The 111,374-nt window shown below is 69.1% G+C and carries 84 protein-coding genes, 3 tRNA genes and 1 pseudogene; 29 read left to right on the top strand and 59 right to left on the bottom strand.

Annotated features, from left to right (window positions below):
* The 4 genes from ACIBF5_RS27545 to ACIBF5_RS27530 all read right to left on the bottom strand — a co-directional run.
* Nucleotides 1-9,725 (bottom strand): amino acid adenylation domain-containing protein (locus tag ACIBF5_RS27545; RefSeq protein ID WP_396815787.1); only part of this gene is annotated, 9,725 nt, incomplete at its 3' end.
* Between the two features lie 411 nt (nucleotides 9,726-10,136).
* A complete protein-coding gene (locus tag ACIBF5_RS27540; protein ID WP_396815786.1) occupies nucleotides 10,137-10,439 on the bottom strand; it encodes a sigma factor-like helix-turn-helix DNA-binding protein in 303 nt (100 codons plus the stop codon).
* Nucleotides 10,440-10,809: 370 nt separating this feature from the next.
* Nucleotides 10,810-11,769 carry an oxidoreductase gene (locus ACIBF5_RS27535; protein WP_396815785.1) on the bottom strand — a complete coding sequence of 320 codons (960 nt, stop codon included), beginning with the start codon at nucleotides 11,767-11,769 and terminating at the stop codon, nucleotides 10,810-10,812.
* A gap of 424 nt (nucleotides 11,770-12,193) precedes the next feature.
* The gene (locus ACIBF5_RS27530) at nucleotides 12,194-12,847 is read right to left on the bottom strand and encodes a DUF4241 domain-containing protein (RefSeq protein ID WP_396815784.1); all 654 of its coding nucleotides are present in this window, start codon (nucleotides 12,845-12,847) and stop codon (nucleotides 12,194-12,196) included.
* A gap of 620 nt (nucleotides 12,848-13,467) precedes the next feature.
* Here ACIBF5_RS27530 and ACIBF5_RS27525 point away from each other — a divergent pair.
* The 3 genes from ACIBF5_RS27525 to ACIBF5_RS27515 all read left to right on the top strand — a co-directional run bounded on the left by ACIBF5_RS27525 (nucleotide 13,468) and on the right by ACIBF5_RS27515 (nucleotide 17,479).
* On the top strand, nucleotides 13,468-13,686 hold the full coding sequence (locus ACIBF5_RS27525) for a hypothetical protein (RefSeq protein WP_396815783.1): 219 nt from the start codon (nucleotides 13,468-13,470) through the stop codon (nucleotides 13,684-13,686).
* A 19-nt stretch (nucleotides 13,687-13,705) separates the two neighbouring features.
* The gene (locus tag ACIBF5_RS27520; RefSeq protein WP_396815782.1) at nucleotides 13,706-14,401 is read left to right on the top strand and encodes an alpha/beta hydrolase; all 696 of its coding nucleotides are present in this window, start codon (nucleotides 13,706-13,708) and stop codon (nucleotides 14,399-14,401) included.
* A 318-nt stretch (nucleotides 14,402-14,719) separates the two neighbouring features.
* Nucleotides 14,720-17,479 carry an AAA family ATPase gene (locus ACIBF5_RS27515; RefSeq protein WP_396815781.1) on the top strand — a complete coding sequence of 920 codons (2,760 nt, stop codon included), beginning with the start codon at nucleotides 14,720-14,722 and terminating at the stop codon, nucleotides 17,477-17,479.
* 86 nt (nucleotides 17,480-17,565) lie between these two features.
* Here ACIBF5_RS27515 and ACIBF5_RS27510 read toward each other — a convergent pair whose 3' ends face one another.
* From ACIBF5_RS27510 to ACIBF5_RS27485, 6 genes are all read right to left on the bottom strand, one after another.
* Nucleotides 17,566-20,565: a family 16 glycoside hydrolase gene (locus tag ACIBF5_RS27510; protein ID WP_396815780.1), complete on the bottom strand. Its 3,000-nt coding sequence runs from the start codon at nucleotides 20,563-20,565 to the stop codon at nucleotides 17,566-17,568.
* Nucleotides 20,566-20,903: 338 nt separating this feature from the next.
* Nucleotides 20,904-21,905 carry a GDSL-type esterase/lipase family protein gene (locus tag ACIBF5_RS27505; RefSeq protein WP_396815779.1) on the bottom strand — a complete coding sequence of 334 codons (1,002 nt, stop codon included), beginning with the start codon at nucleotides 21,903-21,905 and terminating at the stop codon, nucleotides 20,904-20,906.
* Between the two features lie 179 nt (nucleotides 21,906-22,084).
* Nucleotides 22,085-22,294: a hypothetical protein gene (locus ACIBF5_RS27500; RefSeq protein ID WP_396815778.1), complete on the bottom strand. Its 210-nt coding sequence runs from the start codon at nucleotides 22,292-22,294 to the stop codon at nucleotides 22,085-22,087.
* A 103-nt stretch (nucleotides 22,295-22,397) separates the two neighbouring features.
* Nucleotides 22,398-22,697, bottom strand: a complete 300-nt coding sequence (locus tag ACIBF5_RS27495) for a hypothetical protein (RefSeq protein ID WP_396815777.1) — start codon at nucleotides 22,695-22,697, stop codon at nucleotides 22,398-22,400.
* Nucleotides 22,698-22,727: 30 nt separating this feature from the next.
* Nucleotides 22,728-23,288, bottom strand: a complete 561-nt coding sequence (locus ACIBF5_RS27490) for a TetR/AcrR family transcriptional regulator (RefSeq protein WP_396815776.1) — start codon at nucleotides 23,286-23,288, stop codon at nucleotides 22,728-22,730.
* 43 nt (nucleotides 23,289-23,331) lie between these two features.
* Entirely contained in the window at nucleotides 23,332-23,757 is a 426-nt protein-coding gene (locus ACIBF5_RS27485; RefSeq protein WP_396815775.1) for a BBE domain-containing protein, read from the bottom strand.
* 535 nt (nucleotides 23,758-24,292) lie between these two features.
* Between ACIBF5_RS27485 and ACIBF5_RS27480 the strand changes: the two genes are divergently transcribed.
* Together ACIBF5_RS27480 and ACIBF5_RS27475 are read left to right on the top strand one after the other, a co-directional pair.
* On the top strand, nucleotides 24,293-25,012 hold the full coding sequence (locus ACIBF5_RS27480; RefSeq protein ID WP_396815774.1) for a VOC family protein: 720 nt from the start codon (nucleotides 24,293-24,295) through the stop codon (nucleotides 25,010-25,012).
* Between the two features lie 305 nt (nucleotides 25,013-25,317).
* A complete protein-coding gene (locus ACIBF5_RS27475; protein WP_396815773.1) occupies nucleotides 25,318-25,944 on the top strand; it encodes a hypothetical protein in 627 nt (208 codons plus the stop codon).
* 113 nt (nucleotides 25,945-26,057) lie between these two features.
* Here ACIBF5_RS27475 and ACIBF5_RS27470 read toward each other — a convergent pair whose 3' ends face one another.
* Complete coding sequence (locus ACIBF5_RS27470; protein ID WP_396815772.1) at nucleotides 26,058-26,525, bottom strand: winged helix-turn-helix transcriptional regulator; 468 nt, start codon at nucleotides 26,523-26,525, stop codon at nucleotides 26,058-26,060.
* Between the two features lie 81 nt (nucleotides 26,526-26,606).
* Here ACIBF5_RS27470 and ACIBF5_RS27465 point away from each other — a divergent pair, with 81 nt between their 5' ends.
* Together ACIBF5_RS27465 and ACIBF5_RS27460 are read left to right on the top strand one after the other, a co-directional pair.
* Nucleotides 26,607-27,281, top strand: coding sequence for a DUF899 domain-containing protein (locus tag ACIBF5_RS27465; protein ID WP_396815771.1), 675 nt, complete (start codon nucleotides 26,607-26,609; stop codon nucleotides 27,279-27,281).
* A complete protein-coding gene (locus ACIBF5_RS27460; protein WP_396815770.1) occupies nucleotides 27,278-27,796 on the top strand; it encodes a pyridoxamine 5'-phosphate oxidase family protein in 519 nt (172 codons plus the stop codon). The genes ACIBF5_RS27465 and ACIBF5_RS27460 overlap by 4 nt, the downstream gene beginning before the upstream one ends.
* Nucleotides 27,797-27,938: 142 nt before the next feature.
* On the opposite strand, the gene ACIBF5_RS27455 is transcribed toward ACIBF5_RS27460, so the two are convergent.
* The 12 genes from ACIBF5_RS27455 to ACIBF5_RS27400 form a co-directional block, all read right to left on the bottom strand.
* Nucleotides 27,939-28,316, bottom strand: a complete 378-nt coding sequence (locus tag ACIBF5_RS27455) for an ArsR/SmtB family transcription factor (RefSeq protein ID WP_396815769.1) — start codon at nucleotides 28,314-28,316, stop codon at nucleotides 27,939-27,941.
* A 164-nt stretch (nucleotides 28,317-28,480) separates the two neighbouring features.
* A complete protein-coding gene (locus ACIBF5_RS27450) occupies nucleotides 28,481-28,657 on the bottom strand; it encodes a hypothetical protein (protein ID WP_396815768.1) in 177 nt (58 codons plus the stop codon).
* A gap of 178 nt (nucleotides 28,658-28,835) precedes the next feature.
* Nucleotides 28,836-31,301: an MMPL family transporter gene (locus ACIBF5_RS27445; protein WP_396815767.1), complete on the bottom strand. Its 2,466-nt coding sequence runs from the start codon at nucleotides 31,299-31,301 to the stop codon at nucleotides 28,836-28,838.
* Nucleotides 31,229-32,467 carry a nitric oxide synthase oxygenase gene (locus ACIBF5_RS27440; RefSeq protein WP_396815766.1) on the bottom strand — a complete coding sequence of 413 codons (1,239 nt, stop codon included), beginning with the start codon at nucleotides 32,465-32,467 and terminating at the stop codon, nucleotides 31,229-31,231. The genes ACIBF5_RS27445 and ACIBF5_RS27440 overlap by 73 nt, the downstream gene beginning before the upstream one ends.
* Before the next feature lie 80 nt (nucleotides 32,468-32,547).
* Nucleotides 32,548-33,171, bottom strand: coding sequence for a sterol desaturase family protein (locus tag ACIBF5_RS27435; protein ID WP_396815765.1), 624 nt, complete (start codon nucleotides 33,169-33,171; stop codon nucleotides 32,548-32,550).
* A 4-nt stretch (nucleotides 33,172-33,175) separates the two neighbouring features.
* A complete protein-coding gene (locus ACIBF5_RS27430; RefSeq protein ID WP_396815764.1) occupies nucleotides 33,176-34,018 on the bottom strand; it encodes an SDR family oxidoreductase in 843 nt (280 codons plus the stop codon).
* 2 nt (nucleotides 34,019-34,020) lie between these two features.
* Nucleotides 34,021-34,596: a flavin reductase family protein gene (locus ACIBF5_RS27425; RefSeq protein ID WP_396815763.1), complete on the bottom strand. Its 576-nt coding sequence runs from the start codon at nucleotides 34,594-34,596 to the stop codon at nucleotides 34,021-34,023.
* Nucleotide 34,597: 1 nt separating this feature from the next.
* Nucleotides 34,598-35,080 carry a type II toxin-antitoxin system RatA family toxin gene (locus ACIBF5_RS27420; RefSeq protein WP_396815762.1) on the bottom strand — a complete coding sequence of 161 codons (483 nt, stop codon included), beginning with the start codon at nucleotides 35,078-35,080 and terminating at the stop codon, nucleotides 34,598-34,600.
* Nucleotides 35,073-36,371: an aspartate aminotransferase family protein gene (locus ACIBF5_RS27415; RefSeq protein WP_396815761.1), complete on the bottom strand. Its 1,299-nt coding sequence runs from the start codon at nucleotides 36,369-36,371 to the stop codon at nucleotides 35,073-35,075. The genes ACIBF5_RS27420 and ACIBF5_RS27415 overlap by 8 nt, the downstream gene beginning before the upstream one ends.
* Nucleotides 36,368-37,432 (bottom strand): SDR family oxidoreductase, encoded by a 1,065-nt coding sequence (locus tag ACIBF5_RS27410; RefSeq protein ID WP_396815760.1) that lies wholly within the window; start codon nucleotides 37,430-37,432, stop codon nucleotides 36,368-36,370. The genes ACIBF5_RS27415 and ACIBF5_RS27410 overlap by 4 nt, the downstream gene beginning before the upstream one ends.
* Before the next feature lie 113 nt (nucleotides 37,433-37,545).
* Nucleotides 37,546-38,673: an acyl-CoA dehydrogenase family protein gene (locus ACIBF5_RS27405; protein WP_396815759.1), complete on the bottom strand. Its 1,128-nt coding sequence runs from the start codon at nucleotides 38,671-38,673 to the stop codon at nucleotides 37,546-37,548.
* A 590-nt stretch (nucleotides 38,674-39,263) separates the two neighbouring features.
* The gene (locus ACIBF5_RS27400; protein ID WP_396815758.1) at nucleotides 39,264-40,004 is read right to left on the bottom strand and encodes a response regulator transcription factor; all 741 of its coding nucleotides are present in this window, start codon (nucleotides 40,002-40,004) and stop codon (nucleotides 39,264-39,266) included.
* A gap of 505 nt (nucleotides 40,005-40,509) precedes the next feature.
* Between ACIBF5_RS27400 and ACIBF5_RS27395 the strand changes: the two genes are divergently transcribed.
* From ACIBF5_RS27395 to ACIBF5_RS27380, 4 genes are all read left to right on the top strand, one after another.
* Nucleotides 40,510-40,767: a hypothetical protein gene (locus tag ACIBF5_RS27395; RefSeq protein WP_396815757.1), complete on the top strand. Its 258-nt coding sequence runs from the start codon at nucleotides 40,510-40,512 to the stop codon at nucleotides 40,765-40,767.
* Between the two features lie 475 nt (nucleotides 40,768-41,242).
* Nucleotides 41,243-41,824 carry a hypothetical protein gene (locus ACIBF5_RS27390; RefSeq protein WP_396815756.1) on the top strand — a complete coding sequence of 194 codons (582 nt, stop codon included), beginning with the start codon at nucleotides 41,243-41,245 and terminating at the stop codon, nucleotides 41,822-41,824.
* Between the two features lie 383 nt (nucleotides 41,825-42,207).
* Nucleotides 42,208-42,801, top strand: coding sequence for a lytic polysaccharide monooxygenase (locus tag ACIBF5_RS27385; RefSeq protein WP_396815790.1), 594 nt, complete (start codon nucleotides 42,208-42,210; stop codon nucleotides 42,799-42,801).
* A 41-nt stretch (nucleotides 42,802-42,842) separates the two neighbouring features.
* Complete coding sequence (locus ACIBF5_RS27380; protein ID WP_396815755.1) at nucleotides 42,843-42,968, top strand: hypothetical protein; 126 nt, start codon at nucleotides 42,843-42,845, stop codon at nucleotides 42,966-42,968.
* Nucleotides 42,969-43,363: 395 nt separating this feature from the next.
* On the opposite strand, the gene ACIBF5_RS27375 is transcribed toward ACIBF5_RS27380, so the two are convergent.
* Both ACIBF5_RS27375 and ACIBF5_RS27370 read right to left on the bottom strand, forming a co-directional pair.
* Nucleotides 43,364-45,373 (bottom strand): hypothetical protein, encoded by a 2,010-nt coding sequence (locus ACIBF5_RS27375; RefSeq protein ID WP_396815754.1) that lies wholly within the window; start codon nucleotides 45,371-45,373, stop codon nucleotides 43,364-43,366.
* A 351-nt stretch (nucleotides 45,374-45,724) separates the two neighbouring features.
* Nucleotides 45,725-48,094, bottom strand: coding sequence for a polysaccharide lyase family protein (locus ACIBF5_RS27370; RefSeq protein ID WP_396815753.1), 2,370 nt, complete (start codon nucleotides 48,092-48,094; stop codon nucleotides 45,725-45,727).
* Between the two features lie 29 nt (nucleotides 48,095-48,123).
* Here ACIBF5_RS27370 and ACIBF5_RS27365 point away from each other — a divergent pair, with 29 nt between their 5' ends.
* Nucleotides 48,124-48,495, top strand: a complete 372-nt coding sequence (locus tag ACIBF5_RS27365; protein WP_396815752.1) for a hypothetical protein — start codon at nucleotides 48,124-48,126, stop codon at nucleotides 48,493-48,495.
* Nucleotides 48,496-49,299: 804 nt separating this feature from the next.
* Here the strand turns inward: ACIBF5_RS27365 and ACIBF5_RS27360 are convergent.
* The 16 genes from ACIBF5_RS27360 to ACIBF5_RS27285 form a co-directional block, all read right to left on the bottom strand.
* On the bottom strand, nucleotides 49,300-50,331 hold the full coding sequence (locus tag ACIBF5_RS27360) for a DUF808 domain-containing protein (RefSeq protein ID WP_396815751.1): 1,032 nt from the start codon (nucleotides 50,329-50,331) through the stop codon (nucleotides 49,300-49,302).
* A 368-nt stretch (nucleotides 50,332-50,699) separates the two neighbouring features.
* Nucleotides 50,700-51,686, bottom strand: a complete 987-nt coding sequence (locus ACIBF5_RS27355) for a hypothetical protein (RefSeq protein ID WP_396815750.1) — start codon at nucleotides 51,684-51,686, stop codon at nucleotides 50,700-50,702.
* Nucleotides 51,687-51,997: 311 nt separating this feature from the next.
* Nucleotides 51,998-53,281 (bottom strand): glycosyltransferase, encoded by a 1,284-nt coding sequence (locus ACIBF5_RS27350; protein WP_396815749.1) that lies wholly within the window; start codon nucleotides 53,279-53,281, stop codon nucleotides 51,998-52,000.
* A 73-nt stretch (nucleotides 53,282-53,354) separates the two neighbouring features.
* Nucleotides 53,355-54,821 carry a GMC family oxidoreductase gene (locus ACIBF5_RS27345; protein WP_396815748.1) on the bottom strand — a complete coding sequence of 489 codons (1,467 nt, stop codon included), beginning with the start codon at nucleotides 54,819-54,821 and terminating at the stop codon, nucleotides 53,355-53,357.
* 41 nt (nucleotides 54,822-54,862) lie between these two features.
* The gene (locus tag ACIBF5_RS27340) at nucleotides 54,863-56,095 is read right to left on the bottom strand and encodes a sedoheptulose 7-phosphate cyclase (RefSeq protein ID WP_396815747.1); all 1,233 of its coding nucleotides are present in this window, start codon (nucleotides 56,093-56,095) and stop codon (nucleotides 54,863-54,865) included.
* Between the two features lie 71 nt (nucleotides 56,096-56,166).
* A complete protein-coding gene (locus ACIBF5_RS27335) occupies nucleotides 56,167-56,853 on the bottom strand; it encodes an HAD-IA family hydrolase (RefSeq protein WP_396815746.1) in 687 nt (228 codons plus the stop codon).
* A complete protein-coding gene (locus tag ACIBF5_RS27330; protein ID WP_396815745.1) occupies nucleotides 56,850-57,656 on the bottom strand; it encodes a sugar phosphate isomerase/epimerase family protein in 807 nt (268 codons plus the stop codon). Before ACIBF5_RS27330 ends, ACIBF5_RS27335 begins: the two co-directional genes overlap by 4 nt.
* The gene (locus ACIBF5_RS27325) at nucleotides 57,653-58,393 is read right to left on the bottom strand and encodes an SDR family NAD(P)-dependent oxidoreductase (protein WP_396815744.1); all 741 of its coding nucleotides are present in this window, start codon (nucleotides 58,391-58,393) and stop codon (nucleotides 57,653-57,655) included. Before ACIBF5_RS27325 ends, ACIBF5_RS27330 begins: the two co-directional genes overlap by 4 nt.
* Entirely contained in the window at nucleotides 58,393-59,472 is a 1,080-nt protein-coding gene (locus tag ACIBF5_RS27320; RefSeq protein ID WP_396815743.1) for an alcohol dehydrogenase catalytic domain-containing protein, read from the bottom strand. The genes ACIBF5_RS27325 and ACIBF5_RS27320 overlap by 1 nt, the downstream gene beginning before the upstream one ends.
* Nucleotides 59,469-60,515, bottom strand: coding sequence for an ROK family protein (locus ACIBF5_RS27315; RefSeq protein WP_396815742.1), 1,047 nt, complete (start codon nucleotides 60,513-60,515; stop codon nucleotides 59,469-59,471). Before ACIBF5_RS27315 ends, ACIBF5_RS27320 begins: the two co-directional genes overlap by 4 nt.
* 116 nt (nucleotides 60,516-60,631) lie before the next feature.
* A complete protein-coding gene (locus ACIBF5_RS27310; protein ID WP_396815741.1) occupies nucleotides 60,632-61,915 on the bottom strand; it encodes an MFS transporter in 1,284 nt (427 codons plus the stop codon).
* A 399-nt stretch (nucleotides 61,916-62,314) separates the two neighbouring features.
* A complete protein-coding gene (locus tag ACIBF5_RS27305; RefSeq protein ID WP_396815740.1) occupies nucleotides 62,315-63,205 on the bottom strand; it encodes an alpha/beta hydrolase fold domain-containing protein in 891 nt (296 codons plus the stop codon).
* 31 nt (nucleotides 63,206-63,236) lie between these two features.
* Nucleotides 63,237-64,406, bottom strand: a complete 1,170-nt coding sequence (locus ACIBF5_RS27300) for a 4-hydroxybenzoate 3-monooxygenase (protein ID WP_396815739.1) — start codon at nucleotides 64,404-64,406, stop codon at nucleotides 63,237-63,239.
* A gap of 9 nt (nucleotides 64,407-64,415) precedes the next feature.
* Entirely contained in the window at nucleotides 64,416-64,907 is a 492-nt protein-coding gene (locus ACIBF5_RS27295; RefSeq protein WP_396815738.1) for a chorismate--pyruvate lyase family protein, read from the bottom strand.
* A complete protein-coding gene (locus tag ACIBF5_RS27290; RefSeq protein WP_396815737.1) occupies nucleotides 64,904-66,286 on the bottom strand; it encodes a class I adenylate-forming enzyme family protein in 1,383 nt (460 codons plus the stop codon). Before ACIBF5_RS27290 ends, ACIBF5_RS27295 begins: the two co-directional genes overlap by 4 nt.
* Nucleotides 66,287-66,309: 23 nt before the next feature.
* Complete coding sequence (locus ACIBF5_RS27285; protein ID WP_396815736.1) at nucleotides 66,310-66,588, bottom strand: phosphopantetheine-binding protein; 279 nt, start codon at nucleotides 66,586-66,588, stop codon at nucleotides 66,310-66,312.
* 493 nt (nucleotides 66,589-67,081) lie between these two features.
* On the opposite strand from ACIBF5_RS27285, the gene ACIBF5_RS27280 reads away from it, so the two are divergent.
* The 8 genes from ACIBF5_RS27280 (at nucleotide 67,082) to ACIBF5_RS27245 (ending at nucleotide 76,224) form a co-directional block, all read left to right on the top strand.
* The gene (locus ACIBF5_RS27280) at nucleotides 67,082-68,416 is read left to right on the top strand and encodes a condensation domain-containing protein (protein ID WP_396815735.1); all 1,335 of its coding nucleotides are present in this window, start codon (nucleotides 67,082-67,084) and stop codon (nucleotides 68,414-68,416) included.
* Nucleotides 68,413-69,375, top strand: a complete 963-nt coding sequence (locus ACIBF5_RS27275) for an ABC transporter ATP-binding protein (protein ID WP_396815734.1) — start codon at nucleotides 68,413-68,415, stop codon at nucleotides 69,373-69,375. Before ACIBF5_RS27280 ends, ACIBF5_RS27275 begins: the two co-directional genes overlap by 4 nt.
* A gap of 27 nt (nucleotides 69,376-69,402) precedes the next feature.
* A complete protein-coding gene (locus ACIBF5_RS27270; protein ID WP_396815733.1) occupies nucleotides 69,403-70,185 on the top strand; it encodes an ABC transporter permease in 783 nt (260 codons plus the stop codon).
* 15 nt (nucleotides 70,186-70,200) lie between these two features.
* Nucleotides 70,201-71,004: an ABC transporter permease gene (locus ACIBF5_RS27265; protein ID WP_396815732.1), complete on the top strand. Its 804-nt coding sequence runs from the start codon at nucleotides 70,201-70,203 to the stop codon at nucleotides 71,002-71,004.
* 8 nt (nucleotides 71,005-71,012) lie between these two features.
* Entirely contained in the window at nucleotides 71,013-71,843 is an 831-nt protein-coding gene (locus tag ACIBF5_RS27260) for a siderophore-interacting protein (protein WP_396815731.1), read from the top strand.
* Nucleotides 71,844-72,143: 300 nt separating this feature from the next.
* On the top strand, nucleotides 72,144-73,349 hold the full coding sequence (locus ACIBF5_RS27255) for a 3-deoxy-7-phosphoheptulonate synthase (RefSeq protein WP_396815730.1): 1,206 nt from the start codon (nucleotides 72,144-72,146) through the stop codon (nucleotides 73,347-73,349).
* A 556-nt stretch (nucleotides 73,350-73,905) separates the two neighbouring features.
* Nucleotides 73,906-75,351 (top strand): MFS transporter, encoded by a 1,446-nt coding sequence (locus tag ACIBF5_RS27250; RefSeq protein ID WP_396815729.1) that lies wholly within the window; start codon nucleotides 73,906-73,908, stop codon nucleotides 75,349-75,351.
* A gap of 435 nt (nucleotides 75,352-75,786) precedes the next feature.
* Nucleotides 75,787-76,224: a DUF2690 domain-containing protein gene (locus ACIBF5_RS27245; RefSeq protein ID WP_396815728.1), complete on the top strand. Its 438-nt coding sequence runs from the start codon at nucleotides 75,787-75,789 to the stop codon at nucleotides 76,222-76,224.
* A gap of 159 nt (nucleotides 76,225-76,383) precedes the next feature.
* On the opposite strand, the gene ACIBF5_RS27240 is transcribed toward ACIBF5_RS27245, so the two are convergent.
* Nucleotides 76,384-78,048, bottom strand: coding sequence for a hypothetical protein (locus ACIBF5_RS27240; RefSeq protein WP_396815727.1), 1,665 nt, complete (start codon nucleotides 78,046-78,048; stop codon nucleotides 76,384-76,386).
* 139 nt (nucleotides 78,049-78,187) lie between these two features.
* On the opposite strand from ACIBF5_RS27240, the gene ACIBF5_RS27235 reads away from it, so the two are divergent.
* From ACIBF5_RS27235 to ACIBF5_RS27225, 3 genes are all read left to right on the top strand, one after another.
* Nucleotides 78,188-80,365: a glycoside hydrolase domain-containing protein gene (locus ACIBF5_RS27235; RefSeq protein WP_396815726.1), complete on the top strand. Its 2,178-nt coding sequence runs from the start codon at nucleotides 78,188-78,190 to the stop codon at nucleotides 80,363-80,365.
* A 6-nt stretch (nucleotides 80,366-80,371) separates the two neighbouring features.
* Nucleotides 80,372-81,037, top strand: a complete 666-nt coding sequence (locus tag ACIBF5_RS27230; protein ID WP_396815725.1) for a hypothetical protein — start codon at nucleotides 80,372-80,374, stop codon at nucleotides 81,035-81,037.
* Between the two features lie 1,189 nt (nucleotides 81,038-82,226).
* Nucleotides 82,227-82,481, top strand: coding sequence for a hypothetical protein (locus ACIBF5_RS27225; protein WP_396815724.1), 255 nt, complete (start codon nucleotides 82,227-82,229; stop codon nucleotides 82,479-82,481).
* 109 nt (nucleotides 82,482-82,590) lie between these two features.
* Here the strand turns inward: ACIBF5_RS27225 and ACIBF5_RS27220 are convergent, their stop codons facing one another.
* Both ACIBF5_RS27220 and ACIBF5_RS27215 read right to left on the bottom strand, forming a co-directional pair.
* Entirely contained in the window at nucleotides 82,591-83,925 is a 1,335-nt protein-coding gene (locus tag ACIBF5_RS27220; RefSeq protein WP_396815723.1) for a GNAT family N-acetyltransferase, read from the bottom strand.
* Between the two features lie 80 nt (nucleotides 83,926-84,005).
* Complete coding sequence (locus ACIBF5_RS27215) at nucleotides 84,006-85,382, bottom strand: MFS transporter (protein ID WP_396815722.1); 1,377 nt, start codon at nucleotides 85,380-85,382, stop codon at nucleotides 84,006-84,008.
* A 105-nt stretch (nucleotides 85,383-85,487) separates the two neighbouring features.
* On the opposite strand from ACIBF5_RS27215, the gene ACIBF5_RS27210 reads away from it, so the two are divergent.
* Nucleotides 85,488-86,087: a TetR/AcrR family transcriptional regulator gene (locus ACIBF5_RS27210; RefSeq protein WP_396815721.1), complete on the top strand. Its 600-nt coding sequence runs from the start codon at nucleotides 85,488-85,490 to the stop codon at nucleotides 86,085-86,087.
* Between the two features lie 255 nt (nucleotides 86,088-86,342).
* Here the strand turns inward: ACIBF5_RS27210 and ACIBF5_RS27205 are convergent, their stop codons facing one another.
* Nucleotides 86,343-88,943 carry a carboxypeptidase regulatory-like domain-containing protein gene (locus ACIBF5_RS27205; RefSeq protein ID WP_396815720.1) on the bottom strand — a complete coding sequence of 867 codons (2,601 nt, stop codon included), beginning with the start codon at nucleotides 88,941-88,943 and terminating at the stop codon, nucleotides 86,343-86,345.
* Between the two features lie 712 nt (nucleotides 88,944-89,655).
* On the opposite strand from ACIBF5_RS27205, the gene ACIBF5_RS27200 reads away from it, so the two are divergent.
* The 4 genes from ACIBF5_RS27200 (at nucleotide 89,656) to ACIBF5_RS27185 (ending at nucleotide 94,202) form a co-directional block, all read left to right on the top strand.
* Entirely contained in the window at nucleotides 89,656-90,012 is a 357-nt protein-coding gene (locus ACIBF5_RS27200) for a PadR family transcriptional regulator (RefSeq protein WP_396815719.1), read from the top strand.
* Nucleotides 90,013-90,014: 2 nt separating this feature from the next.
* The gene (locus tag ACIBF5_RS27195) at nucleotides 90,015-90,491 is read left to right on the top strand and encodes a hypothetical protein (protein WP_396815718.1); all 477 of its coding nucleotides are present in this window, start codon (nucleotides 90,015-90,017) and stop codon (nucleotides 90,489-90,491) included.
* Nucleotides 90,492-91,170: 679 nt separating this feature from the next.
* Nucleotides 91,171-92,151, top strand: coding sequence for a monodechloroaminopyrrolnitrin synthase PrnB family protein (locus ACIBF5_RS27190; protein WP_396815717.1), 981 nt, complete (start codon nucleotides 91,171-91,173; stop codon nucleotides 92,149-92,151).
* Nucleotides 92,148-94,202 carry an SAM-dependent methyltransferase gene (locus ACIBF5_RS27185; RefSeq protein ID WP_396815716.1) on the top strand — a complete coding sequence of 685 codons (2,055 nt, stop codon included), beginning with the start codon at nucleotides 92,148-92,150 and terminating at the stop codon, nucleotides 94,200-94,202. Before ACIBF5_RS27190 ends, ACIBF5_RS27185 begins: the two co-directional genes overlap by 4 nt.
* A 185-nt stretch (nucleotides 94,203-94,387) precedes the next feature.
* Here the strand turns inward: ACIBF5_RS27185 and ACIBF5_RS27180 are convergent, their stop codons facing one another.
* Nucleotides 94,388-94,666: a hypothetical protein gene (locus ACIBF5_RS27180; RefSeq protein WP_396815715.1), complete on the bottom strand. Its 279-nt coding sequence runs from the start codon at nucleotides 94,664-94,666 to the stop codon at nucleotides 94,388-94,390.
* Nucleotides 94,667-95,273: 607 nt separating this feature from the next.
* On the opposite strand from ACIBF5_RS27180, the gene ACIBF5_RS27175 reads away from it, so the two are divergent.
* Complete coding sequence (locus ACIBF5_RS27175; protein ID WP_396815714.1) at nucleotides 95,274-95,453, top strand: hypothetical protein; 180 nt, start codon at nucleotides 95,274-95,276, stop codon at nucleotides 95,451-95,453.
* Nucleotides 95,454-95,455: 2 nt separating this feature from the next.
* Here the strand turns inward: ACIBF5_RS27175 and ACIBF5_RS27170 are convergent, their stop codons facing one another.
* The 13 genes and pseudogenes from ACIBF5_RS27170 to ACIBF5_RS27110 all read right to left on the bottom strand — a co-directional run bounded on the left by ACIBF5_RS27170 (nucleotide 95,456) and on the right by ACIBF5_RS27110 (nucleotide 111,218).
* Nucleotides 95,456-96,646, bottom strand: a complete 1,191-nt coding sequence (locus ACIBF5_RS27170; protein WP_396815713.1) for a VWA-like domain-containing protein — start codon at nucleotides 96,644-96,646, stop codon at nucleotides 95,456-95,458.
* Between the two features lie 46 nt (nucleotides 96,647-96,692).
* On the bottom strand, nucleotides 96,693-97,886 hold the full coding sequence (locus ACIBF5_RS27165; protein ID WP_396815712.1) for an AAA family ATPase: 1,194 nt from the start codon (nucleotides 97,884-97,886) through the stop codon (nucleotides 96,693-96,695).
* Complete coding sequence (locus tag ACIBF5_RS27160) at nucleotides 97,871-99,577, bottom strand: ankyrin repeat domain-containing protein (RefSeq protein ID WP_396815711.1); 1,707 nt, start codon at nucleotides 99,575-99,577, stop codon at nucleotides 97,871-97,873. The genes ACIBF5_RS27165 and ACIBF5_RS27160 overlap by 16 nt, the downstream gene beginning before the upstream one ends.
* Nucleotides 99,574-100,710, bottom strand: coding sequence for a gala protein (locus tag ACIBF5_RS27155; protein ID WP_396815710.1), 1,137 nt, complete (start codon nucleotides 100,708-100,710; stop codon nucleotides 99,574-99,576). The genes ACIBF5_RS27160 and ACIBF5_RS27155 overlap by 4 nt, the downstream gene beginning before the upstream one ends.
* A complete protein-coding gene (locus ACIBF5_RS27150) occupies nucleotides 100,707-102,068 on the bottom strand; it encodes an SDR family NAD(P)-dependent oxidoreductase (RefSeq protein WP_396815709.1) in 1,362 nt (453 codons plus the stop codon). The genes ACIBF5_RS27155 and ACIBF5_RS27150 overlap by 4 nt, the downstream gene beginning before the upstream one ends.
* Before the next feature lie 23 nt (nucleotides 102,069-102,091).
* Nucleotides 102,092-102,167, bottom strand: a tRNA-OTHER gene (locus ACIBF5_RS27145).
* Nucleotides 102,168-102,224: 57 nt separating this feature from the next.
* Nucleotides 102,225-103,865 (bottom strand): ankyrin repeat domain-containing protein, encoded by a 1,641-nt coding sequence (locus ACIBF5_RS27140; RefSeq protein WP_396815708.1) that lies wholly within the window; start codon nucleotides 103,863-103,865, stop codon nucleotides 102,225-102,227.
* Between the two features lie 26 nt (nucleotides 103,866-103,891).
* A tRNA-Gly gene (locus tag ACIBF5_RS27135) sits at nucleotides 103,892-103,964 on the bottom strand.
* A 103-nt stretch (nucleotides 103,965-104,067) separates the two neighbouring features.
* Nucleotides 104,068-108,480: a S8 family serine peptidase gene (locus ACIBF5_RS27130; RefSeq protein ID WP_396815707.1), complete on the bottom strand. Its 4,413-nt coding sequence runs from the start codon at nucleotides 108,478-108,480 to the stop codon at nucleotides 104,068-104,070.
* Between the two features lie 257 nt (nucleotides 108,481-108,737).
* Nucleotides 108,738-108,811 (bottom strand) — tRNA-OTHER (locus tag ACIBF5_RS27125).
* 23 nt (nucleotides 108,812-108,834) lie between these two features.
* The gene (locus tag ACIBF5_RS27120; protein WP_396815789.1) at nucleotides 108,835-109,041 is read right to left on the bottom strand and encodes a sulfotransferase; all 207 of its coding nucleotides are present in this window, start codon (nucleotides 109,039-109,041) and stop codon (nucleotides 108,835-108,837) included.
* A 101-nt stretch (nucleotides 109,042-109,142) separates the two neighbouring features.
* Nucleotides 109,143-110,213: pseudogene (locus ACIBF5_RS27115) on the bottom strand (IS630 family transposase); the annotation flags it as partial.
* A 182-nt stretch (nucleotides 110,214-110,395) separates the two neighbouring features.
* A protein-coding gene (locus tag ACIBF5_RS27110; RefSeq protein WP_396815788.1) for an IS5 family transposase occupies nucleotides 110,396-111,218 on the bottom strand; the annotation gives its coding sequence in 2 pieces (ribosomal slippage) (nucleotides 110,396-110,885 and nucleotides 110,884-111,218; 825 coding nt in all).
* Between the last annotated feature and the right edge of the window lie 156 nt (nucleotides 111,219-111,374).

The raw sequence follows: 111,374 nt of genomic DNA, 5'->3' as shown, positions 1-111,374 counted from the left end.
AGTTCACGCTGCCAGAGCGCGTAGTCCGCATACTGCACCGGCAACGGCTCCCAACCAGGGGAAACCCCCTCCAACCGAGCCCGGTACGCGATCGACATGTCACGCGCCAGCGGCGCCCACGACCAGCCGTCACCGGCGATGTGGTGCAGAACGAGGACCAGCAGGTCGTCGAAGATCCAGGCACGCAAAGGCACCTCACGCGCCAGGTCGAAGGTGTATCCGACTGCGGAGCGCGGGTCCCCCTCGCTCGACAGGCGCACCAGGCCCGGATCCGGTGGGAGGATCACCTGGTGCGGCTCTTTACCCGTGGCGGCGAAGACCGTACGGAGCACCTCGTGCCGGGCCATCACGTCGGCCAGTGCCGAGGCGAGCACAGCCCGGTCGACGGTGCCGGTGAGGCGCAACACGACCGGGATGTTGTACGTGGCGCCGGGTCCCTCCAGTTGGTTCAGGAACCAGAGGCGTCGCTGGGCGTACGAGAGGGGCAGCACCTCGGGGCGGGTCCGTGCGGTGAGGGCGGCACGAGAGGGTGCCGCCCCGGTCAGCCGAGCGGCGAGCGCTGCCACGGTCGGCGCGTCGAAGACAGCGCGTACGGTCAGTTCGACGTTCATGGTGGCGCGCACGCGGCTGACCAGCCGGGTGGCGAGCAGTGAATGCCCACCCAGGTCAAAGAAGTTGTCGTCGACACCGACCTCGTCGACGCCGAGCACCACGGCGAACGCCTGGCACAGCAACTCTTCGTCGGCCGTGAGCGGCCCACGACGCGCCACGACCGTCACGTAGTCCGGCGCCGGCAACGCCTTGCGGTCGAGCTTGCCGTTGACGGTCGTCGGCAAGGCGTCCAGCGGCACGAACGCCGACGGCACCATGTACGCGGGCAGGGCCTGGCCGAGCGTGCTCCGCAGCGTGAGGGTGTCCATCGCGCCCTCGGGCACCAGGTAGGCGACGATTCGCTGGTCGCCCGGAACGTCCTCGCGGACGACGACGGCCGCCTGGCGTACACCCGGCGCCGCCCTCAGGGCGGCCTCGATCTCGCCCGGCTCGATGCGGAACCCACGCACCTTCACCTGGTCGTCGGCGCGGCCCTGGTAGATCAGGTCACCCTGCGGCGACCAGCGGACGACGTCGCCCGTTCGGTACATCCGCTCACCGGCCGGGCCGAACGGGTCCGCGACGAACCGTTGCGCTGTCAGGCCGGCGCGGTCCAGGTAGCCCCGGGCCAGTTGCACGCCGGCCAGGTACAGCTCCCCGGCGACGCCGGAAGGAACCGGGCGCAGCCGGGAGTCCAGGACGTACGCGCGGGTGTTCCACACCGGGCGGCCGATCGGCACCTCCGCCGGCTCGGCGCCCGGGTCGGCGGTCCACGCCGTGACGTCGATCGACGCCTCGGTCGGCCCGTACAGGTTGTGCAACATCGCGGGCAGCAGCTTGCGGAAGCGTGCGTGCAGGTCAGCCGGCAGGGCCTCGCCGCTACAGATGACCGCCCGGAGACCGTCGCACCCGGCGGCGGCCGGTTCCTCAAGGAAGGTTCGCAGCATCGACGGCACGAAGTGCGTGATGGTCACGCCTTCCCGCCGGATCAGATCGGCCAGGTACGCGGGGTCCTGATGACCCCCGGGCCGGGCCACGACCAGGGTGGCGCCGTGCAGTAGCGGCCAGAAGAACTCCCAGACGGAGACGTCGAACCCGAACGGGGTCTTCTGCAGCACCCGGTCGGCGGGGGTCAGCCGGTACGCGTGCTGCATCCAGGCCAGCCGGTTGACCAGGCCACGGTGGTCCACGAGGACGCCCTTGGGGTGGCCGGTGGATCCGGAGGTGTAGATCGCGTACGCCGGGTGTCGCGGGTGCAACGGCTTCCGACGGTCGGCATCGGTGAGGTCGGCCGTGGGCGCGGACATTTCGGCGCCGACCATGTCGGCGGTGACCACGAAGACCGGGCGGGCGTCCGCGACGAGGTAACTGACGCGCGCGGCGGGCAGGGACGGGTCGATCGGCAGGTAGGCGGCGCCCGTCTTGATCACTGCCAGCAGGGCGACGACCAGGTCCACGGAGCGCTCCAGCAACACACCGACAAGCTTTTCCGGGCCGGCGCCCTGCGCGATCAGGTGCCGGGCGAGCTGGTTCGCGCGGGCGTTCAGTTCCGCGTACGTGAGATCGACGCCCTCGTCACGCACCGCGATCGCATCCGGGGTGGCCGCCACCTGGGCCTCGACGAGATCGGGCAGGACGGCCGGCGGCACCTCGGCGGCGGTCTCGTTCCACTCCGCCAACACCCTGCGCCGCTCGTCCGCGCCGAGCACGTCCACGTCGCCGAGGTCGCCGGCCTCCGCCTCCAGAGCGGTGACGATCTCGCCCATGGTGGCGTCCACCATCGCGCAGACCGCGCTCGGGTCGATGGAGGCGGCGGTCTGGGCGCTCAGCACGAAGTCGGTGCCGGTGTCGTCAACCGACAGGGTCAGCGGATAGTTGGTCGCACCGCCGTGGTGCAGGATCTCGACGCCGTCGAGCAGGATGTCTCCGGTCCGCCCGGGATCAGGGCTGTGCCGGTAGTTCAGGATCGTGCTGAACAGCGGGTTCTGCGGCGGGAGCCCGCTCGCCTGCTGCGCCACGGACAACGGTGCGTGCTCGTGCCGAAGGAGGTCGGCGAGCTGGTCGCGCATCGCGGTCACCGCCTGCGCCACGGTGACCACACGGATCCGCGCGCGTACGGGAAGGGTGTTGATGAAGAGCCCGGGGATGCGGTCGGCACCCGCGCCGGCCAGCATCCGACCGAACAGCACCGTCCCGAACACCACGTCGTCACGGCCGGCGAGGACGGCGACCACCCGTGCCCAGACCACGTGGAAGACGGTCGCGGGGCTGACCCCACGGGCGCGTGCCTGGTCGCGCAGCCGCTCGGCGAGCCGCCCGTCCAGCCGGTGGGACGCCTGCCGGACGTCGCTGCCGTCGCCCCGGGCTTCCAGGAGACCGTACGGGGCGGTCGGCTCGGTCACGTCGGCGAGCAGCGCGGCGAAGTGCCGATGGTGCTCCTCCCGCGACATCCGCAGGCGGGCCTGGGCGACAAATCCGCGGAAAGGCAGCGGCGGGGGCAGGCGGTCGGCACTGCCGTCCAGGACAGCGCGCACCTCTCCCAGCACCACGTCCAGGCCCGTCCGGTCCTGGACCAGGTGGTGGATCCGGAGCAGCGCGAGGAGCCGTCCCGAAGCGGGATCGGCGGCCACGGTGACGCGGAACAGCGGCGCGACGCCGAGGTCCATGGTCGTGCCGGCCGACGACGGCAGCCGGTCCACCTCCTCCACCGGGATCCGCGCTTCGCGGAGTACCACCTGGACGGGCTCGCGCAGCCCCTCCCAGACGATCGCCGTCCGGAAGATGTCGTGCCGGTCGACGACCTTCTGAAGGGCGGACAGGAACCCGTCGAGGCGCCCACGGGTGTCGAAGGAGAGGACGACCGGCATCACGTACGCGTCCGGGCCGCCGGCACTCATCAGGTGGTGGAAGAAGATGCCTTCCTGTAGCGGGGCCAGCGGATAGACGTCGGCGACGTTCGCCGCCCCGCCCGGCACCCGTGCCACGATCAGGGCGATCTCGTCCTCGCCGAGGTCCACCAGCGGCAGCATGTCCGGGGTGATCCGCTGCGCACCGGCCGGAATCAGGTTGGGCGGTACGTCCACCTCGTCGTGAGCCACCACGGCGGCAAGCCCCGCCACGGTCGGCGTGGCGAACAGCGCTCGTACGTCGACCGGCAGCCCGCGCACCCGGAGCCGTTCGATGAGCCGGACCGCCAACAGCGAGTGCCCGCCGAGTTCGAAGAAATTGTCGTCGACACCGACCCGGTCAAGGCCGAGAACGTCGGCGAACGCCTGGCAGAGCACCTCCTCGCGCGCGGTGGTCGGCGGGCGGTGGGCGGCTGCTGCCGTGTACCCGGGCGTGGGCAGGGCGGCGCGGTCGAGTTTGCCGTTCACCGTCAGCGGCAGTTCGTCGAGCACCACGACGGCGGCCGGCACCATGTAGTCCGGCAGTCCCAGCGCGGCCTGTGCCCGTACGGAGGCACCGTCCACGACCGCCCCGGAGGCCGGCACCACGTAGGCGACCAGCCGCCTGTCGCCGGGGAGATCCTCACGGACCACGACCGCCACCCGACCGACCGACGGATGTGCCGCGATCGTGGCCTCGACTTCGCCCGGCTCGATCCGGTAGCCCCGGATCTTCACCTGGTCGTCCGTACGTCCCAGGAACTCGATGCGGCCCTCGGCGTCCCACCGGGCGAGATCGCCGGTGCGGTACATCCGTTCGCCGGGCGCGCCGAACGGGCAGGCCACGAACCGTTGCGCGGTCAGGGCGGGCCGTCCCAGGTAGCCGCGGGCCAGCCCGGCGCCGGCCACGTAGAGCTCGCCGGGGACATGCGGCGGCACCGGCCGCAGCGACGCGTCGAGCAGATAGACCCGACTGCCGGAGATCGGGCCACCGATCGACGTCAGGCTCTCCGCCCGTACGGTGTGCGCCGTCGAGATCACCGTGTTCTCGGTCGGCCCGTACGCGTTGACCAGGCGCACTCCGGGCACCTCGTCGAGTACGCGTCGGCAGTGTTCGGCCGAGAGCGCGTCCCCGCCCGCGAGCAGCGTGCGCACACCGCGCAGCGCGGTGATGTCGGTGTCCACGACCTCATGGAACAGCCCGGCGATCAGCAGCAGGGTCGTCACGTCGTACGCGGCGACGAGGTCGCGCAGCGCGGCACCGGAGAGCACCCGCTGCGGGGGGACGGCGAGCGCGGCTCCGTTGAGCAGTGCCGCCCAGACCTCGAACGCGGCGGCGTCGAACGAGGTCGAGGAGAGCTGGCCGATCACGTCGTCTGGGCCGACGTCGAGATAGTTGGTGTCGCGGACCAGCCGGCCGATCGCCCGCTGCGGTACGAGCACTCCCTTGGGTCGCCCGGTGGAGCCCGACGTGTAGATGACGTACGCGGGATGGTCGGGCAGCAGTGGACGGGTCCGGTCGACGCTGGTCAGGTTGGTCGGGGCGAGGGCCCCGCAGGCCGCGGCCGTCGCCGGATCGTCGACGATGACGACGTGCGCCACGGCCGGTGCGCCGATCACCTCGGCCAGCGATCGGGAGGTCAGGAGCACGGTGGGCCGGGCGTCGCCGAGCATGTAGGCGATGCGGTCCGCCGGGTAGTCGGGGTCGATCGGCAGGTAGGCGCCGCCGGCCTTGAGCACCGCGAGCAACGCGACGATCTGCTCGGGTGACCGGGGCAGCGCGATCGCCACCAGTGACTCCGGGCCGACCCCGAGCGGGACCAGCAGCCGGGCCAGCCGGTTCGCCTGCGCGTTCAGGTCGGCGTAGGAGAGCCGGCCTCCAGGGAACAGGACCGCCGCCGCGTCCGGGGCGGTCGCCGCCAGGGCCTCGAACCGCTCGGGAACGGTCGTCTCCGGCAGGGTCTGTGTGGTGTCGTTCCACCGGTGGAGGATGTGGTCGAGATCGGCGGCGGTGAGGGTGTCGACGTGCGCGAACGGCCGATCTGCGGCGTCCGCGTCGAGCACGGCGACCAGGCTTTCCGTGGCGATGCCGAGCATGGCACCGAGTGCTTCCGGGGATGCCGGGGCGGTGGCCTGGACGGTGATCGAGAAGTCCGCGCCCAGGTCGTCGACGGTTACCGTGATCGGGTAGTTGCTGCGCTCGCGGACGTACAGCAGGGTGACGCCGTCGAGATTGGCCGCCGCGGTGCCGGGAACGCTGTGCCGGTAGTTGAGCAGGGTGGTGAAGAGCGGGGTCCCGGCGGGGACGCCGCTGGCGCGTTGGGCGACCGCGAGCGGGGCATGTTCATGGGCCTGCAGATCAGCCAACCGCCCCTGTACGCCCGAGAGCACCTGCGCGACCGAGGCGGCGTGGGTGTCGACCCGCAGCGGCAATGTGTTGATGAACAGTCCGGGGACGTCCCCGCCGCCGCTCATGCGGCCGAACAGGACCGTGCCGAACACCACGTCGGCACGACCGGAGATCGCCGACAGGACTCGCGCCCACACGACGTGGAACAACGTGGCCGGGCTGATGCGCTGCCGGCGGGCGACCTTCCGCAGCCGGGCCGCCAGTGCTGGCGACAGCGGGACCGTTGCCTCGGTGACGCCGCTGCCGTCGCCCTGGATGTCCGTCAGGCCGTACGGTGCGGTCGGCTCCGCCACGTCGCCGAGAAGCGTGGTGAAGTACGCCTCGTGCTCCGCACGGGAGACGTTGAGCAGTGCCCGGCCGACGAAATCGCGGAACGGCACCGGCACCGGCAGTTCGCCGCCGCGCCCGGCGACGATGGCGCGGACCTCGTTCAGGAGTACGTCGAGGGCCGTGTGGTCCTGGACGATGTGGTGGATCCGGATCAGGGCCCGGTTGTCGGCGACGCGTACCCGGATCAGCGGGGCCTCGCTGATGTCGATGTCGACGTCGCGGTCGGACACCTCGATCCGCGCGGTGCGCTGGACCACCTGGACCGGCCCGCGCAGGCCCTCCCAGACGACCGACGTACGCAGGATCTCGTGCCGGTCCACCACCTTCTGCAAGGCGCCGAGAAAGTCGACGAGCCTGTCCTGCGAGTCGAAACCCAGCTCCACCGGCAGCACGTAGACGTCGTCCGAGCCGTTCCTACGGCTCATGAGGTGGTGGAAGAAGATCCCCTCCTGCAACGGTGCCAGCGGATAGATGTCGACGATGTTCGCGGCCCCGCCCGCGACCCGGGAGGCGATCCGGTCGATCTCCTCCTGGGTCAACTCGGCCAGCGGGAACGCGTCGGGGGTCGGCGCCGTGAACTCCCGTCGGGGCGGCACCACGATCTCCGCCCGGACCGGGCCGACCGCCAGCCCGGACGGGGTCGGCGTACGGAAGATCTCGCGGACGTCGACCGAAAGACCCTGCTCGTGCAGGCGTTGGACCAGCGCCACCGCCAGCAGGGAATGCCCGCCCAGCGCGAAGAAGTCGTCATCCACGCCGACCCGCGCAACGCCGAGCACGTCAGCGAACGCCCGGCAGACCAGAGCCTCCCTCGCCGTGACGGGGGCCCGGTAGACATCACCCGACACGAACTCGGGCGCGGGCAATGCCTTCCGGTCCACCTTGCCGTTGACGGTGAGCGGCAACGCGTCGAGGACGACGACCGCCGCCGGGATCATGAACTCCGGCAGTCGCGCCCGCAACGCCTCGACATCCGCGGAACCGACCACGTAGGCGACGATCCGCCCGTCGCGCGCCACCACCGTCGCCTGCGCCACTTCGGGAAGCGCCAACAGGGCCGATTCGATCTCGCCCGGCTCGACCCGGTAACCGCGCACCTTCACCTGGTCATCGGTACGGCCGACGAACTCCAGATTTCCGTCGCCACGCCATTTCACCAGGTCGCCGGTGCGATACAGCCGCTCCCCCGGTCCGCCGAAGGGGTCGGCCACGAAGCGTTCGGCCGTGAGCGCGGGCCGGTTCAGGTAGCCGCGAGCGAGCTGCGCGCCGGCGACGTACAGCTCGCCGGCAATCCCCGCCGGGACCGGCCGCAGTCCCGCATCCAGGACGTAGAGGCGGGTGTTCCACACCGGCCGGCCGATCGGAACCGGGCCCTCGTCGTCGGCGAGCGGGTAGTCGGCGCACGCGACGGTCGTCTCGGTCGGGCCGTAACTGTTGATCACGTCGACCTTGTGCCGCCACCCACCCAGTTGCTCGGTGTGGAGGGCCTCACCCCCGACCATCAGCAGCTCGGACGGGCGGTCGGTCAGCATCGGCAGGTGCCCCGGCGTGACCTTCACGAACGACAGGTCGCCGGCCGATTCCACGTCACCGACGATGACGTGGCCACCGGATACCAACGCGCCGAAGACGGTGGTCACGCTCGTGTCGAACGCGGCCGACGCATGGAACAGAACACGCCCGGTGAGGCCCGGATAGACCTCTTTCGAACGCGCCACGTAATTGGCCATTCCCCGGTGTGTGACGACCACGCCCTTGGGTCGGCCGGTCGAGCCCGAGGTGTATATGACGTACGCCGGATGATCCGGTGACACTGTTCTTCCGAAATTGGATTCCGACCCTTTCGCCTCGGCGAGGATCTCGGCCGTGAGCACCACGGACACAGCGGCGTCCGCCACCATGAATTCGATTCGGTCAGCGGGGTTGCCGAGGTCGAGTGGCAGGTAGGCGCCACCGGCCTTCAGCACCGCGAGAAACGCGACGATCAGGTCTGCGGAGCGTGGCAGTGCGACCGCCACCAGTGATTCCGGGCCGACACCGCGATCGACGAGCAGTCGCGCGAGCTGATTCGCCTTGGCGTTCACCTCCCGATAGGAGAGCGCGTCGACGGCCGGCGCGTCCGGGGTGGCTGCCACCTGGGCCTCGAACAGGTCCACCACGGTCGCGGCGGGGAGGTCGTGAGCGGTGTCGTTCCAGGTGTGCAGGATCAGCGCGCGCTCCGCGTCGTCGAGCAACTCGAAGTGCTCGATGCGGTCCCCGGACGCGGCGTGACCGAGCCAGTCCAACGCGGCCAGGAAGTTCGCGGCCTGGCGGCCGATCGCGTCCTCGTCGTACAGGTCGGGATTCGCGTCGGCGACGACGCTCATCCCGCCGGAGGTCGACCGGTCGTAGACGGAGACCGAGAAGTCGTTGAAGTGCAGTCCGGCAATGTTGTACGCGGTGCTGCCGGCGCCGCCGAAGGTCAGGTCGTAGTCGAACGACATGACGTTGACCAGCAGCGAGTAGAGGTTGCCCCGACCGATCAGCCGCAGGTCGCGCAGCATGTCCTCGGTCCGGTAACGCTGGTGCCGCAACGCGCCCCGCATCGCCTGCGAGGTCTGTTTCACCAGCTCAGCAGCGGTGGTACCGGGGCGTACGGTCAAGCGGATGGGCAGCACGTTGGCGGTCATGCCGGGAACGGCCCGGAGCAGGCTGCCGACGCGGCCGATGACCGGCAGGCCGATGACGACGTCCCTCGTGCCCGTCACGCGCTGTAGGCAGAGCGCCCCGGCCGCCACGGCCAGGACGGTGACGCTGGTGCCGTACCGCCGGGCCGAGGACCGGCGCAGCCGCGCGGCGTCCGGCGCCAGGTCCCGCGTACGGCGGATGAGCTGGTAGGGCGTCGCGCCGGGTCGCCGGCCGCTGAGGCTCACCGGCGCGGGGAGGTCGGCGAGCACCTCGGCCCAGTACGCACGGTCAGTCTCGAAGTCCACCGAGGCGCGGTACGCGGCGTCGGCGTCCATCAGGACGGTCACCGACTGCGGCGCCGGTGTCGCCCGTTCCTCGCCAGTGGCCAGCGCGGTGTAGGTCTCGGCGACGCGAGCGGCCAGCAGAGAGCCACCGAAGCCGTCGCCGATGATGTGGTGGGTGCGCTGGTACCAGAAGTGACGACCGTCAGCGACCTTGAGCAACGCGAACGTGAACAGCTCGCCGCCGTGCGGTGGAACCGGTCGGGCCGCGTCTGCCCGCATCCACGCGATCGCGGCCTCGCCCGCGTCGTCGGCGCCACTCATATCGATGACACAGAATTCCCAGTCGTCCGAATCATCGAAGCGGACAACTGGGAGTCCGGTGGCGTCCTCGTCGAAGCGCAGGTGGAGCGCGTCGAACTCGGAAACAACCTTCCGAACAGCCGTTTCGAACAGCGCGGCGTCGATGACACCACGAATGTCGACGTACTCGGCGATGTTGAAGACCGGGTTGTCCGGCTGGAGCCGCTGAGCGTGCCAAATGCCAAGCTGACCCGCCATGGGCTGCCTGTAGTTGTCGCCTAACCCGGGCATTCGTGCGTCCCCTGAATCGTCGATGTACGCGAAGCGCGCCGGGGATCCTCCCATCGCGGGGGCCTGCCATCGAGGACGGCAGGTGAAGAAACCATAAGGAATCAGCAAACACCCGGAAGGTTCATCGAGGGCGACGCGTTCCGGTTCGCCCAGGTCCAAGGTGGACAATGTGGGCGCTGCCCCGACCTCCGGACCGTGTTGATCACTTTGGTGGCGCGGTACGACACCTCCCTTGAACTGGGAGTACCCCCTGATCCAGGCCCATGGCGCGAACCGCATCCCACGGTCGAGGAGGCGTTCGCAGAGCGCGAGGCGTCGCGACCCACCCGCTGACATCGGCGGAACGCCGGGGCGACGTCCTCGGCCACGGCGGCGACGTCAGATCCGTACGAAATCCTCGCCCAACAACGCCCGCAGCCTATTCAGCGCACGGGCGTTCTGTGTCTTGACCACCGACACGGACACGTTGAGGGTGCTGGCCACGGCTTCGACGCTCTGATCCTCCCGATGGCGGAGCACCACGATGGCCTGGTCGCGGATGGGCAGGGTGGCCAGGGCCCGCAGCAGGGCAACGTGCAGTTCCACGGTGTCGTCGGGCCGACGGTTCGGCGCCTCGGGTAGCTCGGCGAGCACAAGCTTGGAGTCGCTACGCCGGCTTTTCTGATCGAAGACGGCGTTCATCAAGACGCGACGGCTGTACGCCTCAGTCCGCACCCGTCGCCGTTCGACTCCGCGTCCGACAGCCCGGACGACTCCCCCCGCCCGGTTCGCGAGCGCGGAGGTGCCGACGGTGGCGACTCGGGTGACCCGGGTGACCCGGCCGACTGACCCGCGAAGTCCTACTCCACCCCAGGGCCCGCGGCCCGACCAGCCTGGTCGGGCCGCGGTGCCGTTCGCCGCCGGTGGTGGCGTGGAAGACGGCGAAGATCCGCGCTCACATCCGTACGCGAACCAAACCCACGACGAGCGGGATCGATGTCATGACTGCTCGCGCAGTTGGCCAGGTCAGCCCGTGGGGCGCGCGGCCCAGGCATCCGCGCTGTCGTCCGACTCACGCCGTGCGGGGCCGTTGGGTGGGGGTGCCGGACCATCGGACGCCGGTGATTTCCTCCGAGCGCTCCCAGAGCCGGCGTCCGAGGACCCGGTCCTGTGAGCCGGACGACAGCGTCGCGAGGTGCGGATACCCTGACCGCCCGCCCTTGCCGTCCGGGCCGATGTAGGCCCCGGCCGCCAGCTCGGCTTCGGTGGCCGCGAAGAGCTGGGGAAGCGCACCCATCTCTATACCTTGCGCGAAGAGGCGGCCGGAGACGCGCATGGCGACGCCCATCAATCCGGTTCCCTTCTGCTGCATGGGGGTGTTGCTGTAGCCGGGGTGGGCAAGGATGCTCTTGATCGGCCTCGGCGCCGTCTGCTCGCGGCGGGCGAGTTCCACTCCGAAGACGGCGTTCGCGAGCTTCGAGGCCGAGTAGGCGGCGAGCGGTGTGTATTTCCGCCGTCGCCACGCAAGGTCGTCCAGATCGAGTTCGCCCTTCTCGTGCATGAACGACGTGACGGTGACGACCCTCGGCGCGGGCGACCGACGCAACGCCGGCTCCAGCAACGCCGTCAGCGCGAAGTGGCCGAGATGGTTGGCCATCAGGTGGAGTTCCGCGCCTTGCGGCGTGACGGAGTGCGCCGCGGCCGATATTCCCGCGTTGTTGATCAGAACGTCGACGGCTGCCTCCTGCCCGATCTGCTCAGCGGCCCGACGGACCGAGTCCAGGTTCAGGAGGTCCACCTGGCGTACCTCGACCTGCGCGCCGGGATACGTCTGGCGCAGCGACGACGCGATCGTCTCGCCCCGGGCAACGTCGCGCACTGCGAGCAGCACCCGCCCGCCGTGCGCGACCAACTCTCGTGCGGTGACCAGACCGAGGCCGCTGGTCGCCCCGGTGACCACGAAGGTGCGCCCCTGCTGGCTGGTCATCCTGTCGGCGGTCCATCCGGGCGCGGCAGACGTACTGCGGTTCATCTGGGACCTCTCATGGAAAATCGTCACCCTCGTCCTCTTCGTGACATCGACCGGCGTGAGCCAGCCGGCCACGAACTGGCAAAACCGTAAACCTTGCCATTAATGTCAAGGTCAAGCAGAGACGGCCCGTCGTCCCGGATCGCGACCGGACAGGGCAGGTCGGGGCGTCAGTGAAGATCGGAGACTTGGCGGCGAGGACGGGAGTTGCACCCGCGCCTGGGAGGAGGCCGGGGTCACGACGTGACAGCCCCGGACCGAACGCGGCCCAGAGCCGACCGCAGGACACCGAGTCCTGAACACCGACGAACGCGGCCGGGCCGCAGTGTGGCAAATCCGTGATGGATCCGTAGACGAACGGCCGGCGACGTCCCTGGCGTGGCTCGGTGAGTAGCCACCACCGACAAGACCGTCGGCAGACGCGGCTTCATCCGACCGCTGACGCCTCGGCTGGGATGACCAGGAAGTCAGTGACGTAGCTGGTCAACTGCCCGTCGGCGGCATAACCAATGAAGGTTGGATAGATGCCGTCACCCCAGCCGGAGCTGACGGTGATCACGTTCGCTCCGGTGATCTCGTCCGTAACGGCATCGGCGGCGGCGGGAGCGGGAGACACCTGTGCCGGGATGAAGACCTCGTCCAATTGGTCGAACTCCCAACGGGCCAGCGCACGCACAGCCGCCAGGTCTGCCAGCGTGCCAACGCCCGCATCAACGGGATAGCCGAGGAAGCCCTCCGCCCCCAGCCCGGCGGGCTCCTGTCCGTCGGTCAACGCCAACTCCCAGTGCACCGTCGGCTTATCGGCGACAACGAGCTGGAGAGCAGTGGTGCGATGCTGCCGTTCGCTGTTGCCCCGGTGGACTCCGGCCACCCATGCGCGCAAGCCATACCTGCCCGGCGCAACGGTGACTGTGAACGGCGCTGCTGCGTCCGCGCCGGCCAACGGATCACATCCGACAACCTGTCCGGTCGGCAATGTCACCACGCCAATCGGATGAGCTTCGACGATGTACTCGACTTTGTCTCGGACAATCCGAGCACCGTCGACCAACACCGCTGTGAGATCAGGGAAATACGGCATGAAATCCTCCGACGACTGTGCGAACCCACCGGCGCTTATCGGGCCATCCCATCCACGACTCTCGCTGGACGACACCCATCTGAGACGCACTGGTTTCGACAAGACACCCGTCAGGAGAAACGCGCGGGCGCTAGGGTAACCCGGGAGCACGGCGCACTGTTGAACACGATGCGCGATCTCGCCGAGCGGCACCGCGACGACAACGTACGCCTGATTGTCTGGTTCGACAGTCAGGGGGCTGGCGGCCATGCCCCCACCCGTCACCTCGACCAAACCGGGTCAGGAGCCTCCCGGCCCGCGTCCTGGCTGACAAGGTGTACACGTCCCGAGTCAACCGGCGCTGTTCGAGCGACGGGTCGGGCCCCACGACGAGTTCGTCGGACACGGCCGGGAACTCGTCAGCGGTCGGAGCGCGGCGCACCTGGTCGGCGCCGTTGACGTCCCCGGGTACGCCGGCGACAGGGCATTGACGTAGAGCCTGGGCTGCGCTCGCGGCGCGGATCAGGAACCACGGCAAGTCGTAGGTGATGCAGTCACATGACTGACGCGGCAGGGGGCTGCGGCGCGTCAGACTCGGTGTGACGAGTGAACGCGTCGTCCATCACCGAGAAGGCGTCTCGGTGACGCCCACTGTGCGGGCGATCAACGACAAGGCTAATCCGCAGTACCTGTTTGACATCGAACCGGTGGACAGCCGCAGGACCAAGACCGAGGTGCGGTCGGATGAGATCGCCAACTCCGCACCCGGCATTGCGGCACAACTCAGCCGATCGGTCCACACCAATTCGATCGCCTGGATCCCGTGGACGCGGTTCACGAGTCAACCGACCGTCACGTGATGCACATCTGGAGGATTCGTTGTCCCTACCGTCACTCGTCCTCGTCCCGGGTGCCTGGCACAAGCCCGAGCACCTGGCACTTCTGACCGACGAACTGCGGGATGTCGACGTTCACACCGTCGCCCTGGCCAGCAGCGGAAATGACCCGGCGAAACTGGGTGACATGCACCAGGATGCGTCGCTCATCCGGAACGCTGTCGCCGCAATCGACGGCCCTGTCGTCGTCGTGGCCCACTCGTACGGTGGCATCCCCACGAGCCAGGGCCTCGCGGGCGTCGACAACGTACAGCGGGTCGTCTATCTCGCCGCATTCCAGATCGAGGTCGGCGAATCACTGCTGTCCAGTGCGGGCGGGTCGCCGGCGCCGTGGTGGAAGATCCACCACGACACCGGTATCGGCGAGTATGTCGAGGCGATGAACCCAGTGGACGTGTTCTACGGTGACGTCGACACCGACATCGCACGGCAGGCCGTGGCGCAACTGGGCTACCAGTCCTACAGCTCGAAGACCCAGGAACAGACCCAGGCCGCGTGGCTCACCATCCCCAGCACGTACGTCATCTGCGAGGCCGACAACGCCCTTCCGCCCTTCGCGCAGGAGCATTTCGCCGACCGGGCCGGCCGGGTCACGCGGATGGCGACGTCTCATTCCCCGTTCCTGTCCCAGCCGACGGCGCTCGCCCGGCTCATCAGGGACGAACTCGCCTCCGCGTAGGCGCGCCTCGTGTGGGGCGTGTGCCAAGTGGCCACGCCCCACAGGGCAACCGAGCGGCGACATTGCCAGCCGACCGCCCAGCGACGCCGACCGGCTCAGCGCGCTCCTCACACCTTCGTACGTCGCCTTATGTGCAGAAAGTCTGATTCCTGCCGTTCAGGTGCCTTGTGTTGGACCCGTAGCGGCGGTGCGGGGACTAAGGTGTGGACCGGAGGGAGCATCTCCTGGACGAGGTTCGCCAAATCCCGGAGCTAGACCCTGCCGTGACCGAGATGCCACCGACATGGCCGCGGATGACGAAACAAAGCATGACGGGAAATGACGCCAGACATCGTCGGCAGAAATGACGCCCTCGAAATAATCGAAGGATTCTGCGAGCACTCACGCGAATCTGGGCATTCGCTGGTCATTGTCGGCGAACCCGGTCTCGGGAAGACCACTCTCCTCCAACACGCAGCCCAGCTCTGGACGGAAGAGGGCGGCCAAGTCCTGACAGCGACCGCAGTCGAGTTCGAAGCGGACATCAGTTTCGCCGGCCTACAACAGATTCTGAGTCCGCTCGTCGACTCGATCCCCACCCTCGCGGGCGCGCACGCCTCCATCCTGGAAGCCCTGCTCGATCCGAACACATCGGTGACACTGGATCGGTTGGCCGTCACCGAAGCGCTGCGGAACCTGCTTCGTGCCGCAGCTCGCGGATCGCCGGTTCTCGTTCTTGTCGATGACCTCCAGTGGTTGGACCGGTCGAGCGCCGCAGTGCTCACGCTCCTGGCCCGGCGCCTCACCGGAACGCGCGTCGGCTTTCTGGGGTCGATGCGCCCGGCTGCCGAAGGCTTCTTTGAGCGAGCACGGCTGGACGAATACGTGCTCTCCCCTGTTACCGAGCAGGCGGCGACAGAAATACTGACAGCTCGCTATCCCGACCTGACACCGGCGATCCGACGAAGGGTGTTGGCTACGGCGGCCGGAAACCCGCTGGCCCTCGTCGAACTACCGTCGATTCTCGCTGACTCTGGCCACGACAGTCAGGCAGTCGACCTGACCGTCGTCCCACTGAACCGGCGACTCCAGGCGGCGTTCTCATCCCGGATCGACAACCTGCCAGATGCCACGCGACAGTCGCTGCTGTTCGCCGCTCTTGAGGCAACCGGGAGCCTTCGTGTCCTTGAGGTCGGATCGGGCGAGCGGGTGCTGGAGACACTCGAACCCGCGGAACGCGCTCGACTCATCCACATCGCGGACCGTGGCACGCGAGTGGTGTTCGCACATCCACTGACGCGATCGGCCGTTGTCAACGCCTCCACCGCGGCGGAGCGACGCTTTGTCCACGGCCGGCTGGCCGAGGCCGTACCTGACGACCCGGACCGACGGGCCTGGCATCTCGCGCAGAGCAGTGGCGGACCGGACGAACGAGCAGCGTCCTCGCTGGAAGAGGCGGGCTATCGGCTGGTCAGTCGGGGCGACACGGTCGGTGCGGTCGTCGCGCTCACGAACGCCTCGATGCTCAGCCCCGCCACACCGGACCGCGCCCGGCGCTTGGCTGCCGCCGCATACGTGGGTGCTCACCTGGGAGGCGGCATTGCGCTCGCCGGCGACACTCTGCGTGAGGTCCGCCAACTCGATTCCGCGCACGCGGGCTCGCTGGACACGGCGGTTGCCACGTCATTTGTCATTCTCAACGCGGACGGTGACGTCGACACCGCCCACCGCATCCTCGCAGGCGCGCTGGACGCGGTGAGCGAGGAGTCGCATCCCATCTTCCAGATCAGGGCAGCCCTGCTCACCCTGCTGTACGTCTGCTTCTTCGGTGGGCGAAGCCAGCTCTGGCCGGTCTTCGACGCCCTCGTATCGCGCTTGAACAACCCGGCAATCGACGTTGTCGTCCTGATGCGGCACACCCACTCAGATCCGGCGAACACCGGCGACGCCGCGTACCGACAACTCGACCGGCTCGTCGAGAATCTGGATCGGGTCGACGACCCCGGCGAGATCGTCTTGGTCGGGCTCGCCAGCTCCTGGGTGGATCGGCTCCCTGGCTGTCGCGCCGCCCTGCACCGTGCGCTGGAGCTGGGACGCGCTGCGGACGACACGAACGTCATGACGCAGACGTTGGCACTGCTGGCGCTCGACTCGTACTTCATGGGGCAGTGGCAGGACAGCGAGCGGTATCTGGTCGAGTCGCTCTCCTTGACCAACCAGAACGGGCTCCGGCTGTTCCGCTGGGCCACCGAACACTGGATCGCCACACTCGCTGCCGTACGCGGCGATGACGAGACGGCGCGACGAATCACCGACGAGCTGATCTACTGGGCTGTCCCCAGAGGTGTGGTCGTGGTGAGCCATCTCTGCCACTACACCCGTACCCTGGTCGCACTCGGCCGCCAGGACTACGAGGAGGCATATCGGGAGGCAACCTCGATCGGCCCCGCCGGCACCATCCCGCCCTTCCGTCCGGTGGCGATCTGGACTGTGCTCGACATCGTCGAGGCCGCGGTCCGGACCAATCGCCACGCGGAGGCCCGGGCCCATGTCGCGGCGGCTCGTGCCGGGCGGGTGGAGACGATCTCCGGCAGGCTCAACATGCTGGTGACGGCCGCCGAAGCCCTCGTCTCTGCCGAGGAGGACGCGTCGAGTCTGTTCGAGCGGGCTCTCGCGACGCCGGAGGCCGACCGGTGGCCGTTCGACCGAGCCCGCATTGAACTCCTGTACGGCCAACACCTGCGGAGGGGCCGGTCGCGGCGCGTCGCTCGGGAACACCTCGGTCGGGCCCGCGCGGCGTTCGAACGCCTCGGTGCGACAAAATGGACGGAGAGAGCGCACCAGGAACTCAGGGCAGCCGGCCAGCGGACAGCCCCGCAGTCAGGCAACAAGGTCCTGACCGGCCGCGAGTCTCTCATTGCGCAGATGGCCGCGACCGGCATGACCAACAAGGAAATCGGCGAGGAGCTTTTCCTCTCGGCGCGGACCGTCGGAGCGCACCTCTACCGCATTTTTCCCAAACTCGGTATCACCTCGCGGGCTGGCCTGAGAGATGCCCTCACGCTCATGGACAAGGACCGCGCACCGGACGGCCCTTAGCCCCACGGTGAATTCGTCGGGGTCGGGGGTAAGGAAGGGCCCCTTCTTATCGTTTTCTGTTGTAGAAGGGGCCCTTCCTTACACCTTCAGTTCAGCGGTTCGATCCAGATGTTGCGGTAGCGCACCTTGTCGCCGTGGTCCTGCAACCGGATCGCGCCGAACGACGGGCCCTCCGGCCGCCCGGAGCCGGTCGGCCCGTTGACGGCCACGTCGTCGTGCACCACGGTGCCGTTCCACACCACGGTCACCCGGGCGTCCTCGGTCTTGGACCCGTTGGCGGCGAAGCGGGCGGCGCGGAACGTGATGTCGTACGTCTGCCAGGTCTCGGGCGGCAGGGCGGCGTTGCTCCCCGCTGCCTTCTTCTGGTAGATCGCCGCCGCGTCGTCCCAGGCCAGCGGGTTCTTGCCGTACGAGTCCAACACCTGGATCTCGTACCGGTCCTGGAGGAAGACGCCGCTGTTGGCACGGGCCTGCCCGGTCACCTCCGGCGGCATCTTCGGCAGCCAGAACTCCAGGTGCAGCTTGAAGTCCCCGTAGGCGTCCTTGGTCCGCAGGTCGCCGCAGCAGACCTCCATCGCGCCGTCGGCTACCGGCCACTGCGCCGCGCGCCCGTCGGTGTGCCGCCAGTTCGAGGTGTCCGTGCCGTCGAAGAGCACGACCCGGTTGTCGCCCCCGGGTTCGTCAATGGTGATGCGGTCGAGGTTCACGTGACCAGTGTCGCCGGTCTCGTACCGATACGTAATGGTGTTGGTCCCGCTGTGCAGTCGCAGCGCCTCGGTCTGGGTCGACCAGCTCTTCCAGTCGTCGGTGGCGGGCAGGGTGGTCTGTTTGATCTTCTGACCGTTGACCGACACGCTGATCGTCTTCGGTCCGACGAACGGGTTCGGCCCGTTGGAGTAGCGGAGGCCGACGTCGTACCGGCCGCTCTGCTTCACGTCGACGGTGAAGGTGGTGGTGGCGCCGACGGTGCCGTACCCGTCGACGAAACCGAAGCCGGAGTATCCGGCGTGTTCGACGGTCACCCCCGCACCGCCGCTGATCTTCGCCTGCTCCGCCTCGTAGACGTTGGTCGGCCCGGCCGGCGGTTGCTTGCCGGGCAGGGCGTTGAGCGTGTACCACGCCTCGGTGCTCCACAGCGACTCACCGCTGGCCGAGCTGAACGGGCGGGGCGACCGGACGTGCACCACCCGGTCGGGCTTCAGTCCGTCGATCTGGAGGGTCACCCGCCTGCCGTCGTGGGACAGCCTGGCCGACCGTACGGTGAGCGTCTCCTCGGCGAACTTGGGGCCGCCGTAGCGGTCGGTCGGGGCGTACCGCCACTGCTCGACCTGGTAGCGGCTGGCCAACTCGCTCGCTGTCTGGGCCGAGAGGGGTTGGGTGTACTCGAACTCGAACCCGTTGGGCTTGGCCCGCATCGCCAGGATGTCGAAGGCGTCGTTGCCGTTCGGGGTGAGCTTCTGCAGACCGTACGTCAGCTTTCCCGTCTGCCCCCAGTTGCCGCCGGCGCCGAGACCACCGGCGTAGATCGCGCCGTCCGGCCCGAGGCTGATCCGGTTGACGCCGGCCTCCAGTCCCTGGGTGAGGCGGAACACCGCACCCTGGTACTCGCCCTGCACCTGTTCCAGGTACGCCCGCTGGATTCCGCCGTACGTCACGTCACCGAAGAGCATCTGCCCCGCGAACCGCCCCTCGGTGAGGTAGAGCGGCGTACTCGGCGAGTTAGAGATCTCGTTGTGCGGCAACCACAGCACCGGCGCGGTGACCGGTTTGGTGTCGAACCGGCCCTCCGGATTGGTGTAGTGGTTGAAGAAGCGTCCCTGCTTGATCTGCACGAGCTTCGAGGTGGGCAGCCAACCGCCCTGGTTGTCGAGGACGAACATGTCGCCGCCGGGCCCCCAGCCGATGCCGTTGGGGGTACGCAGGCCGCCGGCGATGTACGTGACCTTGCCCGACTTCTTGTGCACCTTGATCGTGCTGCCCCGGTTCGGTGCGGGCTGCGGGTTGGTCGTCGCGCCACCGTAGTCGATCGCGACCGAGAGGTTCAGGTAGAAGTACGGGTCGTCGTAGAGCAGACCGAAGGCGAACTCGTGGAAGTTGCCGCCGAACGGCCAGGTGGCGACGGTTCGGTACTGGTCGGTGACGCCGTCGCCGTCGTGGTCGTTGAGCTCGGTCAGTTCGCGCTTCTGGGAGACGTACAGCTTCCCGTCGACGTACGTGATGCCCATCGGCTCTTTGAGTCCGCTGGCCACCAGTTGGGTCGTCACCCGGCTCGGGTCGGTTGCCCCGGTGACATTGCCGAGCAGGTAGACCTCGCCGAGCGTGTTGTCGGTCCCGCCCCACGTGGTCACCGCCAGGCGCCCGTCCGGCAGCCAGTCCATCGCGGTGACCTGCGGCTCGAACCCTGCCGGCCGCAGGTTGGTCAGGGTGTAGTTCGGGTGAACCTCGGTCAGCGGCAGGCCGTCACCGGGGGTGTCGGCGATGCCCTCGCACTCCTTGCGTCCCGGCGCGGTCACCCTGACCACCCCGGCGTCGGTGCTCAGCACCGCGTTCGGGACGACCGCGAAACCGGTCGCGTCCGGTGGCTGCCAGGCCAGGGTGAGCTGCTCGCCGCCGGTGTTCTCGAAATAGTCGATGCGCAGCGAGTGGTACCCCTCGGTCAGGGTGACGCCGCCGTCCTTCGAGGTGGCGCCGTGCAGGCCGTCGTGGTCGATGACGAGTTGGTCGTCGATGAACAGCCGGGAGCCGTCGTCGCTGGTCAGCCGGAAGGTGTACGCCCCGTCCCGTGGGACGTCGATGTTGCCGATTACCTCGGCGACGAAGTAGTCGCCCAGGCCGAAACCGCCGGAGGAGAGGTCGACGGTGGACACCAGCTTGTCGACGTTCGGCGTCTGCCCGGGTTTCAGGGTGCAGATCTCGCTCGCCGGGGCCTGCACGTCGAAGACGCGCAGGGTCACGCCGGGCTCCTGGGGCGGTAGGTCCGCGCTGGCCCGGGCGGCGGTCGGTGACAAGAAACTGCTGGTGAGCACGGTGGCGACAAGAAGAGCGCCAAGCCTGCTACGACGCTGTCGATACAGCCGTGGATCCATTCGTCCTCCTGACGAGGCATCAGAAGACGGCGGTGGGCACCGAACCACCCCGTCGCGGTCGAGTGGTCGACCCGGATCCAGAGGTCGACCGCGCATTCACATGCATGAAACTTCGACGCGTCGTGACCGAAACACTAAGGACTTCTGCTCCCGCTGTCCATACATCCGCATGTATCAACAGAACTTTCGTCCGAGCCACGGAAAGTCTCGTACCGAGCAAACCCAACTTCCGGTACGGGCGACCAACAGAACTCGGTCATCAAAGGCAGAGCAGCCATTGGCTGCCCAACCATCCCGAACCACCAGATAGGGTCGGCTATAACGACGCTGCCGGTAGCTCAGGGCTCAAGGTCGCCTACGTTGACGGAGCCGGCCATGGCCTCGGCACCCTTGTCGTTCAGGTGCATGCCGTCGCCAGCGTCCAGCACGGGGTGGATGTAGTCGAGGGCATGAGGGTTCCCGACGCTTCGGGCCACATCAAAAACAGAGTCGAAGGCGTCGGTCGTACGGATCCAGTCGTTCACCTCGCGCCGGATGATAAGGCCCTCCGGTGTCCTGATTCCAGGACCGGCGCCCGCGAAGGGACCGATGGTGGCGGCGAGGATCTTCAGGCCGGCCCGGTGAGCGCGGTCAGCCAGAGCGGTGAAGCCTTCGACGAGGGCGTCGGCGGGCGCGGGAGGTTTGCCCAGCATCCCGGGAAGACCGAGGTCGTTGATGCCGAAATGCACCAGCACGTGGGTCAGGGCGGGTATCGAGAGAACATCGCGGTCGAAGCGCGCCAGCGCGTGTTCGCCGACCCCGTCGCGTAGGAGGCGGTTCCCGGCGATGCCTTGGTTGACGACCCATCCTCGCGTGAGGCGCCGGTTGAGGAAGTCGACAGAACGATGGTTCGCGCTGGTCGTGGTGCCGACTCCTTCGAACCAGGAATCACCGAAGGCCACGGCGATCGGGGTGTCTGCTGGGGCGAGCACGTCGACACCAGAGATGTAGAACCTGCCCTCCACCTGATCGGACCATGGGAATGCCGGAGACATGACGTGGTTCCCGTCAGCTATTCGAGCAACTTCCGCCGGCCTGTGGGAGTAGGTGGCCAGCCCGGTCTTCCTCGGGAGATAGAGGTCGACGACCAGGTCCGTACCGGCGGCAACGGGAAGATCGACCGGGTCGGCGACGACTTCTTCGCCTGCGGAGATGGTGCACTGCTCGGCGCCGTCGAAGGTGAGGGCAGCCCGCCGGTGACCGACGGCGACCCCCGCTGCGGCGATTGCCAACGACGTACGGCCGTAACGGTTCGTGAATCGCACCCGGAAAGCTTCTCCGCCGCCGGCCAGGTGCAGCACCTGACGTACGGTCTGGCCGGCGAATCCACGGGGTTCGCTGAGCTGGAGCTGCTCGTAGGGACTGATCACCGCGGTACGGAAACCGGCTGTCCAGATCATGGTTGTTCCCTTGGTCCATGCCGCTTCTGCGGCGGTACGTATCGGGCGTGGTGTCGAGCCGGCTCACCGCCTCTGACGTGCTAGGCGCTGCCGATGTCCAGGACGATCCGGCCCCCGCCCGAACTGCGCTCGGCCAGCTCGTGTGCCTGTGCGATCCGGGACGGACCGACGCCCGGTCCGACGTCGTCGATCATCCCGACGCCGTCACCGTGCGGGACGACCCGGGAGAATGACACGGCGGACCCCCACCAGCCCTGCCGCTTGCCCAGTCGCCGACGTGGATCCCGCAAACCGACACCCGGACCTCGCCCTCGCCCGGCGACGGATCCGGCAGGTCACCCACATGGAGCACCTCGCGCGCCGGGCCCTGCCGGTCGTACCACGCCGCACGCATCACGCACCCACCGGTTCGGTCGTGGTGCCCTCCTCGACGCTGACCACCTCGTCGATCAGCGAGAAGAACGCCTGGATGCCGGGCCGGTCGCCGCCCCGGCTCCGGGACGTGGCGAAGTCCTCGGGCGAGCGCCAATAGACGATGTCCAGCCATTCCCCGGCGGTCAACCGAATCAGTCGCGCGCCGAGGAAGCCGACGCGGTCGGTCTGGAAGTCATGCAGCATCGCCGGCCGCGCGGCCAGCAGAGCGCCGGCGCGTGCCGAGGAGACGCGGAAACGGGTGATCTCGACGGTGATCATCGGTTCTCGATCCGTTCGGGTAGTGGACATTCAGCCGTTGACGCCCAGCATCAGCCTGAGCTGGGTGAGCAGGACGTCGCGGAACTCCGTGGGCGACGGCGTGGGATGGTGCTGGACGCGAGAGATGATCAGCCCCGCCAGGGCCGAGAGCAGCAGATCCGTTACGTCCTCGGCGTCGTGGGTTAGCTTGAACTCGCCCCGCTCGGCGCCTTCCCGCACGGCGGCCACAAAAGGCGCCCGGTAGCGCGTCCGCACTTCCGCGCTGTACTCGCGGAGGTCGTCGTCCCGCATGGCGGACCGCCAGAATTCGACGAGGATCTGCCTGGTGCTCTCCGAGTTGTGCAGACTCCGGTCCACCAGCGCGACCAGCCGTCGCCACGGATCGACTTCGGCGGCAGCCGCCGCCTGGAGGGCATCCACCTCCCGGTCGGTGAAAACCTCCATGGCCTCGATGACCATGTCCGCACGCGAACCGAAGTAGGTCTGCAGGGTGCTGATCGCGACGCCACCGGCCGCCGACACGTCCGTGAACCGGGTGTTCTCGTATCCGCGAGCGGCGAGCACACCTGCCACGGCTTCGAGAACGACCATCCGCTTCGCCCCGCCCGCACGCCTCTTTCGAATCGGCACGGCGTTATGCCCGAGGTGGAATGTTGTAGTTCCAACGGAACATGTTTCGCGGGTCCCGCTCGGTCTTCGCCGTGCGAAGCCGTTCATAGGTCGCCTCGTCATACGCCAGCCGCACGCTCTCGACGGCGGCGTCTGCCGGTGACAGATAACCGGGGTGCTTCCGGCCGTCGAGCCGGGTGAGCCGGCTGGTCTGCCCCCAGGTGACGCCCGCTTCGCCCCGGGCGGTCTGCTCGCTGTCCATACCCTCTCGCGCGAAGCGAATGGCGAGTCGTACGTCCGCCACGTCGGTGCCCCCGACGATGACGTACGGGTTGTGGGCGACGGTGGTGTTGAACACTGCCGCCTCACCGGCGAAACCGTCGTCACCCGGGAAGAGGACGGGCCCTCGTACCGAGGCAAGCCTCGGTGGGATGCGTGCAGGGTGAGACATGTCAAGCCTTCCTTTGCCTCGTTACGGCGCTGGACGGGGCCCAGTTCCTCGTCAACCGCAGGTGGACGTCGCCACCGGACCTGTCGGCGCCACGGGTACGTGAACCGCGCGGGTTCGTCGTCGACCGCGCCAGCCTGCCCGAGTTCCACACCGGGCCGCCGGTACGGAAATACGGTATCGCCGTACCGGAAAAATTAGGTAGTCTCCGGCCTCGGTTGTGATGTGAAGCACCCCACTTTGCCCGGATTCGCCCAGCCGAACAAGAGAAACCATCGGTGTCGGCACCGGACTGTTCCTATCCCCGGCGATCCCCATCTGCCTGTCGCCGAAGAAAAAATCCGCCGGTTCCCTTCGCCCGCAGGTCTCCGGTCGCGCGTGCGTTGTCGACGGCGAATGAGGGTGACGCTGCGGAAGCCTGCGCGCCCCTGGCCGGGCTGCACGCCGACTGCGGTCGCATCGGCTGATCGGATGGGACCAGGCGATGATCGGCTATTTCCATGTGCGACGGACCACCCACTACGCCTAGGAAAGAGCCATGACCAACGAGGTGACCGTTCCCCTGCTGCCCTGCGCGTCGATTGACGACATCGAAACCTTCTACGGGGTTCTCGGCTTCAGCACCACGTACAAGCAGCGCAAACCCAACCCCAGCGTGGCACTGCAACGTGAAGACCTGCACCTGCACTTCTTCGAGATTGCCGGGTTCAACCCAGAGCAGTCGTACGGCTCCTGTCTCGTGCTCACCTCGGACATCGCGGAGCTGCACCGGGCTTTCGCCACCGGCATGCGGGCCGCATACGGCAAAGTCCTGGTGTCCGGAATGCCGCGGATGACCCGGCCCAGGGCTCGAAAGAACTCCGACGGGCTGGGCGGATTCAGCATCATCGACCCGGGCGGCAACTGGATCCGCGTCTTCCAGAACGCCGCCACGATGCCCACGCCAGCACCCGCACCCGCCGGACGACTCGCCAAAGTGCTGGCGAACGCCGTCGTGCTAGCCGACTCCAAGGGTGACGTCGGCCAGGCAGTTCGCATTCTCGACAGCGCGTTGGCTCGCCCACAGGCCGACGACGACCCCGTCACACACGTAGAGGTTCTGGTGTACCGCGCGGAACTGGCGTTGGCGCTCCATGACCGGGAAACCGCAACGGAGATGCTGGCCCGCGTCGAGCACATCGCGCTGAACGCGGACGAGACCGGAAGGGCGGCACCGACCTTCGAGATCGCTGCCGACCTCGCAGCGGCGCTGCGATGAGTTCGAGATGCAGTGGAGGTGTAGGCGACGCTTTCTCAGCGGCTAGAAGCGCGCGTCGACGTTCGGTCCAGCATTGCGATCGGCGTCTGCGCAGGGTGACGTAGCGGCCCTCGGTGTCAATCTGGCCGCTGACTCCCGATGGTCAACACGTGGCGCTCGTCCTGACGAACATCCGGGGGGACCGGGAGCGCGAGGTGGCGCCGAAGTGGCGAACGTCTGGCTCCGGTTCTCGCGGACAAAATCACGCTCCCCTCTTCCCCCGGTACGGTGCTGCCATGTCTCGATCAGTCGAAACTGGACCAGTCTTGTCTCCCGTCACCGCGGACGACGTCGACCTTGCCGTACGGCTCGCCGTGGGCATCCTTCGGGACGCGCCCCCGGAGGGGTGGGGCGGTAAGGCCGGTTCGCTGGAGTGGGACTGCTGGGAGACCGCCGAGCACCTCGCCAACGACCTGTTCTACTACGCCGTGCAGCTCGGGCCGCAGAGCCCGCCGCTGGACACCCATGTGCCCATCGCGTTGAACCAGAAGAGGCCGGCCGGCCCCACCGTCTTCCTCTACGCGGACCGTGACGCGGGTCCGGCCGGCCTGGTGCAGGTGCTGGAGGCGTGCGGCGCGCTGCTCGTCGCCATGGTGCGTACCACGCCGCCCCGGGTCCGCGCCCACCACGCCGCCGGGGTGTCGGACCCCGAAGGCTTCGCGGCGCTGGGGCTGCAAGAGACGCTGGTACACATGCACGATCTGGCGGAAGGCTTCGGGCTTGCCTGGACCCCGCCCTCCGCTCTCTGCTCGCGCGTGCTCGCCCGCCTGTTTCCAGAGGCTCCGGGCGGCGCGGATCCCTGGCTCACCCTGTTGTGGGCCACCGGCCGCGCCGAACTGCCGGGGCACCCTCGTCTCACCACATGGCGCTCGGACAGCACACCGCGGTCATAGGAGGAAATCGGCTTCAGCCGCGGCCAGGCCGATGATCGTGCCCTTACCGCACCGAGAGCGCACCGGGCCACCCGTCCCGACCGGCAACCCGGCGAACCTGAGCGGTCACGGGACTAGCGCGGGGTGGGTCCGGCCGCGCCTGGGCCGTCCTCGACGTCGACTTCGGCGGCACGCAGCGGCGCACCACAGTGGGAACAGCGCAGTTCGGCGTGGACGTGGTGGTTGCAGGTGTGGTGGCGGATCAGCACCGGCGGGCCGGCATCGCCGGCTGTCCAGCGGTCGCCCCAGGCGGTGACGGCGAGCAGGATGTCGCAGAGTTCGTAGCCCTTGTCGGTGAGCGTGTACTCGTGCCGCGGCGGGTGGTGGGCGTACTGGCGGCGTTCGAGCACGCCGTGGGTGACGAGCCAGCGCAGACGCTCGGCGAGTACCTTGCGCGAAATGCCGAGGTCGCGCTGGATGTCCGAGAACCGGGTGATGCCCACCCAGACGTCACGCAGGATCAGCGGCGACCACGGCTCGCCGACGATATCCAGGGTGCGGGCGATCGAGCAGGTCATGTCGGCGAACGAGGTTCTCTGCATGGTCACGGTCCTGTCGGTTGCTTCAGGGAACCAACCAACTGTATCGTCAGTCTTCTTAAGGAACCGACGAGAGGAATGGTCGTGACCCTTCCACCGATCGTGACCGCCGAAGAGTGGCAGGTGGCCCGGGACCGCCTCCTAGCCAAGGAGAAGGTCGCCACGCGAGCCCTGGACGCGCTGGCCGCCGAGCGTCGCCGGCTGCCGATGGTTCGTTTCCGCACCGATACCACGTTCACCGGGCCGGGCGGCTCGGTGCGGCTGCCCGACCTGTTCGAAGGGCAGCGCCAGCTCGTCGTCTACCAGATGATGGATCGAGGCCCGGACGAGTACTGCTCCGGCTGTGCCGCCGTCGTCGACAACGTCGGCCACCAGGCCCACCTGCGGGCCCGCGACACCACATTCGCCGTCGTCTCCGACATGCCGTACGCGCAGCTACAGCAGTACTGGCAGCGGATGGGCTGGACCGTGCCGGTGTACTCGTCCCGGGGCGGCGACTTCAGCCTGGAGTGCGGTGCCGGCAGTGGGTTCGGGCTCAGTGTCTTTCTCCGCGACGGCACCCAGGTCTATCGCACGTACTTCACTACCGCCCGCGGCGTCGACCGGCTCCGCCTGGACCTCAACCTGCTCGACCTCACGCCGTTCGGGCGCCAGGAGACCTGGGAGGACTCGCCGGAGGGCTGGCCACAGACCGAGCCCTACGCATGGTGGCGGTTGCACGACGAGTACGAGCGGCGACCTCGAAAGGGTCGGCCGTGACGGCCCGGATCGAGCCGGTCGCCGAGCTGCTGTTCGCCCCCGAAGACGCGGTACCGATGAGCACCGACTCCAGCACGATCGTGCCGTGGACCGAGGCGGTCGAGCGATTGGCCGCTGCCGGCAAGGTGTGGCTCGCGACCAGCCGGGCCAGCGGCCAACCACACGTCCAACCGGTGCTCGCGGTCTGGCTCGACGTGGCGTTGTACGTCAGCACCCGACCTGGCTCGGTCAAGGGGCGCAACCTGGCCCGGGACGGACGATGTGCCGTCACGGTGAGCACCGAGCAGCTCGACCTAGTCGTCGAGGGCGTCGCACGGCCCACCAGAGCCGACCGCATGCCCGCCGTCGTGGCTGCCTTCGAGGCCGCGTACCAGTGGCGCTTCACCCTGAGCGACGGCAAGGTGCTCGACAGCAGCCTGCCCGGCTCACCCGAGTACGTGTTCTACGAGATCAGCCCGACCACCGCGTTCGGATACGGTCTGGACGGCCTGACCGCGACACGCTGGCGATTCTGAGCGAACAACCCCGCTCTGCCACCGATCCGGACCGGCGACGGCGATGATGCCCTCGACAAGGTGGTAACCAAGGGTGAACCGAACGTAGCGCACGGCCCTCGGTCGGAGGGGCGAGTAACGTCGGGCGACACGGTGGCACCCGTCAGCAGTTCCCCCCGCAGCCGGTGCTCGACGCGCCGTAGGTCGGGCACAGCGCGACCTTGTGGCCCGTGGCGACAAGGAGTCCCTCGGCGGCGGTGAGAAGTGCGAGTAGTTCCGGGCGGGTCAGTGCGTAGAACATCTGCCGACCCTCCGGTCGGCCGACGATCAGGCCGCAGTCACGCAGACAAGCCAGATGCGCCGACACCGTGGACTGCGCCATCCCCAGTTCTCCGGTCAGGTCGACCACTCGGGCTTCGCCGCCGGTGAGCCGGCGCAGGATCGCCAGCCGAGTGGGGTCGGCCAGCCCACGAAACAGCGCCACCGCGGGAGTCAGGTCTTCGCCGGACAGGGCAGGCACCGGACCATCACTCATCGCCATGGGGCGATGATAGCGTCATGATTCAATCATCGCCAATCGCCGGCATTAGCGAGAACGGCCGCTGGGTTGGCGGAGGCAACGATCTTGTATTGACGGTCAGCCCGACACGTCACCCGTCGACGACGGGGCGGTCGAGGGCGCCAAGCCGCGGACGAGGTGAGCCATCATGTCCCACCTCGTCCGCGCTCAGGTTTCTGGTAGTGGTTGCCGTAGTTGGCGTACAGGTCCACGGCGAAGCCGGTGGTGACGAGCAGGTCGAGTTGTTCGGCGCCGGTCAGGCAGAAGGATGGGCAGCCAACGGGGCGGTAGCCGATGAGGCCACATTCGCGCAGGCAGGCCAACTGGCCGGAAAGGGTTGACTGGACGAGGGCGAGTGCGGTGCAGATGTCGAGGGCGCGGCCTGCCCCTGGGTCAGGTGCTGGACGATGGCGGGACGGGTGGGGTCGGGAAGGTCGCGGATCAGCACCACGGCGGGCCGTAGGGCGCTGGTGTCCCCTGCACCAGGCGCGACCCGAATCGTCATCGCTCGATGTTGGCGCGACGAGCCGTTGTGGACAGGTGCGATCCGGCCACCGCTCCTGCGAACATGGGCTCGGGACGGTCGCTGTGGTGGATACCAAGCGTGCGGTGCAGGGCGCGGATGGGACGAGGTGCCCACCAGTTGGCCCGGCCCGCGAGCCGCATGAACGCGGGGACGAGGGCGGCTCGGACGATGGTGGCGTCGACGACGATAGCGAGGGCGAGGCCGACGCCAAGGAGTTTGATGATGGAGATCTCGCCTGCGGCGAGGCCGACGAAGACAACGGCGATAAGCGCGGCAGCCGCGGTGATGATGGGGCCGGTGCGTTGCAGGCCGGTGGCGACGGCGTCGGCGTTGTCGTGGGAGGTGTCGTACTCCTCCTTGATGCGGGAGAGCATGAAGACCTGGTAGTCCATGGACAGTCCGAAAGCGAGGAAGAACAGCAGTACCGGGATGGAGATCTCGATGGTGCCGGTGCTGGTGAAATCGAGCAGATCGGCGAGGTGGCCGTCCTGGAAACCCCAGACCATCGCACCGAAGGCCGCGGTGAGGCTGAGGACGTTGAGCACCAGGCTGATCAACGGCAGGAGGAGGCTACCGAAGACGATCATCAGGACGAGGAAGCTGACCGCGGCGATGAGTCCGCCGGCGAGGGGCAACCGGTCGGCGATGAGTGCCTTCCCATCAACGAGTTCGACCGACGGGCCGGCGAGCTTGACGGGGAACGGGGCGGTGGTGTCGCGGACGCGCGTGACGACTGCTTCGCCTTCAGGTGAGACGGGTTCGACGTTGGGGACGATCTGCAGCCAGGTCGCGTTGCCGGTGGCGAACCGGGCCGAGGCGGCTCCGGGCGGGGCGACCTGCTGGCCCTGTGCGTAGCTCCCGGTGAGGGCATCGACGCGGGCGACGCCGTCGAGACGGGAAAGGGCGGTGGCGTAGTCGCCGATGGCGGCGGTCTGGGTGGCGGGGTCGGCAATGTTGGTGGCGACGGCGGCGACGGCCTCGGTGTCGCGGGTGTCGAAGTCGCTCCGGAGCTGGTCGGAGACCTGCCGTGCGGTGGAAGTAAGGGGTAGGGCGCGATCGTCGACATCGCCGAAGCGGATGTTGAGGAAGGGCGCGCCGAGGAGAAGCAGGATCGCCACCGCGGCGGCGGCCACGATCAGGGGACGACGCATGACGGCGTGGGCGATGCGGTGCCAGCCGGCTCCGCCACCGCGGTTGGTACGACGGCGCAGGGCGAGTGCGTTGACACGGTGGCCCAGGACGGCCAGCAGAGCGGGAAGGACGACGACAGCGGCGATGGTGGCGCAGGCGACGACGGCGATGCCGGAGTAGGCGATGGATCGCAGGAACATCTGTGGGAAGACCAGTAGCACCGCGAGGGAACCGGCGACAGCGAGCGCGCTGACGAGTACGGTCCGGCCGGCGGTGTTGACGGCGCGGCTGATGGCCTGAGGTGTATCGAGGCCGTTGGCGAGTTCTTCCCGATATCGGGAGACGATGAACAGGCTGTAGTCGATAGCGAGGCCGAGGCCGAGCGCCGTGGTGAGGTTGAGGGCGAACACGGACACGTCGGTGATGCCGGCGAGTCCGTAGAGGATGAGCAGGGCGCCGAGGACGGTGAATATCCCGACGGCGACGGGAAGCAGTCCGGCGATGAGCCCGCCGAAGACCACGATCAGCAGGATCAGGGTGACGGGTAGGGCGATGACCTCGGCACGGATGAGGTCTTCCTCGCTCTGTTCGCTGATCTGTCGGAACACCTCTGCGCTGCCGCCCACCGAGACGCGCAGTGCGCCGTCCGTCTCGGTGAAGGCGGCGGAGAGGTCGCCCGCGCGGGCCTCGACGGCCTTCTCGTCGCCGGTGATGCGGCCGACGACGATGGCCTTGGTCCCGTCCTTCGACTTGAGCGATGGCAAGCCGGTGGTCCAGTAGGAGGCCACCTCGACGACACCGGACTCGGTGGCCAGCCTGTCGGTCAGGACTTGGCCGGCCTGGGCGGCTGCCGGACTGTCCACGCCGGCCGTTCCAGCGTCGGCCAGGAGGATCAGGTTAGGCTCACCGGCCTTGAAATCGACCTCAAGGGTGTGTTCCGCGGCTGCGACCTCGTCACCGGCATCGCCGAATCCCCCACCAGCGAGCCGGTCGGTGACGCTTCCAGCGGTCAGACCGGCGGCGACGAGGACAGCGAGGGCCGCGACGAGCACGATCGCTCGGGCGCGCACGGTGATGTGGCCTAGCCAATTCAGCATGGGTCGTCCTTCTGCGCGGATATCCAGGGTGCGAGCGCCATCGATCATCGCACACAGCCGATGAAATCGGGTTGACCAGATGATTGATTTTGTGATCGTAGCAAAACTTTGCGTGACGGCGACGAGGGGTAGCGACAAGCTCAGGTTGCCGCGGCGACCTGAGCGTGATGGGGGGTTGTCCCGGGGATCCTGGTCGCTCCGGTGACGGGGCAAGTCTCGGCTGCCGCGGGTTCCGCAGCACCGCCGAGGGCGAGCGCGCGTGCCTCGGTGTCCAGATAGAAGTTGGGACGCAGGTCGGCTTCCTGGTAGTAGCGGTGGAAGACAGGGGTGGCGCTGCCTGACAGGGGTGGGACGATCCAGGTCCAGTCGGCGGGAACTGGACGACCAGCACGGGTTTCCCGCTCGACGTGCGTGCAGAAACGGTGGGCCTCGGTGTGGTGGTCGCTGACGCGCGCCCCGGCGGCGGCGAACGAGTGCAGCACGGCGATGTTGAGTTCGACGAGGGCCCGGTCGCGCCAGAGTGTGGCGTCGTTGCTGGTGTCGAGGCCAAGGTGCTCGGCGACGACGGGGAGCAGGTTGTAGCGGTCGGTGTCGGCGAGGTTGCGGGCGCCGATCTCAGCGCCCATGTACCAGCCGTTGAACGGGGCGCAGGGGTAGTGGACGCCGCCGATGGTCAGGCGCATGTTCGAGATGGCGGGCACGACGTGCCATCGCAGGTCGAGGTCGGCAAACCAGGGGTGTTCGGGATGAGCCAGGGGAACCTCGGTAACGGCGTCCTCGGGCAGGTCGAACAGGCGAGGGCCTTCGGTGGGGGTGTCGATGACCAGGGGAAGGATGTCGAAGGCCGTGCCCTTGCCGATCCAGCCCATGGCGCTGACGGAGGCGGTGAACTGGGTGTACCGGGGGTCGCCGACGATACTCCCGTCGGGACGGTGGTGCCCGGCGTAGCGGATCAGTTGCTCGTTCCAGACACGGGCGAACCGGTGTCCAGGCCGGGCGGGTGGGAAGATCGTGATGGTCGGGCGGACGTTGCCGTTGTTGGTGGCGGTACGCAGGTGCTCGACCAGGTGGGTGTAGATACCGTCGGCTTGGTCGACGTCGCGGCGGTCGACCACGCGCAGGCTGCGCCAGTAGAGCCGCCCGATGCAGCGGGACGAGTTACGCCACGCCACCCGGGCGCCGAAAGTCAGCTCGGCGGGTGTGTGGGTGTAGGTGCCGGTGGCGGCGATCTCGGCGCGGACCGCCGCCAGTCTCCTGTGCGGATCCCCGGTCTCGGGGTTCTCGTCGTGGAACAGCCGCAGGAACGCTTCGGCCTCGTCGGGGTCGGTCGGGGCGCTCGGGTCCCACCGGGGGGTGGGGATGTCCCGGTAACCGGGCACTCCCCCACCCCCCGACGCCGCGACCGGGGTGCCGTGGGGGCTGTGATGGCCGGCACCGTCGGCATGCGGATGGGTGAATGTCACTGGACCGCCCGCCGGGTACGGATGATGGACGTGCCGAACGCCTTGTCCCAGTACGGTGCGGAGACCCCGAAGCCGCGGCTGTCGTCACGGAAGTGGTGACGCATGTGCAACTCGTGCAGCCACTTCAAGGGACCGGCCTTGGGGTGGGAGTGGTGCAGGTAGAGGTGGATGAAGTCGTACACGAGGTACCCGAAGACGAACCCGGCCGCGTACATGCTCGGCAGGCGCAGGACCACCATCGACAGCAACAGCGCGGTGGCGACGATCGGGATGGACAGCAACGGACTCATGATCGACCGGCGGGGATCCTGCGGGTACTCGTGGTGCAGGCCGTGGACGATGTGGTGGAACCAGGCCCCCCAGCCCTCCTCCGGTTCGAAGTGCAGCACCAGGCGGTGGCCCCAGTACTCCACGAGGGTCCAGGTGAGATAGCCGCCAACGGCCCACGCCGTCAGAGCCAGCGGGCCGGCCTGGTCGAGGGACGCCACCGCGGTGATGACGATGACCGGTGTGTAGAGGGCCAGGGCAACGAGAGGGTGGACGTGGACGATGTGGTCGACGAGGGCGGACGGGAAGACGGCCGGGCCGCGGCCGCGCAGAATCGCTCCTCGGTTTGGCATGGGACTACACCTCCTGGGTGAGAGTCGTCGCCCGAGCCCGCTCCTCGTACCGGATCCGGGCAGCCGTGTCCGTGGTCTTGAGCAACTGGTCGGCCTTCAGCAGCCGGCCGGCACCGTCGCGCCAGCTCTGCGGCAGCAGGCCGAGGGCACGGGTGACCGGATTGGTCCAACCGGGCACGTACACGTGGTAGCGGGGGCGACGTGCGGTGCGTACGACAGCGTCGGCGATGTCGGTGGGCTTGAGGTAGGGCACGAAGCGTCCCTTGCCGACGCCGGAGGTCAGCTCGGTGCGGGCGGGGATGGGCAGGACGATGGACAGGTCGACCTTGGCTCCGCGTAGCTCCCCCCGGACAGCCTCGGAGAGGCCGACCACGCCGTGCTTCGCGGCGGAGTAGGTGGCGCAGCCGGGCAGGCCCACCACGCCGACGGCGGAGACCATGTTGATGATGTGGCCGCGCCCGCGGGCGCGCATGCGCGGCGCGACGACCTTCATGCCGTTGAGGGTTCCGAGCAGGTTGACGTTGAGCTGCTGCGCGCTGGCCTCGTCGCTCTCCTGCTCGAAACGTCCCACGAGCATGACGCCGGCATTGTTGACGAAGACGTCGATCGGGCCGAGGTCCTCCTCCACCTGACGGCAGAACTTCTCCACGCTGCCGGAATCGGTGACATCGAGGGGGAAGGCGAGCGCGCCGATCTCCCGGGCGGCGGTGGTGGCACGGTCGAGGTTGCGGGCGCCGATGGCGACCTGGGCACCGGCGGCGATGAACGCCTCGGCAGTTGCGCGGCCGATGCCGAGACTGCCGCCGGTGATCGCGACGACCTTGCCGGACAGTGTTCGTTTGGCCATGGTCAGGACCTCCTGGGTTGGGCGGGTAGAGGGTCGCTACCGGCCGGAGCCAGTCGCCGGTAGTCGCGGGCGTGCCACAGCAGCGGCTGCCCGACGTGATGGGAGACGGTCAGGATCCGACCGACGACGATGGTGTGGTCGCCACCGGGGTGGGTCTGCTCAACGCCGCAGGTGAACACGGTCAACGCGTCGGCGAGAATGGGCACCGCGTCGACAATGCGGTACGGGGCGAGCGTGAACCGGTACCCGGGTTGCGGTTCGGGGTTGGCGAACGCGTGCGCCAGCGTGGTGTGCCCGGCGGCGAGCGCGTTGACGGCGAAGCGACCGTGCTCGCGCAGCCGGGCGAGGGTACGGGCGCCGTTCGCGGCGCAGACCAGCAGCAGCGGCGGATCCAGTGACAGGGAGCAGACCGCGCTGGCCGTCATGCCGGCCGGCCCCGTCGGTGCGAGGGTGGTGACCACACTGACCGCGGCTGGCAGGTGTGCGAACGCCTCGCGCAGGGCCTGGGTGTCGACCGCCACGGCGGGTGGCGCCTGGTCGCATCCGGTGGTGGCGTCGCGGGTGGCCGCGGTCGACATGTCACCCCTCCAACGCAGCGGCGAGAACGGGTGCGTTGGCGTCGTGGAACGCGACGTCGTCACCGAGCAGGCCGTGCAGGATGAGCTGGATGTTCTCCACCAGCGCCTCACAGGCGATCGGATTGACGATCGCCGCGAGGCTGGGCATACCGAGGTCGAAGGTGCACGCGAACCGCACCCTGACGTCCGGGCCGTCCTGGCACACCGCCCAGGAGCCGTCGAAGAGGTGGAAGTCGCCGTCGATCTGGGTGAAGGCAATGGTACGGGCGGCGTCGTCGAAGGTGTCGCGTTCGGTCCAGCACAACACGCCGTTGCGGAAGTTGACCGACCAACGGGTCTCGACGCTGTGGTCGCCAAGGGTGACAACCTTGACCTCCCGCACGGCGTCGGTGTAGCGGGGGTAGGCGCCGAAGTCGCGCAGCTTGCGGTAGACGTCAGCAGCGAAGGTGGCTGGGACGAGGGCGTCGGTGGTGACATCAGGCACGGTCGGCGGCCTTTCCGTGAGCGGGGACGTGGCGGGTGAGCTGGCGGGCCGCGGCCGTCAGGGCGTGGTGCAGCTCGTCCAGGTCGCGGTCGGTCATGACGGCCGGTGGGGTCAGTCGGACGACCCGGTGGGCGTTGAGGGAGTGGTTGACCACGACGCCGGCCTCCAGCAGGTGCAGCATGAGCTGCCCGGCGAGGGCCTCGTTGGCCAGCTCGATGCCGAGCAGTAGGCCCCGGCCGCGGATGTCGGTGACGACCTCGCCACGGAGTTCGGCGAGCGTGTCGTCGAGCATGCCGCGGATGCGGGTGCCGAGTTCGGCGGCGCGAGCGACGAGCCCGTCGCGGGCGATGACCCGCACCGTGGCGGTCGCCGCCGCCATCGCCACCGGTGCGCCGGCAAAGGTGGAGGTGTGCAGAAACGGGTCGCTGTCGAACGGCGCGTATGCCTGGGCGGTGGCGACCGCCGCGGCCACGGGGATGACGCCCCCGGAGAGGTTCTTGCCCACGAGCAGCACGTCTGGCCGTAGCCGCTCGGCGTCGGCACCCCACCAGGAGCCAAGGCGCCCGAGACCGGTCTGGATCTCGTCAAGGACGAACATCGCCCCGTGGGCATGACAGAGCTGCTGCACCATCGGCAGGTAGCCGGCGGGGGGAACGATGACCCCGCCCTCGCCCTGGACAGGTTCGACCACGACACACGCCTGTCCGGGGTGGTCGGCCAGCACGGCGGCGAGGGCGTCCGCGTCACCGTACGGGACATGGATGCTCTCCAGCAGCGGCCGGAACGGGTCCTGGAAGACGGGTTTGGCGGTCAACGCGAGCGCCCCGGTGGTCTTGCCGTGATATCCGCCGGAGGCCGAGACGAGGACCCGCTTTCCGTGGGCACGGGCCAGCTTGATCGCGGTCTCGGTGGCCTCGGCGCCGGAGTTGACGAAGTGGACGTAGTCCAGGCCGTCCGGGGTCACCTCCGCCAGGGCCGCCGCCGCGGTGGCCATGGTCGGCTCCAGCAGCAGCCGGGTGGCCATGGGGTGTCGGCGGATCTGGTGGATCACCGCGTCTGTCACGTCGGGGTGGGCGTGCCCGAGCAGGAAAACCCCGTAGCCACCGCAGTCGAGATACTGGCGGCCGGTCGCGTCCCAGACGTGGGCGCCGAACGACGCCACCTCGACCACCGCACCGGTCATCGCGGCGAGCCGGGCACGCCCCCGGCCGACGTGCCGGCGGTAGGTGTTCAAGACCGCTGCCGTGTCGACTCCGGGTTCCTGCGCGAGCTGAGCCTCGGCGGTGGTCATGCCGATGCCTTGACCGGAACGGCCAGCGGCGACACGAGCTTCTTCGTCTGGGCCAGGTAGATCAGCGATGCCCGGTAGGCGTCGGCGATCTGCTCGGCGGTCAGCGCCGGGGTCTGCTGCGGCAGCCTGCCGAGTGTGCTGGGGAAGACCGGCGCGTTGACGAACAGCGCGGTCATCGCGAGGAGGTCGTCGAAACGCCGCCGCGCGGCCGACGGGAGCGGGTCGATGAACACCGGTCGGATGAGCCGGTCCACCATCTCCGGTTCCACCATCCGGGGACGGTTCACCGCGATACCCAGCTCGGCACCAACGGCGACGGCAATGTCGATCAAGGTGTCGATCGTCGGGGCGGCGTGGCCGGCGGTGATCCACGCCTCTCCCTCCTGCTGCCGGTCGGCCACGAGCGCGGCAGTCGCGCGGGCGACCACATCGCACGGGACGAAGTCCAGCCGCGACGTGGCAGGCATCGGCAACAGCGGCAGCACGTTGCGCAGCAGCACGGTGGAGATGTCATGCAGCCCTTGGAAACGACTGATCGCTCCCGTACGCGAGTCGCCGATCACCACCGACGGGCGAATGATCACCGACGGCACGCCACTGTCCCGTACGACCTGCTCGGCCGCGCGCTTGGAGTCCAGATAGTCCTCGGGACGGGCTGCGGCGTCCCCGCTGTCGTGACCCAGTGACTGACGGGTCAGCTCCGCACGGGCAACGAACGCCGTGGAGACGTAGTACAGGGGCGCGCCGGCGTCCTCGGCGAATGCCGTCACCTGCCGGGTGCCGGCGACGTTGACGTCCTGAGCCATCTGAGGCCCGCCGACGAAGCCCGTGTGCGCGGCGCAGTGGACCACCGCCTCGATCCGGGAGGCCAGCGACGCGTACGAGGCCGGGTCCAGACCAAGCCTCGGTGCGGTGATGTCACCGGCGACCGACTCGTTGGCACCGGGGCAGGCGGTGCGGTGGACCAGGGCCACCACGTGGGCGGGTGCCAGGTGCGGGATGAGGGCGGTGCCGATCACCCCGGACGCGCCGGTCAGCAGCACCGTTCGAACAGCCGTCATGATCACAACCTTGAGTAGACAGGGGTGAGGGCAGCACCAGCGCACGGCAGCGTCGGCGGGGCGTGGCACACAGATCACCGACCGGGCCAGCGGTAGGTCGGCGGGAAGGCGACCTAGGGGACGCGGAGGGGCCCGCCGGTGAAGTAGTCCCGCAGAGCCGGGGCCATCCGGTGGCGACCGGGCGGGTGGAAGGCCAGCGCCCGACAGGCACCCGCGAGGTAGGCGATGTCGCCCGAGGAGATGAACGACAAGCCGCCCAGGCCCTCGACAGCCAGGTCGAGAACGCGGGTAATGGCGTCCTGCACCGCGTAGCGGCACACCAGCGCGTCGGCCAGCCGCTCGTCATTGATCGGCCCCATGGCGGTGGCGGCAGTACCTTCCAGCAGCAGCGTCGCCGCCCGTACGGTACTGGCGACCTGCGCCTGCACACCGACGTCGGCGCGGGGAGCGGCAAGCAGGCGGTCGACCAGCGCGGTGGCGGCGCCGAGGTAGCTGGCGGACATCAGCAGCTCGAACCAGACGAACCCGACCGTCTGCAGGTGGTCCAGCCGGTCCCCGTCGACCAGCTCCGTCCGCACGACCAGGTCCTGGGGGACCTCCACGTCGGTGAAGACCACCTCGTCGCTCTCCGCGCCGGCCAACGCCGGGGTGTTCCAGAACGGCCGTACCGACACTCCCGGTGTCGTCGCGGGCACGACCGCGACAGCGAGTTGCGGACTGCCGTCAGTACCGGGCAGCGTCACCGAGGCCGTCATCAGGTCCATCGAGTGGGCCAGGCTGCACGGCTTCTTCGTGCCGTTGAGCACCACCACTCCGTCGCGTTCGGTGGCCGTCATCGTCGGGGTGAGAATCCCCTGACCGGCGCGGCCCTCGGCGAATCCGGAGGCGACCAGCAGATTGTCGCGGGCGATCGCGGACAGCAGCATCCACTCCATCCCGGTTGACCGGGCAACCACCTCGACCAGTGACGCCGCCGAGAAGTGGTGCATCGTCGTGGCCACCGCCAGCGACGGCGATCGGAAGCCGATCGCCCGCTGCACCCGGGTCGCGGTCAACAGATCCGTCCCGCGTCCACCATGGACCTCCGGGACGAGCAGCGCCGGCCCCCCAGCCTCCCTGAACACCGTCAACCCTGGACCACCGGGCTGCTCCCAGGACATCAACGGCGCCTCAGCCAGCCGCTTGTCCAATCCCGGAAGAACCTCGTCCAGTACCTCGCGTGCGTCATCGAGCAGCCGCATAATCGAGCCCCCACTCAACAAGCCTTCTGCATGGAAGACCGTGAAGCCGACGTCCCGTACGGGATGCCGCACTCCCTCCCCAGGTCCGGGAATCACGTTAGGAGGCAGGACTACAACCACCGTCACAGTCGGCGGCAGGGCTAAGAGAATTCTTACCCAGCAGGCGTGACGCAACCATAAACGTCGCTGCATCCGGCTTGCATCCCCGCTGACCACAAACCCGGCGGATCCGGGCCGGCTCCACAAGCCGGGCGTCCTATTTGATGGAGGAGGACCGATCGGCCTGCCATGGGGGTTAGGCGCTGCTGATCCTGGTAGATATCGACCTGTCGCGCGCTCCCGGCAGGAGTTCGACGAACACGTGCTGCCCGGCCGTCGCCACGAGCAGCGTGTCGCGGCCCGCAGGCTCACCGGCAGCGTACGTGAGCCAGCGCATACGTCAGCCGCGCCGGCGGCCGGTCCGCGCCAAGGGGCGACTCTCCCGGTACGGCAGCGGACACGACGGTAACCATGGCGGGACGGCTATGACAGCCGACTGCGACGTCACATCGTCACACCGCACCGAGGTCCTCGACGCGGCGGCACCGCTGTCAGTTGTCGTCAGGCGTACGGACCCGGAAACCGACGCCACGCACGGACTCGATCCAGCGTCGGTCGCCGAGCTTCGTCCGCAACGAGCCGACATGCACGTCCAGGGTCCGGGTGGACCCGTGCCAGTTCTCGTCCCACACCCGCTCGATCAGCTCCTGACGGCCGACCACAGCCCCCGGGTCGTCGAGCAGCGCCGCGAGCAGGTCGAACTCCCGCCGGGTCAGTGTCACCTCACGGTCGTGCAACGAGGCACGGCGTACCCGAAGATCTAGCCGCAGCGGTCCGTGACGCCGCTGCTCCTCCCCGCTCGCCCCACCGGTCGCCGCGAGCTGCACACGGCCCGTTTCACCGACCGTTCCCCGCCGCACCACGGCATCCATCCGGGCCAGCAACTCTCGCATGCTGTACGGCTTGACGACGTAATCGTCCGCGCCGGTCTGCAACAACAGAATTCGGTTCAATTCATCACCACGGCCGGTGACAACGATGATGGGAATCCACGAGTGTTGCCGGATGCGCCGGCACACCTCCTGGCCATCCAGATCCGGCAGCCCCAGATCCAGCAGGACGAACTCGACCTCCCCGAGCACCGCCAGCGCACCACCACCGGTCGTCACATGCTGCGCGTCGTGGCCAAAGCGCTGTAGCGCCTCGATCATCACGTCCGCAAGATGCTCGTCGTCCTCCACCACCAGCACCCGCACGGCCCCCGCCCCCAGTTGACCTCGAGTCCACCTCATCGACGAACACACATATCATCGGGGTCAGCCGATATCATAGGCGAGATCCTTTACTTGTCACGCGCTGAAACCTGTCAGTGACAGGGCGCACGGCGACGCTCGCGACCAACGCCCAAGGCGAGCAGACAGCCTCCCGATTCACAGGTGACCTGGCCCCGACCGTGGCACCACAGCAGGTGCGTGCCTGTTTCGCCCGGCCGCGGCGTTCACAAAGGAAACAACATGACGATGTGTTGGTACCCGATCGGGGGATCTGACTCGAAACCATCAGCGGACGAACATCCGCACGACGTCCCAGAGAAAGCCCCGAACGGTCATGTGTTGTCGACCGCGTGGCCCCTCCACGCCATGCCCCTGTCACTCGACCCCGTTCCCGGAACGATTTGGCAATCCGACCCGAACCAGGTCTTATCCTCGGCGGGATCGCATTCCATGCCTTGTTGCCCACCGGCTCGATGCCGTAGGCACCGCGACGCGGTTCGCCGGCGCCCCGGTGGTGAGATGCGTGAACCGCGCGCCGACGACAATCGCGCACGCACGCGCCACCCCTCCACTGTTTGGTGATGACGGCACAACAGATGCAGTGGTGGTCGACCACCAATGGTTTGTCATGGATGACGTGCCGGCAGACGACAGTGGGATCGGCCGCCTGGTCGCCCTCGCGTCCATCCAGGCCGAAGCCATCCTCGACCCACTTCGAGTCGACAGGACCGACACGCCGTCGCCCTCGCCATCGCCGCCCGCCGAGCCGGATCCCACCTGAGCCAGGTGCGCGTGCGCGTTCGGCCGGGCACATCGATCGGCACGCCCCCGTACGATGCCCGACTCAAGGTGCCAGGGTGCGGCGCACGATCAATCGGCACCGTGCGCAGTCCCGCTCGGCGGAGCACCCCCACCCGCGCGGCAGGTCGACCGGTCCGAATGAACACTGAGGTTCGTCGATGTTGCCGGGGCGCGTCCAAACATGTTGGAATGGCTCACATCGCCGCAGCACGGGGGCAACCGTGCTGAGAACGGCCAGCACGGGAGCATCGCAGTGCCGGCAGCGCGCCGCTTCCCCGGACGCTCGCGTGCCGCATCGCCGGGCCATCTCCACGACGACGGCAGGCGTCCTCGCCCGCCGTACGTATCCCCCGGCACGTGTCCCCGACGGCCGACGCGCTCGGCGCCCGACACGTCGGAGGCGTCCAATGCGGTCTGCCAGCGCACCAGAACCGGCGACGAGATGAGAAGCAATCATGATTTCCTGGGAGAGTTTCGCGGGTTGGTACCGAAACCGCCTGGTGTGGGTGGCGGTGATCCTGCTGGCGGTGTCGGCCGGCGCGGTCATGCTGGTCAACCGGGCTGCCCCGCAGACGGAGCCGGCGGATCTGCAGGGGCAGATCGTGGCACGGATGCGTACCACGCTCGAACAGGCGGATCCAGGGCAGCACCACCACGCCGGACACGGCGTCCAGCAGGTGGCCACGGAGGAGGAAAGACCGGCGGTGATCTGCGGGGTCCGCGTCTACGGCTATGAGCCGACCGAGGTCACCGCGCTCGCCGACGTGCGAACGGTCTACGGCTTCCACCTCTGCGGGGTCGCCGAGCAGAAGCGCCCCTGGGACGTGGCGGTCAAGCTTGCCGGCCCGGTGATCATGGATATGTCCACCGACCCTCCGGGCATCCAGGTGGTCGAGGCGACCGCCGACGTCATGTTCGTCGACCGGCTGCGGCAGATGTTCCCGGGCACGTACGCGGAGTTGGCACTCAGGGAGGCGCTGGCCGACTCGGAGATGGCCGAGTTGCGCCGCCGGTACGACGCCGCGGCCGGGGCTTGACCACGCCGGACGGTCGGGCAGGGCGGTCGTACCCGCACCCACCCGACCGCCCGACCGACCCCGCGAGCCCAGAGACCGAACATCTCCTTTGCCGCGCCCCCCGGAGCGCCGTCGAGCAGGCTGGCCCAACTGCCCGGCGTTGACAATCCGGGGAGCCGCATTCGACGGCGACTCCGGTCAGCTCGATCCATATCCACCCTAGATAGATCAGATTTGATATTTACGTTCATGGATGTAATAGTTGGTTGGGAGCGTTCCCATCCCGATCTCTAGTACCGAGGAACGGAGGATGAACAGTGCGTCCACACAAGTCCAACCAATCCGGCGGACGATCCCAGCCAGCCGTCCGTCAGTCCCTCCGAGGGCTCGTCCTGCTGTTCGCCATGGTGGTCGGCATGCTGCCCTGGGCCGGCGCAGCCCAGGCTCACGGCACCATCATCAACCCGGCAAGTCGCGCCTATCAGTGTTGGAAAACCTGGGGCAGCCAACACACGAATCCAGCCATGCAGCAACAAGACCCCATGTGCTGGCGGGCGTTCCAGGCCAACCCCGACACCATGTGGAACTGGATGAGCGCGCTGCGGGACGGACTCGCCGGCCAGTACCAAGCCCGTACCCCGGACGGGCAGCTCTGCAGCAACGCCCTTACCAGGAACGACAGCCTGAACCAGCTCGGAGCCTGGAAGACGACCACCGTCAGCCGCAACTTCACGGTTCAGATGTACGACCAGGCCAGCCACGGTGCTGACTACTTCCGGGTCTACGTCACCAAGCAGGGGTTCAACCCGACCACCCAGCGCCTCGGGTGGGGCAACCTCGACTTGATCACGACAACCGGGCGCTACGCGCCAGCGCAGAACATCTCGTTCAACGTCTCGGTCTCTGGACGCACCGGAAATCACGTCCTCTTCGTGATCTGGAAGGCGTCGCACATGGACCAGACCTACATGTGGTGCAGCGACATCAACATCGTCTGATCGGCAAGACTGACAGCGCGGCACAACTCCGGCCCAGGGCATTGACGTCCTGGGCCGGATCGTCGTTCCGGTGGCGCCGTACCGCTACCGCGTTGGTTCCCGCCGAACTGTACGACGTGGTCGTCGATGTCGTGGAGGAGCCCACGGTCGAGGACCTCGACATCTGAACAACCCGGTGCGGCACCGGGAAGGGGGCGAGGCGCGGATCCGGCCCCAACGGGTACCCCACGTCCACGGACGGACCGCCCTGCCCTTCCAGGCGTACGCGGGTAGCACTCAGATCGGCCCGACCGAGACGCGAACGGCCAACGACGAGTCGAGCCTCGGCTCGATCCGCCCATTCAATTTCGCTGTGGGTGACAGTGGCCCGGTCGGCACAGGAGCCACCCGCTCCTCCTCGCCGGCCCGCCCTGGATGCCTCCAGGGCGGGCCGCGATCTGCCTCCAGGTGATGAGGCCCGGCACAGCCGACCGCGCAGCGTCGAACCCGACCCGCGCCTTCCCGCCAGCCGGTCCGATGCCGCACGTCATGGAGGTGGCCTTCCGCGTTCAACTGCGGAGACTCACCACGTTCGAGGTGGGCGACCGCTGTCGGCAGCAGTGATGCTGGTGAAGGTATAAGTGTCGTCGCCGATCCTCAGGGTGGTAGCGACCGGCGCGTCGGCCAGACGGGAACTGGTGTGCCGTACCCGGATGTGGTCTCCGTTCCTGATCACACCCGGCTTACTGCTCCAGCCACCTCGCGTTTGGTACTCACCGTTGACGACACTGATGAGTGTCGGACCAGTCAGGCCCTCGACCTTCCACTTCCTACTGCTCACCTTCTTCCCGGCCTTGACGTCAGTCGCATCGGGGAACGGCGCGACATCAAAGACTTTCTTGCACATCTCGACGAACGCGGGCCACCCGGGGGAGTCAACATGGCCAGCGTTCTGCCGCCGGAAGCCGACGTACCCGTCAATGAACGCCTCGTCGAACGGCGGCGTCCCACCGATCGACTCGCCGGGGCCCGAGGTGAATTCCGTGCCCGGCGGCACGACCAGTCCATCGACGCCGACCAGGTTGTAGACCGCCGTGGCGTGGACGCCAGCCAGATACATGCCCCTCGGGTCAGCCCACGCGTCATTGGCGTTGCCACCCGTGATGTACACGACGCGCGGCGCGGCCAGTGCCACCATGGAATGGCCGTCAACGCTCATCAACTCCAGCTTGCGCGGCTTGTAGGTGCCGTTCCTCACCGAGCCGACGCCGGGGTTGTCCGGATCGTCAACCAGCGGGCCCATCCACTTGAAGTAGTTCCCCGCCATCCAGTGGTATTCCAGGCTCTCGCCGGCGTTGTTGGGATAGTCGCCCTCCACCTCAAGATCCTGTCCCCAATGGCGGCGGTTCATCCTCGCCCCGAGGGATCCGGACGAGCTCGCGTAAGCCGCCTTGATTCGGGGATCGTAGGCGGCGGCGACGGTCGTGGCCTTGCCGTACCGTGAGTGCCCCTGCACCCCGATCCGGTTGGCATCGGCACCGACGTACGTGGTCGACGCGCCGAAGAAATCGATCAGTCGGCTGATACCCCAACTCCAGGCGGCCAACGTGCCCCACTCGTCCGGCTTCCTCCACCTTCCCTTATTGATCAGGCCGATGATGTAGCTGGACATGTTGGCCCCGCCGCTGTCGGGCTGAAGCTGGGCGTTGGAGAACCCGAAGATTCCCCACCCCTCCGGTCCCAGGTTCGACCATCTTCCCGTTCCACCGAAAACGATCACGACTGGGACAGTGGTCCGAGCGTCGTACGCGTGCTGTGGAATCCGGAGTGTGCCGAAGATCCGTGGCACGTTCCGCACCTGCGGGTAACGGGACGTGTCGATGTTCCCGGTCACCGTCCGTTCGACGTACGCGACACCATCCGCCGTGCCGTACGAGACCTCCCCGAGCTCCCAGGTGATCTTCGGCCAGAGACGACGATCCGGAATCTTCCCGTACAACTCCTCCTGGACTGCGGTGAAGATCTCCGGGCGGCGCCTGTTCCACCAATCGTCGGGCGTCCTCACACGCGTCCGGTTCTTCATCACCAGCAGTTCGATCGGGGTGTAGCCCCAACCGTCAACCTCGGGATTGTCGCCGGTGCCGAGCCCGATCGCGCCGTCACCGGTCGCGTCGTCATAGCTCGTCCAAAGTCCACCCAGCGCTCCCCTCCTCATGGGGTGGCGAAGGGCATCAAACCAGAGCCGGGCCGCCGGGTCTCCTGTGACGTTCGGCGGACGGTTCGGGTCGTCAGACCACGAGCCCAGGGTCGGCAGCCTGATTCCAAGCTGGCAGAGCATCTGGTCACGATCCTGAACGGTGCTGATCGGCAGCGTCGGAAACGCTCCGAATTTCTCCACACACTTATTCGTCGCAACTTCGCTGTGCGCGGCGGGGAGGGTCGAACCGAGTGCCGAGCCAGGCGCTGCCGCGACCGCCAAGCCCAGGGGTGAGACACCGACGACACGAAGCAGAGTGCGCCTCGATGTGCCTCGCCCGCCACCGCCACCCGAATCAGGACCGCGACGCGGGCCTGGCATGTCCGGATTCTTCATTGGTTCTCTCCTGTCGGATCGGCGCTTGTGTCTCAAGCGACAGGGACACAATTGGTTGGCGACTCAGCGGCTCCTTACGGCCACGGCCGCAGCGATCGTTACCGGCGCGGGGATTCGGAGCCAAGCGACCACGCCAATTGTCATCAGTCGCCGAGACGCCCACGCATCAGAATTTCAGGAGTTAGGTCGGACAACGACCCTCGGCGAAGATGGCCGGATCCCGCCAGTCGCTCAGCAATGGAGCCGGGTTCCTACGCCAATCCACGTCGAGCCGACGTGCGGAGCGTGCCGACGGACTCGTACGGGAGGGGGGTTCGCCTCGTGCCCGCCGCGGCGGGCACGAGGCGGCCGTCAACGCCCGGTGAACGCGGCCTGGGCTCGCCCGCCGTTCGCGCTGACCCGGACCTCGAATGTGCTTCGGAACAGATTCGGAGCACCGCTGAAGTCCACCGCGACCTCGAACGTCGCCGTCCCGCCGGGCGGGATGCTGGCCGCGACGGGGACCGGGAACCGGCCCGGGTCCCGGCTCGTGATGGCATAGCCGGACTTGTCGGACTTGCCAGGTCCGGTCGGCGCGAAGCTGTCCAGCCGTACGTCGTTGGCGGCACCACGGCCGGTGTTGGTCACCTCGACCGTCCAGACCGTCGGGCCCGGGCGGCCGTGCCGGTTGCGGACGACACGGGTCACCCGGCCGGCCAGTTGCGCCCGGCGGACCGCCGGGTCCTCGTCCACCTCCAGCAGCAGGGTGTCCCATCCCAACCCGTCGCCAGCGGCGGTGCCCGCGCCGCGGGTGAACGTGATCGTGTTGGTCCCGACGGTCAGCATCGACGCCGGGAACGACAGCGTGGCGAGCCGGGGGAATCCGCTACGGTCGGCCTGGCGGGCGATCGTCGAGTCGTTGTTGTTCGGCAGCGAACCCGTGATACCTGTCGCGGAACCGTTGACGGCCACCGTAGGACGGCCACTGCGTTGCATGGAACTGGACACCGTGAGGTACGCGGTACCGGTGTACGAGCGGTCCAGTTCGAATGCGACCGTCCAGGTACCCGCGTTCGTCTGGGCGTAGTACCAGTCCTGTGGTTCCCAGCTCTCCCCGATCGTGAACGTCAAGGTCCCCGGTACCTGGGCCGGTTTCTCGAAGTTGCGGGGATTGGCAAACGTCTTCGGGTCGGTGGCGAGCGCGAACTCGCCGCCCATCCGGTCAGCGGAGCCGATCTGCCAGAGGAAGGTGGTGTGGTTGGTCGGCGCCCACTCGATCTTTCCGAGATCTTGGCGCGCACCGCCGACGGTGATTCCGGTCAGCTTGAGCTGATCGGTGACCGATCCGGTGGCGGCAAAAGCGTAGAGGTTGTACGTACCGGGGGTGCGGGTGCCGGGCTGCCAGGCCGGTGGGATCCCGGGCAGGCTGAAGGAACCGTCCTCGGCCGTCTTCACGAAATAGGTCGGCTCGTGAATGGTGTACACGTCAGTGACGTCCTGGGTGGACAGCAGGACCCAGTAGCCGCCAGCGGGCCGGCCGTCCGCGATGCGCAGCCGACCGGTGACCGTGGTGCGTTGGTGGGGCCGAGGGTAGAAGGGGTCCTTGATCCAGTCCGAGCCACCCCGGTTCTCCTCGATCTCCGCCTTGGCGATCTTGGCCGCCTTGGCGATCATCGCGTCCGGGTCGTCCGGGTCGCCGGTGTTGACGAAGGTGTACCACGGCCCGTAGAGCCGCTGGTAGCCGGCGAACAGCGGATACGCCGGCAGCCCGTAGTGGTTGGCGCCGAAGTAGTTCAGGATCAGCGCGTCCTGGTGGATGGCCAGGTCCTGGTGGTTGGGCCCGACGCCGTAGAACGCACACAGCGTCTGGTCGGTCACCCCGCCGAGCGGGGTGAACCAGGCTCCGAAGCCATGCCCATAGTGTCCGAACATGGGGTTTTCGTGGTGGTACAGGCTCCAGTCGTACTTCGAGTAGACGCTACCCGCTGGCAGATTGCCGGAGTTGCTCTCCGGCGACGGCAGGTCCGGGTTGTTGACGCCGTCGACTCGCCGCGCCTCGTCCTGGGTGGGTACCTGCGTTTCCAGGTAGGCGTACGTCGGCTGCTGGCCCTTGCCACGCTCCCAGTTGAACGCGTGGTCCAGGATGGACCGATCCCAACGCGCGTTCATCCGAACCTCGTTGATGGATTGCGCGACCACCGCGGTGAGGATGTCGTACCCGTACAGACCCCGCTTGCCGCGCCGCATGATCAGGTGGTGCTCGTGGCGCAGCCGAGGGCTGGTGTTGTCCACGAACGCCACCTCGACGAGATCTGCGCTGGCGCGCAGCACCCGCACCTCGGTGCAGACCAGCCGGCTGGTTCCACCACCCGCGTCGACGTAGAACGAGTGCTGGCGGTCAGGGTCGCGCGGCTCTGTGCCGTTGAGGTTGTGGGCCAGTTCCACCCCGTCTACGACGATGGAGGTCGCGGTAATGGAGACATCCGTCCAACCGGTGACGATGCCTCCGGCCGCGTCGTCACGGCCGAACGTGAACCGGATAAGTCCGTTGTCGAGCACGAGAGTGTCGATGTCACCCGGAAACGGGTAGTTGCCGGGAGCTGCCGGGACGCCGTTGATCAGGACCCGTACGTTCGTCGCCGTAGGCGCCGCCCAGGCGGCGTCTCGGCCCATCACCACAGGCGCCGCTGCGGCGGCGCCCATCAGTCCGAGGGCGGTTCGTCGGGACACTTCTGCGGCCATGTGACTGATCCTCCTGTCTCAAAAGCCCGATGACGGTGGTACGAGACCGGCCGCCGTGGGCGCTGAACGAGATCTCCCTGTCGGATGCGATGAAGTGCGGTGCGTCGGCAAGGTCGACGGTCGCCTGCGGGGTGGCCGTGACTCCGGGTGGAAGCCTCACCGCGTCCTACCCCGACCCGGTGCCGGCGGTGGTTTCCGTGCCGCGGGTGAACGCGATCGTGTTGGCCCCGGCGGCCACCATCGACGGCGGGAACGACAGCGTGGCGAGCCGGCGGAAACCGCTGCGGTCGGCCTGGCGGGCAATCCTCCGGTGGTTGTTGATCGGCAGCGAACCCTTGAGACCCGCCGCTGACCGCGACGCCGCGCTGGCGCCGTCGAGAAGCAACCGGCACGTGGTCTGATCCTGGTGGTTGTCCATGGGACCGCTCCCGTCTTACAAACGATTCAGCTACAGGCGCGCGGCAACCAATATTCGCGCCACGGGGTCGAACAGCCTTTAGAGCCCGGAAAACACAGCGGCAGGTGGACGCACCGGCGGTGGCGTATTCGCCGGCGGGAGAGCATTGGCTTGAATCGATTCAGGTTTCAAGAGTGTTGCGGGAGGAGGAGTATCTTGTCAAGAGGTGGGCGCAGAACGCGCACTCGCGCGCACCCGTGACGCGCCTCTATGAGCAGGACCCGCACCTGGCTCATGGAGCCGGCGGCTTCGGCCCACGGCTGGCCAGGCATGCCGAAACCGCCGCGCGCCGCTCGCGCTGACCTCGCCGGAGTTCGCCCGCGAAGGGCGGACAGGCCGCCGCACACCCGTCACCTACCGTAAGGCTCGGTCAACGGCAGATCACGGCTCGTCGTCATGAGTCGGGTCTGGTGGTGGCAAGCGACGCAGGTAGGTGGTCATCATCGCCGCGAAGGAAAACTGGAATGCGGCCGAGGCGAGACACGGCACGTAACAAGGTGTCGCGTACGACGAAGCGAAGGCCCTCGTGAATCTGCCGCCAGATCCGCTGGCGACCGCCCGGGTGCTGCGGGGTCGACTCACGGTGACGGATATGGGAGATGGCCCGGAACGACACCACGAGGAACAGTGCGCTGGGCGCGGCGGCACGCGAGCTTCCACTGCTCGTCCCCCGCCCTGGCGGGACCACCCCGCGCGCGGAGATGGTCCCTCGCCAGAGCGCGGGGGCGAGCAGCGGATGATCTTGTACTCAGGCGCGCGGTGCCCCGTCGGCAGAAGCATCGGGACGCCGAGCCGCACGGCGCGGCGTCGCGGGGATGATGCCGTCAGTGCCAGCCGTGTCCGCCGCAGCCACAGCCTTGGGCTTGCGACGGTGAAGCGTGAAAGTCAAGACCAGCACGACCAGAGCGCCGACGACCAGTCCGAGGATCGCGCTGGCCACCGTGTTGACAAGCCAGCCGACGAGCCCGCCGAAAACACCCGTGGCGTCGTGAGCGGCTTCCTCCACGTGGTGCACGACCTCGTACAGGAAGTGCAGGCCCAGCTCGTCCGTGCCTACCAGCAGGATGTGTCCGCCCACCCACAGCATCGCGGCGGTGCCGACCACCGTCAGCACGGTGAGCACCACCGGCATCGCCCGCACCAGACCGCGGCCGAACCTGGCGGTGGCACCGGACAGTTGCGACAGGCGCAGCCCGGCATCGTCCATCCTCACGATCAGCGCCACGACGCCGTACACCAGAACGGTGATGACGACGGCGACGAGAGCCAGGATCGCCAGGCGGGACCAGAACCCCTCGTCGATCACCTCGTTAAGGGCGATGACCATGATCTCCGCCGAGAGGACCAGGTCGGTCCGTACGGCCCCGGACACCAGCGTCGTCTCGTCCTGCACCTTTTCCTCGCCCGCGCCGTGGGCATCGTGATGGGCGATCTTGGCCCACACCTTCTCCGCACCTTCGTAACACAGGTAGGCGCCGCCGAGCATGAGGATCGGAGTGAGCAGCCAGGGTACGAACTGACTGAGCAGCAGCACCGCCGGCAGGATGATCAAGAACTTGTTGCGTAGCGACCCCAGGGCAATGCGCTTGATAATCGGCAACTCGCGCTCGGACGCCAGGCTCCGCACGTACTGCGGCGTGACGGCGGCATCGTCGACAACGACGCCCGCGGCCTTGGCGCCGGCCTTCGCGGCGGCCGCCCCAATGTCGTCGACCGACGCGGCAGCGGCGCGAGCCAGCACCGCCACGTCATCCAGCAGGGCTACGAGTCCACTGGCCAAGGGGATGGTCCTTCCAGAGTTGAGCAGAGTCCGGGCTTCCCCATTCTCGCTCAGGTCCCTGCCCGAGGCATGTCACCGGTCACGCCGCGTCAGGTAGCCGAGCTACTGCAAGGCACGGCCTCGCACCCCGATCGCCGCGATCTGATCCCATACCGGGCCACCCGGCACCGCCGCGAGCGTGGTGAGCACGGTCGGCGCCGCCATTACCGCAGGTGCGGGTCACGACGGCGCCGACCGAACCCGGGCACCTCGGCGAGGAGCCACCCGGGCCTCGGAGAGCCGGGCAGCGTACGGCGATTTCTGATCCGCGACCGCGACGGCCGGTTCCCAAGCACCAACCCCCGTACACCACATCGGGTAGGGCCGTTCTACGGTCCTTCGAAGGTCAGATACGGCAGTGTCATGGTGTGGATCACCACTGGGGTCGCGCTGGCGAAGTCGGTGCCACCGTGCCACCGCACACCGCTCGGGCAGAGACACTCCCACTTGACCTGCTGACCGCCGAGGATCATGGGCCGAACGTGGTGATTGGCGTCGTTGTCCTCCCCGAAGGCCACCGCTTCCCCGGTCGCCACGTTACGCATCACCAGGCGAAGCGGGCCCGGCGGCTCATCCGGAACGTGCACACCAACGTATGTTCCGTTGGAGAGACTGAAGAGGTACGGCTCGCTCGCGCCGATCGTCGCCGGCACCAGGTCGGCCAGCAACCGGTTGCCCACCTGTCCGCTCCACTGGTACGGGTGCCGGTCGGACGTGAACAGCAACGGCCACTCGTACGGGCCGAGCCAGTCGATGCGGAAAGAGCCGTCGTCGGTGATCGGCGAGTAGCGCAGGTCGCGGCGATTGTCCGGAGTCGGGCTGACGATGCCGACGGCGCCGTTCACGATCTGCTGCCCCGGTTCGGCACGCCGTTGCCCGACGATGGTTGCCCGGTCATCCAGCTTGATCGGCGACAGCCGCTTCGTCTCACCGGTGCCCAGCGTGATCCGCCGGGCGGTCTTCTGCGTTCCTGTGCCACCGTCCGGGCCAACCCACTGGGCGCCGTACGGGCTACCGGAGTCCGGCAACACGAACAGGTTGTACGCACCGGCCGCCGGCACCTCTATCTGCACATGACCGTGGGCGTCGCTGCGAGCCGGACAGAGGTCCGGCCAACTGAAGGTCAACACCGGGGTGGCGAAGACACAGATGTTCGGCACTGGAAGATCGGTGGCGCGTTCGACGAGCTTGGTCGTGATGGTCGCACCGGTCGGGTCGCTGGCCTGCGCGGCGTACGCCGGGGTGCCGGCCGCCAACGCGACGATGAGTGCCGGAGTGAGCGCCAGCCCGAGCCGGCGCGGCAGGAATCTCTTCATGTTGCTCCCCTACGGTCGTTGGAGAGGGGTCCGGGAACCGCTCGACCTCGGGGTCCCTCGTGCAGGCACGCTAGTCGATCAACATGCCGACGCACAGTGGACGATTGGCTAGGTGATCATCGACCGGTCCGGGGCGCTCATACCCGACCAGACCATCACGTTCCCTGATCGTCACCGATGTCTTCGGCACTCAAGCCCAACAGCTCGACGATCAGCCGCGCCGCGATCCGCCCACGGATCATCCACGGCAAGCGAAACCTGGAGGAGCGCTCGCCGCCACCGTCATGGCCAGCCCGACCGGCTCCCCACCTTCACGGACGTACGGTCGTCTCTCCGCTCGAAATCGTCGCAATGAGATGGGAGTAATCGTCGGCCAGTCGTGGCATCGTGTAACGCTCAAGCACCACCTCTCTGGCACGCTCGCCGAGGTCTCGGCGCAAGTCCGCATCATCGAGCAGCCTGGCGAGCGCGGCGCGTACCGCGTCAAGGTCGGTGGGGTCGACGAGCACGCCGTTGCGGCCGTTCGCGATCTGTTCCCGCAGACCGCCGACCGCGGAGGCGACCACCGCGCGGCCCTTGACCATCGCCTCGGTCACGGTAAGCCCGAACCCCTCCTCCAGGCTCTTCTGCAGGACCACGTCGGCTCTGCGCTGTAGCGCGTTCACCACGAGCGCGTTGAGTTCCGGCCGCCTCAGTGAGATGTTCACGATGTGCACCCGCGCCCTGTCCGGTTCCGGCAGGTCGCGAAGCAGCTCCTGCACCTCGGTCAGCACGGCTCGCCCGTCCGGGTCGTCGGGGATGTCCGCCGGGTCGGTTCCGGCGAGGAGAAGGTGTACGTCCGCCGGCAGCCTGACAGCACAGCGCACCACCCCGGGCATGTCCTTGAGCGGATCCCACCGCGACACCTGCAGCACCACGCGCGCATCGGGTGGCAACGGCGCCTCCTGCGTGACGGTCACGCCTGGCGTGGCGCTGTCGGCGGTAAGGCCGATCCTGGCCAGCACCGAGTGGATCTCCCCTGCGGTGAGCTCCCGATTCTTCGGCGCCGACGGGTCGACCGCAGGAGGAATCACGAACACGTGACGTACGCCCGGCGGGGCGAACTCGGGCAGCGTGGTGACCACGGCGTCCAGTGTGGCCAACTCGGTGTGGAATGCGCGCCACACCGGGCCGGGCCCGCGTTCGGGTGCGACGACGGCGCCGATGTGGCAGTGCCACACCACCCGTACGCCCAGGGCTTTGAGCCCTGGTGCGAGGCCGAGCGTCTGTGGGTCGTGCAGAATCACGACATCCCCGGGCGTCAGGCGCTGGGCGAACCACTCGACCTGCGGCGCCAATGTGTCGCGGTAGGCGCGCATCAACTGCGGATCCTTCATCTGCTCCGGGTCGCTGCGGCCGTGCAGCAGCATGTGCAGGTACTTCGTCACGTGATAGAAGGCGGGGGTTCCGGCGATCACCGCCCAGCCGGCGTCCTGGTGGCGCAGGAGCCCTCCGATCAGCTCGGAGACCCCTCCCCCGGTGGCGGTCGCGTTCACATGGACGAGTTGCGGCCCGCCGGCGGCGGCGGGTTCGACCTCCCATGCCGGAGTCAGCATCGGGGTGCCCTTCTAGGAGAATGTACGCACAGAACGGCAACAGTCGCCGCGACGGAACATGGGCCAACGACTCTCAGCGGATCAGGTCCGCGACTCGATCGGCGACCGCCATCGTGGTCAGGTTCGTGTTCGCCCGTGGGAGCACCGGCATCAGCGAGGCGTCACCGACGTAGACGTTGGACAACCCGTGTAGGCGCCCGTCCGCCCCGGCCACTGCCCTGGGGTCGTCGGCCGGCCCCATCGCACAGGTGCCGACCGGATGCCAGTAACCAACTTGCACCTGGCCAACCTCGTTCCGCTGGGCCGGTGACCAGGACTCGAGCACGGCCAACTCGCGTACCGGTGCGGTGTCGGCAAGTTGGTGGGCCAGATCGACGCCCTCCAGAGCCACCTGGCGGTCGTAGCCGTCGGGGTCGCCGAAGTAGTGCGGCTCGATCAGTGGCGGGGCCAGCGGGTCCAGCGACCGGGCCCGCACGAAGCCCCGGGATCGGGGTGCCAGCACGAATACGTACAGGGAGACCTCCAGTGGGCCGACGAAACGGCCACGCTCGTCTTCGCCCGGCCCGGCGGTCGGAACGATGTGCAGGTCCCAGTATTCGTCGTTGGACAAGCTGGAGCGGGCTTTGAGCAGGCTCTGCGGCACATACCCGCCGCCTTCGGGCATCACCAGCGACTCGGTCGGAGTCATCGGAAGATGGACCTTGGAATGGTCGATCAGGTTCTCCCCCACTCCCGCCAACGGCAGCACCACCGGCGCGCCGAGCGCACGCAGCACCGGCTCCGGGCCGATCCCGCTGCGCATCAGCAGCGGCGGGTTTCCGAAGGCGCCCGCGGCGAGCACCACGGACTCCGCGGTCACCGTCTCGACCCGCCCGGCTCGCAGGATCTCCACCCCGACGGCACGCTCGCCCCGCACCGGCAGCCGGACGGCCGGCGCGTCGGCCACCACCCGCAGGTTCGGCCGGGCGCGGGCCGGATCGAGGTAGGCGAAGGCGGCGTTCCAACGGATGTGGCCGATCGCGTTGAGCGGCGCCCACCCGACGCCCTCCGTGGCGGCGTCGTCGTTGACGTCCTTCAGCAACGGCAGACCCACCTGTGTCGCCCCGGCCACCATCGCCTGGTGCAGGACACCCTGGTCGGCTTCGGGGACGTCGCGTACCCGCAGTTCCCGCATGGCCTTGGTCAGATACGGGGCGATGGTGGCGTGGTTCCACGTGCCGCCGGAGTACGCGGCCCAGGCGTCGTAGTCCGGCGGCGCACCGGCCAGGGCCCAACAGGCATTGCTGACCGACGACCCGCCGATCACCCGGGCCCGCGAGTAGTACGGCGGCAACTCGGGGTCCCAGTCGTGACTGCGCGCCGGGTTACGGCAGTCGAGCAGGTCCTCCGGCCACCGGCCGTCCTCGTAGCGGCCGTAGTCCGGTCCGGCCTCGATCAACACCACCGAGCGGCGTTCGTCGTCGCTGAGTCGGGCTGCCAGGACGCAGCCTGCGGCGCCGCCGCCCACCACGACGACGTCGGCTCGTAGATCCTTTGACATCGCATCTCCCTTGACCGGGAACTTCGCTTCTTCCGGACGGCTCAGACGGCAGCGCTCGACCTCGGGTCGGCCTCTGCGTAGTGGTCGTGGCTTGCGAGGCGTGCCTCGTGCAGCTCACGCTGCACGGCCACCGCGACGCGGATCTCCTCCTCGGTGACGTCGTTGACGAAGGTGACGCCGCCGATTCCGACCGGCAGCGGCAGGCGCTGCATTCCGTCGCGGTGCCGCACGGTGTCCTGTAACGCCTGCGACAGCACCTCCGGATGGAGTATCAAATCCCAGCTCGGTAGCTTCAGCGCGGACATGACCGCGAGCACGCGATCCCTCTCCTGCTCGGTGAGCAGCCCACGACGCCAGCCCATGACGGTGGTCAGAGCCATGTCCACGCAGACCGCCTCACCGTGCAGCAACGCGGGCAGCGCACGCATCTCCATCGTCGGGCTGAAGGTGTGCCCGTAGTCGACGCAGCGCTCAAGCTCGCTCTCCCAGAGATTCGGCTGCAGCTCCTCAAGCATGCCGCGGGTGGCGGCGTGCAGCACGGCGACCGCAGCCTCGTCTCCGATCGGCGTGCAGCCCTGGAACTTCTCGTCCAGCAACCGCGGCCCGTGCTTTTCCAGCATCCGGAACAGCTCATAGTCCTTGATCAGCGCGATTTTCAAGATCTCCGCCAGCCCGTTGCTGATGTGGCGGTGATCCAAGGTGGTGAGAAACGACCGGTCGAGCAGGGTGAGCTCCGCGGGCGCGTACGTGCCCAGCCGGTTCTTGTGGCCGTTGAAGTTCACGCCGGTCTTGGCGCCGACACCAGCGTCGACGAGTCCGATGAGCGTGGTCGGCACCCGCAGGAACGGCGTGCCCCGGCGGTAGAGGCTGGCAGCCAGGCCGACGGTGTCCATCAGCACACCACCGCCGATGGCGATCACAGGCTCGCACCGCCGCGCGATGCCGAACCTGTCCATCTCCTCGACGATCCGCACGGCGGCGGCGAAGTCCTTGACCGTCTCGTTCGCCTCGACCACCACCAACGCGTACTCGACGTCATGGTGCTCGAAGTAGGCACGAATCATGTCGCCGTGCAGCAGGTCGACGTTGCTGTCGACCACGACGATCCGGCGCGGCCTCGGCCCGTACCGGGGGGCCGAGCCGAACTCCAGTAGGTCGGTGCGATCGGGCCGGAACAGCCGATCCCGGAACCGCACCTCGTAAGAGACCTCTTTCTGCGTCCGAACGAGCCAGGAGCCCGTTTCGTGGACGAGCAGTCCGTTCGCTTGCGTCATTTCCCCAGTCCCTCCGAAGTCGGTTCAGAAACCCCTCGTGCCCCCGCGCAGGACTTAACACATCCTTGTGTTTATGAACGTGAATGCTTTCGAGCCGGTGAGAACGATACCCATAACTGCCCGGCGGCGTGCGCGACCCGGATGTCGCGCAGGTCCGGAAGACGGTCCAGGCCCTCGGTGACGGCAGCGGCACAGGCGCCGACCACCACGGTGCGGGCACCGGACGCCAGCGCGGCGAGCAGGCCCGCTTCAGCATCCTCGAAGACAACTGCCTGCTCTGGCGCGAAGCCGAGCCGCTGGGCGGCAAGCAGGTACCCTTCCGGACTCGGCTTGCCGGCCGTCACGTCCTCCGCACTCACCACCACAGGCGGAAGAGGCAGCCCGGCCGCCACCATCCGCGCCTCGGCCAGCGCGCGTCCGGCGGACGTCACCAGCGCCCAGGTGCCCGCTGGCAGCGCAGCCAGCAACTGCGCCGCACCGGGAACGGCCACGATGCCCTCGGTGTCGCGGACCTCTTGAGCGACCAGACGCCGGGCTTCGGCATCGACGTCGACACCGGCCGGCGCGAACCGGGCGACAGTCTCCTCGGTGCGCCGCCCGTGCGACACGGCCAGGATCTGCGCGATGTCGAGACCGTGCCGGCCGGCGAACGAGCGCCAGGTGCGCTCGACTACCGCTGTCGAGTCGACCAGCGTCCCGTCCATGTCGAACAGCACCCCTGCGGCGGCGACGGTGGTGCGGTATTCGGTGTCGGTCATGCCCCTGCCCCTGTTGAGGTGAAGTGCTGTGCACGCCGTCGTGCCCAGGCGAGGTCTGCTGCCAGCCGCGCGGTGTCCGCGCCGCGGTAGTCGTTCTCCAGCACGAACGCGTGGACCGGAACCCGGTGCTCGCGCAGCGCGGTCAGGGTCTCCACGAGCCGTCCGGTGCCGGCGCCGAGCAGCGGGGACGGGCCCCGGTCGGGTGGTCCGTCCTTGAGGTGGACCTGGTCGGCCAGCAGATCGGCCAGCGAGGCGACCAGCGCGTCCGTACGCAGTCCGGCCGCGACCGGGTTGAACGTGTCCAGCACCAGCCGGAACGCGGACGAGTCGACCTCGTCGGCCAGCACACGGGCCTGTTCGCCGCTGAGCACGTTCTCGCTGGCCAGCACCAGGCCCCGCTCCTGCGCCTGCGCAGCCGCCCAGCCCAGCACCGCCGCGGTACGCGTGAGCGCGGCCGGCCCGTCGATCGCACTGCGCCGGAAGCTCGGCACGAACACCAGTGGGACCCCCAACGCCACCGCGGCGTCCAGCAACCGTTGCAGCAGCGGTCGCACCATCCGGGACCCGGAGGTCAGGCCGATGTCGTTGAGGTGGTTGCCGCCCAGGGCGAGAATCCGTACGCCGTGCTCCCCTGCCTCGGCCCGCAAGGCGTCGATCCGGCCCGGCGCGTCGATCCACTCGCCGCGCCCCGGGCCGCCAAGGTCGACCTGCAAGCCGTCCGCACCGACCGAGGCGGTCAGTCGCACGGCCTCGACGCCGCTCACCGGCAGGCGCCAGTCGGCGAGACCGACCAGGCAGGTCACGTCAGCGCCCGGCTCTGTGAGACGGGGGACCGGTCGTTGACCGAGTCCCAGTCACCGTTGGCGTCAACCACCAGGCTGTCGCCGTGGTGGCCGTCGCCTGCGGTCACCGCCAGCTCGGTCGCCACTTGCGCGAAGGAGGCGGGTCGTGCGTACGAGCTGTAGTCGAAATCGGCCGGCCGGCGTCGGCGGATGCCGGGGGTGTCGACCATGCCGGCCGGGAGTACCTGCACCACGCGGATCCGGCCGTCCTCCTCCTGCGCGAGCGAGTCCAGCAGGACCTTCGCCGCCGCCTTGGAAGCGGCGTAGCCCGACCGGCCCGGACCGGCGTTGAACGCGACCTCCGAGGAGACGCCGACGAACAGCCCCGGTCCGGCCTTGCGCAGTGACGGCAGGACGGCGTGGAGGGTGAGCCAGAGCCCGGTCAGGTTGACCTCCAACTGTCTGCGCCACTCGCCTTCGGCGACGTCGCGAAAGTAGGCGCGCTCCTCGCCGTAGTAGACGGCGGAGAAGCACGCGGCATCCACCCCGTTCGTAGCCAGGCCGGCCAGCCGCTCACGGGCATGTTCGGGCTCGCTGAGGTCGATGCGCTCCCAGCTCAGATGTGCGGCGTCGGTGGGCTGGCGGCGGCTGCACACCACCACGTCCGCTCCGGCATCGGCCCAGGCGTCGGCGATGCCACGGCCGATCCCGGTGGAGCCGCCGACCACGATCATGCGCCGTCCACTCAGCGACACCATCAGTCCTCCCCCGTGATCCTGATCGAGAGTTTGATCAGCCGTCTGCCGTCGACGGTGCGTTCGCGGGAACGAGCCAGTGCCCGCATCACGCTCGCCGCGCCGTCGAGGTCGTACTCATGGGTGATCAGGTCCCGATAACGACCCGGTTCGCGGGCCAACTCGGAAGCGGCCTCCCGCAGGTGCCGATTCGCGACGCCGCGGTGACCGAACAGCCGGACCTGTCCGGCGGTGGTGACGTGGACCGGATCAGGTAGCCCGCCGCAGTTCGCCGAGCGCACGGCGGTCAGGTCGACACCGGGCAGCAGTGGCGTCGCGGCCCCGGGCGGCAGACCACCCACGATGTCGACGACGTCCGCACCGGCCGCGAGCGCCGATTCCAGGGCCGCCACCGTCGCATCGCGCGGTGTGGCGAGCAATGCGGCGACCGGCCCGTCCCACACCGCTGCGGGCCCCCCGTCCAACATCAGATCGCCGGGGTACGCGCAGGCGACGCTGAACGCCCGGCCCCGCTCCGTGTGGTGCACCAGCGCCACGTGTACGCCCGCGCCGAGCCAGCGCTGGGCGGCCCGCACCGCGAGGTGCCCGACGACCCCGTCACCGACGACGAGCAGCGTCGCCGGATGGAACGCGGCCAACGCGTCGAGCGCGTAGCGGACCACGGCCAGCGGTTCCAGCAGCGGCGCCAGCGTGACGTCGGTGGCCTCCGGCAGCGGTAGCACGAGCCCACCGGTCACCGCCGTCCTGGGCAGCAGCGTGCGCTCCTGGAGCAGCCCGTCGACGTTGTGTCCCATGAGGAAGCTCGGATCGGTGGGGTGGGTCGGGTTGACTGCGACGAGGGTGCCCGGCGCGAACGCCTCGGGCACACCGGCGCCGGCGGCTGTCACCCTTGCGATCCCCTCGTGCCCGATCACCGGCGCCGGGTCGTCGCGCAGACCGCGCAGCATCTGGATGTCCGTGCCACACAGCCCCGCGTACAGGGCCGCCACGCTCAACTCACCCGGCCCCGGTGCGATGGTCGGACGCCGCGCCACCGACAGCGTGCCGTCCGCGCGCACGATCGCGCGGTGGGTGCCGTTCATGCCGCCTCCGTGAACGTCGCGGCCGGCGGTGCACCCGCCGTCTCGGCGGCCAGCGCGACAAGTCCCGCGCCGACCAAGCCGTTCGCCTCGGATACCACCACCCGATCCCGCGCCCAACCGGGTTGGTGCTCGCTGGTGAGGTAGAGGCCCTCCCGGCCCAGGTGCGCCAGCAGCGCGCTGCGGTAGTGCTCGCCGAGGCCCGTCGCGACGCCGCCGGTGAGAGCGACCAGGTCGATCTCCGGATCGAGGCACAGTGCGGTACGCACAACGTCGGCGACCGGATTCGTCGCAGCCATGAGCAGCTCGCCGGCCAGGGCGTCGCTGGCGTCCAGGGCAGCCGCCAGCGCCGGTTCGAACGCCTCGCCGCGCGCCAGCCGGAGGCCGAGCAGCGAGGATTGCCAGGCGGGTCCGCGCCGCTGTCGCAGGATCTCGGCGAGCCGTGGAAGAGCAGGCCCCGCGGAGAAGGCGGCTACGTGTCGTGGCTGCCCGCAGTCGCAGTGCAGATCCACGGGCACGCCGTCGATCGTCACGCTCGCCGGCAGGTGGCCGATTTCGCCCTGCAGTCCGCACCCGTCGACGGGGATCTCACCGGTGCGCTGGTCGATGATGCGGCAGGCGATGCCGGTGCTGATCGTGGCGAGCAGGATCTTGCGCAGGCCCTGGGCGCCCGGAGTGCTCGCCAGATGCATCAACGCGGCGGTGACGTCGTTGACGACGTGCCAGCGTACGTCCGGCCGGGCCGTGCTCAGCGCGGTGTGCAGGTCGAAGGGGCGGGTGTGTGCGCCCCACAGCGGGGCCGACGCGTAGACCGTGCCGGTCCGGTGGTCGAGCGCCGCTCCGAACGACACGCCCGCGACGCCGTCGGGCGGCACCGCGTCGGCCATTGCCCGCACCAACCTGGTCTGCAGTTCCTCGACGGACACCTGCGCCGAGCGGGAGAAACTCGGGGACGGCACGCGCCGGATCTCACCGAGCCCGCGCTCCGGGGACCACTGGGTCCAGCGCACATGTGTCCCACCGATGTCCAGCACGGTCAGCGACATGACACCTTCCTCTCCTTCTGCGGCTGCTTGTACCGGGGAGCGACGAGCGTCGACGTGACGCGCCTGACGGAGCGGACGTCTCCTTCGGCTGCCGTGCAGGCGCGGGGTTCGTTTGGCTAGACGGTGCGGTGGCGGGCACGGAGCCCGCCCCAGAGCATGAGCACACAGAAACCGATCAGGACGGGTTCGAGCGCGAAGCCGGCGGTCAGCCCGTACTGGTCCGCCAGGCTGCCGAGAAGGAAGGGGAAAACCGCGGCGAGCACTCCGAGGACCACCTGCGAGCGGGCGTTGGCGTGGTCCTCCTGCCCGTCGGCGGCTTCGAGGGTGAGGGCGAGCGCGAGCGGATAGAGGTTCGCGATGCCCACTCCGGACAGGAACAGCGCCACGACGGCGAGAACCGGCTGACCGGTCATCCAGAACAGGACGATGCTGGCGAAGGTGAGCACCAGGGAGGCGTACAGGAGGGTGACGGTGCGGCCCGGGCGGCGGGTGAGCCCGGCGCCGAGCAGGCGCCCGACCAGGATCCCGGCGAGGTTGCTGCTCATCGCGGTGCTGGCAGCGGCGGCGGACCAGCCGAGGTTGATGAGCATCTGGGGCCCGAAGAACACCAGGCTGAACTCGATCGCCGAACTGACCGCCGTCAGGATCGCGAACAGCCAGCAGGCCAACGGCAGCCGTCCGCCCTGTTCCCTCTCGGCGTGGTGCTGGGGCCGTTTCGGCAGCGGCTGGCGGCGGTAGCGCAGATAGAGCAGGACGAGTACGACGGCCGGCAACGCGAACGTGGCACGCCAGCCCAGCACGGTGGCCGCCAGCGCACCCAGGACCATCGGCGCGAACACGGCGGACGCGCCGGCGCCGACGTTCGCCTCGGTCAGGGCTCGGTCGCGTCGGCTGCCGTGACGGTCGGACAGGATCGCCTGGATCACGGTGAGCAGCATCGTTCCCGCGGCACCGAACCCTGCGGCGCCGATCAGGGTCGCCAGCACGCCGCCGCCGAAGATGAACAGACCCGCCCCGATGGCGGAGGCCAGCGCCGAAGCCCACAACAGCGTGCCTCTGGCCAAGCGGCGGGCAGCCCACGCGAACGTGGCCCCGGCCAAGGCGGCTCCACCGGACCAGGACACCTGGTAGACACCGAGCACCGAGTAGGAGAAACCCAGCTCGTCGCGGAGCAGGGTGACCGCCGGCCCGAACGCGTAGAGCCAGAACGTGAAGCAACCGAGCGCGGCGTACGACAACACTGTCGGCGCGTCCCGCACGAACGAATCGGTCCCGGTCAGCCCGGGCGGTTCGGCGAATCGTGGGATCTCGTCGGCCGCCTCTCGAACGTATCCCGGACCGCTTGCGCTGGTCTCATCCGGCAGCGACGCAGAATCGTCCTTCTCGGTGTATCGATACACCAGGTGAGTATGGACCATGTTCGACTCCAACGGGGCCCTCAGGTGTCTCATCGGTCGATTCCGTTACGGGCTTTCCGCTTCGCCTCTTAAGGGCGTCGACATCCCTCTCACCTCATCCGTTGACGGCGCACCTGACGAGCAGACGCCTGTCCTGCGATAACAGGCGCAGGCAGCATCGAATGCAGCCCTGAATGACGCGGAACTACCGCGTCGGTCCATTGACGACCTGCCTCGGCTGCTCGCTGAGCCGGCGTCACGCGAGGGCCTGTCAAAAATTGCGGTCCGAGCGGTCGATATCAAGGGTGCTGCCACCATCCTCCGTCGACCGGACCGTGCCGGAAAATGGACGTCGCAGTGGCGGGACGTCGGGCCCGATCAGCATTGACGGAGGCGGTCTGCTCAGGCGTGCGGTAGGCATCTCGGCTCATCGCTGGCGTTGTCGACGACGGTTTCGGGCATCAGGATCCGGACGAAGAACGCCAGGCTCTCGTCGACGATCGGGGCCACCGACACGCCGACGAAACAGTGGTCGGCACCGTCGATCACCGACAACTCGACGTGAGCCCCCGCTGCCCGCAGAGCAGCCGCCAGTTCTTCACTCTGGCCGACCGGTACCACCAGGTCACGGTTTCCGTGTATGAGAAGCATCGGTGGCGCCGCGGGGCTGACGTAACTGATCGGGCTAGCCACTCGCGCCCGGTCGGGGTGCTGCGTCAGGGGGCCTCCGATGAGCAGCGACTCGGCCGAGTCCGCCGCGTCGTGGTCATCTTTCGCCATCGGATCGGCCTGTCGCTGCATGCTCGACAGGTTTGCCGGCGCGTACCAGCACACGGCGGCCTGTACTCGGCTGTCGTCGTCATCGGTTCCGGTCAGCGCCGCCAGCGATCCCAAATGGCCACCCGCCGACTCACCCCAGATCCCGATCCGGTCGACATCCAGTCCCAGCGCGTCGCCCGACCGCCGCAGCCAGCGGACAGCCGCCTTGACGTCGTCGAGTTGAGCGGGAAAGTGCGCTTCCGCGCTGAACCGGTATTGAGCGGAGGCAATCGCGAAGCCCGCTCGTAATGCCGCGGTGAACGGGTCCGCGGCCTGCAACCATTCGGACGGCCGCTTGGGTGTCCCGGACTGCCAGCCGCCGCCGTGGACGAAAACCAGAACGGGTGTGGCGCCGGAGGCCCCGGGTGGCACCGCGACATCCAGCATCAGCGGCCGGAAACCTGCCACCTCGGCCACGACGATGTCGTGGTACAGGACTCGGTCGGTGGTTTGTGAGGGTGTCGGAACCGTCATGTCGGACCATCCTCGACCGGCAGCCGCGAGGTCATTCGACCGCCCGGCCGGTGTAGTTCTCGGCCAGCTCCGCCGCCGCGGTCGGTGAGGAGGCGATCCGGGACAACTGGGCCAGTTGGAGCCGTGTCTCGAAAGGGGTCTGAGCCGGTTCGCGGTGCAGCATCGCCGTCATCGACCAGGAAAACTGTTCCACCTGCCAGATCCTGCGCAGGCAGGTGTCGGAGTAGGCATCGAGCAGTTCCGTGGATCCGCCGTTCGCCCAGTCGGCGAAGGCACGGCCAAGAACCCGGACGTCGGCTACCGCCAGGTTCAGCCCCTTGGCGCCGGTGGGTGGGACGATGTGCGCGGCGTCTCCGGCGAGGAAGACCCGGCCGAATCGCATCGGTTCGACGACGAAGCTCCGCATCGGTAGCACCGCCTTCTCGGTGATCGGCCCCCGCCGAAGTTCCCAGTCCTCGGTAGCGAAACGGAAGGCCAGCTCGTCCCAGATCCGGTCATCCGGCCACTCGTTGAGGTCGGTGTCGTTCGGTACCTGTAGGTAGAGCCGACTGACCTCGGAGGAGCGCATGCTGTGCAACGCGAAGCCGTGCGGCGAGTGGGCGTAGATGAGGTCGACGCAGGACGGCGGCACATCGGCGAGGATGCCCAGCCACGAGTACGAGCAGGTGCGCTCGAAGGTCTGCAGTTGCGAGGCGGGCAGCGACAGCCGGGTGATGCCGTGGAAGCCGTCGCAACCGACGATGAAGTCACACTCCAGTTGGTCGTCACGGCCGGCGTGGCGGAAATGCACGACGGGGTTCGGTCCTTCGACTCTCTCCACCTTCGTCGCCTGGGCCTCGAAGAGGATGGGAATCCCGTCCTGGAGGTTGAGCGCCACCAGGTCCGTGACGATTTTCGTCTGCGGGTACAGGGTGACTGTCCGGCCGGTGTGCTTGTGCAGGTCAAGGCGGAACGGTTGCCGGTCGTACCGTAGCTCGATGGCGTGGTGCGGGATGCCCTCCCGGTCGAGCCGGTCGCCGGCACCGAAGGTCCGCAAGGTCTCGACGGTGCTCTGCTCAAGGGTGCCGGCCCGCTGCCGTCGCTCGATGTAGGCGCGGTCACGTGCCTCGAGCACGACGCAGTCGATACCCTCCTGGTGCAACATCCGGGAGAGAAGAAGTCCGGCTGGGCCGGCGCCGATGACGGCGACGGTGGTTCGCATGGTGACTCCTCAGGCGAGAGGCACGATCAGGGGGTTGAAGCGTTCGTGGACGTACAGATGGCCACCGGAACTGCGGATCACGTAGCACTTGAACGCGCACGGTGAGTCGCCGTACGGCCAGACGTCGGTCCCGCATCCCAGCTGGGTCCGGTGCTGGAGGGCACCACGGCCGCGTAACTGATGGCCGATCGGTACGTCGCTCGAATCACCGACCAGCCAGGGCGCGGTCGATTCGGCGAAGACGACCCGGTTGACACTGACTGTCGCGCCGGCGGCTTCCAGAACGGACTCCCGTAGCACGAGCCGGTCCTGCGGCGCCGCGTTGATCGCGTCGCAGACCGCCGGCTCCAGGTCCGATCCCGCAACGAGCTCCTGCGCGGTGACCCGGACCCGCATCGCCCGTCCGGTCAGTGCCTCGAGCAGAACCGTGGTCGACCCCTCGCTGCCGAGCAGCATCCGGGTTTGAATGGGGAAGGCGAACGTCGCCGACGCGGTGTTCATGATCGCAGTACCTTGCCCAGGGCGGAACGTGGCAGGTTGTCGACCAGGCTGATCCGCCGGGGCATCTGGTGGCTCGCCAGCCGGGCCTGACACCAGTCGAGCAGTTCGGCCGTCGTCAGCGGGCCGGCAGCGACGACCCGGGCAACCGGAACCTGGCCGCGGACCTCGTCGTCGGCCGGTGCCACGTGGGCCTCACGTACTCGCGGGTGCGCCACGAGTACGTCGTGAATCTCCTGCGGGTCGACCTTCTTACCGGCGACGTTGATGACGCTGCTCACCCGGCCGATGAGGTGGATGCCGTCGGCATCCAGCTCGGCCAGGTCGCCGGTCCGGTACCACGGCTGGTCTCCGGGCCGGTCGTCGACGGTGCGCAGTGGGGCGAGGCCGTTCGGGCCGAGATAGCCGGCCGCGAGCGAGGTGGTCTTGAGGAGAAGTTCGCCACCGCGACCCAGTCCGGCATCCGCGTCCAGCTTCGCCTCGATGCCGGGTAGCGGTGCTCCCACGGCGCCGGGGCGCTCATCGTCGTCGGTCGCCCGCAGCGAGATGGCGCCGGTCTCCGATGATCCGTACGCGTTGTAGAGCGTGAACGGGTAGTGGGCGACGGCAGCGGCTACCCCGACAGGCAGCGCGGAGCCGGAGGAGACAGCCGCGTGCAGGGTGGCGAGCCCTTCGGTGACCGCCACGGTGGGCGTGGCGGCCAGCAGTCGGAACTGGTAAGGCAGTCCGATCATGAATCTGGCGCTGGTGCCGTGCACCGCTCGGGCTACCTGCGAAGGCACCGATCGTGAGGAGAGGTGCCGCACGCGCAGGCCGTGGACCAGGGGCGAGATCAGTCCGTACGTGAAGCCGTAGGAGTGAAAGGTCAGGGTGCTGACGACGACGGTCTGACCGGGGCGGTAGCCGAGGAAGGCCGCACTGCGGCGGCCATCGGCGAGGACCCGCTCGGCCGGCCGTACCACCCCTACCGGTACGCCGGTGGAGCCGGAGGTCAGAAAGATCTGGCTTCGCCCGGGTACGCCGGCCAGGTTCCTCGGTTCCCCGGACACCTGGGTCCAGAACTCGAAGCCGCCGGTGCCCACCCACGGCTGTCCGCCGTCGCCGTCTCGGGTGGCGGAGTCACTGACGATGATTCCGTCGTGCCGCGTCGGCGACTCCGTGTCGCTGTGCAGCAGGGGGAGTCCAGCGAGGTCCGCGGCGAGCGTGAGCACCGTACGGGCACCCACGTCGATGACGTCGCCCACGAGGATCCGGCCGTCGCTGGGCTGCTGGGCGAGGTGGTGGGCGAGGCGTTCGGCCTCGTCGAGGAGCTGGCGTCGGGTCCAGGCGCGGGCGCCGGTCAGGAGGGCCGGCTCGTCGGGTGAACCGGGTGCGTCTCGCACCGCATGGAAGATGCTCCGCTCCATCACGGCTGCCCGACGGTGCTACCCGCCCGGTCGCGACCGAGCAGCACGAAATCGGTGATCTTGGCGATTGCGTCGAACCGTTCGACGGTCAGCTCGTCGTCGGCGATCTCGATGTCGAACTCTCCCTCCAGCCACACCATGAGCTGCAGGACGGTCAGCGAGTCGAAGCTCGCCAGGTCGCGCAGGTTCGCTTCGTCGGCGAGGTGCTCGACGGCGACCTCCGGGAGCAGCACCCCCAGTTGCCGTCGGATCTTCATGGCGATGGTCGTGCGGTCCATTGCGCAGCCTCCACTCGTCGCGGTCGCCGTGGGACTCGGGAGTGGAGGGTCCGCCGTCGCGATTCACGCCGCTGCGTACGGTCGGCGGTCGTCGATGGAGAATCGGCGTACTCCCCCGGCTTCGGTGCCGGAGTGCCCGTGGTTGGTCGACCGGAATGCCTCGTTGATCGGTCAGCAGGCGAGGGATGGCTCGACGGCGCGATGGAGCCCGTGGACAGGGACGTGACGTCGTCCCCAGCTCGTCGTAACCACAACATTCCCCCGTGATCAGTTCAAGCAGCGACGGATCCGCTGGATCCTGACTGCGACCCGAAGGTACAGAACGTGATGGTGCCCCGCAAGGGCTGTGCAGCAACATGAAATTTTTCGACTATTGACAGGCAGGCAGCGACTGCTATCGTTTCGACGAACACGGGGAGGCACTGTGCGACCACAGTCGCAAATCAGCTTGACTTTTGGCTGTCACTCTGATATAGACACTCCATTAGGGCGGGTGGCTCAGGCTACCTGGGCCCAGATCGCGTTCTGGGACGTGCTGCGTTGGCTACCGCAGCCAGATGCGCTCAACCAGACGCTGTGGACTTCGGCTCCACCGGCCACGACCGTCGACCGAATGGTCGAGTCCCTGCGTGCGCTGGTCGAACGCCACGAAGCTCTGCGTACGTTGTTCGCGATGCGCGACGGGGCCCTGACCCAGCAGGTCGTCGACGCCGGCACCCTGACGGCGCAACTGTTCGAGATCGAGGGAACCGACGTCGAGGCGTACGCCGTAGCCGTCGCCCAGCACGTGCGGCGCGGTGCGTTCGCCTCCGACGTCGACCTTCCGATCCGACTGGCCGCCGTAACGCAAGCCGGTCAGGTGTCGGCCGTGGTGCTCGTGGTGAACCACCTGGCCGCCGACGGGTGGAGCCTCGCCATCGTGAAAGAGGATCTCCGGCGACTGCTACACGGTGAGACGCTGCCCGAACGTGCCGACCAACCGCTGGATCGCGCTGCCTACGAGGCGTCCGAGGCCGGCCAGCGTCGGGAGAAACGCACCCTGGACTTCTGGCGTCGCACCATGTCGACCGTATCGCCGACCATGCTCGTCGCGACCGACACCGCAGCCGGTGCGCCACGGGACTGGGCGCGGATCGAGTCGACCGCGCTGGCAGGCGCCGCCCGTCGCCTCGCCCCGGCCACCGGCGGCAATCCGGTCACGGTCGTACTCGCCGGCATCGCCCTCCTGCTGGCAACACGCGTGCAGGAGTCGGAGGCCACGCTGCGGGTGATCGTCAGTACCCGGTTCCGGCCGCAGGAGCGCGAGTTCGTCGGGGCGTTCAATCAGAACGGCCTCTTCCACATCGGCCTCGGGGCGATGACAGTCCGCGAATACCTGCAGCAGTCGTCGATCGCGGCGCTCGCGGCGTACCGCAATTGTGAAGGCCACCAGGAACGCATCGAACAGCTCTGCGCGGACATCGCGGCCGATCGGGGCTTCGTCCCACGTGGGTACTGCTTCTTCAACGACGTACGGTTCACCGCCCCGAAGCGGGGCGAGGACAACGTCCCCGACGACCTCCGTGCGGCGCTCTCCGAAACCCGGCTCCTGCAGCTCGAGGACCGTGGGAGCCAGCGTGGCGCGAAGTTCTTCGTCTTCCTGGGCGAGCTCAGCGGGATCTGCACGTTGACGCTGGCGCTGGACCCGGCGTTCGCGCAGGCAGGCACGGCACTCGGCTTCCTGGGAGACCTCGAACAGCTCCTGGTGACGGCAGCCGAGCGTCCGGACGATCCGATCACCCCACTCACCCGGCTCATCGTCACCCATGACGGAGGTGTACGCCCATGACTGCGCCCATGGTCCGCGCTGCCGGACTGAGGAAGACCTACGAACCCAAACGCGGCAACAGCTTCACCGCCGTCGCCGGTATCGACTTCGAGCTGTACCGCGGTGAGTGCTTCGGCTTCCTCGGGCCGAACGGAGCCGGCAAATCGACGACGATGCGCATGATCAGCTGCGTGTCGACGCCGACTGGCGGCCGGCTGGAGGTTCTCGGGCTGGACCCGGTGACCCAGGGCCAGCAGATCCGATCCCGCATCGGGGTCGTCCCGCAGGACGACGCGCTCGACCTGGAGCTCTCAGTAGCGGAGAACATTCTTCTCTACGGACGGTACTTCGGCCTGCCCAAGGCGACCATTCGCGAACGGACCACCCAGCTACTACAGTTCGCGCAGCTCACCGAGAAGGCCAGCGCCCGCGTCGACGCCCTCTCGGGTGGGATGCGGCGACGCCTCACGATCGCGCGCTCGCTGGTGAACTCGCCCGAGTTGGTGCTCCTCGACGAGCCCACGACCGGTCTCGACCCGCAGGCGCGGCACGTGTTGTGGGAACGCCTCTTCCGACTCAAGCAGGACGGCGTCACCCTCATCCTCACCACGCACTACATGGACGAGGCGGAGCAACTCTGCGATCGCCTGGTGGTGATGGACAAGGGACTGATCGTGGCCTGTGGGACGCCACTCGAACTCATCCAGTCGCACGCCGCCCGTGAAGTGCTCGAACTGCGATTCGGATTCGACGACATGCCCGCCGCCGCGAAGGTCCTCGCCGATGACCCGGCGCTCGGCCGGCTTCCCGGTCACCGGGTCGAGACGCTACCGGACCGCATCCTGGTCTACGCCGACCAGGGTGAGGACGCGCTACGAGAGGTGCACCGCCTCGGGCTGACCCCGATCACCGCTCTGATCCGCCGTTCGTCGCTGGAGGACGTGTTCCTCGCCCTGACCGGACGCACCCTCGTCGACTAGTCGACACATCGTCGAAAGGACGATCCGGTGGCCCTGGCCTCACCACTACCCCTTCGCGAGTTCACCTACTGGATGATGCACTACCGCCGTACCTGGCGCAGCAGCATCGTCATCAGCATCGCGAACCCCCTGCTCTTCTTCACCGGTGTCGGTATCGGACTCGGCCGGCTCATCGACCAAAGCTCCAGCGCGGGACTCCACGGCGTCAGCTACCTGGCCTTTCTGGCGCCCGGGCTACTGGCTGCCGCGGCGATGCAGACAGCCTCACTGGAGTCCGCGACCCAGTCACAGATGTCGCTCTACTCGCGCCGAAACTACCGCGCCGCCGCCCACACCCCGCTCAGCCCGGCGAACATCCTGCACGGCCACCTGCTCTTCGTGGCCTTCCGGATCACGACCAGCGCGTCGGCGGTCCTGCTCGCCATGCTGTGCTTCGGGGTGGCGAAATCGCCACTGGCCCTGCTCAGCATTCCGGCCGCGTTGCTGACCGGGTTGGCCTTCGCGACCCCGCTGATGGCACTCGGCGTGACCATCCGACGTCGAGAGACCTTCTTCACCATCTACCGGTTCGTCATCATGCCGCTGTACCTGTTCTCGGGCACCTTCGTCGCCGTCGACCAGCTACCGGCGGCCATCAGACCGGTCATCTACCCGCTGCCGCTGTGGCACGGTGTTGAAGTGTGCCGGGCAGTCGTCCTCGAAACGCCGGACTGGTCCGGTATCGCCGGACACCTGGCCTACCTGACCGCTCTCGCCGCCGCCGGGCTGGCCGTCGCCCGGGCCGCGTACGCCCGCAAACTCCACTACTGATCAAGGGGACCGCGCGTGACCACGTTCGCAACCGCCGTCCCACCGGGCCGGGCGGCCGCCCTCGGCAACGGGCACCTCGTCCTGCTGCGCAACCTCATGGTCCATCGGCACAGTTGGACGATTCTCGCCTTCGGTGTCGTGGAACCCATCCTCTACCTGGTTTCGATCGGGGCAGGCGTGGGACAGATGATCGGACACGTCGACGGACTCGGCGACACGGTCACCTTCCCGCAGTACATTGCCCCGGCGCTGCTCGCCGTCGCCGCCATGAACGGTGCGATGAACGCCACCACCCAGGGCGTCTTCACCCGGCTGCGGTACGAACAGACCTACCACGCCATGCTCACAACGCCGATCACCGCGCGTGGCATCGCGCTCGGTGAAGCCGCCTGGGCCGTTCTGCGTGGCACGATCGAGGCGGCCGGCTTCCTCGGCATCATGCTCGTCTGTGGGCTGATCCGATCGCCGTGGGCGGTGCTCGCGTTGCCTGGAGCCGTTCTGATCGCCTTCGCCTTCGCCTGCGCCGGGCTGCTGGTGGCGACACTCATGCGCGACTGGCCGGACAACCAGATCGTCCAGCTTGTCATGCTCCCGATGTTCCTCTTCGCCACCACCTTCTATCCACTGACCGTGTACCCGCAGCCCATCCAATACCTGATCAACGCGCTACCGCTCTATCACAGCATTCAGATAATCCGTGAACCGGTGCTGGGCACGATCGGCGCCGATCTCACGGGCTCCGCGGCGTACCTCGTCGTGATGGGTGCGATCTGTCTGTGGGCCGGCACCCGCCGACTCGAACGCCAACTAGCCCGGTGAGTGATGACATGACCGAGATTCCACCTGCACCGCCTCGTCGCCGGCGGTCGCCGCCGAAACCGGCGTCGATCGTCGCGGTACACCCCCTCACGACACGCATGGTCTGCGTCGAACTGGGCGGCCCCGGTCTCACCGGGTTCGAGTCGCTCGTCCCCGCACAGCATGTCAAGATCTTCCTTCCCCAACCCGGGCAGACGGCCCCGAGCCCGGTGACGTGGACGCCGACCGGGCCCCGGGTTCCGGAGGGACAGCCGTGGCCCATCGTCCGCACCTATACGCCCAGGCGGTGGAATTCGCGGCACGAGGTGCTGGAGATCGAGATGCTGATCCACCCCGGCTTGGGCCCTGCCGCGCAATGGGCGCAGCGGGCGGCCGTCGGTGACGCCGTCGCCATCGGTTCCCCCGGCGGTGGCTACCGGCTACCCGCCGACGCCTCGTCGCTCATCCTGGCGGTCGACGAGACGGCCCTGCCCGCCGCCGCGACGATTCTGGAAAACCTCCCGACCGGCCTAGCGGTCCAGGTCCTCGCCGAAGTCGGCGCCGCCGACGACGAGGTACCCCTCCCGGTCACGCCGCTGACGACTGTCCGGTGGCTCGCCCGAGGGGACCGGCCAGCCGGGGATGTCCTCACCACAGCGGTCCGGGGTCTGGCGGTGGACGAGCGCACGGCGGCCTTCGTGGCCGGCGAGGCGACCGCCGTCCGCTCCATCCGCAAACACCTGCTGGACGAGGCGGGCCTGATCCGCGACCGGGTCGTCACCCGTGGCTACTGGAAACAGGGGACCGTGGACCACCCGGATCACGACTACGGCGAGGAAGACGTCGCCACCCGGCCCTGACCGGGCCGTTTTTCCGAAATCTCGGAAGGAAACCAGAAAAGGACGTGATCGGGTACACCCGCGGGCTGCTCACCGCCGGCGACGTCGTTCCGATCCTCGAACATGGCAATGGTGAACATGGCGGGTGGGCCACCCCCGACATCGCCGAGCCTCAGCTTCACGGACGCCTACTGACCGCCAGTTCAGGTACGACTACTCGACCTGCCTGTACCGCCTTCGCGGCTCGAAGAGCCGGTAGGCGTGGCAGGGCTTCGTGTTCGCCCATGGCACCACGTTCCCGCAGAATCTGGAGTTCAAGCCGTGACGACATCGACAGCCAGCGGCATAGCGCCCACGACATACGAGGACTGGCGGCCGGTCGACCTCTACGACCTGCCGGCCGAGCAGCAGCCACGATGGTCTGACCAGGTCAACCGCGCCAACGCCGTCGAGGAGCTGACCCGGTCGGCGGCGCTGGTCACCCTGCCCGAGGTGAGACTGCTTCGCGAGAAGTTGGCCGACGCCGGGGCAGGTAGGGCATTCGTCCTCCAGGCCGGTGACTGCGCGGAGAGCTTTGCCGACAGCCCGGCCGACGCGCTGACCAAGGCGGACGTTCTCACGGCCCTGGCCAAGCGGCTGTCCCGCGCGGTGGGGCGGAGTGTGGTGCCGGTGGCCCGGATCGCCGGGCAATTCGCCAAACCGCGCTCGGCGCCGTTCGAGACAGCCGGGGCGCTGCGGCTGCCGGCCTTCCGTGGCCACATCATCAACGACGAACGTCCGACGCCGCACGCCCGGCGGCACGACGCGACCAGAATGGTCGACGCCTACCAGCACGCTTCGGCGACGATGGCCGCGCTGCGGGCGGCACGCTGGATCGGACGAGTCTGGACCAGTCACGAGGCTCTGGTCCTGGACTACGAGGTCCCGCTGACCCGTCGCGTCGATGACGATTGGCTGCTGACCTCGACCCACCTACCGTGGATCGGCGCCCGTACCAACCAGCTCGACCATGCCCATGTCGCTCTCGCCGCCCAGGTCGTCAACCCAGTGGGCTGCAAGGTGACCGCGTCGACGAGCCCGGAAACCATGCTTGACCTCTGTGAACGACTGAATCCGCAGCGACTGGCAGGCCGCCTCGTGCTGATCAGCCGAATGGGCTCCGGTCACGTCCGCCGTGCACTGCCGCCGCTGCTGCGGGCTGTCGCGCGGGCCGGACACCAGGTGACCTGGCTGTGTGACCCGATGCACGGCAACACGGTCACCACCGGTCAGGGCCTCAAGACCCGCCGGTTGGACGATGTGGTTGACGAGATCAACGGCTTCCTGTGGGCGCACGAGCAGGCCGGCACCATCGCCGGCGGCATCCACCTGGAACTTGCCGGACGCGAGGTCACCGAGTGTCTCGGTCTCCCGGGTCCCACCGACGAAGGGGAACTGCCGGTGGCGTACACCTCGCTCTGCGACCCCCGGTTGAGTCCTGCCCAGGCTGAGGCCGTCGTCGACCGGGTTGGTTGGTCTGCGGGGTGACGACGACCGGGTCCCGTCGGTCAGCACTGTCGCTGTCGACCGGGTGCACCGGCAGGACGGACACCGGCCTGCGCCGGATCGCGGCCCCGGGCCCGACCTCTGGGGCGTCGAGCGGTCCTGGTGGGCCGATGACCTGTGCGACCGGATCGGAACCGCACCGTACCTGACCGCGTTCCGCGCAGGGTTCCGGGTGTGGCCCGTCGCGCGGCACGAGCGGCGGCCGGACGGCTGCCCGGCCCCGCACGGCGACTACCCGGGGTCGTACGCTGGCAGCGCTCGATTTCGTCGTAATCCCACCTGTACGACCCTTTCGCCGGGTAGCTTCGGTAGGACGATCGGTGCTCCAGCACGGATCACTGAACGCGGCCTCCATCCTTCACCGAGTTGGGCGATCCTTCGCCCTGACCCGTGGACCGTTGGCGAACCATGCCCCGCGCCCGCGACCTGCGGTGGAGCACAACCGGCTCGGGTCCGTCGGCGAGGCCGCCGGGATGACGAGGCTGACGGAATGACGTGGAAAGGACCGCTGGCCCACAACTACCCCGCAGTGGCGGCGATGGTCGTCGCCGCGCTGGTTCCGTACCTGGTGGTCTCGGTGGCGCTGGATCCGCTCGCGCCGATCATCGCCCGGGAGCTCGACATGAGCACGGCGCAGACGAACCTGGCCGTGGGCCTGGCCAACGCCGGCTATGCGCTGGGCACCGTGCTGTCGGTGCAGGCCGCCCAGCACCTGCCCCAGCGCCGGATGATGCTCCTCTACACCGCCTTCCTCGTGGTCGGCTCGGTGTTCGCGGCGTCAGCGACCGAACCGGTGCTGTTCATCGTCGGGCACGTGCTCCAGGGCCTGTGCACCAGTCTCCTGTTGATCGCCGCCGTACCTCCACTGGTCACCGGGTTCCCGCCGTCGAGGCTCACCCCGACGGCAGTGATCTTGAACCTGTCGATTTTCGGGGGCGTCGCGTTGGGCCCGCTGATCGCCGGGGTCCAAGTTCAGGCAGACAGTTGGCGGCCGTTGTTCTGGGTGATCGCGGCGATCGCCATCGTGGCGCTGCTACTGTCGCTGCTGACCTTCCAGGACGTGCCGCCGGCAGATCCCACGGCCACACGTTCCCCGGTCGCCGTCGTACTGGCCACTGCCGGCTGTGTGGCGGCGTTCTACGGAGCCTCACAGTTCCTGCCTGGTCGATCTCTCGACGCCAACACGCTGGCACCGCTGGCCGGAGGCTTGGCACTGATCGTCATCCTGCTGATCCAGCAGTACCGCGCCAAACGCCCGCTACTGATCTTGCGTCCCCTCACGACCACGCTGCCGGCGGTGGGGATAGTCGTGGCCATGTCTGCGGCGGCAACCTCCGTGGCCGCGGTCGCGTTGACCGGCGTCGTGCTTCGGAATCGGTACTCGCCCCTCGAACTGGGGCTGCTCTACCTGCCTGAGTTCGGCGGGGCGGTGATCGCGGCGATCGTGTTCGCGAAGCTGTTCACCACCCGGGCGCTGCACTACTTTGCGCTGGTGGGCATGCTTTCGCTCGTCTCGGGTATCGCGCTCGTCGCCGCCAGCGTCCCACCCGGCACCACCCGTACGCTGATCGCCACGGGACTGATCGGCGTCGGTGTCGGCGCCTCGGTCACCCCGGCGCTGTTCATCGCCGGCTTCTCGCTGCGCAACAACGCTCTTCAGCGGGTCTTCGCGATCGTCGAGCTGCTACGAGCGGTGGCCGCGTTCATGATCGCGCCAATCCTGCTCTACGTCGCCGCAACCGTCGGCGACACTCCCGCGGAAGGCGCCCGCGTGGCGCTCTGGATCTGCCTCGGCGTGTCGGCTGGCGGAACACTGCTCGCGATCCTGCTCTATCCCCTGGGCGGTATACGCCCGCCATCCCCGGCGGTGCAACGCTGGTTCGGCGGTGAAGCAGCGTGGGACTCCCCACCGCTGCTCGCAGCGATCCGCCGCGGCTCCGCCGGGCGCGAGCCGCCGCGTGCCGGGACGGGTACGTCGGCATGACGCCACCGGCCAGCGCCCCTGCTCGTCGGTCGCTGGGAGGCCAGCACGATCGGCGTGGTGTCGCCCTGTGCCCCCGACGACGATGATCCGCCAGGCGGCCAACTCCTGATCGGGGACGAGTCAGGTGCCGGCCGAACGGCAGGGACACCCGAGGTCGCCGGAACCTCTGATCATGGTCTGCTCCTCCCGGAACAACGACCCGAGGTCGTCGCGCGGACGTTGGCATCGATGCCCCGGTACAGCGGTGCTCAGCCCTGCCTGGCGCATTTGTTGCAGCCATGACGACCAGTTGCAACGCGTGCGCCGACGACGCACCCGGGGCCGACCATGGGTCAGCACGCATTCCCGCGCCAGATCCGAGATCAAGACCCGTGGGTCGGACCGGCTGTGGGAGCGGGCAGCAGGAATTCGTCCGAGTTCGGAGGTGTCAGAGTCATGAAGAGATTCATCCAACGTTCGGCATTGGCGCTCGGTCTGCTCTTCGCGGTGGCCGGTGTCGACGCGGTGACCAATTCCGCGCAAGCCGCCACCTGTTGGGGAGATTATTGTTCTGGCCAGGACCCGCAGGCCGCCGGGTGCGGGACGGACGCCTACACGGTCGCGTCGGCGCGGATTCCCGGGACCTTTTCGTCGTACGTCGAGCTGAGGTGGTCGCCGTCCTGCAAGACGAACTGGGCGCGGGTGCCTGCCTCCTGGGGGCAGTCCTACCCGTGGCAGTTGCGCGCCTACCAGTGCGCCACCGGATACCACCAGACCGGCGTCTCGGACAGCAGCAGTGACTACTCGTGGACGCGCATGATCTATTCGCCGACCCTTGGCGTCAGCGCCCGCTGGACCGGTCAGCCCGGATCCACCGCGACGGCCTGCGCCTGACCCACTACTGGAGCCGACCGAGCTGGAATCGGCCGCCATCCGTTCCGGTGCGCCGGGGTGCCCTACGGCACCTCGGCGCACCAGCGCCATGTCGTCCCAACCCAGCACCGGTGCCCGTGGCAACGGGCGGGCCCGCATCGCGGCGAAGTCGAGGCCGGCCTACTGGTTGGCGCTCTCGTACACCGTCCCGGGCAGGTTGAGCCACCAGGCGGCCGCCGCGCGTACCTGCTCGGGCATCCGGTCGTCGGCGCGTAGCCGGCGCAGGATGACGAGATTGCGGGTCATGCCCAGGCCATAGGTCAGGCCGTTCAGCGCCGCCGCGTTCGTCGGTAGCCGCGTCCGCCCCCACAACTGGGCGTGATAGGCGATCGCCCGTCCCCAGAACCGGTCGTCGCTGTGCCCGCCCACGTGCCCGATCGCCTGTGCCGCCGCGACGGTGACCGGCGCCGGCATTCCGCTGGCGGTGACCAACCGCTCGATCACCGCCCGCTGCTCCGCTCCGCCGAGCAGCCGCAGCGCCTCGATCATGGCCGGCGCCACCGGGGTCGCGAGTACCGCCGTGCCGGCCAGTTCCGCGGAGAGCGCGGCGGCCAGGCGTTGCCGGTACGGTGTGCCGCTCACGGTGATGGCCGCGTACATCCGGACGTCGAACACCGGGCTGGCGAACATCTCGTCCAGCAGGACCGGCAGGATGTCGTCACGGAACGAAGGTATGTCGCGGGGCATCACGGCCACCATCGAGTTCCTGACCCGGTCGACCAGGTGCTGGCTCGCCTCCTCCTCCACCAGCCGACCCGCGCGAAGCACCGGGTGCAGGGCCGGATCGGCCGCCAGATGGCGCAGCCGCATCCGACTCGCCGCCGAGGCGCTCTCCGGCAGGCAGCGGAGTAGCTCGACCGCGAGCGGCTGGACGTCCTCGCGCCGAGTCGAATCGAAGGCCAACTCCTGGATGATTGTCACCAGCCGGGACATCTCCGCTTCGGCGAAGTGTCCGAAGCGGAGCTTCCGTACGCTCGCCAGCAGGGCGCCGAACTGGGCCCGATCGTTCGTCGGGTGAATCAGCTGGCGCAGCACGTGCCGGTTGGCGTCGGGATGGCCGCTCGCGTCGAGTGCACCCACCGTCTCCACGAAGACCTGACTTGTCCGGTCGGCCGCGAGGCTGGCACAGGCGGCGACGGCCGCGCGTTGCCCGACGGGGTGCGCCAGTAGGCGGCTCAGCGCCTCGTACCGCTGCATCCAGGCGAGCCCATCGGCCACGATGGTCTCGCTGAGCAGCCGCTCGGCGATGTCCGTCCAGGCTCGCCGTGGGCTGAGCACGATCTCCGGTGCGGCGGCCAGCCGTCGGGTGAGTTCGTCCCACTCCACTCCGGTCAGCACTGCCGTCGCCGAGCCGGCCATCTCCACGAGTTCGGTGAGCCGATCCGTCACCGCCGACCGCTCCGGGCCCCGGTTCAGCACCGGTGCCGCGTCGCCGCTGGAGGCCGCGTACCGGTAGATGGTGTCGATCGGTGCCACGAGCTGGTGCGAGCCCAGGGCCAGCAGTTCCTCGTACCGGCGGATGGCCAGGTACGGCACGCGTACCGCTGCGGTCTCCCAGCGGGAGATCTGGTAGAGGCTGGTGCGCTCGGGCCAGCATCCGCCCTGGAACGCCTGGGCGAAATCGGCCAACCGCAGCCACCGTTCGGTCGGCCCGTACAGCCGATTGACCCGCAGCAGCCACCCCACACGCTGCTGATGTAGCGGCACACCGGGACGTGCGGCCGGTCCGGCGCCGGCCCGGTACGGACGCCCCCGACGGCCGGAGGCGCTCCTCCCGACTCCCATGGGGCATTTATTGCACAGCAGGGGACCCTGTGCAACGGTCCCGCTACTAGGCGACATCGGGGGGATCCTGTCGGAACCCGTGGTGGAGATTTCCCTCTTCGTGGCGGGTCAGCACCTCTCACTCCCGGAACGAGGAGCCATGTCGGCCATCTTCCACTCACGGTCCAGTTGGGCCGAGTACGCGAGCCCGGACAAGCGACACCATGCCACCCAGCCTCCCCAGGCCAGCCTCAACGACTGGAACCCGATCGGGGGAGTCTTCGTCCACTACCGGGGCCCGTGGAATCCGTTCGGCCACGACTACGAGTCGGAGGAGTCCTGCCAGCGGGACATCGCCGACATCTACCACGAGCACACCGAGGACCCCGACAAGTACAACGGGGACATCGCCTACAACTTCCTGGTCTGTCCGCACGGTGAGATCTACGAGGGCCGTGGCTACGAGCGCGGTGAGGCGAACACCGCCGGCGAAATCGAGAGGAGCCCCGGCGAGTGGATCGGGCGTAACGCCGGCTTCTACTCCATCTGCGCGCTCATGCGGTCGAACCATGCCCCTACCGAGGCCATGCTGCGTGCCTACCGACGACTCATCGAGCACCTGCGGACCGAGGCGCCCAAGCGGGCCGGCACCATGATCTTTCCACACTCGTACCAGAGCGACATCGCCACCGAGTGCCCGGGAAACCTGACGATGTACGCCCTGCCGGGCTCGACGATCGACCCGAGCGTGCCCTGGAGCGGCTTCGCGGACATCCACGTCTACGCGGCCCAGCGCTGGGTGAACGCCACCTACCGCAGTGCCCCGGGCTACCTGCCGTGCCCGGAGAGCGGGCGTACCGGCTGGTCCACGGTGCTGTCACTCACCCAGGGACTGCAACACGAACACGGCATCTCCCCAACGGTGCAGAACTTCGGCCCCGGGACCTTCGACGCCGTCCGACGCCGCGACAGAATGCCCCGGAACGAGCTGGACGCGAACCTGATCCGGATCTACAACGGCGCGTTGTGGAGCAAGGGCTACTGGACCTCCACGAACCAGGCCACGTGGACCGGCGACTCCGAACTGGCCCTGGCCCAGCTCTATCGCGACGCCGGCCTGTCGTACACGGACGAAGTGAACCGGCACCGGATGTGGCCGCACGTCGCGCGGGCGCTGCTGCGGATGGACCAGTTCCAGCTCGTGCCCGGCGGCGACCCCGAGGTCCGGCGCATCCAGCAACGGTTGAACTCGCGCTACGTCGCTGACGTGGGCGTTCCCGCGATGGGTCTGGTGCCCTGCGACGGCATCTACTCCCGGGATGTCCAGCAGGGACTCATGATGGCCATCCAGTACGAGATCGGCATCGACCCGCACTCGATCAACGGCTACTTCGGCCCCGGGACGCAGGCCGGGCTGCGCGGCACGGGTTCCGGTCAGCTCACCGGCGAGCTCCGCTACCTGTTCCGCTCGGCCTGCTACTTCAACTCCCCCACCATGTTGCCGGGACCGCCCCCGGCGCCGCTGGGCTACCGCCCGGAGGACATCGGTACCGACACCGCGACCAGCACCCACGTGGCGTGGGTACGCGCCTTCCAACGGTTCGCCCAACTCCCGGTCACCGGCACCAACGACTATCCGACCTGGGCCCAACTCCTCGTGTCCTGTGGTGACACCAGCCGGCCGGCAACCGGCTGTGACTGCATCACCCAGATCACTGCCAGCCGGGCCGCGCAGCTTCGGACCGCCGGTTACCAGATCGTCGGGCGCTACCTCGACGAACACCTTCCGCCAGACGACGAGGACTTCCTCAACAAGGCGCTCAAGCCCGGCGAACCGCAGACCATCCTCGACGCCGGGCTGCGACTCTTCCCGATCTTCCAGTGGAACGGCACGCAGTTGCCCAACTTCACCTACCCCAAGGGGTACGACCAGGGCACGGTCGCGCACCGGAAGGCCGTCGAGCACCGTATCCCCGTCGGCACGTGCATCTACTTCGCCGTCGACTACGACGCGCTGGACGTCGACATCGACAGCAACATCAATCCCTATTTCCGTGGCGTACGGGACGGGCTCGCCGCACTCGGCAACCGGTACAGCTTCGGTGTCTACGGCTCTCGCCACGTGTGCAGCCGCGTCTCCCGCGAAATCGGCGCCCGCTGGTCACTGGTCTCCGGGATGTCCTGGGGCTACTCCGGCAACCTCGGCTTCGCGCTGCCAGAGAACTGGTCCCTGAACCAGATCAGAGAGTACGAGTTCCAGCCGGGCTGGGGACTGGACCACGACGTCTGGCGCCAGGACGGCGACCCCGGTGTCTCCGTCCTCGACGGCGCTGAGTGAGGAGCAATGATCATCACGAGACGTGGCCTGCTCGGTGCCGCCGCCGGCACCGGTGTCCTGATCTTCGTCCCCGGCGTCGCCGCCCAGGCCAGCGGCACGAACGGGGGACGGTGGACCGGTCCCCGGTCGGCCAACGGCTGGCTCATCGACCCGGACGCCATCACCACGTACCAGGTCGCGGGATCGACCGCCACGGTGGCGCTGCGACCGGGTCCCACCGCCGCGGTGCTGCTGCACGTAGCGCGCCGCTGGCACTACGAAATCGCCGCCCTCGACAGCGGCGAGGGCGGCGGGATAGCCGGCCACACCGCTCGTCGCGCCGTACGGGCGGACTACGAGTCCAACCAGTTGTCCGGCACCGCCGTCGCGCTACACCCCACCGCGTACCCGGTGGGCGGCAGCGAGCGGATGTGGCCGTGGCACGAGGCGATCGTGCGGGACATCCTCCTCGACTGCGCTGGCACAGTGGTCTGGGGTAGTGACCTGACGCCCGCGCAAGTCTCACATTTCCACGTTGTCGCCCGGCCTGGCGACCCTGCTCTGGCGCGGGTCGCCGCCCGGCTGGGCAGGAGCACCCAGACGGAGTTCCGATCCCAGACCGCTGGCCGGGTCGCCGACCCGTCGACGCCCACACGGCGCGGAGAGGCGCAGCGGCTACCCCGCCCGCGCTGACCCTGGCCGCGCATCGCCGTCGCGCAGGGGCATAACTGGTCGTCACTGAGGTGGCCGCTGCCCTGTTGTTCATACAGAGCCACCGGGATCACGGGGAAGGGCGGCACTGTGACGGTCACCGTCGATGACCTACGGATGAGTTACGCCGTGTCGCGCGGTACCCGGACGGTGCACCGATGACGCGTGTGTTCCGGACAGAGGTGCGGCGGGGTACCGCCCCGGCGGCGGCGCTGGTCATGTTCGGCGCCGGCATCTGGTTGCTGGCCGTCCACCCGGAGGACTGGAGCGGTCGCTGGGCCGGACTCACCTCCTATTTCCGGGTGACGCTGCTGGTCCTCTGCGCGCTCATGGTCGCGGCAGGTGCCTGGCGGGCCGGACGGGAACGGCGACTACACATGGACGAGCTGCTCGGCTCGACGGCCCGTCCGGCTTGGCAGCCACTGCTGGTGGCGTGGCTGGCGGTGTCGCTCGCCGGTACCGCCGGCTACCTCGTCACCGTCGCGGGGGCCGCAGTGCTTGTCGGACGGGTCGCCACGTACGCGGGCGGGCAGTGGTGGTGGACCCTGGCGGTGGGCATCCTCGCCCTGTGGACGGCCTCGGCGCTCGGGGTCCTCGTCGGACGCCACGTGACGCTACGAGTGGTCGCCCCGATCGCCGGCCTCGGTACCTACCTCGCGCTCGCCATCGTCATGTACTGGGACGACAGCGCCGCCGCGTGGCTGTCCCCCGTCTACGGAGGCTGGGGGGCGGAACGGTTGGTGCCCGAGGGCATCCACGCCCTACAAGCGGGATGGCTGGTCGCCCTGACCGCCACCATGCTCGCCCTCGCCGCGCGACTGCGCTGGGCGGCGCTGGTGTCCGGAGTGCTCGCCGTCGCCGTGGCGGTGCCGATCGTCACCGGACCCGACACCCGCTATCTCGAAGCCGATCCGCGAGCGGTCGAGTTGGTCTGTACCGAGGACGGACCGCAGGTCTGCGTTGCCCGAATCAACGCGTTCCTCCTCGACGACGTCGCGCCGGTCATCCAACCGTACCTACAGCGGTTAGAGGGCATCTCTGGTGCACCGACAAGGGCCGTCGACCACGCCGTACGCCGGTCGGAGTCGACGGCCGACCTCGACAAGGACACCCTCTGGTTGACGCTCAACAGCCAGTCAACGCCCACCGGCGATCTCGCCGAGCCGACCAGTTGCGCGACGAATTCGAACTGGTCATCCGGGTCAGGTGTGAGTGGGAAACGTCCCGCCCCGGACAGGAGGTTTATAAGGCGCAATACCTTGCCCGTGCCTGGTTGCTCGGCGAGGGCCCGTTCTCTTCCGACGTGCCGATCGACCGGCTCCGCGCACTGCCCGCCGACGATCAGCGGACCTGGTTCGCGGCGTACCTCGAAGCCGCCCGGATCTGCGACCAGCAACGCCTGGTCCGCCTGCTGGGCGAGCTGTGACCGGCCGGCGGCTCCTGCCGCACCTCCAAGCCGAAGCCGCCCCCACGTTCATGGCCGGCATCGGCGGCGTCGCCCAGACCGGCAGACCCGCCGCGCCCCTTCCGGCGGGTCAGTTGTGGGGCCAGACCCGGACCGGCACGTGGGGAAACGCTGTGGTGAGGAAGTGTTCGGTGGGGCGGTCGCGGAGGAGGCAGTCCGGCCAGGTGTCCAGTACTTCGGGCAGGGTGCGGTGGCCGAGTGTGAGCTGGAGCAGAGCACTGGGCGGGATCGCGGCGTGGGTCTCCGGATCGCTGGCCGGGCTGACAGCGCCGCGTACGGCCTTCACCGCCGTCAGCTCACCGTCGGTGAATTCCAGCCGGGCGGCCCGGCCGTACGTGTCGATGGTCAGCGTTGGCTCGTGCCATCGCAGGTCGGCTGCGTGCCAACGATGTCGCAGCAACGGCAGCAACCGGGCGAGCAGGTCGATCGGGCTGCCGGTACGGACGTACCACCCTCTGGGCCGTCTCATGACGCCGGGCGGGCCGAGCCGGGCCAGTGGGTGGTTCGGGTCGAGGATGGGGCGGACTGCGGCGAACGGGCCCTCTGCCGACGCCTCGTACTGCCGGCCGACGTGGTTCAGGTGTGCGTGCATGGCGGCAGCGGCCTGCGGCCAGTCAGACGGTCGTTTGCAGGCCGCCGCGACCACGATCAGTTCGCCGGCGGCGGAGAGCCGGGCACCGTGAACCAGATAGCCCCGCACGTCGGCACCGTGCACCAGGACGGCGACCACCCGCCGGGCGATATCCACCGGACGGCGCCCGGCGATCTCGTACCGCCACATCTCAGCGTCCCTCGGGCAGAACAGGGCACTCCCGTCAGCGAGGCGCCGGTCGATGTCGGCAAGGTCGTCCGCGTCGGAGACGGTCGCGGGGCAGACCGTCAGACCGCCAGAGGAGCCTCCCGACCAGTCCTGCCCAGTAGCCGACGGCGTGGCAGCGGGCACCGTTGCCGCGCCGTCGTTCGCCAGGGCATAGTCGTAACCGAGCCGCCGGTAGAAGTACGGGATTCCCTCGATGACCTGAACCGGCACACCGTCGGCCGCGTACCGCTGGTGCAGCGCGGCGAACAACCGTTCGGTGAGCCGGTTCCCACGGTGCTCCGGGGCGGTGCCGACCAGCTCGACCTGGGCCACCGGCAGTCGGACCCCGGCCAGGCTCCAGTCCTGCCGCAGCCCGACGAGGCTTGCCACCGGCTGGCCGGTGGTGGAGTCCTCGGCGACCAGGAAGTCGTCGGGCGTGACCGAGGGATGGCCGTCCAGCAGGTCTTCGACCCAGGCGGCGATGCCGGGGTGCGGTTGCCCGCCGGTCACCGTCTGAAGCTGGACCGATGCATGCAGGCCAGCGAGCTCGACAGCGTCGCGGGCTCGGCCCGACCGGATCATGTAGCGGTCGTTTTCCCTTGTCATACCTTGTCTCCTGGGTGGCATGGTGGCTACGGTCCTGAGCTGATCGTCGAGCCGTCGTCGGCAGGCTGCCTGTCGGCTGTCTACCTGGAGCGGGTAATCGGTGTGATGGCGAGCGCGACAATCGCAGCGACCACGGCGACGATCGCGCCGGTGGTGAATCCGCGGGTGAAGCCGTCGGTACCGATGCCGGCGATGCTGACGGCCGCGACGCTGGATGCGACGGCTGCGCCGAGTGACGCACCGAATTCGTGGGAGGTGCTGACGATTCCGGCGGCGAGGCCAGCTTCGTGCGCAGCCACCTGCCCCAGTGCGGTGGCGGAGGCGACGACGAACAGGGACCCGGTACCGGCAGCCGCGATCGTCATGCCGGCCACCATGTGTGCTGCCCCGTCCCACACGGCAGGGATGGCAAGGCCAGCGGCGGCAACGAGGAGCCCGGTCACCGCCAGGCTGCGGGGTCCGGTGCGGCCGATGACACGTCCGGCCGCATTGGCACCGAGCATGGTGGAGAGCGCGACGGGCAGGAAGAGCAGCCCGGTGGTCAGTGCGCCGTAGCCATGGTGCTCCTGTAGCGCGAATGTGCCGAGAAAGAACATCATGATCATGAGTGCGGTGGCGACAAGGATCAACAGGGTGCCGGTCGCCACGGGTCTGCGGGTCAGCAGCCGCAGGTTCATCAGCGGGCTTGCGGCCAGGCGTTGACGGGCCACGAACGCGGCGTACAGGACCGCCGATGTCACCAGCAGCACGGCGGTGGTCCAGGTGACCCAGCCATGATCTCCGGCCCTGATGAGCGTGTAGATCAGGGCGGCTGTCGCAACGGTAACCAGGGCCGCGCCGGGAACATCGACGGCAACCCCGGTCGCGGTCGCCGGCTGCGCCGGCAGGTACGAGCGGAGGGTGAACAGCAGCACGAGTCCGACCGGGACGTTGATGTAGAAGATCCATGTCCAGCCGGGTCCGGCGGTGAGGACCCCGCCGAGTAGGACGCCGAGCGCGGCGCCGCTGCCACCCAACGCGGACCAGATGCCGAGTGCCCGGTTGCGTTCGTCGCCGTCGAAAATCGTGACGATCAGCGACAGCGCCGCAGGGGACAGCATGGCGGCGGCTATGCCCTGCGCCGCCCGGCCGGACAGAAGCATTGGCCCGGAGGTGGCAAGTCCAGCGGTCAACGATGCCGCCGCGAACAGCAGCAGGCCCGCCAGGACGAGCCGGCGGGCTCCGAACAGGTCGGCGGCGCGTCCGCCGAGCAGCAGCAGTCCGCCGAAGGCGAGGGTGTAGCCGCTGACCACCCAGGTGAGGGTCTCCCGTCGCAGGTCGAGATCTGCGCCCATGTGCGGCAGAGCAATGGCCACGACGGTCACGTCGAGGATGAGCATGAGTTGTGCGACGCCGACCAGCCCCAGGATCCGCCAGCGTCGCGGATCAGGGCTGCTGGTCGAAGTGGTGACGGTCATGGACTCGGACACGGTCTTCGCCTCCGAACTAAGTCATACAATGCGTGTTCAACTTACGTCGGGTACCGTAACTTGTACACCAGTTGTTTGACTTAGGGGAGTTACATGGCTCACTCCGCTGCCAGGTCTGGACGCCGGGCGGACGCGCGACAGAACGCCGAAAAGATCGTGCAAGCGGCCGTCACCTGCCTCGGGCGCAACGCCGAGGCGAGCATGAACGACATTGCACACGAGGCAGGGGTCGGCAGGGTGACGCTGTACGGGCACTTCCCGTCCCGAGAAGCTCTGGTCGAAGCCGCGTTAGTCCGACTGTTGACCCAGGGGAACAAGGTCCTGGAGGCCGTCGACCTCACCGGTGATCCCCGCGACGGGCTGCGGGCACTCATGGAATCCGGCTGGCTGCTGATCGCCCAGGCGGCCTCGGTCCTCCAGGCCGCCCAGACGGCGCTGCCTTCCGGCCGCGTTCAGGAACTGCACGCCCAACCCGAGCAACGGGTTCATGACCTGATCCGCCGCGGCCAGGCCGAAGGCGTCTTCCGGGCCGACATTCCGGCCGACCTGCTGGCCAGCGTCCTGCACCACATCCTGCACGGCGCGGCCACCGACGTCGCGGCCGGACGACTCGATCCGACTGATACGCCACGTTTCGTCGCTGAGATGGCCTTGGCTGTCTGCGCGGTCCCGCCTGCCGCTCCTCAGCACTGACTCGACCTACAAAACTGTCGTTCCGGGAGAGCAGCCGAGGGGTTTCTACGCCGGTCACGCCCCACGCCCCGGACAGCGGTTCTCGGGGAAGGTCTGACGACAGCCGGGCGCTCGGTCACACCAGGCGACTTCGCTACGCGGTCGCTCGGACGTCCTGCTGTGCAATGCCGCATCCCTCCGGACTCCGCCCCGACGGGCAATGGTCCAGGGTGGAGGCGGGCCGGCGACTCGCGTCGCCGGCCTGTCCCCCACGGCTCAGCCGATGGTCAGGTCGAGCTGCTTGCGACCGTTCGCGGGCACCCACACCGGGTTGCCGTCGTACCCGCCGGTCGACTTGGTCACCGGGTCGGCCAGGTACCACTCCAGGTTGACCGGGCCGCCGCCGATCACCCGGAATTCGTAGGCGCCGCCCTGGCCGGACATGTCACCGACGGCGAGCAGGTCGCCACTGGTCACGCCGCGTGCCTTCAGCCGGCCGCCGCTCCAGGCGGTGTCGCCGGGTGTGACGGTGACCGTGCCGGTGACCTTCGTACCCGCCGAGAGCGCGGTGTCGTAGGTGCTGGTCGCGCCGCTGGTGACCGGCACCGTCTCGGCCTGGAACCGATTGCCGGTCGCGCCGGACCACTGCCGAGGCAAATCGGCGATCGGCGTGAAGAGCAGGGGCCACGCGTACGGCCCGAGGTTCCTGACCGTGTACCTGCCCTCTTTGTCCGTGCCCTCGGGGAAGAGTTCCGACCGGGGGATCTCGAAGGCCGTGACACCGACCTCGACGTGCTCCAACGGCTGACCGTCCGGATCGCGCACCACACCGGTGACCGACCCGGCCGGGTCCAACTGGATCGTGCCGAGTCGAGTGGTCTTGCCCGCCTTGATCTTGATCTTGGCGGCCTGCCTCTGGTCTCCGGTGCCGCCCTCCGGGGTGAACCACTGCGCCCCATTCGCGCTACCGTCCGGCGGCTTGACGAACAGTTGGTAGGTACCCGGCGCCAAGACGTTACTGGTGCCCATGCCCTGCTTGTTGGTGCAGGCGGATGCGCGCTCGCTGGTGCCACCCGTGCCCGGCAGCACGGCGTAGAAGCACACGCTCCCACCCGCCGTCGCCCCCGTCGCACGGTTGACCACTCGCGCGTTGAACCGGCCGCCGATCTCGACCGGGATGGTCAGCGTGGCCCGCCCGTCGGCCGGGATGGTCACCGGTACGTCCTTCTTGCCGAGGTAGTCGCCGCCGTCCAGCACGTTCAGCGTGACCAGGGTCGGGCCCGCAGCGAGTCCCGCCACGGTCACCGTCGAGCCCTGCGTGCAGAAGTCGGCGAACTTCGCGACCACCGCGACGCAGTAGTTGCTGACGGGAGCGCCGGTGGTGGCGTCCACCGCGGTGACGACGAGCGAGCCGCCCGTACGCCACGTCGAGTTCACCGACGCCGAACCGCCCGCCGCCACGGTCACCTCGCCGCCGTCCTGGGAGAGCTCACGGGACGAGTTGGTGAGCGTGATCCGGTACGACTCCGGGAACACGCCGGTCAACTGCCACTCGCCGTCCGTACCCGTCTGGACGGTGTGGCGCTGGTGCACGCCGTCGGCGATCACGTCGGCCTGCACGTAGAGCTCGGGCGCCGGCTCGCCGGTTGGCAGAGTCACCCGCCCCGAGAGCGTGGACCGCGCCGGGTGCGTCACCTCCAGCGTCCTGGTCCGTCCGGCCCGGACCTTGACCGGGACGGCGTTCTCCATCCGGAGCGTGCCCGGGGCGAAGTACTCGTCGTAGCTGAACAGGTAGTCGCCCGGCAGGAGGTCCTCGAAGGTGCGGGAGCCAACGTTGGTGCCGTTCGCGAACGCGACCTTCGTGCCGCCGTGCCAGAGGGCGAACGAGTACTGGTCAACCCCGCTGCCGCCGGTCCGCAGTTCGACGCGGAGCGCGCCGGTCGGCCGGAGCGAGTCGTTCACCTCGACGGACTGGCCGGCAGCGACCCGGAAGATCTTGCCCGCCGCTTCGTCGATCTTCCCGGGCACCCACTGGTGGACGTTGAGCTCGACCCGCCAGCGCCCGGCGGGCACGGTGAGCGAGAACCGGCCGTCCGCCCCGGTGCTGGTGTTGTAGTTGCCGTCGCCGTCGACCTCGTGTGCCACGACGCTGGTCCGGGCCGGGTTGCCCTCCGCATCGGTGATCAGTCCGGTCAGGGTGCCGGTCGGCAACAGGCTTTCATCCACGGTCAGCGTCTGGTTGCCGCGCAGGGTGAACCTCTTGGCGGCGGCTTGGCCGTGCTCCTGGTGTGCCCACACGCGGAACGGGAACTTCACGAACTGCAGGGTGACCTCGCCGGCCGGCACATGCGTGATGGAGTAGCGGCCGTCGGCGTCGGTCGTAGCGCCCGGCGCGAAGTAGAAGAACGGCCCGGCGTCGAGGTAGACCGACGCCTGCGCGACCGGGTTGCCAGCCTGGTCGGTGAGCCGGCCCTGGACCGTGCCGGTCGGGACCTGACGCTCGTCGACCACCGTGACCAGGCCCGGCACCACGGTGTAGCGCTGGGCCTCGTCCGCGTTCGGCTTGCCGGGGGCGTACTGCGAGATGGTGCCGTCCGAGAAATTGACCGTGACCGGGCCGGCCGGCACGTCGTCCATCTCGTAGCGCCCCTGCGCGTCGGTGTAGGCCGAACGCTGCCAGTGGTTATATGTCAGGCTGCTGGTGGAGACCGAGGCGCGGACGATCGGGTTGCCGGATCGGTCGGTAAATACTCCCCGGACCGTGCCGGTCTGCGGCTCGAGCGGCCCGGAGATCTGGGCGGCCGACGCCTGTGGGGCCGGGACGACGAGGATCAGACCGACGGCCAAGAGGCCGGCGGACAAGAGTCTTTTGAGCATGGGTGTCAAACTCCACTAGGTGTGGGTCCACTGAGGACGCGAGCCTATGCGGGGACCGGGTCTGCCGGGAGGGTCTGTGGATGAATGGAAGACAATCACCGGTAGTGATCGCATAGGGCACCTCCGGAGGAACTGGCCGCCCGGTTACTCGATCTGGGCAGGGCCATCGCGTACCGTTCCACAACTCGTCGTACAGGCTGTTAGCTGGGAGTTCTCGGCTCGGGCCGAGGATCGCCGGCATGCTCCTGCGGTTGCCGCACCTGGGAATGATCCGCCTGCTCAACGGACTGGGGTTGTTGACCCGCTGCGACAGAGCGTTGGTGGTCTAGGTCCTCGTACTGCGAGATGAGGCAGCGCGGGCGGCGTCCCCCCTCGCCGTGACCCTGGCCAGCGGCATCCGGCACGACGTCACGCAACTCCTGCCCCGGTGGACACGATCCCACAAGGAAGGCATCCAGGGCCGCCCCCGACACAGACCCGACCGGCTCTACGCCGACCGCGAGAAGTCCTTACTGATCTCGGCATGGCCCGCCGCCGAGCCGCTGTCACGGGCTGTCGCGCTACAAGGCGCGCAACTCGCGGCATGTCCGCGCACTCGATCATGGTGGTGCGATGTCGCCGAGATCGCGCACCTCGGAGCCTCTGCACACCTACACCGCGAAGACCGGAGTCCTCGCTTGACATGTATCCGTCGCGGATATAGTGTCGACTTATGACAAGCGCCAGAACCGGCGGCCCCCTCACCCCCGCGGTGCTTCACATCCTGCTCGCGCTCTCGACCCAGGAACGCCATGGCTACGGGATCATGAAACAGGTCGAGTCCGACTCCCAGGGAAAAGTCAGAATGGGGCCAGGAACGCTTTATGGCTCGATCCGCCGAATGACCGAAGCGGGCTTGATCCGCGAAAGCGACAAAAAGATCGACCCGAACATGGACGATGAGCGCCGCGTCTACTACGGCATCACCGCGCTCGGTCAACAGACCCTCGCGGCGGAGTTGCAGCGATACCGCCAGGTCGTCGCGGTCGCCCATGAGCGATCCCTCATACCCAAGGCGATGGGTATCTGACCATGGACGGACAGGCACGATATCGGCGCTGGTACCGAAGGCTGCTCGGTCTCTATCCGAGGCCCTACCGCGAACGCTTTGCCGACAGCATGGAGCAGACGTTCACCGACCTCTGCCGTGAACGGGCCGGAACCGAGGGCCGCGGACATGGCGCCTTCATCCTCTGGATCTTCACCGAAACGTTCGCGGGCATCATCCGGGAGCGTGCGACAGACCTTGCGAGGTTGACTATGGCCAGGAACGCAACCAACGTCTTCAGGATCGTCAAGTACCTCGCACTCACCACCGGTGGCTTGATGGTGGCGGGAATCGCCACGGTCATGGTGCTGGCGCGCGGAACCGGCGAAGACATCACAGGTGTCGTGGCGCCGGCGCTACTGCTCACACTTCTCTCGGTGGTGGCCGCCGTCGTCGCGGCCATCCTGCAAGGCACGAGCCGTCGTCGCAGGCGCAGAAGAGAGGACGATCTGGCCGGCTGACGCCGCACCGGCCCTTTCGCCGGGTCGCCACCCGTGACGGCCAGCCTGCGACACGACGGTGCGTCTCGTGGGGCATCGACAGTCCCCGTTGAACCCCGAATGCCTCGCAGGGTCATCACGGCTCGACGGCTGAGCGCAGCCAACTGCCATCGGCCCGCCTGCGGGGCTCGTAAACTCGGCTCCTCGCAGCCGTGACGGGCAGGTTTGTGCGACGCAGGGCGACCAGCCCCAGCGCAGCAACCACCAAGCCCGATCCGACCAGCCGTGAACCAAGCCATCGGAAATGCCCAACGACGTCAAACCCTCGACGAGCTGATCAACAAATACTCGCAGGTGACGTAGCCTCGACCGACTTTTCGAACCCCACACCCGGCCGAGACCGTTTCATGATGCTCCCCCAGGGCTGATCCGGCGGGACCCGGATCCTACCGACGCGTATGTCTTTCGAGAGTCTGTCATGGATGGCGGCCGGATCCCGGGTGTCCGGCAGACTGGCCGGGCGCGTTGATAGGCACGTTCCGGTCCTCGCATCTTTTCGCGCTGCGCGCTCAGCCGTTCCGAAGAGTGGGTTCACATGCATTGCTGGGAAGACATCGATGTGAGCTGCGGAAAATGCAACGAGATGGTCCAGCAGCTCGATCCACTGAAGCTCGACGAGCCCATCTTGACATTGCCGAAAATGAATGAGATGGCGGATGTCGCCGCGCTGACACGCGCCTTCGGCGACGCGTTGCCGACGCTGGAGAACATCGCCGCTCTCAGCCCGGCCGAGTGTCTCGCCGCCATGCGTGACCTGGGCATGTATCTGGGGAGCCTGCAACGGCACGGAATCTCCGCCTTCGACGTGCTGCCGCACGCGACCCGACCGTTCGAGCTGCTGGGGCATCGCACCCGGATGATCCCGCGCGACACCGTGTTCCACTACTCGTGCTGGAACCCGGTGGGCGAGCGGGAGCGGCTGTTCACCGGGCATCCGATGGAGCGCAGCCTCATCGAGGCGGTGCGCTCGTGCGTACCCGATCTGGGGCATGCCGTCGAAATCGCCCGCTCACTGCTCGACGACGATCCGGCCAGTTCGCTGCACGCCGGGAAGATGGCCGTCCTGGCCCGGCACATCACGGCGGCCGACCGGGCGATGGCCGGCATCATCAGGCAGGTCACGCCGGCATTCTTCGCCCAGGTGCTCCGGCCGTACTTCGAGGACATCCGAATCTCCGGCCGGCGGTACATGGGCCCGGCCGCGGCGAACATCCCGCTGTTCCTCGTCGACATGCTGCTCTGGGCCTCGGACCACGGGAGCGAGGAGTACTCAGCGTTCTGCCGGGAGGTCGCCTCGCAGACCCTCCCGCACTGGCAGGCACGGTTCGCCGAGGCGACGACGATGCCGTCCCTGGCCTCCAGGATCGCCGCCGCTCTCGCCGGCGACCGGTCGGCGGCCGGTGCGGCGAACCTCCAGAACAGCGCGCAAAGCCTGTTGATGGCCCTCCGGTCGCTCATCTCGTTCCGTGGCAAGCACCTCACGATGGCCCGCCGGGCCTACCACGAGGATCTCCGGCTCTATCCACTGGGCAGCGGCGGAGGCAGTGTCGGGCTCCTCGAGGAGATCCTCCACCTCACCCAGCAGAACGGCGCCATGATCAGCGCGGTGGCGGCACGGTGAGCATCACCATCGCCGGCGCCGGGGTGGCCGGCCTGGCCGCCGCGCTGAGCCTGCACGCCGCCGGCCGGGACGACATCACCGTGTACGAGGCAGACCCGGCCGTCGACCAGCACGGTTTCGGGCTCAACATCCTGCCCAACGCGGTACGTGAACTGGCCGAGCTGGGTCTGCTGGACTCGTTGCTGCGCCACGCGGTCGAGACCCGGGAACTGGCCATGTACAACCCGTACGGCGATCTGGTCTGGCGTGAGGACCGGGGCGTGTGGGCGGGGTATCGCTGGCCGCAGATCTCGGTTGCCCGGTCCCACCTGCTGCGGGTGCTCGCCGCAGAGGTGCGGAACCGTCTCGGTGACCAGGCCGTCGTCACCGGTGCACGGCTGACCGACCTGCGGCGCGAACCGGGCCGGACGTACGCCGTCTTCACCGGCGCCGACGGCACCTCGCGGGCCGTCGAGACCGATGTGCTCATCGGCGCCGACGGGATCCGTTCGGCCGTCCGGGCGGCGCTGTATCCCGGGGAGGGGCCGCCGTCGGGCAACGGCACCGTGATGTACCGGGGAACCGCCTGGGGCGAGGGCTTTCTGACCGGTAGCTCGATGGCCGTGCTGGGCGACGACCGCCGGCGGCTCGTGCTGTACCCCATCGACACCGACGAGACGACCGGCCGGAAACTGATCAACTGGGTCGCAGCGGTGCCCGCCGAGGAGGCCGGAGAGGAGAGCCGGGCCGTGGTCCTGCGGCGGTTCGGCGACTGGCGGCCACCGGGGGTGGACCTGGCCCGCCTGGTCGGGCAGACCCCCGAGGTGTACACGTCCCCGATGATCGACCGGGACCCGCTCCCGCAGTGGACGTTCGGCACCGTGACGCTCGCCGGCGACGCGGCCCACGCGATGTATCCCGCCGGGTCGAACGGAGCTACCCAGGCCATCATCGACGCCCGTGTCCTCGCCTGGCACCTGGCCACACATCCCGGCGCGGGCGACGCCCTGCGGGCCTACGCGGACGAACGCCGGCCCCGGATGACCCGGTTGCAGGCCGACAACCGCACGCTGGGACCGGAGCGGGCAATCACCCTGGCTCACCAGCGCGCGCCGCGGGGTTTCACCGACGTACGGGAGATCTTCGGCCCGGAGGAACTCGCGGACATCTCCCGCGGCTATGCGGCGGCCGGGCAGTTCGACCGGGAGTGGGTCGACTCGAGGCCCTCACTGACCGTCGGCGGTGGCCGCCGGTCCACGGCCGTCCGGGAGACCAGCTTCATCACTGCCGTCATTCGTGGGCGCGAATGCAACCGCCCGGACGCCTACCTGCGGGACAATCACGCGGTGCTGCTGAGCACTCCCCGGTCCTGTGCAATGGCGGACGAGGCGCTGGCCGCGGGTGGCACCATCGGCTCGGTCATCGTACGCGGGCGCTTCGGCGACGTCGCCCTCACCGAGGCCGTCGCCGCGGGTGTGAGCCAGGTGGTCTGCCTCGCGGCGGGCAGCGACACCCGTGTCTGGCGGCTGGGGCTGCGCGCGACCACCCGGTACTTCGAGATCGACCTGCCGGGTCATCTGGAGGCCAAGGAGAAGCTGCTGGAGCCGGTCGCCGGCCGGCTCGCCTGCCGCCGGGTGCCGCTCGACGCCGACCTCCGGCACGGGGCCTGGCCGCACCTGCTGCGGGCCGCCGGGCACGCGTCGCACGAACCCACCGTGTGGATCATCGAGGGTCTGCTGCCGTACCTGCCGACCGAGGACGTCGCCGGGCTGCTCGCGACCGTCCGGGAGATGTCGGCGCCGGGCTCCGTTCTGCTGATCGACGCGCCACACGGCGACTTCTACCGGGATCCGGCGAACGAGGCGTTCCTCGCCTTCATGACGGCCCGGGGATCGGCGTTCCAGCTCGGGTTCGACGACTTCGGCGGTTTCCTCGGCGAGCAGGGCTGGCGAGCTGAGGCGTACACGTTGCGGGATCTCGCCTCGGGGGCGTGCGACTGGTTGCCCACTCCCCCACAGCGTCTGTGCCCGCCGCACGACCATCACTGGGTGGCGCGAGCGCATCCCGCATGACCGGCTACCTCGGGTTCGCCGCGTATCAGTGGATCCGTGACGCCGAGGACCGGCCGCGCGGGCTTTGCTGCGGGTCCGTCCTCGGCGTCGCGTACGAAGGTTCGATGGACACAGCGCTGGTGCTGTGCGGTGTCCACCGGCGTGACGGGTCCTCGTGACTGCAAGTGATGTAGTTAGGATTCAACTCAGGCTCGAACCCGTTTACTCCATACGAAGCGTGCATCGGGATGGCTGCTGACCTGCAATTGTGTTGACCCATAGCCTCCATATCCACAGTGTTCGTTTGGCACCTGATGAGGGCTGCGTTGTCGGGATTCTTCGGTCAGCCATTGGGCGACGGCCTGGTAGTTCGCGTCGGTGAGGCCGCCTTGTGGGTCTACGTGGTGCAGGAGCACGGAAGCGCTGTGGTGCGCCGCCACCCACGCCCGGTCGGCGTCGGCGATCTCGTCGTTCAGCCACGCCAATCGGTATCCTGCGGCCCACTCGACGAGGCGGCGCGTTTTCCAGTGCAGTGCGAAAAGGTGTCGTAGGTGTAGGCGGTGGTCTTGGTGCGCGGGTCGGTGACCTTTGCCCCACGACGATCAACAACAGGCGACGGACGCCCCGTGCGCCCACGATGCCCATCAGACCGAAAGCATCGACCACAATCGACCAAAGCTGGCCGCGAAGTTGGCCTGAAAACGCCTTTGAACAGACAAAACTTCGAATTTAGCAACTACGGCTGGAGTATTAGGCATACGCGATCATCGGTACGTCCGCGCTGAGCCGCATCCCGATCGCGTCATCGGCACGGGGGGGACACTTGTGCGTATTTGAGATCTGGCTGGCCGTGGACGCGACCCTGGTGACCCGCCAGCGCACCGACGCCGCCGTCGTCCCCACCGTTCTCGACCGGTAGCTCACCGACGCCGACACGGTGGTGTTCTGCCCCGACCAGCTCGCCCGCGACGTCGTAGTACGCCGGCTGGGCCACCAGCCGCGGCTGCTCAGCGTCCCCGACCAGACCTGGCCGGGGGGACCGACTACCGCCGACGGATCGCAGCGCAGAACCCGGCCCGGCTCGTCCAACGGGTGATCGATGGGCGCGGCGAGGGCGCGGTCTGGCTGGTGCCCCGCTACGGCTATCGCCCGTTCGGGGAGCGCTGCGAGCAGCTCGGCGCGGCGCTGATCGCCCGGTTGGGACCCGCCTGGCAGTACCCGGTACGGACCCGGACCGGTGTGGAGAGCGTGTGGCGGTGGGCGCCACCCTAGGTCTAGCCGGCCGAGGAGGCACCGGTGACGTGGATCGTGGTGATCCACGGCGGCGGCTCCGGCGGGTTCTCTCCGATCAGGCCGGCGATGACCCGGGTCGCCACCAACGGCGTCTCCGGCCAGGGGGTGTACCCGTCGGTCAGCACGACGACGACGTGTGGCCGGACCTTCAGCGCCTCGGTGACCCCGACCCGCAGGTCGGTGCCGCCGCCCCCGGCGAGTCGTACCTCGCCGACGGTGTGCACCTGCCGCACCACGTGTACGGCCGCGTCGCAGGAGAGCACGGTCACCCGGTTGCCACCGATCCCGACCGCCCGGAGTACCCCGGCGACCTCGGAGAGCGCCTCGGTCAACTGCGCCTCCCCCATCGACCCGGAGGTGTCCACCACGATCGCCACCCGGGGCACCGGCTGGCGCAGGCTCGGCAGCACCACGCCACGCAGCGCGGACGAGCGCCGGGACGGCCGGTGGTAGGTGTAGTCCACCGCCCCGCTGGCCCAGGCCGCCGCCTCGCGTACCACGCCGGTCAGCGCCCGACGCCAGTCGACCTTCGGCTCCAGGACCTCGGTGGCCCAGCGCTGCCAGCCGGCCGGCACCGTCCCCCGGCCGCGCACGTGCGCGCGTACCGCCCGGGCGGTCTCCCGGCGGATCGCACCCGCCTCGACCTCGCTGACGCCTCCGGCCGAAGCCCCCGTCTCCCACGGCCGGTCGAGGCCGTGCGCCCCGGATCCGCAGTCGAGGCCGTCGTGGCTCTGCACACTCGCCGGCAGCCTCGGCAGGTACTGCTCGAACAGCAGCCCGTCCGGCAGGTCGTACGCCTTCGGCTCCACCCGGTCCGGCGGCAGCGGAAGCAGGTCCGCGACCAGGTCGTCGTTGATCTCGCAGTCCTGCGCGACGTTGACCCGGTAGTGGTCCCGCCGCTGGTCGGCGGCGAGCCGGTCGGCCCGCCCGTGGTGGTCGCGCAGCAGGTGGGAGACCTCGTGGATCCAGACCGCGGCGAGCTGCGTCACCGGCAGCCGGGCGACGAACTCCGGCGACGCGTAGCAGCGCCACCGCCGGTCGACGCCCATCGTCGGTACCTGCCGGGACTCCACGACGGTGAGGCTGAACAGCGCCGTCGCCAGGTACGGCCGGTCCTGCGCCGCCCGGAACCGGGCCGCGAGCAGCTTCGTCCGGTCGAGCGCCCCGGTCACGATTCTCGCCTCCGACCGTGCCGTCCCCGCCGGCCGCTCCGGTACGTCATCTGGACAGGCGTCCGGAGAGCTGCAACACCTCGACGAACGCGTCGATGGACGGCGGCACCGGCCAGGCGGTGTCCCGCAGCGCGGCGAGATCCAGGGCGGCCCGGGCGGCGACGTCCGGCACCCCGGCCTCGACCGCCTTCTCCAGCACCGCCCACCCGGCTTCCCAGCGCTGCCGGTCGACCCGGCCCTGCACCGCGGAGATCACCGCGGTGAGGAAGGCGAGCTGCCGGTCGCCCCGGTCGGGCAGCGTGAACGCGTCCGGGTTGGCGAGCACCCGCTCCGGGTCCGGCAGGTCGAGGTGCTCCAGGTAGGTGACGAACTCCAGGCCGGCGCCGTCGCCGACCGCACCGACCACGGCCAGCGCGAGCACGTCGGCGCCGGTGCCGGCGCTGTAGTGGAAGGTGAGCAGCCGCAGCACCATCTCCCAGGTGCGTGGGGAGGGCCAGGCGCCGCCGCGCGCCTCCGAGTCGCCCGGCAGGTGGTGGGTGAGCCCGGGGCGTGCGGTGAGGAAGCCGGCGACCGCGCCGCGCGCCCTGGCCAGCGCGGTCGACGTCCGACCCGGCTCGACGACCGGCACCGTCACCGCCGGCCAGGTGCCGGCGAGGCCGCGCGCCACCGTACGTGCGTCGTGACTCCAGTGCAGGTGGACGAAGCGGTTCGCCAGCGGTGGGCTGAGGTGCCAGCCGTCGGCGGCGCTGGTCGGCGGGTTCGCCGCCGCCACGATCCGCACCGCGGGCGGCAGTTGCAGGCTGCCGACCCGACGCTCGAGCACCACCCGCAGCAACGCCGCCTGCACCGCGGGCGGCGCCGACGAGAGCTCGTCGAAGAAGACCAGACCCGAGCCGGTACGGGCGAGCCGTACCGCCCAGTCCGGCGGTGCCATCGGTACACCCTCGGTCGCTGGCGAGTCCCCGATGATCGGCAACCCGGAGAAGTCGGAGGGCTCGTGCACGCTGGCGATGACCGTCTCCATCGGCGTACCCAGGCTGTCCGCGAGCTGTTGCAGGGTCGCGGACTTGCCGATGCCCGGCTCGCCCCAGAGCAGCACCGGCAGGTTCGCCGAGACGGCGAGGGCAAGTGCCCCCACCTTGGGGTCGCGGACCTGCTCCGTACGCCAGGCCCGGGTGGCGGCTACCAGCGCGTCGGCGGCGACGAGCGCCCGGTCGGTCACGGTCAACGCTGCTTCCACTCGTCGAGCACCGTACGGACCAGCAGCGGCCCCCGGTACTCCTCGTCCACGTCCTCCGCGCCGGCCGGGTCGTCCGGATCCATTACGTACATCTCCCACTTGTACTCGGCCAGCTCGGCGACGCTCGTCCCCTCGGCGTCGGTCGCCCCGGGATCGGCGCCGGCCTCGAGCAGCGCCCGGACCATCTCCGGGGTGCCCCCGTCGCCGATGGTCACGTGCAGCGCGGTCCGACCCCGGCGGTCCGCCACCTCGATCGGCACCCCGGCGTCGACCAGGCGTCGGACCAGCCCGACGTCCCGCACGCTACGCACGTGGTGCAGCAGGGTACGGCCACGGCCGTCCCGCATCTGCGGGTCGAGACCGGCGTCCAGCAGATCGCCGAGGGCCGCCGAACCGCCGTGTTGGAGGCGTTGCAGCACCTCACGGCGAAGTTCCCGGAGCGGCCGGGGCAGCCGGCCGTCGGCGGTACGCCACGCCTGCACCGCCGCGAAACAGCCGGCGACCGGCCCGCCGAGGGTACGCAGCACCTGTTCCCGGGCCACCTCCTCCGGGGTGTGCGACACCGGCTCCAGCCGACCGTCGGCGTGCACCACCGTGTGCCACTCGCCCCGGCACCGGACCGGTACGCTCCGCCGCAGGTCGAGCGGCTCGGCCCGGGGTGGCCCCCCGGCGGGGGCGTACGGGAACAGCGCCCGCCGGACGAGCGGGTGCAGCTCGGCCGGGTTGAGCAGGCCGTGCCGGACGAGTTCCAGATCGGCCGGCCGGGCGTGTACGACCGGGGCGAGCGCCGGATGCAGGTAGCTGTCCCTGTCGAACCCGACGAACGACGCGGCCGGAGTGCCGTCGTCCCGGCGCTCGATCGCGGCGACGTACCGCCACCGCTCGCCGACCATCACCCGGGCGGCGCCGTACCGGGTGTGCAGCCGGGCCAGCTCGGCGGGAAGCCCGATCGGGACCAGCCCCGCCGCGCGGACGTGGGCGATCGCCTTCTCGTACCGGAAGCCCTCCGGCTCGGCCGGATCCAGCTCGACACCGGCCACGGCCCACGCCGTGACGAGCTGCCCGACGGCGGCCAGCCGGTCGAACGCCTCCGCCCGGCTCGCCGGGTCGGCCGGGTCGACGCCGGTGGCGTACGCCTCGAACGGCCGGGGAGTCCCGTCCGGCTCGAAGCCGGGCAGCCGGGCCGGTGAACCGCCGTAGGCGACGGCGAGCCCGGCGACGTGGTCGACGCTCCAGAACACCGGCGGCAGGTCCCGCACCCCGTCCCGCTGCTGACGGACGAGCCGGACGGTGAGCCGCAGCCGCTGCGAACCGTCCACCGTCTTCGGCAGTTGGACCACCAGGACCGGATCGGTGTCGTCCAGCCGGTCGTCCCGGGTCGACAGCACCCACTGCTGGTGGGTGCCGAGGCTGGTCCGGCCACCGAGCGTCCGGGGCAGGTGCCAGCGCAGCAGGTCCGGCGCGAGCACGGCGAGATCCGCCTCGATCCGCTCGGCCTGCCGGCGGCCGTGTTCACGGGCCACCTCGGCGAGGTCGACGCCGACGTCGATCCGGGCCGCCGCGCAGCCGGCCCGCCAGTCCCCGGCCACCCGGGCGGCGGTGCACGCCTCGACCATCGCGGCCGGTACGGCGTACCGGCGGATCCGCTGCCAGACCCGCAGGCCGGCGTTGCCGGGTGGGGTCGGGGTCACCGGTAGACGCTCGCGATCGCCTGGATGTCGGGGTGCGGTGCGGTGGTCGGCCGGTCGGCGAGCAGCGTCGCGGCCCGGCGGCGCATCCGACGGGGTACGCCCCCGTTGAGGCCGAGGTATTCCAGGGTGGGGTGCCCGTCGACCGCCTCGACCAGCAGCCGCGCCCCCCGCCCGCCGATCTCGGTACGCCGTACGTCCAACCGGCGCAGCCGGGCCGTCGGCAGTACGGCGGCGAGCGCCGCGGCGCCCTCGTCCCCCACCACGTTGCCGCGGGCGCCGAGGGCGCGCTCGGACGGGGGTCGGGCCAGGTCAAGGGCCTGCCATGCCGCCAGGTGCCGGGCCAGCACCGCCACCCCGGCCGGGGTCACCCCGTTGCCGCCCAGTCCCAGGGTCAGGTCCACCCCGTCCACCAACCGGGCCAGCGCCGCGACCCCGTCGTCATCCAGATGGTTGGCGGCCAGGTACAGCTCCCGGACGCCGGCCCGGTGGACCAGGGCGCCGAGCGTCGGCACCACCTCCGGTCCGAAGCCGTTGCCGCCCAGGAACAGCCGTTGCAGACCAGGTGGCCGCGCGGCGAGTGCCTCGGCGAGGACGGCCAGCCCGCGCCCGGTCATGCCCACGTTGACCAGGTCGAGGGTGCGGATCGAGGTGTTCACCGCGAGTGCCTCGGCGAGCCGCGCCACGCCCTCGTCGCCGATCGGGTTGCGCTTGAGCCACAGGGCCCGGACGGTGTCGTCGTGTTCGATCCGGGCGGCGAGCGCGGCTACCCCGGTCGGATCGATCCGGTTGCAGCCGAGGTAGATGGTCCGCAGGTGGTGACCGGGTCGCAGCGCCGCCGCCACTGTCCGGGCACCCTCCGCGCCGAGCCCGTTGGTGCCGAGCAGCAGGTGCCGGACCAACGGCGAGTCGACCGCAGCGGCGACGATCCGGGCGCTCTGCACCGACCCGATGCCCTGCTTGCAGAGGTCGAGCCGGCCGTCGGCCTGGATGGTGCCGCGTGGGAAGACCTCCGGGGCGGAGACCGGCCCACCGGCGGCGAGCCGGACCAGCAGCGGGTCGAAGTCGGTCGGCTCGGCGAGCCCGGCCTCGGGGTCGGCGATGATCGGGCAGCGTACCGGGGTCGGATCGGTCACCAGGGCACACTCCGGTAGTCCTTGAGGAACAGGCCGTTCACCGGTGCGCCGCGTACGCCCCGCACGACCGGGTCGTAGACCCGGGCGGCACCGTCGATGACGTCGAGCGGCGGCCGGAAGCCGCGGCCGCGCTGGGCGCGCTTGCTCGGATGCGGACGCTCGTCGGTCACCCAGCCGGTGTCCACGCTGTTCATGTGGATCCCGCTGGCCAGGTAGTCCGGGGCGACCGTGCGGACCAGCATGTTGAGCGCCGCCTTCGCCATGTTGGTGTGCGGGTGCCGGACGGTCTTGCCGGCCCGCGAGTAGCTGCCCTCCATCGCCGAGACCTGGACCACGTGCCGCTGCGGATGGCCGCTCGCCTCCATCAGCGGACGCAGCCGGGAGGTGAGCAGGAAGGGCGCGAACGCGTTGACCACGTGCACCTGCAACCACTCGCGCGGGCTGACGTCGCCGTCGCGGAGCACCCACGAGTTGACCTCGCGCAGGTCGAGCTGGAGACCGGTCTCATCGAGCTGGCCGGGCGGAAAGAAGGCGTCGAGCCCGGTCGGCAGGCCGGGCTGCTCCGCCGTGGCCGGGGCGCCGCCGATCGCGACCCGGGCCGCCGGGCCGGCCAGCGCCGCCGACTCGGCCTGCCGGACCTCCCGGTGGTACGCCGCCGGCCGGTACAACGTCTGGGCGGCGTTGTTGACCAGGATGTCCAACTCGGCGAACCGCCGCCCGACGAGCCCGACGAAATCGAGGGTGCCGGGCAGGTCGAGCAGGTCGAGGCCGTGCACGTAGAGCCGGTCGGCCCAGTCCTCGAAGTCCGGTACGGCGGCGTACCGCCGCGCGGCGTCCCGGGGGAACCGGGTGGTGACGATCACCTCGGCGCCGTCCCGGAGCAGCTTCAACACGGTGTGGAAACCGATCTTCACCCGGCCGCCGGTGACCACGGCGGTCCGGCCGGACAGGTCACACCGGGCGTGCCGCCGGAGCCGGTTCTCCTGTGCGCAGGGCGGGCACATCAGGTGGTAGTCGACGTCGACGTCCCGGTACGACGCCTTGCAGACGTAGCAGTGGCGGGCCCGGGCGAGGGTGCCACCGCTGCGCGACGCGGCGGCCGGGGCCGTGACGTCGGGTGCCGGCTCCGGGGCGGTGTCGGGAAGCTCCGCACGGAACCGGGTCGTACCCGCGAGGAGGGCGCGGTCCGCCTCGCAGGTTCGGGCGGCACGCCGCGACTTCGCCCGCTTCTTCACCCCGCGGTACGCCGTCACCACCGCCCGCTCCAGTTCCGCGCGGACCGCGTCGTCCAGGTCGGCGTCGTCGAGGCGCCCGAGTACGGCGACGCAGGCCGCCAACTCGGCACGGTCGACGGACACGATCCCTCCCCGGTTGGATGTGGTGGCGAGACCGGCCGGATTCGAACCGGCGTCCTCCAGCTTGCTGTCAAGGCGCGTCGACCTCTGCGCTACGGCCTCGCCGCGCGGCAGCATACCCAACACCACCGACACCGTTGGCCCGCCGGTGTCCGGCTCCTACCTACCGGCCGTCCGTCGGCTGTGGACGAACACGTCCTCCGGGGTACGCCCCCAGGCGTCCGGGGCCTGCGGATCGGCGCCCGCCGCGACGAGCGCCGCCATCACCTCCCGGTCACCGGACCGGACGGCCAGGTGCAGGGGCGTGTTGCCGTGCCGGTCACGTTCGTCGACGACGAGCCCGGCAGCCATCAGGACCGGCAGCATCCGGGTGTGGTCGAGGTGGGCCAGCCAGTGCAGCAGGCTGCAGCCGTCACCGTCGCGCAGCGCGGGATCGAACCCCTCGGCGAGGACGGCGAGCAACGCGTCGGTGTCGCCGTGGAAGGCGAGCGCGAAGAGGTCCCGCCGGAGCAGGCGGATCTGTTTCGGTGCCGGCTTCGCTCCGGTACGCCAGGCGCGGACCGCCGTCGCGCAGCCCACGATCGGACCACCGAGCCCGGCGACCAGGAACTCGCGCCGAAGCTCCGCCTCGGTGTGGTGCGCGGTGAACGCCCGGCCGCCGGTCACCCGTACCACGTGCCAGTCCGGTCCGCACCGGACCCGGACCGGCGGCGCCGGTACCGGGGGCGGGACCTCCCACTCCTGGGTCCGCCCCGGGTACAACGCCTCGTGCACCAACGGATGCAGGTCGTCGGGCCGAAGCGACCCGTGACTCAGCAGCGCGGCCTCGACCGGGGCCGGGAGGGCGAACGGGTCCGGCCCCTCCGACCGGTCGTCGGCCCTGGTCCGCCGGACGGTCACCACTCCGTCGTCGGCGACGTCGACCGCGCTGGTGTGGTCGGCGGCGCACAGCGTCGTCCGGCCGTACCGCCCGGCGAGCCGCCTGGCCTCCGCGGCCAGCACCGGCAGCGTGGGCCCGAGCCGGGGCAGCCGGGACTCGGACCACCGGTCCCAGCCGTACCGGGCTCGCACCACACTCAGGTCGACGGCGATCCCGGCCGCACCACACGCCGCCGGCCACCGCTGCAGGACGAGCAGCCCGTCGATCGTCTCCACCTCGGCCGCCCGGTCGACCGGTCCCTCCACCGTGGCCACCTGGGCGACCGGTCCCCGCACCGTGGCCACCTCGTCCGGCCGGTACGGGAGGCCGTCCGGGGTGTGCCAGGCGAGCCGGGTCTCCGACGCCCCGTACGCCCAGCGCCGGGCCTGCACCGCGTCCGCGTGCCAGCACCAGTCGGGCAGGTCGTACCACCGCTCGGGCAGCACGCCGACCTCACCGACCCGCAACCCGATCCGCTGCGGGGCCCGCCCGTCCCTGGGCAGGGTGGCGACCAGCACCGGAACGGCCGGCTCGACGCGTCGGCCCGACGTGTGGTGCGCCGGCGGGCGCAGCGGCCCGGTCCGGCGGGACAGCACGACGCTGGCCCGAGGGGCGAGGGCCAGGGTCTCGGTGCGGGGCAGGAACCGCCGCAGCAGGTCCGGCGCGAGACCGGCGAGATCCGCCGCGATCCGGGCCGCCGCCTCGGTGCCGTACCGGGTGGCCACGTCGTGCGGGTTGATGTGCAGGTCGACTCGGGCGGCCGCGCAGGCGCCCCGCCAGTCACCGGCGAGCCGACGCGCGGTGGCGGCCGCCACCATCGCCGGTGGGGAGAAGTAGGCCAGGGCCCGGACCCGCTTGTCCCGCTCGCTCCGCCGCCCCATCCCCGCCTTTCCCGCTCGTACCGGTGGCGAACCGACCGGATTCGAACCGGCGTCCTCCTCCCTGGCAAGGAGGCGCGACGACCTCTGCGCTACGGCCCGCCGGCGAGGAGTCTAGAGCGTCGCCCACCGATCCGGGGAACGGCCGGTACAGAAGCAGATCGCCGTACGTGGAGATCCACGTACGGCGATCTGTCCTGATTGATCAGATTCCGCCGAGGCGGGAGCCGCACGGCGGAGCCGGATCGAGGGTGAAGTCGAGCGTCGCGATAAACCCGGCGTCGACCTGCTGCTGCTTCGCCTTCGGAATCCAACCGTCCCTGGCCACGATCACCTGATACCTGCCGCTCGGTACCCAGTAGGCGTAGCGGCCCTGGCTGTCGGCGTTCACGGTGTAGCCCGTCCCGCCGCGGTTGAGCTGGACGAGGGCCCGGACCGGAACGCGTTGGCCGGCACAGGTCAACCCGACGACGGTGCCCTGGACCTTGCCCCAGGTCTCCGGCGGCGCGACGTTCAACTCCACGTCCACCGTCGGCCTCGGGTACGGGGTGTCCGAGCCCAGCTCCAACTGAGCGTGGTACGCGCCCGGCTGGTCGATCCCGGTCTCCGCCGTGGCGGTCAGGGTCACCGTCACCTTCTGGGTGGCGCCGGGCGCCAGGGTGAAGCGGGCGGGACTCGTGGTCAGCCACGGCGTACCGCTCTCGCTGTCACAGCCGCCGAGGCCGGCGAGCTTCTCCACCGTCGTACCGAACTGCGTGGGCGATCCGCCGATCTTGTACGCGCCGCAGGCGAGCGCGCCCCGGTAGACCGGGACGCCGACGTTCGGCAGGGCGCGCCACGCCCCGGTCGCCGGGTCGTACGCCATGGTCCGGTTGGTCATGGTCGCCGAGTTGTTGGCGATCCCACCCGCGATCACCAGCAGGCCCCCGGCGACCCCGTGCTGGGTGCCCCACATGTCCACCGGCATCTCGGGCAGCGCCGTCCACTCGTCGGTGACCGGGCTGTACGCGTAGGCATCCCGGTACGACGTCCGGCCCGATATACCGCCGGCGCAGTAGACGATGCCCCGGATGCCGCCGCAGGCCAGCAGGCCGACCGGCTTCGGATAACCGGCGGCGGTACGGAAGCCGCCCGTCGCCGGGTCGAAGACGGTCAGCCGGTCGGTGGCGGGACACTGGTCGTCCGCGCAGCCGCCCACCAGGTAGATCCGGCCATCGGTCACGGCGGTTCCCGCGCTGGCGACCGGTGCCGGGTTGGTGACGCCGGCCAGGGTGCTCCAGGTGCTGGTCGCCGGGTCGAAGACGTCGACCGTGCCGACCGCCGTACCGTCGGCGCCGTCCCGGCCACCGATCAGGTAGATCCTGCCGCCGACCACGGCCGCCGAGGCCGCGGCCCGGGCGGTCGGCAGGTCGGGCAGCGCGCTCCACGAGTCGACCTTCGGGTCGTAGACCCAGGCCTTCTTTCCGTTGCCGGTCTCCTGGTGCGATCCGAAGGAGTACACCTTGCCGCCAAAAGCCACGGCGGCGTTGTCGAAGACCGCACCCGGCAGGTCCGGGATCCGGGTCCACGCGTCCTCGGCCAGCGGTCCGGACGTGCCCGGCTGCGCGGCGAACCGCGGCACGCGGTTCGCGGCCGGGGTGACGCCCTCGACCGGTTGTTCGATCAACGGCGCACCCTTCCGGCCGGCGAGCAGGTCGAACTCGCCGGGACGCTCGATTAGGTCGACGGTGGCCGGTGCGCTGCCGGTGTTCCGGACGGTCACCGTGGTGGTGCGGGTGCTGCCGTACGGCTGTTGCGACCCGACGCGCTCGGAGGTGACGCTGAGCTGGCCGGCCTTGAGGACGAAGTCGGCCCGCCTGGTGCCGTCCGGCAGCATCGCGACGTCCTTCGTCAACGTCTGGTACGTCGTCCTGCCCGCGTCCACCGGGTGCGTACCGGTGAGCGTGGAGAAGAACGAATAGAACCCGTCGCCGATGTTCGGATCGTCCGGGGTGGCCGCGGTTACACCCCGCTCGGCGGGCGCGTCTGGGCTGGCGACGGTGGCCCCGTTGACCCCGGCGCCGGTGTTTCGGTCGGTGACGAAGCCGGCGACCAGGCCGCCGGGGAGCGTGCTGCACACCCGGTTGACGACCCGAACGTTGTCGATCTGCCACCACCAGTCGTAGCTGGCCTGGTAGCGGAACCGCAGCAGGGCGTCGGCCGCCCCGGCGATCGGGGTCAGCGGCACCTCCTCGATCCGGGGACCGCGCCGGGAGGTGTTCTGGCGCCAGACGTTGGTCCAGGTGGCGCCGCCGTCGCCGCTCACGTCGACGTCGACGACGTTGTCGGTGCCGCCGGACCAGAAGTCGCTGCCGAACGTCAGGTACGGCGCCTCGACGCCGGTCAGGTTCAGCGCGGGTGCCACCAGGTCGGTGTCCTGGCTCTTGCCGTCGCCGTAGAAATTGCTGTCGACGATGGCGAAGCCACCGCTGCCGCCGGTGAGGTTGCCCCGGCCGACCGGGTCGACGAAGGCCCAGCCGCTCCCGTCGGTACGGTTGGTCACCGACCAGCCCTCGGGGGCATGGGTACCCTCGAAGCTCTCGCTGATCAGAGGGTCGCCGCCGAGGCGGTAACCGGCCGCCTCACACGACTCCGTCACCGGTACCGCGATGTTCACCGTGGTCGCACCGGTACCGAGGTCCAGGTCCCTGGTGACCGTCCGGTACCCGGGGGAACGCGCGGCGACGGTGATCGTGTAGGTGGCGTCGCCCGGCAGGGTGACGGAGTACCGGCCGGTGACCGGGTGGGTGAAGACGGGCTCACCGGGTCGGCCCGTGATCTCGATGGAGGCGTAAAGCGGCCAGCCGTGGCCGGAGCCGTCGGTGACCCGGCCGGTGACCGTGACCGACTGGGTCTTGACCAGCGCGACGTCGGCGGTGACCGAGCCGCCCTCCGGGACGCTCACGGTGACCGTCCGGCTGGTGTAACCGAAGGCGCTGACGGTGATCTCCTGGTCGCCGGCGGCCAGGTTGAGGAGGTACCGGCCGTCGGCGCCGGTGGTGGTGCTGCGGCGTCCGGCGATGACCGCCGCACCGGCGAGCGGCGCGCCGGTGTCGCGGTTGGTGACCGTACCCGTGACCTGGCCGACCGGTCCGCGTGGGGCGGCGGTCACCGCCTGGTACGCGTTGAGCCGACCCTCGCCGAACATGTTGTTGTTGTCGACGGTGCCGCCGCAGGCGACCGCGTCGGTGTCGGTGGCGGTGTCGCCGAGCAGCGCCTCGGTGCTGGTGACGTCGCCGCGGAGGGTGGGTGCGGCGGACCAGACCAGGGCAACGGTGCCGGCGACGTGTGGGGTCGCCATCGAGGTGCCGTCGTACTCGTCGTACGCGTTGCCGGGGACGCTGGAACGGACGGCGACGCCGGGAGCGGCGATGTTCGGCTTGGTACGTCCGTCGATCGTGGGACCGCGGTTGGAGAAGGTGCCGAGCTTGTTGTCGACGTCGTACGCGCCGACCGAGTAGGACGACGCGCTGTCACCGGGTGAACTGACCGAACCGCAGGGCGCGAGCCCGAGGGTGTTGCCGGCGGCGAAGACCGGGAAGATGCCGGCCGAGCGCCAGGCGGTGACGGTCGCCTCGTACCAGGTGTCGCCCTGACCGCCGCCCCACGAGTTGTTGACCACGTCGGGATGCAGGTCGGGCCGGGGGTTCTGGCCGTTGACGTCGGTCGGGGCGAGTATCCACTGGCCGGAGGCGAGCAGCGAGGTTTCCGAGCAGTTGGTGCTCTCGCAGCCCTTGGCGGCGATCCACCGGGCGCCGGGCGCGACGCCGACCTGGTTGCCGGCGCCGTCGTCGCCGACCATGGTGCCCATGGTGTGGGTGCCGTGGCCGTTGTTGTCGCAGGGCGCGGCGCCGAAACAGACCGCGGCGGGGTCGAACCAGTTGTAGTTGTGGTCGAAGGTGCCGTTGCCGAGGTTGCCCCGGTAACTGCCGACCAGCGCCGGGTGGTTGTGTTGGACGCCGGTGTCGATGTTGGCCACCACGACGCCCTCGCCGCGGTCGCCGTACTCGGACCAGACCCGGGGCGCCTCGATGTTGTTCAGGCCCCACTCGGCGCCGTTGCGCGCGTCCTGCGGCGTCCGGCCCGACGTCTCCCGGCTCGGGACGGGCGTGATCAGGGGGTAGACCTTCACCGGCTCGATCCGGGCCACCTCGGGCCGGGCGGCGATCGCGTCGACCAGCGCCCTGTCGCCCCGGACGTGGAGGGCGTTGGCGATCCAGTAGGAGGTGTAGGCGGTCTTCCTGGCGTCCAGGTCGGCGCGGAGCCCCGCCTGGGTACGCGTGGCGGTCGCAGTGAGCTGGCGGTGCACCTCGATGCCCCGGGCCCCGGTGTCGCGCAGGGTCGCGGCCCCGTCCAGGTCGGCCCGCTCCCGGAGGTACACCATGAAGCTGGTGCTGCCCTGGCCGCTCAGCTCCCTGAGCACCTGGGCATCCACTGTGGCACTCGGGGGCGCCGCCGTCGCGACCGCCGGCTGGGCCGTCACGCCGAGGACGAGCGCCGTGACGACGGTGAGGGTACGTCGGAATCTGGACGGGCCCAGGGGCCCGGCTCCTGGCCGTCGTGACGTTTTTGTGCCCACGTAGTTTCCTTCCCACGTAGCCCGTGTCGGTCGACACCGGAACACCGGTCGGGTGTTGCCGGGACGCCGACGCCGACGCCGACCGCGCGGGAGTGGGCCCAGCTCACGAACCGTGTCCCCGGTTTCGGCTACGAGTCATACTCCGTGCCGAGACGCCCATGATCAATGCTCGTCGATGGGCAGTATCGGGGCAGAAGTAGAGCGGGCCGGTCTCACCTGGACACCGGTCTCACCCAAGGGGCGATCTCACCCAAGGGGTGGGCCGGCCGGATTCGAACCGACGTCCTTCCGGTTGAGAGACCGGACGCGACGACCTCTGCGCTACGGCCCGCCGCTCAGGAGTGTAGGGGGCGGTCAGCCCTCGTGCCGCAGCCCGTCCGGGTCCTCGACCCGCTCCCGGAACGCCGCCGACGTGTTGAGCAGCGGGAAGGGCTGCTCCGGCACCGCGACCCCGAGAAACTCGCAGAGCGGCGCCCAACCCTGGGCGACGTCGAACACGAGCAGCCGGTCGGCCGGCATGGTGGCCCGTACCTCGGCGATGTGGTCGGTGTAGACCCGCAGCGCGTGAGCCCGGTCGGTGAACCGGCCGCCGAGACGCCCTGCCAGATGAGCGTCTCGGCCAGCTTGGGCTGGTCGGCCAGCTGGTGTGCCGCGCCGGAAATTCGCCGTATATATCGTGCGAGTGATTCGAGGATCTCTTCTGCGGTCTTGTTCCAGGTGAATGGTCGGGGGTTGGTGTTCCAGTCCGTGATCCAGGCGCGGATGTCGGCTTCCAGGGCTTGGACGGATTTGTGGGCGCCGCGGCGGATCTTCTGTTCGGTGAGAAACGCGAACCAGCGTTCAACCTGGTTGATCCAGGAGGATCCGGTCGGGGTGAAGTGCATGTGGAACCGGGGATGGCGGGCCAGCCAGGCCCGCACGACCGGGGTCTTGTGGGTGCCGTAATTGTCGCAGACCAGGTGCACGTCCAGTTCAGCCGGAACGGTCTTGTCGATCGTGATGAGGAACTTCTTGAACTCGACCGCCCGGTGCTGGCGGTGTAACTCACCGATGACGTGCCCGTCGGCGACGTTGAACGCGGCGAACAGGCTGGTGATGCCGTTGCGGGCGTAGTCGTGGGTGCGTCGCTCGGGCATGCCCGGCATCATCGGCAGGACCGGCTGGGACCGGTCCAGGGCTTGGATCTGGGACTTCTCGTCCACGCAGAGGACCACCGCCCGTTCGGGTGGATTGTGGTAGAGCCCGACGACGTCGACGACCTTCTCGATGAACTGCGGATCGGTGGACAGCTTGAACGTGTCGGCTCGGTGTGGTTGCAGGCCGAAATCCCGCCAGATCCGCCCGATCGTCGACTTCGACAACCCCGACCGGTCGGCCATCGACTTGCGGGACCAGTGCGTGGCGTTATGTGGGGTCTGTTCCAGGGTCGTGACCACGACATCCTCGACCCGATCAAGGGTGATCGACGGCGGCCGGCCCGGTCGCTGCTCATCGAGCAGACCATCCAGACGCAGTTGGAGAAACCGCCGCCGCCACTTGCCCACCGTGGACAAGTGCACGCCCAGAGCCACTGCCACATCAGTGTTCGAGGTGCCATCGGCGCACGCCAGGATGATTCGCGACCGCATCGCCAGGACCTGCGCGGACTTCGCCCGCCGCGACCACCGCGTCAACATGACGCGTTCCTCGTCGGTCAACACCAACGGCGGTGTGGGGCGCCCAGTTCTCGGCATCCCACCACCATACCTGGGACTGTACAAATAACGGCTGATCGACCGATCAAGGGAGAGACGCCAGATGACGACCGAGACCACCGTGGGACAGCCGGCCGTGGAGCCGGTGGATGCGGTCACGGATGAGCAGTTGATCGCGATGCTGGTCGATCGGGCTCGTGGGGACGGGTTAAGACCGCATCTCATTTGGGGTTGTTGCTGGTCAGTAGGTTGAGTCTGTCGGCTCGGCGGTAGCAGATCAGAGCGCAGGCCAGGTGCAGGAATCCGGTGAAGTGGGAAGCCTTGCGTTCGTAGCGGCGGACCAGCCGCCGGAAGCGGGTGACCCATTCGAGACAGTGTTCGATGACATAGCGGTGCCGGCCGAGCCGGGCGGAGGACTCGATGCCCTTGCGGGCGATGCGGGCCTTGATCCCGCGTCGCGCGAGAGCCTGACGGCTGGATCGGTAGTCGTAGCCTTTGTCGCCGTGTAGCTTGCTCGGCCGCTTGCGGGGACGACCGATCGGCTGACGGACCGGATGTACGTCGTCGACCACGTCCTCGAGGAGACGGTGGTCGTTGACGTTGCCAGCCGATACCGTGGCGTTCAGCGGCAGACCTTGCCGGTTACCGATCAGGTGGATCTTGGAGCCGGGCTTGCCCCGGTCTACCGGGCTGGGCCCGCACTGGTCCCCCTTTGACCGCCCGGACGTGCATCGCGTCCACACTCGCCCGCGACCAGTCGATCTGACCGGCCGCGCCGAGCACGTCCAGTATCGCCTCGTGTAGCGCCCGTATCACGCCGTGCTCGACCCACTCGGCGAACCGGCGATGCGCCGTCGCGCGGGAGATCGGGAACGACTCCGGGAGCGCGTCCCAGGCGCAGCCGGTCTGCAACACGTACGCGATCGCCGCGAGGGCGACCCGGTCGTCGATCCGGTTCCGCCCGCCACCTTGATGTCGTTTCGGGTGCTCGGGCAGCAACGGCTGCGCGAGATGCCACAACGACTCCGGGCAGTACTTCTCCACGTCACCCACGCCCGTACAACGAATGATGTTGCACCCCAACACGCCCAAACGAGATGCGGTCTAAAGCTGACCGGTGAGGGCGGGCTGCTGCAGCAGCTGACCAAGCGGGTTCTGGAGTCGGCGTTGGACGGGGAGATCACCGACCACGTCGGCTAC

Source organism: Micromonospora sp. NPDC050417, from assembly GCF_044458865.1.
Taxonomy (GTDB): domain Bacteria; phylum Actinomycetota; class Actinomycetes; order Mycobacteriales; family Micromonosporaceae; genus Micromonospora_G.
Note: the sequence above shows the minus strand (reverse complement) of the source record. Positions and strands in the feature narration are given on the sequence as shown.

What these genes read in the sequence shown, in the direction of transcription:
- ACIBF5_RS27540 (WP_396815786.1), bottom strand. Translation starts at nt 10,439, where the DNA reads ATGAACGCCGTCTTCGATCAGAAAAGCCGGCGTAGCGACTCCAAGCTT.
- ACIBF5_RS27535 (WP_396815785.1), bottom strand. Translation starts at nt 11,769, where the DNA reads ATGAACCGCAGTACGTCTGCCGCGCCCGGATGGACCGCCGACAGGATG.
- ACIBF5_RS27530 (WP_396815784.1), bottom strand. Translation starts at nt 12,847, where the DNA reads ATGCCGTATTTCCCTGATCTCACAGCGGTGTTGGTCGACGGTGCTCGG.
- ACIBF5_RS27515 (WP_396815781.1), top strand. Translation starts at nt 14,720, where the DNA reads ATGACGCCAGACATCGTCGGCAGAAATGACGCCCTCGAAATAATCGAA.
- ACIBF5_RS27510 (WP_396815780.1), bottom strand. Translation starts at nt 20,565, where the DNA reads ATGGATCCACGGCTGTATCGACAGCGTCGTAGCAGGCTTGGCGCTCTT.
- ACIBF5_RS27495 (WP_396815777.1), bottom strand. Translation starts at nt 22,697, where the DNA reads ATGATCACCGTCGAGATCACCCGTTTCCGCGTCTCCTCGGCACGCGCC.
- ACIBF5_RS27490 (WP_396815776.1), bottom strand. Translation starts at nt 23,288, where the DNA reads ATGGTCGTTCTCGAAGCCGTGGCAGGTGTGCTCGCCGCTCGCGGATAC.
- ACIBF5_RS27485 (WP_396815775.1), bottom strand. Translation starts at nt 23,757, where the DNA reads ATGTCTCACCCTGCACGCATCCCACCGAGGCTTGCCTCGGTACGAGGG.
- ACIBF5_RS27480 (WP_396815774.1), top strand. Translation starts at nt 24,293, where the DNA reads ATGACCAACGAGGTGACCGTTCCCCTGCTGCCCTGCGCGTCGATTGAC.
- ACIBF5_RS27470 (WP_396815772.1), bottom strand. Translation starts at nt 26,525, where the DNA reads ATGCAGAGAACCTCGTTCGCCGACATGACCTGCTCGATCGCCCGCACC.
- ACIBF5_RS27455 (WP_396815769.1), bottom strand. Translation starts at nt 28,316, where the DNA reads ATGGCGATGAGTGATGGTCCGGTGCCTGCCCTGTCCGGCGAAGACCTG.
- ACIBF5_RS27435 (WP_396815765.1), bottom strand. Translation starts at nt 33,171, where the DNA reads ATGCCAAACCGAGGAGCGATTCTGCGCGGCCGCGGCCCGGCCGTCTTC.
- ACIBF5_RS27430 (WP_396815764.1), bottom strand. Translation starts at nt 34,018, where the DNA reads ATGGCCAAACGAACACTGTCCGGCAAGGTCGTCGCGATCACCGGCGGC.
- ACIBF5_RS27425 (WP_396815763.1), bottom strand. Translation starts at nt 34,596, where the DNA reads ATGTCGACCGCGGCCACCCGCGACGCCACCACCGGATGCGACCAGGCG.
- ACIBF5_RS27415 (WP_396815761.1), bottom strand. Translation starts at nt 36,371, where the DNA reads ATGACCACCGCCGAGGCTCAGCTCGCGCAGGAACCCGGAGTCGACACG.
- ACIBF5_RS27410 (WP_396815760.1), bottom strand. Translation starts at nt 37,432, where the DNA reads ATGACGGCTGTTCGAACGGTGCTGCTGACCGGCGCGTCCGGGGTGATC.
- ACIBF5_RS27405 (WP_396815759.1), bottom strand. Translation starts at nt 38,673, where the DNA reads ATGCGGCTGCTCGATGACGCACGCGAGGTACTGGACGAGGTTCTTCCG.
- ACIBF5_RS27400 (WP_396815758.1), bottom strand. Translation starts at nt 40,004, where the DNA reads ATGAGGTGGACTCGAGGTCAACTGGGGGCGGGGGCCGTGCGGGTGCTG.
- ACIBF5_RS27390 (WP_396815756.1), top strand. Translation starts at nt 41,243, where the DNA reads ATGATTTCCTGGGAGAGTTTCGCGGGTTGGTACCGAAACCGCCTGGTG.
- ACIBF5_RS27385 (WP_396815790.1), top strand. Translation starts at nt 42,208, where the DNA reads ATGGTGGTCGGCATGCTGCCCTGGGCCGGCGCAGCCCAGGCTCACGGC.
- ACIBF5_RS27375 (WP_396815754.1), bottom strand. Translation starts at nt 45,373, where the DNA reads ATGAAGAATCCGGACATGCCAGGCCCGCGTCGCGGTCCTGATTCGGGT.
- ACIBF5_RS27370 (WP_396815753.1), bottom strand. Translation starts at nt 48,094, where the DNA reads ATGGCCGCAGAAGTGTCCCGACGAACCGCCCTCGGACTGATGGGCGCC.
- ACIBF5_RS27365 (WP_396815752.1), top strand. Translation starts at nt 48,124, where the DNA reads ATGACGGTGGTACGAGACCGGCCGCCGTGGGCGCTGAACGAGATCTCC.
- ACIBF5_RS27355 (WP_396815750.1), bottom strand. Translation starts at nt 51,686, where the DNA reads ATGAAGAGATTCCTGCCGCGCCGGCTCGGGCTGGCGCTCACTCCGGCA.
- ACIBF5_RS27350 (WP_396815749.1), bottom strand. Translation starts at nt 53,281, where the DNA reads ATGCTGACTCCGGCATGGGAGGTCGAACCCGCCGCCGCCGGCGGGCCG.
- ACIBF5_RS27345 (WP_396815748.1), bottom strand. Translation starts at nt 54,821, where the DNA reads ATGTCAAAGGATCTACGAGCCGACGTCGTCGTGGTGGGCGGCGGCGCC.
- ACIBF5_RS27340 (WP_396815747.1), bottom strand. Translation starts at nt 56,095, where the DNA reads ATGACGCAAGCGAACGGACTGCTCGTCCACGAAACGGGCTCCTGGCTC.
- ACIBF5_RS27335 (WP_396815746.1), bottom strand. Translation starts at nt 56,853, where the DNA reads ATGACCGACACCGAATACCGCACCACCGTCGCCGCCGCAGGGGTGCTG.
- ACIBF5_RS27325 (WP_396815744.1), bottom strand. Translation starts at nt 58,393, where the DNA reads ATGGTGTCGCTGAGTGGACGGCGCATGATCGTGGTCGGCGGCTCCACC.
- ACIBF5_RS27320 (WP_396815743.1), bottom strand. Translation starts at nt 59,472, where the DNA reads ATGAACGGCACCCACCGCGCGATCGTGCGCGCGGACGGCACGCTGTCG.
- ACIBF5_RS27315 (WP_396815742.1), bottom strand. Translation starts at nt 60,515, where the DNA reads ATGTCGCTGACCGTGCTGGACATCGGTGGGACACATGTGCGCTGGACC.
- ACIBF5_RS27305 (WP_396815740.1), bottom strand. Translation starts at nt 63,205, where the DNA reads ATGACGGTTCCGACACCCTCACAAACCACCGACCGAGTCCTGTACCAC.
- ACIBF5_RS27300 (WP_396815739.1), bottom strand. Translation starts at nt 64,406, where the DNA reads ATGCGAACCACCGTCGCCGTCATCGGCGCCGGCCCAGCCGGACTTCTT.
- ACIBF5_RS27295 (WP_396815738.1), bottom strand. Translation starts at nt 64,907, where the DNA reads ATGAACACCGCGTCGGCGACGTTCGCCTTCCCCATTCAAACCCGGATG.
- ACIBF5_RS27285 (WP_396815736.1), bottom strand. Translation starts at nt 66,588, where the DNA reads ATGGACCGCACGACCATCGCCATGAAGATCCGACGGCAACTGGGGGTG.
- ACIBF5_RS27275 (WP_396815734.1), top strand. Translation starts at nt 68,413, where the DNA reads ATGACTGCGCCCATGGTCCGCGCTGCCGGACTGAGGAAGACCTACGAA.
- ACIBF5_RS27260 (WP_396815731.1), top strand. Translation starts at nt 71,013, where the DNA reads ATGACCGAGATTCCACCTGCACCGCCTCGTCGCCGGCGGTCGCCGCCG.
- ACIBF5_RS27250 (WP_396815729.1), top strand. Translation starts at nt 73,906, where the DNA reads ATGGTCGTCGCCGCGCTGGTTCCGTACCTGGTGGTCTCGGTGGCGCTG.
- ACIBF5_RS27245 (WP_396815728.1), top strand. Translation starts at nt 75,787, where the DNA reads ATGAAGAGATTCATCCAACGTTCGGCATTGGCGCTCGGTCTGCTCTTC.
- ACIBF5_RS27240 (WP_396815727.1), bottom strand. Translation starts at nt 78,048, where the DNA reads ATGGGAGTCGGGAGGAGCGCCTCCGGCCGTCGGGGGCGTCCGTACCGG.
- ACIBF5_RS27235 (WP_396815726.1), top strand. Translation starts at nt 78,188, where the DNA reads ATGTCGGCCATCTTCCACTCACGGTCCAGTTGGGCCGAGTACGCGAGC.
- ACIBF5_RS27230 (WP_396815725.1), top strand. Translation starts at nt 80,372, where the DNA reads ATGATCATCACGAGACGTGGCCTGCTCGGTGCCGCCGCCGGCACCGGT.
- ACIBF5_RS27220 (WP_396815723.1), bottom strand. Translation starts at nt 83,925, where the DNA reads ATGACAAGGGAAAACGACCGCTACATGATCCGGTCGGGCCGAGCCCGC.
- ACIBF5_RS27215 (WP_396815722.1), bottom strand. Translation starts at nt 85,382, where the DNA reads ATGACCGTCACCACTTCGACCAGCAGCCCTGATCCGCGACGCTGGCGG.
- ACIBF5_RS27210 (WP_396815721.1), top strand. Translation starts at nt 85,488, where the DNA reads ATGGCTCACTCCGCTGCCAGGTCTGGACGCCGGGCGGACGCGCGACAG.
- ACIBF5_RS27205 (WP_396815720.1), bottom strand. Translation starts at nt 88,943, where the DNA reads ATGCTCAAAAGACTCTTGTCCGCCGGCCTCTTGGCCGTCGGTCTGATC.
- ACIBF5_RS27200 (WP_396815719.1), top strand. Translation starts at nt 89,656, where the DNA reads ATGACAAGCGCCAGAACCGGCGGCCCCCTCACCCCCGCGGTGCTTCAC.
- ACIBF5_RS27195 (WP_396815718.1), top strand. Translation starts at nt 90,015, where the DNA reads ATGGACGGACAGGCACGATATCGGCGCTGGTACCGAAGGCTGCTCGGT.
- ACIBF5_RS27190 (WP_396815717.1), top strand. Translation starts at nt 91,171, where the DNA reads ATGAATGAGATGGCGGATGTCGCCGCGCTGACACGCGCCTTCGGCGAC.
- ACIBF5_RS27140 (WP_396815708.1), bottom strand. Translation starts at nt 103,865, where the DNA reads ATGGGGCGGCGGAGCGAGCGGGACAAGCGGGTCCGGGCCCTGGCCTAC.